The sequence below is a fragment of the Streptomyces sp. NPDC017936 genome, from assembly GCF_044328485.1.
GTDB lineage: Bacteria > Actinomycetota > Actinomycetes > Streptomycetales > Streptomycetaceae > Streptomyces.
The window spans coordinates 1-115,343 of sequence record NZ_JBIRHK010000007.1 but is presented as its reverse complement, the minus strand read 5'-3'; the positions used below and the strand labels follow the sequence as shown (position 1 = coordinate 115,343).

At 72.3% G+C, this 115,343-nt stretch carries 88 protein-coding genes, 1 tRNA gene, 1 rRNA gene and 3 pseudogenes (1 of these 93 running past the window's edge); 32 read left to right on the top strand and 61 right to left on the bottom strand.

Annotated features, from left to right (window positions below; translation table 11 throughout):
• On the bottom strand, nucleotides 1-289 hold the beginning of the coding sequence (locus tag ACH4F6_RS16365; RefSeq protein ID WP_397960824.1) for a M16 family metallopeptidase. Its footprint begins 1,100 nt before the window's first position; 289 of the gene's 1,389 nt are visible here — the first part of the coding sequence; the start codon lies at nucleotides 287-289; its stop codon lies beyond the left edge, outside the window.
• Nucleotides 286-1,638 carry a M16 family metallopeptidase gene (locus ACH4F6_RS16360; RefSeq protein WP_397960823.1) on the bottom strand — a complete coding sequence of 451 codons (1,353 nt, stop codon included), beginning with the start codon at nucleotides 1,636-1,638 and terminating at the stop codon, nucleotides 286-288. Before ACH4F6_RS16360 ends, ACH4F6_RS16365 begins: the two co-directional genes overlap by 4 nt.
• A gap of 323 nt (nucleotides 1,639-1,961) precedes the next feature.
• On the opposite strand from ACH4F6_RS16360, the gene ACH4F6_RS16355 reads away from it, so the two are divergent.
• Nucleotides 1,962-4,415 (top strand): DNA topoisomerase (ATP-hydrolyzing) subunit A, encoded by a 2,454-nt coding sequence (locus ACH4F6_RS16355; protein WP_397960822.1) that lies wholly within the window; start codon nucleotides 1,962-1,964, stop codon nucleotides 4,413-4,415.
• On the opposite strand, the gene ACH4F6_RS16350 is transcribed toward ACH4F6_RS16355, so the two are convergent.
• Complete coding sequence (locus tag ACH4F6_RS16350) at nucleotides 4,412-5,590, bottom strand: CobW family GTP-binding protein (protein WP_397960821.1); 1,179 nt, start codon at nucleotides 5,588-5,590, stop codon at nucleotides 4,412-4,414. The genes ACH4F6_RS16355 and ACH4F6_RS16350 overlap by 4 nt on opposite strands.
• 319 nt (nucleotides 5,591-5,909) lie before the next feature.
• On the opposite strand from ACH4F6_RS16350, the gene ACH4F6_RS16345 reads away from it, so the two are divergent.
• A complete protein-coding gene (locus ACH4F6_RS16345) occupies nucleotides 5,910-6,473 on the top strand; it encodes a DUF6082 family protein (RefSeq protein ID WP_397960820.1) in 564 nt (187 codons plus the stop codon).
• A gap of 212 nt (nucleotides 6,474-6,685) precedes the next feature.
• Here the strand turns inward: ACH4F6_RS16345 and ACH4F6_RS16340 are convergent, their stop codons facing one another.
• Nucleotides 6,686-6,922 (bottom strand): hypothetical protein, encoded by a 237-nt coding sequence (locus tag ACH4F6_RS16340; protein WP_189147568.1) that lies wholly within the window; start codon nucleotides 6,920-6,922, stop codon nucleotides 6,686-6,688.
• A 427-nt stretch (nucleotides 6,923-7,349) separates the two neighbouring features.
• On the opposite strand from ACH4F6_RS16340, the gene ACH4F6_RS16335 reads away from it, so the two are divergent.
• Nucleotides 7,350-8,288 (top strand): sucrase ferredoxin, encoded by a 939-nt coding sequence (locus tag ACH4F6_RS16335; protein ID WP_397960819.1) that lies wholly within the window; start codon nucleotides 7,350-7,352, stop codon nucleotides 8,286-8,288.
• A gap of 263 nt (nucleotides 8,289-8,551) precedes the next feature.
• On the opposite strand, the gene ACH4F6_RS16330 is transcribed toward ACH4F6_RS16335, so the two are convergent.
• The 3 genes from ACH4F6_RS16330 to ACH4F6_RS16320 form a co-directional block, all read right to left on the bottom strand.
• Nucleotides 8,552-10,144 carry a cation acetate symporter gene (locus tag ACH4F6_RS16330; protein ID WP_397960817.1) on the bottom strand — a complete coding sequence of 531 codons (1,593 nt, stop codon included), beginning with the start codon at nucleotides 10,142-10,144 and terminating at the stop codon, nucleotides 8,552-8,554.
• Entirely contained in the window at nucleotides 10,141-10,701 is a 561-nt protein-coding gene (locus ACH4F6_RS16325; RefSeq protein WP_397960816.1) for a DUF485 domain-containing protein, read from the bottom strand. Before ACH4F6_RS16325 ends, ACH4F6_RS16330 begins: the two co-directional genes overlap by 4 nt.
• Nucleotides 10,702-10,907: 206 nt before the next feature.
• Nucleotides 10,908-13,031, bottom strand: coding sequence for a type IIA DNA topoisomerase subunit B (locus tag ACH4F6_RS16320; RefSeq protein ID WP_397960815.1), 2,124 nt, complete (start codon nucleotides 13,029-13,031; stop codon nucleotides 10,908-10,910).
• A 441-nt stretch (nucleotides 13,032-13,472) separates the two neighbouring features.
• On the opposite strand from ACH4F6_RS16320, the gene ACH4F6_RS16315 reads away from it, so the two are divergent.
• Entirely contained in the window at nucleotides 13,473-13,703 is a 231-nt protein-coding gene (locus tag ACH4F6_RS16315; RefSeq protein ID WP_397960814.1) for a hypothetical protein, read from the top strand.
• 124 nt (nucleotides 13,704-13,827) lie between these two features.
• Here ACH4F6_RS16315 and ACH4F6_RS16310 read toward each other — a convergent pair whose 3' ends face one another.
• From ACH4F6_RS16310 to ACH4F6_RS16280, 7 genes are all read right to left on the bottom strand, one after another.
• Complete coding sequence (locus ACH4F6_RS16310; protein WP_397960813.1) at nucleotides 13,828-14,679, bottom strand: S1 family peptidase; 852 nt, start codon at nucleotides 14,677-14,679, stop codon at nucleotides 13,828-13,830.
• Between the two features lie 136 nt (nucleotides 14,680-14,815).
• A complete protein-coding gene (locus tag ACH4F6_RS16305) occupies nucleotides 14,816-16,360 on the bottom strand; it encodes an RNA polymerase sigma factor (RefSeq protein ID WP_397960812.1) in 1,545 nt (514 codons plus the stop codon).
• A gap of 460 nt (nucleotides 16,361-16,820) precedes the next feature.
• Nucleotides 16,821-17,708: a FadR/GntR family transcriptional regulator gene (locus tag ACH4F6_RS16300; protein WP_397960810.1), complete on the bottom strand. Its 888-nt coding sequence runs from the start codon at nucleotides 17,706-17,708 to the stop codon at nucleotides 16,821-16,823.
• A 161-nt stretch (nucleotides 17,709-17,869) separates the two neighbouring features.
• A complete protein-coding gene (locus ACH4F6_RS16295; RefSeq protein WP_397960809.1) occupies nucleotides 17,870-20,065 on the bottom strand; it encodes an ATP-binding cassette domain-containing protein in 2,196 nt (731 codons plus the stop codon).
• Between the two features lie 312 nt (nucleotides 20,066-20,377).
• Nucleotides 20,378-21,136: an NUDIX domain-containing protein gene (locus ACH4F6_RS16290; protein ID WP_397960808.1), complete on the bottom strand. Its 759-nt coding sequence runs from the start codon at nucleotides 21,134-21,136 to the stop codon at nucleotides 20,378-20,380.
• A gap of 131 nt (nucleotides 21,137-21,267) precedes the next feature.
• On the bottom strand, nucleotides 21,268-23,187 hold the full coding sequence (locus ACH4F6_RS16285; protein WP_397961128.1) for a glycogen debranching N-terminal domain-containing protein: 1,920 nt from the start codon (nucleotides 23,185-23,187) through the stop codon (nucleotides 21,268-21,270).
• A gap of 694 nt (nucleotides 23,188-23,881) precedes the next feature.
• Nucleotides 23,882-25,657, bottom strand: coding sequence for a DUF4192 family protein (locus ACH4F6_RS16280; protein WP_397960807.1), 1,776 nt, complete (start codon nucleotides 25,655-25,657; stop codon nucleotides 23,882-23,884).
• 128 nt (nucleotides 25,658-25,785) lie between these two features.
• Here ACH4F6_RS16280 and ACH4F6_RS16275 point away from each other — a divergent pair, with 128 nt between their 5' ends.
• Together ACH4F6_RS16275 and ACH4F6_RS16270 are read left to right on the top strand one after the other, a co-directional pair.
• The gene (locus ACH4F6_RS16275) at nucleotides 25,786-27,951 is read left to right on the top strand and encodes a RecQ family ATP-dependent DNA helicase (RefSeq protein ID WP_397960806.1); all 2,166 of its coding nucleotides are present in this window, start codon (nucleotides 25,786-25,788) and stop codon (nucleotides 27,949-27,951) included.
• Nucleotides 27,952-28,259: 308 nt separating this feature from the next.
• The gene (locus ACH4F6_RS16270) at nucleotides 28,260-28,880 is read left to right on the top strand and encodes a hypothetical protein (protein WP_397960805.1); all 621 of its coding nucleotides are present in this window, start codon (nucleotides 28,260-28,262) and stop codon (nucleotides 28,878-28,880) included.
• A gap of 296 nt (nucleotides 28,881-29,176) precedes the next feature.
• Here ACH4F6_RS16270 and ACH4F6_RS16265 read toward each other — a convergent pair whose 3' ends face one another.
• From ACH4F6_RS16265 to ACH4F6_RS16255, 3 genes are all read right to left on the bottom strand, one after another.
• Nucleotides 29,177-29,809 (bottom strand): hypothetical protein, encoded by a 633-nt coding sequence (locus ACH4F6_RS16265; RefSeq protein ID WP_397960804.1) that lies wholly within the window; start codon nucleotides 29,807-29,809, stop codon nucleotides 29,177-29,179.
• A gap of 68 nt (nucleotides 29,810-29,877) precedes the next feature.
• On the bottom strand, nucleotides 29,878-30,579 hold the full coding sequence (locus ACH4F6_RS16260; RefSeq protein WP_397960803.1) for a ribonuclease HII: 702 nt from the start codon (nucleotides 30,577-30,579) through the stop codon (nucleotides 29,878-29,880).
• Between the two features lie 93 nt (nucleotides 30,580-30,672).
• A complete protein-coding gene (locus tag ACH4F6_RS16255; RefSeq protein WP_397960802.1) occupies nucleotides 30,673-31,296 on the bottom strand; it encodes a TetR/AcrR family transcriptional regulator in 624 nt (207 codons plus the stop codon).
• A 182-nt stretch (nucleotides 31,297-31,478) separates the two neighbouring features.
• On the opposite strand from ACH4F6_RS16255, the gene ACH4F6_RS16250 reads away from it, so the two are divergent.
• Complete coding sequence (locus ACH4F6_RS16250; RefSeq protein WP_397960801.1) at nucleotides 31,479-33,026, top strand: MFS transporter; 1,548 nt, start codon at nucleotides 31,479-31,481, stop codon at nucleotides 33,024-33,026.
• 306 nt (nucleotides 33,027-33,332) lie between these two features.
• On the top strand, nucleotides 33,333-34,049 hold the full coding sequence (locus ACH4F6_RS16245) for an NUDIX hydrolase (protein ID WP_397960800.1): 717 nt from the start codon (nucleotides 33,333-33,335) through the stop codon (nucleotides 34,047-34,049).
• Between the two features lie 133 nt (nucleotides 34,050-34,182).
• Here the strand turns inward: ACH4F6_RS16245 and ACH4F6_RS16240 are convergent, their stop codons facing one another.
• The 3 genes from ACH4F6_RS16240 to ACH4F6_RS16230 all read right to left on the bottom strand — a co-directional run bounded on the left by ACH4F6_RS16240 (nucleotide 34,183) and on the right by ACH4F6_RS16230 (nucleotide 36,497).
• Nucleotides 34,183-35,088: an ADP-ribosylglycohydrolase family protein gene (locus ACH4F6_RS16240; protein ID WP_397960799.1), complete on the bottom strand. Its 906-nt coding sequence runs from the start codon at nucleotides 35,086-35,088 to the stop codon at nucleotides 34,183-34,185.
• Between the two features lie 12 nt (nucleotides 35,089-35,100).
• Nucleotides 35,101-35,760, bottom strand: a complete 660-nt coding sequence (locus ACH4F6_RS16235) for a histidine phosphatase family protein (RefSeq protein WP_397960798.1) — start codon at nucleotides 35,758-35,760, stop codon at nucleotides 35,101-35,103.
• A 131-nt stretch (nucleotides 35,761-35,891) separates the two neighbouring features.
• On the bottom strand, nucleotides 35,892-36,497 hold the full coding sequence (locus ACH4F6_RS16230; protein WP_397960797.1) for a YdbC family protein: 606 nt from the start codon (nucleotides 36,495-36,497) through the stop codon (nucleotides 35,892-35,894).
• 153 nt (nucleotides 36,498-36,650) lie between these two features.
• Here ACH4F6_RS16230 and ACH4F6_RS16225 point away from each other — a divergent pair, with 153 nt between their 5' ends.
• Nucleotides 36,651-37,181 carry a TerD family protein gene (locus ACH4F6_RS16225; protein WP_397960796.1) on the top strand — a complete coding sequence of 177 codons (531 nt, stop codon included), beginning with the start codon at nucleotides 36,651-36,653 and terminating at the stop codon, nucleotides 37,179-37,181.
• Nucleotides 37,182-37,301: 120 nt separating this feature from the next.
• Here the strand turns inward: ACH4F6_RS16225 and ACH4F6_RS16220 are convergent, their stop codons facing one another.
• Nucleotides 37,302-40,199, bottom strand: coding sequence for a vitamin B12-dependent ribonucleotide reductase (locus tag ACH4F6_RS16220; RefSeq protein WP_397960795.1), 2,898 nt, complete (start codon nucleotides 40,197-40,199; stop codon nucleotides 37,302-37,304).
• A gap of 165 nt (nucleotides 40,200-40,364) precedes the next feature.
• Entirely contained in the window at nucleotides 40,365-40,934 is a 570-nt protein-coding gene (gene nrdR, locus ACH4F6_RS16215; RefSeq protein WP_397960794.1) for a transcriptional regulator NrdR, read from the bottom strand.
• Between the two features lie 583 nt (nucleotides 40,935-41,517).
• On the opposite strand from nrdR, the gene lexA reads away from it, so the two are divergent.
• Nucleotides 41,518-42,297 carry a transcriptional repressor LexA gene (gene lexA / locus ACH4F6_RS16210; protein WP_397960793.1) on the top strand — a complete coding sequence of 260 codons (780 nt, stop codon included), beginning with the start codon at nucleotides 41,518-41,520 and terminating at the stop codon, nucleotides 42,295-42,297.
• 164 nt (nucleotides 42,298-42,461) lie between these two features.
• Here the strand turns inward: lexA and ACH4F6_RS16205 are convergent, their stop codons facing one another.
• The 6 genes from ACH4F6_RS16205 to ACH4F6_RS16180 form a co-directional block, all read right to left on the bottom strand.
• Entirely contained in the window at nucleotides 42,462-44,438 is a 1,977-nt protein-coding gene (locus ACH4F6_RS16205) for an ATP-dependent DNA helicase (protein WP_397960792.1), read from the bottom strand.
• A 279-nt stretch (nucleotides 44,439-44,717) separates the two neighbouring features.
• Nucleotides 44,718-45,524 (bottom strand): GNAT family N-acetyltransferase, encoded by an 807-nt coding sequence (locus ACH4F6_RS16200; RefSeq protein WP_397961127.1) that lies wholly within the window; start codon nucleotides 45,522-45,524, stop codon nucleotides 44,718-44,720.
• Complete coding sequence (locus ACH4F6_RS16195) at nucleotides 45,419-47,410, bottom strand: IucA/IucC family protein (protein ID WP_397960791.1); 1,992 nt, start codon at nucleotides 47,408-47,410, stop codon at nucleotides 45,419-45,421. The genes ACH4F6_RS16200 and ACH4F6_RS16195 overlap by 106 nt, the downstream gene beginning before the upstream one ends.
• Before the next feature lie 263 nt (nucleotides 47,411-47,673).
• Nucleotides 47,674-49,143, bottom strand: a complete 1,470-nt coding sequence (locus ACH4F6_RS16190) for a diaminobutyrate--2-oxoglutarate transaminase family protein (protein ID WP_397961126.1) — start codon at nucleotides 49,141-49,143, stop codon at nucleotides 47,674-47,676.
• Between the two features lie 696 nt (nucleotides 49,144-49,839).
• Complete coding sequence (locus tag ACH4F6_RS16185) at nucleotides 49,840-50,460, bottom strand: LysE family translocator (protein WP_397960790.1); 621 nt, start codon at nucleotides 50,458-50,460, stop codon at nucleotides 49,840-49,842.
• 71 nt (nucleotides 50,461-50,531) lie between these two features.
• Nucleotides 50,532-51,779, bottom strand: coding sequence for a diaminopropionate ammonia-lyase (locus ACH4F6_RS16180; RefSeq protein ID WP_397960789.1), 1,248 nt, complete (start codon nucleotides 51,777-51,779; stop codon nucleotides 50,532-50,534).
• Nucleotides 51,780-51,923: 144 nt separating this feature from the next.
• On the opposite strand from ACH4F6_RS16180, the gene ACH4F6_RS16175 reads away from it, so the two are divergent.
• From ACH4F6_RS16175 to ACH4F6_RS16165, 3 genes are all read left to right on the top strand, one after another.
• Nucleotides 51,924-52,847, top strand: a complete 924-nt coding sequence (locus ACH4F6_RS16175; RefSeq protein ID WP_397960788.1) for a LysR substrate-binding domain-containing protein — start codon at nucleotides 51,924-51,926, stop codon at nucleotides 52,845-52,847.
• Nucleotides 52,848-53,051: 204 nt separating this feature from the next.
• Complete coding sequence (locus ACH4F6_RS16170; protein WP_397960787.1) at nucleotides 53,052-54,275, top strand: trypsin-like serine peptidase; 1,224 nt, start codon at nucleotides 53,052-53,054, stop codon at nucleotides 54,273-54,275.
• 171 nt (nucleotides 54,276-54,446) lie between these two features.
• Entirely contained in the window at nucleotides 54,447-55,649 is a 1,203-nt protein-coding gene (locus ACH4F6_RS16165; protein ID WP_397960786.1) for a trypsin-like serine peptidase, read from the top strand.
• Nucleotides 55,650-55,747: 98 nt separating this feature from the next.
• On the opposite strand, the gene hflX is transcribed toward ACH4F6_RS16165, so the two are convergent.
• The 6 genes from hflX to miaA form a co-directional block, all read right to left on the bottom strand.
• Nucleotides 55,748-57,241, bottom strand: coding sequence for a GTPase HflX (gene hflX, locus ACH4F6_RS16160; protein WP_397960785.1), 1,494 nt, complete (start codon nucleotides 57,239-57,241; stop codon nucleotides 55,748-55,750).
• A 148-nt stretch (nucleotides 57,242-57,389) separates the two neighbouring features.
• Nucleotides 57,390-58,886 (bottom strand): M1 family metallopeptidase, encoded by a 1,497-nt coding sequence (locus tag ACH4F6_RS16155; protein WP_397960784.1) that lies wholly within the window; start codon nucleotides 58,884-58,886, stop codon nucleotides 57,390-57,392.
• Nucleotides 58,887-59,048: 162 nt separating this feature from the next.
• Entirely contained in the window at nucleotides 59,049-61,322 is a 2,274-nt protein-coding gene (locus ACH4F6_RS16150; RefSeq protein WP_397960783.1) for a RelA/SpoT family protein, read from the bottom strand.
• Nucleotides 61,323-61,613: 291 nt separating this feature from the next.
• Nucleotides 61,614-62,492: a diaminopimelate epimerase gene (dapF, locus tag ACH4F6_RS16145; protein WP_397960782.1), complete on the bottom strand. Its 879-nt coding sequence runs from the start codon at nucleotides 62,490-62,492 to the stop codon at nucleotides 61,614-61,616.
• Nucleotides 62,493-62,624: 132 nt separating this feature from the next.
• On the bottom strand, nucleotides 62,625-63,137 hold the full coding sequence (locus tag ACH4F6_RS16140; protein WP_397961125.1) for a hypothetical protein: 513 nt from the start codon (nucleotides 63,135-63,137) through the stop codon (nucleotides 62,625-62,627).
• Nucleotides 63,138-63,245: 108 nt separating this feature from the next.
• Entirely contained in the window at nucleotides 63,246-64,184 is a 939-nt protein-coding gene (gene miaA / locus ACH4F6_RS16135; RefSeq protein WP_397960781.1) for a tRNA (adenosine(37)-N6)-dimethylallyltransferase MiaA, read from the bottom strand.
• Nucleotides 64,185-64,365: 181 nt separating this feature from the next.
• On the opposite strand from miaA, the gene ACH4F6_RS16130 reads away from it, so the two are divergent.
• Complete coding sequence (locus tag ACH4F6_RS16130) at nucleotides 64,366-64,662, top strand: hypothetical protein (RefSeq protein ID WP_397960780.1); 297 nt, start codon at nucleotides 64,366-64,368, stop codon at nucleotides 64,660-64,662.
• A 24-nt stretch (nucleotides 64,663-64,686) separates the two neighbouring features.
• Nucleotides 64,687-64,959, top strand: a complete 273-nt coding sequence (locus ACH4F6_RS16125; protein ID WP_397960779.1) for an antitoxin — start codon at nucleotides 64,687-64,689, stop codon at nucleotides 64,957-64,959.
• 130 nt (nucleotides 64,960-65,089) lie between these two features.
• Here the strand turns inward: ACH4F6_RS16125 and ACH4F6_RS16120 are convergent, their stop codons facing one another.
• The 4 genes from ACH4F6_RS16120 to ACH4F6_RS16105 all read right to left on the bottom strand — a co-directional run bounded on the left by ACH4F6_RS16120 (nucleotide 65,090) and on the right by ACH4F6_RS16105 (nucleotide 69,357).
• On the bottom strand, nucleotides 65,090-65,806 hold the full coding sequence (locus ACH4F6_RS16120; RefSeq protein WP_397960778.1) for a class III extradiol dioxygenase subunit B-like domain-containing protein: 717 nt from the start codon (nucleotides 65,804-65,806) through the stop codon (nucleotides 65,090-65,092).
• A 160-nt stretch (nucleotides 65,807-65,966) separates the two neighbouring features.
• Nucleotides 65,967-67,496, bottom strand: a complete 1,530-nt coding sequence (miaB, locus tag ACH4F6_RS16115) for a tRNA (N6-isopentenyl adenosine(37)-C2)-methylthiotransferase MiaB (RefSeq protein ID WP_397960777.1) — start codon at nucleotides 67,494-67,496, stop codon at nucleotides 65,967-65,969.
• 104 nt (nucleotides 67,497-67,600) lie between these two features.
• A complete protein-coding gene (locus tag ACH4F6_RS16110; protein WP_397960776.1) occupies nucleotides 67,601-68,299 on the bottom strand; it encodes a response regulator in 699 nt (232 codons plus the stop codon).
• Nucleotides 68,300-68,388: 89 nt separating this feature from the next.
• Nucleotides 68,389-69,357 (bottom strand): histidine kinase, encoded by a 969-nt coding sequence (locus ACH4F6_RS16105; protein ID WP_397960775.1) that lies wholly within the window; start codon nucleotides 69,355-69,357, stop codon nucleotides 68,389-68,391.
• A 231-nt stretch (nucleotides 69,358-69,588) separates the two neighbouring features.
• Here ACH4F6_RS16105 and ACH4F6_RS16100 point away from each other — a divergent pair, with 231 nt between their 5' ends.
• The 3 genes from ACH4F6_RS16100 (at nucleotide 69,589) to ACH4F6_RS16090 (ending at nucleotide 72,422) form a co-directional block, all read left to right on the top strand.
• Complete coding sequence (locus tag ACH4F6_RS16100) at nucleotides 69,589-70,074, top strand: cation:proton antiporter regulatory subunit (RefSeq protein ID WP_397960774.1); 486 nt, start codon at nucleotides 69,589-69,591, stop codon at nucleotides 70,072-70,074.
• A 4-nt stretch (nucleotides 70,075-70,078) separates the two neighbouring features.
• Nucleotides 70,079-71,302 (top strand): cation:proton antiporter, encoded by a 1,224-nt coding sequence (locus ACH4F6_RS16095; RefSeq protein WP_397960773.1) that lies wholly within the window; start codon nucleotides 70,079-70,081, stop codon nucleotides 71,300-71,302.
• Between the two features lie 289 nt (nucleotides 71,303-71,591).
• On the top strand, nucleotides 71,592-72,422 hold the full coding sequence (locus ACH4F6_RS16090) for a glycoside hydrolase domain-containing protein (RefSeq protein ID WP_397960772.1): 831 nt from the start codon (nucleotides 71,592-71,594) through the stop codon (nucleotides 72,420-72,422).
• Between the two features lie 90 nt (nucleotides 72,423-72,512).
• On the opposite strand, the gene ACH4F6_RS16085 is transcribed toward ACH4F6_RS16090, so the two are convergent.
• Complete coding sequence (locus ACH4F6_RS16085) at nucleotides 72,513-72,920, bottom strand: MazG nucleotide pyrophosphohydrolase domain-containing protein (RefSeq protein ID WP_397960771.1); 408 nt, start codon at nucleotides 72,918-72,920, stop codon at nucleotides 72,513-72,515.
• Between the two features lie 96 nt (nucleotides 72,921-73,016).
• On the opposite strand from ACH4F6_RS16085, the gene ACH4F6_RS16080 reads away from it, so the two are divergent.
• Complete coding sequence (locus ACH4F6_RS16080) at nucleotides 73,017-74,015, top strand: TAXI family TRAP transporter solute-binding subunit (protein ID WP_397960770.1); 999 nt, start codon at nucleotides 73,017-73,019, stop codon at nucleotides 74,013-74,015.
• Nucleotides 74,016-74,058: 43 nt separating this feature from the next.
• On the opposite strand, the gene ACH4F6_RS16075 is transcribed toward ACH4F6_RS16080, so the two are convergent.
• Both ACH4F6_RS16075 and ACH4F6_RS16070 read right to left on the bottom strand, forming a co-directional pair.
• Nucleotides 74,059-75,471, bottom strand: coding sequence for a sensor histidine kinase (locus tag ACH4F6_RS16075; protein WP_397960769.1), 1,413 nt, complete (start codon nucleotides 75,469-75,471; stop codon nucleotides 74,059-74,061).
• Between the two features lie 9 nt (nucleotides 75,472-75,480).
• Nucleotides 75,481-76,167, bottom strand: coding sequence for a response regulator transcription factor (locus ACH4F6_RS16070; RefSeq protein ID WP_397960768.1), 687 nt, complete (start codon nucleotides 76,165-76,167; stop codon nucleotides 75,481-75,483).
• Nucleotides 76,168-76,492: 325 nt separating this feature from the next.
• On the opposite strand from ACH4F6_RS16070, the gene ACH4F6_RS16065 reads away from it, so the two are divergent.
• The 8 genes from ACH4F6_RS16065 (at nucleotide 76,493) to ACH4F6_RS16030 (ending at nucleotide 83,013) form a co-directional block, all read left to right on the top strand.
• On the top strand, nucleotides 76,493-77,269 hold the full coding sequence (locus ACH4F6_RS16065) for an amino acid ABC transporter ATP-binding protein (protein ID WP_397960767.1): 777 nt from the start codon (nucleotides 76,493-76,495) through the stop codon (nucleotides 77,267-77,269).
• Between the two features lie 92 nt (nucleotides 77,270-77,361).
• Nucleotides 77,362-78,204 (top strand): glutamate ABC transporter substrate-binding protein, encoded by an 843-nt coding sequence (locus ACH4F6_RS16060; RefSeq protein WP_397960766.1) that lies wholly within the window; start codon nucleotides 77,362-77,364, stop codon nucleotides 78,202-78,204.
• A gap of 152 nt (nucleotides 78,205-78,356) precedes the next feature.
• Nucleotides 78,357-79,025: an amino acid ABC transporter permease gene (locus ACH4F6_RS16055; protein ID WP_397960765.1), complete on the top strand. Its 669-nt coding sequence runs from the start codon at nucleotides 78,357-78,359 to the stop codon at nucleotides 79,023-79,025.
• Nucleotides 79,022-79,930, top strand: coding sequence for an amino acid ABC transporter permease (locus tag ACH4F6_RS16050; RefSeq protein WP_397960764.1), 909 nt, complete (start codon nucleotides 79,022-79,024; stop codon nucleotides 79,928-79,930). Before ACH4F6_RS16055 ends, ACH4F6_RS16050 begins: the two co-directional genes overlap by 4 nt.
• A 175-nt stretch (nucleotides 79,931-80,105) precedes the next feature.
• Complete coding sequence (locus ACH4F6_RS16045; protein ID WP_397961123.1) at nucleotides 80,106-81,707, top strand: FAD-dependent monooxygenase; 1,602 nt, start codon at nucleotides 80,106-80,108, stop codon at nucleotides 81,705-81,707.
• Nucleotides 81,708-81,935: 228 nt separating this feature from the next.
• A complete protein-coding gene (locus tag ACH4F6_RS16040) occupies nucleotides 81,936-81,983 on the top strand; it encodes a hypothetical protein (RefSeq protein WP_309506048.1) in 48 nt (15 codons plus the stop codon).
• Nucleotides 81,984-82,069: 86 nt separating this feature from the next.
• Complete coding sequence (locus tag ACH4F6_RS16035) at nucleotides 82,070-82,603, top strand: cysteine dioxygenase (RefSeq protein WP_397960763.1); 534 nt, start codon at nucleotides 82,070-82,072, stop codon at nucleotides 82,601-82,603.
• Nucleotides 82,594-83,013, top strand: a complete 420-nt coding sequence (locus ACH4F6_RS16030; protein ID WP_397961121.1) for a rhodanese-like domain-containing protein — start codon at nucleotides 82,594-82,596, stop codon at nucleotides 83,011-83,013. The genes ACH4F6_RS16035 and ACH4F6_RS16030 overlap by 10 nt, the downstream gene beginning before the upstream one ends.
• A gap of 142 nt (nucleotides 83,014-83,155) precedes the next feature.
• On the opposite strand, the gene recX is transcribed toward ACH4F6_RS16030, so the two are convergent.
• The 4 genes from recX to ACH4F6_RS16010 form a co-directional block, all read right to left on the bottom strand.
• The gene (gene recX / locus ACH4F6_RS16025) at nucleotides 83,156-83,956 is read right to left on the bottom strand and encodes a recombination regulator RecX (protein WP_397960762.1); all 801 of its coding nucleotides are present in this window, start codon (nucleotides 83,954-83,956) and stop codon (nucleotides 83,156-83,158) included.
• A 3-nt stretch (nucleotides 83,957-83,959) separates the two neighbouring features.
• Entirely contained in the window at nucleotides 83,960-85,087 is a 1,128-nt protein-coding gene (gene recA / locus ACH4F6_RS16020) for a recombinase RecA (RefSeq protein WP_397960761.1), read from the bottom strand.
• A 482-nt stretch (nucleotides 85,088-85,569) separates the two neighbouring features.
• Nucleotides 85,570-86,826 (bottom strand): AI-2E family transporter, encoded by a 1,257-nt coding sequence (locus ACH4F6_RS16015; RefSeq protein ID WP_397960760.1) that lies wholly within the window; start codon nucleotides 86,824-86,826, stop codon nucleotides 85,570-85,572.
• 60 nt (nucleotides 86,827-86,886) lie between these two features.
• Nucleotides 86,887-87,081 carry a DUF3046 domain-containing protein gene (locus ACH4F6_RS16010; protein WP_397960759.1) on the bottom strand — a complete coding sequence of 65 codons (195 nt, stop codon included), beginning with the start codon at nucleotides 87,079-87,081 and terminating at the stop codon, nucleotides 86,887-86,889.
• Nucleotides 87,082-87,160: 79 nt separating this feature from the next.
• On the opposite strand from ACH4F6_RS16010, the gene ACH4F6_RS16005 reads away from it, so the two are divergent.
• Nucleotides 87,161-88,105 carry a hypothetical protein gene (locus ACH4F6_RS16005; RefSeq protein WP_397960758.1) on the top strand — a complete coding sequence of 315 codons (945 nt, stop codon included), beginning with the start codon at nucleotides 87,161-87,163 and terminating at the stop codon, nucleotides 88,103-88,105.
• A 120-nt stretch (nucleotides 88,106-88,225) separates the two neighbouring features.
• Here the strand turns inward: ACH4F6_RS16005 and ACH4F6_RS16000 are convergent, their stop codons facing one another.
• Genes ACH4F6_RS16000 through ACH4F6_RS15990 form a run of 3 tightly spaced genes read right to left on the bottom strand, consistent with a single transcriptional unit; the run spans nucleotide 88,226 to nucleotide 90,170 of the window.
• Nucleotides 88,226-88,534 carry an AzlD domain-containing protein gene (locus ACH4F6_RS16000; protein ID WP_397960757.1) on the bottom strand — a complete coding sequence of 103 codons (309 nt, stop codon included), beginning with the start codon at nucleotides 88,532-88,534 and terminating at the stop codon, nucleotides 88,226-88,228.
• Nucleotides 88,531-89,307 carry an AzlC family ABC transporter permease gene (locus tag ACH4F6_RS15995; protein WP_397960756.1) on the bottom strand — a complete coding sequence of 259 codons (777 nt, stop codon included), beginning with the start codon at nucleotides 89,305-89,307 and terminating at the stop codon, nucleotides 88,531-88,533. Before ACH4F6_RS15995 ends, ACH4F6_RS16000 begins: the two co-directional genes overlap by 4 nt.
• A 20-nt stretch (nucleotides 89,308-89,327) precedes the next feature.
• Complete coding sequence (locus tag ACH4F6_RS15990) at nucleotides 89,328-90,170, bottom strand: AraC family transcriptional regulator (RefSeq protein ID WP_397960755.1); 843 nt, start codon at nucleotides 90,168-90,170, stop codon at nucleotides 89,328-89,330.
• 176 nt (nucleotides 90,171-90,346) lie between these two features.
• Between ACH4F6_RS15990 and ACH4F6_RS15985 the strand changes: the two genes are divergently transcribed.
• Nucleotides 90,347-95,248, top strand: a complete 4,902-nt coding sequence (locus ACH4F6_RS15985) for a DEAD/DEAH box helicase (protein ID WP_397960754.1) — start codon at nucleotides 90,347-90,349, stop codon at nucleotides 95,246-95,248.
• Nucleotides 95,249-95,353: 105 nt separating this feature from the next.
• A complete protein-coding gene (locus tag ACH4F6_RS15980; protein WP_397960753.1) occupies nucleotides 95,354-96,196 on the top strand; it encodes an Fpg/Nei family DNA glycosylase in 843 nt (280 codons plus the stop codon).
• 720 nt (nucleotides 96,197-96,916) lie between these two features.
• Here the strand turns inward: ACH4F6_RS15980 and ACH4F6_RS15975 are convergent.
• The 9 genes and pseudogenes from ACH4F6_RS15975 to ACH4F6_RS15935 form a co-directional block, all read right to left on the bottom strand.
• Nucleotides 96,917-97,135 (bottom strand): hypothetical protein, encoded by a 219-nt coding sequence (locus ACH4F6_RS15975; RefSeq protein WP_397960752.1) that lies wholly within the window; start codon nucleotides 97,133-97,135, stop codon nucleotides 96,917-96,919.
• Between the two features lie 283 nt (nucleotides 97,136-97,418).
• A complete protein-coding gene (locus ACH4F6_RS15970) occupies nucleotides 97,419-97,799 on the bottom strand; it encodes a helix-turn-helix domain-containing protein (protein WP_003993396.1) in 381 nt (126 codons plus the stop codon).
• Between the two features lie 109 nt (nucleotides 97,800-97,908).
• Nucleotides 97,909-98,454, bottom strand: coding sequence for a CinA family protein (locus ACH4F6_RS15965; protein WP_397960751.1), 546 nt, complete (start codon nucleotides 98,452-98,454; stop codon nucleotides 97,909-97,911).
• A complete protein-coding gene (gene pgsA / locus ACH4F6_RS15960) occupies nucleotides 98,451-99,176 on the bottom strand; it encodes a CDP-diacylglycerol--glycerol-3-phosphate 3-phosphatidyltransferase (protein WP_397960750.1) in 726 nt (241 codons plus the stop codon). The genes ACH4F6_RS15965 and pgsA overlap by 4 nt, the downstream gene beginning before the upstream one ends.
• Nucleotides 99,173-100,642, bottom strand: a complete 1,470-nt coding sequence (gene rimO / locus ACH4F6_RS15955) for a 30S ribosomal protein S12 methylthiotransferase RimO (RefSeq protein ID WP_397960749.1) — start codon at nucleotides 100,640-100,642, stop codon at nucleotides 99,173-99,175. The genes pgsA and rimO overlap by 4 nt, the downstream gene beginning before the upstream one ends.
• Before the next feature lie 111 nt (nucleotides 100,643-100,753).
• Nucleotides 100,754-101,587 carry a helix-turn-helix domain-containing protein gene (locus ACH4F6_RS15950; protein WP_397960748.1) on the bottom strand — a complete coding sequence of 278 codons (834 nt, stop codon included), beginning with the start codon at nucleotides 101,585-101,587 and terminating at the stop codon, nucleotides 100,754-100,756.
• A 258-nt stretch (nucleotides 101,588-101,845) separates the two neighbouring features.
• Nucleotides 101,846-104,563, bottom strand: coding sequence for a DNA translocase FtsK (locus ACH4F6_RS15945; protein ID WP_397960747.1), 2,718 nt, complete (start codon nucleotides 104,561-104,563; stop codon nucleotides 101,846-101,848).
• Between the two features lie 229 nt (nucleotides 104,564-104,792).
• Complete coding sequence (locus ACH4F6_RS15940; RefSeq protein WP_397960746.1) at nucleotides 104,793-105,482, bottom strand: two-component system response regulator; 690 nt, start codon at nucleotides 105,480-105,482, stop codon at nucleotides 104,793-104,795.
• Between the two features lie 244 nt (nucleotides 105,483-105,726).
• A pseudogene (locus ACH4F6_RS15935) lies at nucleotides 105,727-107,070 on the bottom strand (ATP-binding protein); the annotation flags it as partial.
• A 161-nt stretch (nucleotides 107,071-107,231) separates the two neighbouring features.
• Between ACH4F6_RS15935 and ACH4F6_RS15930 the strand changes: the two are divergent.
• Nucleotides 107,232-107,372: pseudogene (locus ACH4F6_RS15930) on the top strand (hypothetical protein); the annotation flags it as partial.
• A gap of 76 nt (nucleotides 107,373-107,448) precedes the next feature.
• On the opposite strand, the pseudogene ACH4F6_RS15925 reads toward ACH4F6_RS15930, so the two are convergent.
• A pseudogene (locus tag ACH4F6_RS15925) lies at nucleotides 107,449-110,523 on the bottom strand (HAMP domain-containing protein); the annotation flags it as partial.
• A gap of 999 nt (nucleotides 110,524-111,522) precedes the next feature.
• On the opposite strand from ACH4F6_RS15925, the gene ACH4F6_RS15920 reads away from it, so the two are divergent.
• On the top strand, nucleotides 111,523-114,261 hold the full coding sequence (locus ACH4F6_RS15920) for a SpoIIE family protein phosphatase (RefSeq protein WP_397960745.1): 2,739 nt from the start codon (nucleotides 111,523-111,525) through the stop codon (nucleotides 114,259-114,261).
• Nucleotides 114,262-114,326: 65 nt separating this feature from the next.
• On the opposite strand, the gene ACH4F6_RS15915 is transcribed toward ACH4F6_RS15920, so the two are convergent.
• The 3 genes from ACH4F6_RS15915 to rrf all read right to left on the bottom strand — a co-directional run.
• Nucleotides 114,327-114,399 (bottom strand) — tRNA-Thr (locus ACH4F6_RS15915).
• A 73-nt stretch (nucleotides 114,400-114,472) separates the two neighbouring features.
• Nucleotides 114,473-115,135, bottom strand: a complete 663-nt coding sequence (locus ACH4F6_RS15910) for a DegT/DnrJ/EryC1/StrS family aminotransferase (RefSeq protein ID WP_397961119.1) — start codon at nucleotides 115,133-115,135, stop codon at nucleotides 114,473-114,475.
• A 115-nt stretch (nucleotides 115,136-115,250) separates the two neighbouring features.
• Nucleotides 115,251-115,343, bottom strand: a 5S ribosomal RNA gene (rrf, locus tag ACH4F6_RS15905); the annotation flags it as partial.

Below are 115,343 nucleotides of genomic sequence, written 5' to 3'. Positions count from 1 at the left end.
CGCCGCAGCGCTCCAGCTCCGCGGCGAACTCCTCCGCGGAGTGCTTGTCGGTGCCCTCGGAGAAGGCCCGCGCCATGATCGTGGCGACGCCGTCGAGTCCGGCCGGCTCGGCGTCCAGGGGCGCGTCGAGGATGACCTCGACGGCGACGACCTGCTGGCCGGGCCGGTGGCAGTGCAGCACGGTCAGGCCGTTGTCGAGCGTTCCGCGCGCGGGGGCCGGGAACGCCCACGGCCTGGCCTCGCCCGCCTGCGGCTGGGGGTGGAAGTCCATCGTGGCGAGCTCGGTCACTTGGCCGCCTCCTCGTTCTCGTCCTCGTCGGCGGTGCTGTCGGTCGGCTCGGTGGGTTCGTAGACCAGTACGGCGCGGTTGTCGGGGCGCAGGCGGGCCTTGGCCACCTCCCGCACCTCCTCCGCCGTGACGTCCAGCACGCGCTGCACGGCGGTCAGGGCGAGCTGCGGGTCGCCGAACAGGACGGCGTACCGGCACAGTTCGTCGGCGCGGCCGGCCACCGTGCCGAGGCGGTCCAGCCACTCGCGCTCCAGCTGGGCCTGGGCGCGCTCCATCTCCTCGGCCGTGGGGCCCTCCTCGGCGAACCGGGCGAGCTCCTCGTCGATGGCGGTCTCGATGACCGGCACCTCGACGTCGCCGGAGGTCTTCACGTCCAGCCAGCCCAGGGACGGCGCCCCGGCGAGCCGCAGCAGGCCGAAGCCGGCCGCCACCGCCGTGCGGTCGCGGCGGACGAGACGGTTGTAGAGGCGGGAGGACTCGCCGCCGCCGAGGACGGTGAGGGCCAGGTCGACCGCGTCGCACGCGCGCGTGCCGTCCTGCGGCAGGCGGTAGGCGGCCATCAGGGCGCGGGCCGGGACCTCCTCCTCGACGACCTCGCGCAGCTGCTCGCCGATGGTGTCCGGCAGCGTGCCGTCACGCGGGGCGGGCTTGCCGTCGTGGGCGGGGATCGAACCGAAGTACTTCTCGATCCAGGCGAGCGTCTGCTCGGGGTCGATGTCGCCGACGACCGACAGGACGGCGTTGTTGGGCGCGTAGTAGGTGCGGAAGAACGCGCGCGCGTCCTCCAGGGTCGCCGCGTCCAGGTCGGCCATCGAGCCGATCGGGGTGTGGTGGTAGGGGTGGCCCTCCGGGTAGGCGAGGGCGGTCAGCTTCTCGAAGGCCGTGCCGTACGGGACGTTGTCGTAGCGCTGGCGGCGCTCGTTCTTGACGACGTCGCGCTGGTTCTCCATGGACTCGTCGTCCAGGGCGGCCAGCAGGGAGCCCATGCGGTCGGCCTCCAGCCAGAGGGCGAGCTCCAGCTGGTGGGCGGGCATGGTCTCGAAGTAGTTGGTGCGCTCGAAGCTGGTCGTGCCGTTCAGCGAGCCGCCCGCGCCCTGGACGAGCTCGAAGTGGCCGTTGCCCTTGACCTGCGCGGAGCCCTGGAACATCAAGTGCTCGAAAAGGTGAGCCAGACCGGTACGCCCCTTGACTTCGTGGCGCGAACCGACGTCGTACCAGAGGCACACCGCCGCGACGGGGGTCAGGTGGTCCTCGGAGAGCACCACGCGCAGGCCGTTGGCCAGGCGGTGCTCGGTCGCTGTCAGGCCCCCGGTGCCTGCCTGGTCTGTGGCCGTGTGACCCATGGGCATGTACGTCCCTTCCGATCGCGGACGCGGTCGTCGAAACCGCGCTTTTCCTGCCGGTCCTGCCACTGTATGCAAGCGTGCGGAGCGTCGGCGAAGTTCCCGGACGACATACGCCGAGAGCGAGATCGCGTAGCCTGCGGACAGCCGTGGAGGAGACGCCCTCCGGCCGGGGCCGGACGCCGACGCCCGGGTACCGGCACGCGCTGTCAGTGCCACGGTCCACAATGGTCCGCATCAGATCACGTCACACGCTTCGCCAAGAGTGAGCCGAAGGGTCGCGAGCGCCCCGCAGGCGAGCGACCAGAAAACAGGAGGAGCCGGCAGCGATGGCCCGCCGCAGCACGAAGACCCCGCCGCCCGACGACGCGTACGAGGAGAAGATCCTCGACATCGACGTCGTCGACGAGATGCAGGGCTCCTTCCTCGAGTACGCGTACTCGGTCATCTACTCCCGCGCCCTGCCGGACGCCCGCGACGGCCTCAAGCCGGTGCACCGTCGCATCGTCTACCAGATGAACGAGATGGGCCTGCGCCCCGACCGCGGCTACGTCAAGTGCGCCCGCGTCGTCGGCGAGGTCATGGGCAAGCTGCACCCGCACGGCGACGCGTCGATCTACGACGCCCTGGTCCGCATGGCCCAGCCGTTCTCCATGCGCGTGCCCCTGGTCGACGGCCACGGGAACTTCGGCTCGCTGGGCAACGACGACCCGCCGGCCGCCATGCGGTACACCGAGTGCCGCCAGGCCGCGGCGACGAGCCTGATGACGGAGTCGATCGACGAGGACACGGTCGACTTCGCGCCCAACTACGACGGCCAGGAGCAGGAACCGGTGGCGCTGCCCGCCGCCTTCCCGAACCTCCTGGTCAACGGCTCCTCCGGCATCGCGGTCGGCATGGCCACCAACATGCCGCCGCACAACCTGGGCGAGGTCGTCGCGGCCGCCCGCCACCTGATCCGCTACCCGAACGCGGATCTGGACGCCCTGATGAGGCACGTCCCGGGCCCCGACCTGCCCACCGGCGGCCGGATCGTCGGCCTCTCCGGGATCAGGGACGCCTACGCGACGGGCCGCGGCACCTTCAAGATCCGCGCCACCGTGTCCGTGGACACCGTGACGGCCCGCCGCAAGGGCCTGATCGTCACCGAGCTGCCGTTCACCGTCGGTCCCGAGAAGGTCATCGCCAAGATCAAGGACCTGGTCGGCTCGAAGAAGATCCAGGGCATCGCCGACGTCAAGGACCTCACCGACCGTGAGCACGGCCTGCGCCTGGTCATCGAGATCAAGAACGGCTTCGTGCCGGAGGCGGTCCTGGAGCAGCTCTACAAGCTGACCCCGATGGAGGAGTCCTTCGGCATCAACAACGTCGCGCTGGTCGACGGCCAGCCGCTCACCCTGGGCCTGAAGGAGCTCCTCGAGGTCTACCTCGACCACCGCTTCGAGGTCGTCCGGCGGCGCAGCGAGTTCCGCCGGGGCAAGCGGCGCGACCGGCTGCACCTGGTGGAGGGCCTGCTCACGGCCCTCGTCGACATCGACGAGGTCATCCGTCTGATCCGCTCCAGCGAGAACAGCGCGCAGGCCAAGGAGCGCCTGATGGAGCGCTTCTCCCTGTCGGAGGTCCAGACCCAGTACATCCTGGACACGCCGCTGCGCCGTCTGACCAAGTACGACCGCATCGAGCTGGAGGCGGAGAAGGAGAAGCTCAACGAGGAGATCGCCGAGCTGACCCGGATCCTGGAGTCGGACGCCGAGCTGCGCAAGCTGGTCTCGGCCGAACTGGCCGCGGTGTCCAAGAAGTTCGCCACCGAGCGCCGTACGGTCCTGCTGGAGTCGGCGGCCACCCCGGCCACCGCCGTACCGCTCCAGGTCGCCGACGACCCCTGCCGCGTGCTGCTGTCGTCGACGGGCCTGCTGGCCCGCACGGCGAACGCCGAGCCGTTCGACGCCACGGACGGCAAGCGCACCAAGCACGACGTGATCGTCTCGGCGGTGCCCGCCACCGCGCGCGGGGAGATCGGCGCGGTCACCTCGGCGGGACGGCTCCTGCGGATCAACGTCATCGACCTGCCGCAGCTCCCGGACACGGCGTCGGCGCCGAACCTCTCGGGCGGGGCCCCGCTGGCGGAGTTCGTCTCCCTGGAGGGCGACGAGACGGTGGTCTGCCTGACCACGCTCGACGAGTCCTCCCCGGGCCTGGCGCTCGGCACGGAACAGGGTGTCGTCAAGCGCGTGGTGCCCGACTACCCGTCCAACAAGGACGAGCTGGAGGTCATCACCCTCAAGGACGGCGACCGGATCGTCGGCGCGGTCGAGCTGCGCACGGGCGAGGAGGACCTGGTCTTCATCACGGACGACGCCCAGCTGCTGCGCTACCAGGCCGCTCAGGTCCGCCCGCAGGGCCGTCCGGCGGGCGGGGTGGCGGGCATCAAGCTCACCGAGGGCGCCAAGGTGATCTCGTTCACGGCGGTGGATCCGGCCGCGGACGCGGTGGTGTTCACGGTCGCGGGCTCGCGCGGCACGCTGGACGACTCCGTGCAGACCACGGCCAAGCTGACCCCGTTCGACCAGTACCCGCGCAAGGGCCGCGCCACGGGCGGTGTGCGCTGCCAGCGGTTCCTGAAGGGCGAGGACTGCCTGTCCCTCGCCTGGGCGGGCGCCCTTCCGGCACGGGCGGCGCAGAAGAACGGCATGCCGGCCGAGCTGCCCGAGATCGACCCGCGCCGCGACGGCTCGGGGGTGTCGCTGGCGAAGACCGTGGCGGTGGTGGCGGGGCCGCTCTAGACCCGCGCGAAGGAATCCTCGTCGGGGTCCGTGGGCTCGTCCGGGTCCACGGGCTCCTCGGGGACGGCGGGCTCCCGGGCTCCGGCGACGGGGTCCCGGGGGGCTTCCTCGTCCTCGGGGTCCTGGACGTAGCGCAGCACGCCCCACATGCCGTGCTCGTCGGCGTGCGGGACGTCGCTCCTGCACGCCTCCAGTTCCTCGCCGAGCGCGGCCGCGTCGATGCCGGAGCCGATGAGGACGAGCTGGGTGCGGCGGGGCTCGTCGGATCCCCGGAGGTCGGGCCAGGGCTCGGGGTAGAAGCGCAGGAAGCGGCCGACCGCGTGCACGGCGTAGCGGTGGGCGGGGTCGTACGGGCCGAAGTCGACGTATCCCTTGATCCGGTACAGGCCCTCCGGGCGGCTGTCGAGGAACGTCATCACCCGGCGCGGGTCGAGAGGCACGTCGGAGACGAAGGACAGGCTGTCGTAGGCGGTGTGCAGGTGACCGTCGTGGCCGTCGGGACCGCCGTCCGCGTGGTCGTCCCGGCGGGGCAGGTCGTCGAAGGAGAGCTGCCCGACGCGCTCCTCGCCCGGCCGGCAGTCGAAGAGGAGCTCCGGGTCGATGCGGCCGTGGACGGCGGGGACCACGGCGGCCCGGTCGGTGAGGGAGCGGACGAGGGCGAGGACGCGCTCGGCGTCGGGGGTGCGGTCGAGCTTGTTCACGACGACCAGGTCGGCGAGGGCGAGGTGGCGGTCGATCTCGGGGTGCCGCGTGCGGGTCTCGTCGAACTCGGCGGCGTCGACGACCTCGACGAGACCGCCGTAGACGATCCCCGGGTGCTCGCTGGCCAGCACCATCCGCACCAGCTCCTGCGGCTCGGCGAGCCCGCTGGCCTCGATGACGACGACGTCGATGCCGGCGCCGGGCCGGGCGAGCCGTTCCAGGTAGACGTCGAGCTCACCGACGTCGACGGCGCAGCACAGGCAGCCGTTGCCGAGGGAGACGGTGGAGTCGCCGAGCGCGCCGGCCACCGCCATGGCGTCGATCTCGATGGCGCCGAAGTCGTTGACGATGGCGCCGATACGGCTGCCGCCGCTGTGGTGGAGCAGGTGGTTGAGCAGGGTCGTCTTGCCGGAGCCGAGGAATCCGGCGAGTACGACGACCGGGATCTGCTGCGAGCTGCGGCTCTGCCTCAATGTGCGACCTCTCTGGCACCTGTGCGTGCACCGGCTCACTGCCCGGCGCACGGTCGGGGACGGAATGCGGACCCAGGATACGAGCCGATGGAATCGCCCCGGAGTGAACGATTGTTAGCAGCCCGTGCGGGGCAGACGTCGGGCAAGGCGCCGTGGCGTGCGACCCTCGCTTCCCTCCGTGCGCCTCCTCTCCGCCTCCCCGCCGATCAGAGCCGCTCGGCAAGCTGGGAGACGGCAAGCGCCGCCCACCGCTCGCCGGTCCCCGTCAGTCCACCCGCATCCGACGACCGGCTGACGGCCGCCTGATTCGGGGGTTGACATGACCACACAGAGGAACAAGGCGGAGAGGCTGGGGGCCGCCACGCTCGGCCTTCTGCTCGTCACCGCCGCGGTGACGCTCACCGCACGACGGTTGCGCCTCGAGGCTGCCCGCCGTGAGGAGCGGCGGCCGGAACCCGAGGAGCTGGCGATCCGGCGCAAGGCACTGGCCCATCAGCAGCGGATGCACTGGGAACTGACGGCCAGGGCGATCGACGACCCCTCCCTCGCCGCGGTCATCGACACCTACGACAAGACCATCCCCGCGGAGAAGCGCCGCCAGTTCCTCTACGCCAACGCGTGGTACGCCCACCTCTTCCACCTCTACCAGGCGGAGCTCCTGGACCGGGAGGAGCTGTACAGGCACCTGCGGGAGTTCTTCCAGAGCGCCGTCTTCCGCGAGTACTGGGAGGCGTCGAGGCACCAGCGCGCGAGCCTCAACGAATCGTCCGAGGAGGCCCGGATCGGACGGATGACGGACGGCCTGGTCATGGACCTGGACGACGCCGACACGGACGAGTGGTGGGTGGTGGGCCGTCCGCCGACGGACGATGCGGACGAATGACGGGTGGCGGTCGGCACCGGCGAGCGCGGGACCCGGCGTCGGTGCGTGCGGCCTGGTGCCGTTCTGGCGCCAGGCCTCATCGGTGGGGATCGAGCAAGGACGCGGGGTGCCGGGCTGCTCGCCGGGTGGGCACCGGCTCGCTCATCGGTTGCGTGCGGCCGGGGCGGGTGACGGGACGGGTCTGCGGGTGGGCGCGTGCTCGTGCGGTGGGATCAGGCGTCGGGGATGTCTGCCTTGGCGCGGATCAGGGTCTCCCTGCTCACGATGACGATGCGTTCGTAGTCGGCACGAGCAGCGTCCGCGGGTAGTTCACCGTCCAGCGCCTCGGTGGCCTCGGTGCCGATGACGGCGAAGTTGCCGTCGCTGAGTTCGAACACGTCCGGGCACGTGGCTCCCGAGTTACTGCCTCGGGCGCTCGGGGGCACACCGATGCGGCGCACGATCTTCAAGGGGTATCGGTCCTTCGACAGTTCTGGGCACAGTTGGGTGGCAGAACGGTAGCGAGGTTGGTGAGGGCTTCGCTGCAAAAGTCACTCAGCCGCGTCTTCGGTGTGTGTGAGTTGACCGGTATGGGCGAGACTGCGCCGGTGAGCGGGCGCCTTCGGACGCCTTCGGGAGGTTCGTCCCGGCCGTGCCCGGGGCTGCGGCGCCCGCCGTGCCGGACGTGCGGCAAGCCGCCCTCGTCGGCGTCCTCCCGGGAGGGAAGAAGCCTCCCCGCCGCCTGCCGCCGCCTGTCCGCAGCACCACCCTGACCAGGAAAGACGCGCTCGGTGACCACGTCACGAGCACTTCGGCGCGGCAGCGCGCGGATCCGCGCCCCGAGGACACACCCTCTCCGGAAGCCTCTCGGCCCCAAGTCAGGTTAGGCTCACCTCTGTGAGTACGTGCACGGCCGTCTCGCGGGACCTCGACGAGCCCCTGTCCGGAACCGCGCCCACGGCCAGGACCTGGCTCCTGCTGGAACAGCCCGGCCCCTGGGGCGCCAAGGCGCTCGTTTCGAGCCACCTGGATCCCGCGATCGGCCGCGCCCTGGAGGCAGCCGCCCGGAACACGGGCGTCCGCGTCGTGCTCATCCGGCGCCCCGGACGCCACGCGGACCTCGGCAGTCCCACCGTGCGCCGCGTGTACGCGGCCCACACCGTCCCCGGACGGGTCTGGCTGCGCAGCGCCACGATCAGCGACCCGGCCCGACTGCTGGACCTCGACTTCGCAGCGCTCGGCCGGGGCGACCACCGCGGCTTCGACACCGCGCTCCAGGGCCGGCCGCACCACGGTGCCCCGCTCGCCCTCGTCTGCACCAACGGCAAGCGCGACCGCTGCTGCGCGCTGCTGGGCCGCCCCCTCGCCGCCGGACTCGCGACCTCGGGCGTCGACGGCGTCTGGGAGGTCACCCATCTGGGTGGTCACCGCTTCTCCCCCACCGTGCTCGTCCTGCCGCACGGATATGCGTACGGCCGGGCCGAGGCGCACACCGTCGAGCAGGCCCTGCACGGCGTCCGGGAGGGCCGGATCGTCCTGGAGGGCTGCCGCGGGAGCTCGGCCTGGGAGCGGCCCGGCCAGGCGGCGGAGCTGGCCGTGCGCGCGGCGACCGGCGAGGACGCGGCGGAGGCCCTCGGCGTCGTCCGCACGGAGGGCCGGGCTCCGCGCTGGGAGGTGACCGTCGCCCACGCCGACGGACGGCACTGGCGGGTCGTCGTGGCTCAGAGCGCGTCCGCTCCGCCCCGGCCGGAGAGCTGTGGGGCGTCGGTCCTGGGCGCGCCGGGGCGGATGGACGTGGTGGCGGTGCGTGAACTGACGGCGGCACTGGCGGGTTGAGGCGCCCCGCGTCGCCGACCCCGCACCGGCCGGTCAGGAGATCCCCACCCCCCGCCCCCACGGCCCCACCGACCCGTCCGCGTACCGTCACCGGACGACCGGGCGGTGCGCCGCGCGCTCGCCGCCGCGCGCGCCGTGGCGACGCCGCAGAGCACCGAGGACCTCCGGAGGACGCCACCGCCTTGCGGCTGCACGCACCAGCCCCCGCTCGGGTAGCCGGAAGCCACCGCCGCCCGGAGCCGGCCCGATCCGAAAGGAAGGCCCTAGACGGCACCCGCCCCCGTCAGCGACCGCACCTCGGTCTCCGCGTGCTTGGCTTCGTCGGCGACCTCGGAGGAGGTGACCGTGCCGAGCCAGCCGGCGAGGAAGCCCAGCGGGATCGAGACGAGGCCGGGGTTCTGCAGCGGGAAGAACTGGAAGTCGAGGCCGGGGAAGAGCGACTGGGGGCTGCCCGACACCACCGGGGACAGCAGGACCAGCACCAGCGCCGGCACCAGTCCCCCGTACACCGCCCACACGGCCCCTCGCGTGGTGAAGCCCCGCCAGAAGAGCGAGTAGAGCAGGACCGGAAGGTTCGCGGACGCGGCGACGGCGAAGGCGAGCCCCACGAGGAAGGCGACGTTGAGGTCGCGGGCCAGCAGGCCGAGACCGATCGCCACCACGCCGATCCCGACGGCGGCGATCCGCGCCACCGCCACCTCGCCGAGCGGCCGGGTGTGCTTGCGCCGCAAGGAGGCGTACAGGTCGTGGGCCACCGACGCCGAGGAGGCGAGCGTGATGCCGGCGACGACCGCGAGGATCGTGGCGAAGGCGACGGCTGCCACGACGGCGAACAGGACCGTTCCCCCCGTGGAGCCGGCTCCGCCGCCCAGGTCGAGGGCGAGGAGCGGGACGGCCGTGTTCCCGGACGCGTTCGAGCTGCGGACCGCGTCCGGGCCGACGATCGCCGCCGCGCCGAAGCCGAGGACGATGGTCATCAGGTAGAACCCGCCGATGAGCCCGACCGACCAGACGACCGAACGCCGGGCGGCCCGCGCGGTCGGCACCGTGTAGAAGCGGGACAGGATGTGCGGCAGGCCGGCCGTGCCCAGGACCAGGGCCAGCCCCAGGCTCATGAAGTCGAAGCGCGCGGTCCAGTCCCCGCCGTACTTCAGCCCCGGCGCCAGGAACGCGGCACCGTGCCCGCTGTGCTCCGCCGCCGTGCGCAGCAACCGGTCGACGTCACCGTGGAAGCGCACCAGGACGAGCACGGTGAGCGCGACGGTGCCGCCGAGCAGCAGCACCGCCTTCACGATCTGGATCCAGGTGGTGGCCCGCATCCCTCCCAGCGACACGTAGATCACCATCAGAGCGCCGACACCGATGACGGTCCAGGCCTGGGCGGCCTCTCCGGTTCTGCCGAGGAGAAGCGCGACCAGGCTGCCCGCCCCCACCATCTGCGCCACGAGGTAGAGCACGGACACGGTGACCGAAGAGGCTCCCGCCGCGATCCGCACCGGCCGCTCGGTCATCCGGGCGGCCACCACGTCGGCCAGTGTGAACCGCCCGCAGTTGCGCACCAGTTCGGCGACGAGGAGCAGCACCACCAGCCAGGCCACCAGGAAGCCGACCGAATACAGCAGTCCGTCGTAGCCGAAAAGGGCGATGAGGCCGGAGATGCCGAGGAAGGACGCGGCCGACATGTAGTCCCCCGCGATGGCAAAACCGTTTTCCACGGGCGAGAACAGCCGCCCGCCGGCGTAGAACTCCTCGGCCGAGCCCTGCCGCTTCCGGCTCACCCACGTGGTGATCGCCAGCGTGACCGCGATGAAGGCGCTGAACAGCAGCAGGCTCAGCGTCTGGTGATCGTCCGTCATGCCGCACCGCCTCCGGCCCCGCGCGTCAGCTCCTGGGTGTCCCAGCGCACTTCGAGCGCGGCACGGTCCCTGCGCAGCCGCGCGTGCCGGGAGTAGGCCCAGGTGAGCAGGAACGTGCTGAGGAACTGCCCCAGTCCTGCGAGCAGGGCCACGTTCACCGCGCCGACGACGGGCCGCGCCATGAAGCCGGGCGCGGTCGTGGCCGTCACGACGTAGCCCACGTACCAGAGGAAGAAACCGGCGACCGCCGGCACCACGAACCGGCGGTAGCGGCTGCGCACTTCCTGAAAGGCCGCGCTGCGCTGCACTTCCAGGTAGATCTGGGCCGCCGCCACGGCCTTGTCCGCCGGCTCCCGGCGTGCTGCCGGCGCCTCTCCCGGCGGTCCGCTCACCGTGGCCGACTCGCCCCAGCCCGAGGCGAGCGCCTCGTACCACGGGTCCTCGTACCGCACGCTTCCTGAGGCTTCGCCGAACACCACTCCGTGGCCTGGCTCGTGGTCGCCCGAACTTTCGGAACCGTCCCTGCTGTCACAGGAACGGCTGTTGCTTGACTGCATGCCCAAGGATGGACAGAACGGGAAGATCCCTGACTCTTCTTCCCCTTGCTCTTCACCCCATCAGGTGACCAGGGCCGTCACTCCGCCGGCGGCCGCACCAGCCCCTCGCCGTACGCGTGAGGCACCGCGAACGGGCCCGCGTCTCACGACCGGGCCCGCGCACGGGGCCGTGCGGCAGCCGGGCGCGGCACAGCGTCCCCGCACGCCTACGCGTCGATGCGCGACCGGTCCAGCGTCGCCGCCGAGCTGGAGATGAACTCCTTGCGCGGTGCGACGTCGTTGCCCATGAGCAGGTCGAAGACCTGCTCCGCCGCCTCCAGGTCGGAGAGGTTGATGCGGCGCAGGGTGCGGTGACGCGGGTCCATCGTCGTCTCGGCCAGCTGGTCGGCGTCCATCTCGCCGAGGCCCTTGTAGCGCTGGATGGAGTCCTTGTACCGGACGTTCTTGCTCTGGAACTCCATGAGCTTGTCGCGCAGCTCACGGTCCGAGTAGGTGTAGACGTACTTGTCCTGGCCCTTCTTGGGCTGGACGAGCTCGATGCGGTGCAGCGGCGGCACCGCGGCGAACACCCGGCCGGCCTCCACCATGGGCCGCATGTAGCGCTGGAACAGCGTCAGCAGCAGGCACCGGATGTGGGAGCCGTCCACATCGGCGTCGGTCATCATGATGATCTTGCCGTAGCGGGCCGCGTCGATGTCGAAGGTCCGTCCGGAGCCCGCCCCTATGACCTGGATGATCGCGCCGCACTCGGCGTTCTTGAGCATGTCGGTCACGGAGGACTTCTGGACGTTGAGGATCTTGCCGCGGATCGGCAGCAGCGCCTGGAACTCGGAGTTCCGGGCGAGCTTCGCCGTGCCGAGCGCGGAGTCCCCCTCGACGATGAACAGCTCGCTGCGGTCGACGTCGTCGCTGCGGCAGTCGGCGAGCTTGGCGGGCAGGGACGAGGACTCCAGTGCCGTCTTCCGGCGCTGGGCGTCCTTGTGCTGGCGGGCGGCGATACGGGTGCGGGCGGCGGCGACCGCCTTCTCCATGACGACCCGCGCCTGGGCCGCGGCGTCCCGCTTGGTGGACGTCAGGAACGCCTTGAGCTCCTTGGAGATCACGGTGTTCACGATGCGGCGGGCCGCCGACGTGCCGAGGACCTCCTTCGTCTGCCCCTCGAACTGCGGCTCGGCGAGACGGACCGTGACGACCGCGGTCAGGCCCTCCATCGCGTCGTCCTTGACGATGTCGTCCTCGGCGACGCGCAGCAGCTTCTTCGCACGCAGGACCTCGTTGAGCGTCTTCGTGACGGCCTGCTCGAAGCCGGCCACGTGCGTGCCGCCCTTGGGGGTGGCGATGATGTTGACGAACGACCGCATGGTCGTGTCGTAGCCCGTGCCCCAGCGCAGCGCCACGTCGACGCCGAGTTCGCGGGTCACCTCGGTCGGGGTCATCTGGCCGTGGTCGTCCAGGACCGGGACCGTTTCCTTGAAGGTGCCCTGGCCGGTGAAGCGGAGGACGTCGCAGACGGGCCTGTCGGTGGCCAGGTACTCGCAGAACTCACTGATGCCGCCGTCGAAGCGGAAGGATTCCTCGCCCTTGCTGCCGCCCTCGCCGAGGCCGTACTCGTCCCGGACGACGATGGTGAGACCGGGCACCAGGAACGCGGTCTGGCGAGCGCGCTGGTGGAGGGTCTCCAGGGAGAGCTTGGCGTCCTTGAGGAAGATCTGGCGGTCGGCCCAGTACCGCACGCGCGTGCCGGTGCGGGTCCTGGCGATCTTCTTGGCCTTGCGCAGGCCGCTCTTCGCCTCGAACCTGGCGTCCGCCCCGTCGGCGGCGAACGCGCCGGGGACGCCGCGGCGGAAGCTGATCGCGTGCGTGTGCCCCCCACGGTCGACCTCGACGTCCAGGCGGGCGGACAGCGCGTTCACCACGGACGCGCCGACGCCGTGCAGGCCGCCGGAAGCGGCGTAGGAGCCGCCGCCGAACTTGCCGCCGGCGTGCAGCTTGGTCATGACGACCTCGACGCCGGACATGCCGGTCTTGGGCTCGACGTCGACCGGGATGCCCCGGCCGTTGTCACGGACCTCCACCGAGCCGTCGTCGTGCAGGATCACTTCGATGTGATCGCAGTAACCACCGAGAGCCTCGTCGACGGAGTTGTCGATGATCTCCCAGAGGCAGTGCATCAGACCACGGCTGTCGGTGGAGCCGATGTACATACCCGGGCGCTTGCGCACGGCCTCGAGGCCCTCGAGGACGAGCAGGTGCCGCGCGGTGTAGTTGGAACCGTCCCGGTCTGCTCCTGCCAGCAGCGCTGTGGACGGCACGGACGTCTCGGCGGTCACGCGGTTCGCTCCTCGCTGAATTTCAGGTGGGCCCTAGTGGGGAAGGGCGCGGCTTGGGTCGCCGCCAAGAGGGTACCGAGGCCTGGTAGAGCCGTTGTAACGCCACCCTCGTCTGAACTCAGACTAGTCCAGAGTCGTATGAGTGTTCGATCCCTCCATGGAGTGAAGTACATATCACGTTCCCTTCGAGGCATGAACCATTTAGGCTCCGGGCACGTCCTCATGAACAAACCGGCAATCCAGCCGGGAGGACGGATCCATGACCGACAGCGCGAAACCGTAAGACACGACAGACACGCAATACGGCACATTCGCCGCCAAACCGGCAGCAGACGGCCACCTCGGAAGAAATTTTCGAGAAGAAGCCACGAGCGGGAACGTTTGGGGCTGGTTGGATGTTGACCCTGGTACGACAGCTCGTCGAGCTAGAGAAGAGGCGACGTGACTACTGTTCTGACCCCCGCGAGCCCGCTGACGGCCGCTGACCGCTGCGACCGCTGCGGCGCCCAGGCGTACGTGCGCGTGGTCCTGCTCAGCGGCGGAGAACTGCTCTTCTGCGCCCACCACGGCCGCAAGTTCGAGCCGGAACTCAAGAAGATCGCCGCTGAGATACAGGACGAGACGGAGCGGCTGACGACCGCTCCCGCAACCGCCTCAGAAGAAGAGCGCTGACCGTTCGCGTTCCACGACGAGCCAGATCCGGTACAGGCCGGCATGCGGGCGGACGCCCCCGTTCCCGGGGGCGGCCGCCCGCACTCGTTCGCCTTCATGACGTGATGAGCGGCATCCGGGCCCGTCAGGCGGTCCGGGGCAGCTTCCGGGAGCCGGCGTCCCAGCGCAGCACCCGCAGGATCTCGGACACCCGCGTGTAGACGCCCGGGTTGCCCGGCCGTCCGCAGCCGTTCCCCCACGACACGAGCCCGATCAGACGGCCCCGTGCCACCAGCGGTCCGCCGCTGTCCCCCTGACAGGCGTCGCGGCCGCCCCCCGCCTCTCCGGCGCACACCATGGACGCCGGCAGGTACGTGCCGTCGGCCGGCCCGGGATACGCCCCCTCGCACAGGCTGTCGGACAGCACGTGCACGCGGGCGGCCCTCAGGGTGGGGGCGTAGGCGCCGACCCCCCGGGTGTCGCCCCAGCCGTACACCAGGGCCTCCGTCCCCGGCTGGTACGCCGGATCGCCCACCGCGGCCATACCGATGACGGAGGACTGCGGCAGCGCCTCCGCGAGCTCGAGCACGGCGAAGTCCCCCGAGTTGCTGGAACTGTCGTAGGCGGGATTGACCCAGACCTCACGCACGGCGATCTCCCGGCCCGTGTCCGCGTACAGGTCCGTACGGCCCGCGACGACCGCCAGATCGGTCGTCCTCGGCGATCCCAGGACCTCCTCGCCCATGCAGTGGGCCGCGGTGAGGACGGTGGACGGGCCGACCACCACACCCCCGCAGAACTGTCCCGAGCGCATACCGCCGAACCGGTCACGACTGGACAACGCGACGGTCCAGGGACTGGTGGAGACGTCGACCGGGAAACCCCCCACCACGACACCGTCCGAGGCCGCCGGAGCGGCGGCCACCAGCGGTATCGCCATGGCTGCGGCCGCCAGGACCAAGGGCCGGGTCAAGGCCCGGACAAAGGGACGACGCATGCACGCTCCTCACTCTGGAGTGACTGATGAACACCCACAGTGAGGCAGCTGCCGGCGGCGCGCACCCCCGTACCGAAGCCGAAGGCCCGGCTCCCTCGGGGGAACCGGGCCTTCCGCGTCGTCCTGCCGCCGCGCCTCAGTCGAGGTAGTCGCGCAGCACCTGCGACCGCGACGGGTGGCGCAGCTTCGACATGGTCTTGGACTCGATCTGGCGGATGCGCTCACGCGTGACGCCGTACACCTTGCCGATCTCGTCGAGGGTCTTCGGCTGACCGTCGGTGAGACCGAAGCGCATGGAGACGACGCCCGCCTCGCGCTCGGACAGGGTGTCCAGGACGGAGTGCAGCTGCTCCTGGAGGAGCGTGAAGCTGACCGCGTCGGCCGGGACGACGGCCTCGGAGTCCTCGATGAGGTCACCGAACTCGCTGTCGCCGTCCTCACCCAGCGGGGTGTGCAGCGAGATCGGCTCACGGCCGTACTTCTGGACCTCGATGACCTTCTCCGGGGTCATGTCGAGTTCCTTGGCCAGCTCCTCCGGGGTGGGCTCGCGGCCCAGGTCCTGGAGCATCTGGCGCTGCACGCGCGCGAGCTTGTTGATGACCTCGACCATGTGCACCGGGATACGGATGGTGCGGGCCTGGTCGGCCATGGCACGGGTGATTGCCTGCCGGATCCACCAGGTGGCGTACGTGGAGAACTTGTAGCCCTTGGTGTAGTCGAACTTCTCGACCGCGCGGATCAGACCGAGGTTGCCCTCCTGGATGAGGTCCAGGAAGAGCATGCCGCGGCCCGTGTAGCGCTTGGCCAGGGAGACGACCAGACGGAGGTTGGCCTCCAGTAGGTGGTTCTTGGCGCGGCGCCCGTCCTCGGCGATGATCTCCAGCTCGCGCTTGAGCTTCGGGGCGAGCTTGTCGGCGTTGGCCAGCTTGTCCTCGGCGAACAGGCCCGCCTCGATGCGCTTGGCGAGTTCGACCTCCTGCTCGGCGTTGAGCAGGGGGACCTTGCCGATCTGCTTGAGGTAGTCCTTGACCGGGTCGGCGGTGGCGCCGGCCGCGGCCACCTGCTGCGCGGGGGCGTCGTCCTCGTCCTCGTCGGAGAGCACGAATCCGGCGCTCTCGGCACCCTCGGGCTCGTCGCCCGCCTTGGGGGCCTCCTCCAGGACCTCGTCCTCGAGGAGCTCGACGTCGTCCTTCTTGGCGGTGGTCTTCTTGGCCGCCGTCTTCTTCGCGGGGGCGGCCTTCTTGGCGGTCGCCTTCTTGGCGGCGGTCACCTTCTTGGCAGCCGCCTTCTTCGCCGGAGCGGCTTCCTCCGCGGCGTCGTCCACGGCGGGAGCGGCCGGGGCGGCCGCGGTGGTGGCGGTGGCCTTCCTGGTGGTCACCGTCTTCGCCGCGACCGTCTTGGTGGCGGTGCGCTTGGCCGGACTCTTCGCTGCGACGCTCTTTCGGGTGCGCTTGGGCTCCGCGGCACTGACCATCAGCGTCACACCCTCTTCCTCGAGGATCTGGTTGAGGCTGCGCAGTACGTTCTTCCACTGAGTGGCCGGAATCTGGTCAGCTTCGAAGGCCCGACGCACATCGTCGCCGGCGATCTGCCCCTCAGCCTTTCCCCGCTCAATGAGCGCCATGACAGAGACGGACTCGGCGATCTCCGGCGGGAGCGTACGGGATGTGCTGGCCGACACGAACAACCTCTCGGAACGTTGGAAAACGGCTTCCGGCCCCGTCCACGACGGACGGGAGCCGACCACCGGCCTGGGGATGGGCCGACGGTGCGGGCGGGGACCGGGGAGTTCCACAGCGCCTTGAACGGCGTCCGTATTCCCTCCGCGGCTGTCACCTCTTAGGTCATCGCGTTGTTTCCACAAGCGTTACGCCTAATCTTCGTGGCCCGAGTCACACCCCGTAAGCGCTCAAGAACGGGCATAAGCAGACAGAGACGGTCACCCGCGACATGTACCCAGGCTGCAGGGGCCCAACCCGTCGGGCCGTTCCGCCGGACCGACCCGACCGTCATGTCGCATCGTGGGACCCCGCAGGCCCGATCACGGGCCTGCGGGGTCCCACGGGTGGACGGAGCCGGCCGCGGGATGCCGCAGGAGGAGGAAGGCACCCCCGACCGCACCGCCCATGGGGGGGGTGCGGTCAGTGCTCGCGCGGCGCCGGAACCACGCGCTCCACCTCGGGATGAACCGTGAGCAGTTGACGCATGGCCGATTCCGCCCCGGTGCCGTCGCCCGCGGCGAGGGCGTCGACGATTCTGCGGTGATGGACCAAGGAGGCCTCGTGAGGCCGGTCACAGCCCGTGACGGGGCCTCCGGACACCTGGAGAGCGGCCGACACGATCCCGGAAAGGTGCTCCAGCATGCGATTGCCGGCGATCTGGATGAGCAGGGAATGGAACTCCGCATCGGCACGGGAGTAGGTGAGCGCGTCACCCTGGGCCAGGGCGTGCCCCATGATGTCGATCATGTCAGCCAGGCGTTGCTGGACGTCCTCGCGCCCGTGCCCGGCGGCGAGGCGCGCGGCGAGCGGCTCGATCGTCCAGCGCAGTTCGCTCAGCTCGCGCCGCTGGTCGTCGCGCTGTGGACCGAAGGCACGCCACTCGATGATGTCCGGGTCGAGGAGGTTCCAGTCGCTCACGGGACGCACGCGCGTGCCGACGTTCGGCCGGGCGCTGACCAGGCCCTTGGCCTCCAGGACGCGGAGCGACTCGCGAACGACGGTGCGGGAGACCTCGAAGCGCTGGCCGATCTCCTCGGGCACGAGCGGGCGGTCGGCACCCAGATCGCCGGAAACGATCATCTGTCCCAGCTGCTGGACGAGTTGGCCGTGGAGCCCGCGTCCGCGGCTGCCCGCGGCACGCCGGCCCACACGGCCCAGCTCAGGCTCCGCGCCCTCCCAGACGGGAGCTCCGGCGCGGTCGGCGGCGGGAGCCTCGGCGTAGGGGTAGCGGTCGAGTCCGCCCGGGCCGGCCAGACCGGAGTCGTTGGAGCGGGCGGCGGTCATCATGGTGTGCGCAAGGGTACTCACGGATCCTTTGTCGGCTCCGTCTTCAACTCCCTTGAGGTCTTTGGTGAAAAGCACACGAAAGGGTGATCGCTCACCCCGTCGCAATTGACGCCTTATCGGAAAGAAATGGGCTTTCTTCGAGGAATTGCGCACAATAAGCAATCAGATGGTTACCCAACGTGTCATCTGATCCTGCTCCGCACGGTCGTGAGTAGATACGCGCCCAGCAGTGCGGCCAGGGACAAGGTCAGCGCACCGCCCACCGGTTGGGCGATCACGCGGACCGCGGCGGAGAGATAGCGCTCGCCCCCGAAGGGCCACTGCAGCAGGAACACCTCACGCAAGCGCACCGAAAGCCCGGCCGCCATCCGCACCGACCCGTGCTCCACGGCCTTCTGCACCGCGGGCACGCAGACCACCGGCACGGCGACGACCGCGGCCAGCCCGGCCGCGGCGGACCGGAAGACTCCGGCGGCCAGGACTCCGGCCCAGGCGCAGCCGACCACGAACGCGATCCAACCCGCGCTCAGCTGCAGCCAGTCGGAGGGAACCTTCGTGAACTCCCGTCCGTAGACGAGATAGAGCACTTCGGCGTCGCAGCCCACGGTGAGGAAGGCCAGCATGACGGCCGTGACGCCGGTGACGAGGAGCTTCGCGGTCAGCAGGCCCAGCCTGCGGGGCACGGTGCCGCGGTCCACGGCGAGGGCGGGATGACGGAACTCGTCACCGAAGGCGAGCGCACCGACCAGCCCCGCACCGAGCGCCGCCGGGGGCAGCGGCAACTGCGCGGGCCAGGCCGCCAGCAGGCGCTGGTGCGAGGTGTGCCCCGTGCGCGCCAGCAGGACGGCGGTGACGGCGGAGACGATCAGTACGGCGGCGGTGGTGAGGAAGCCGGTGCTGATACCGGCGGCACGGCGGAGTTCGTAGCGGAGGGGGCGCAGAGGGCTGGGGGCGGGTCGTACGGAGATGGGGGGCGGAAGGGCCGGCAGGGCTCCGAGGGCGCGGGCCCGGGCGGGACCGGCGGGCCGCCCGGCCGAGGGGTGGGGCACCGGGCCGCGGACGGCGCCCGCGGGCGGGCGGGGGGCGATGGGGGCGTCCGCGGGCGTGTCCGGGCCGGTGACGGGTTGCGGCCCGTCGGACGAAGGCGGCGCCACGTCGACGAGGGAGGACCGTGCCGCGCCGTCGGCAGGGGCCGGCGTCTCCGGGGCACCCGGGGCCTGCGTCTCCCCGGCAGTGGACCGGGCGTCGGTGGCAGCCGGGACGAGGACCGTGCGGGAGCCGTCGGACACCGTGTCGTCGCCGTCCGGTGCGGAGGGTTCCGCCTTCGTCCCGTCCTGGGACGTCCGCGCGCCGTCGGCCGATCGTTCCTTCGGCTGGTGCGGCACCGGCGAGCGCCGCCGCTCACCCTCCGCCGTCTGCGTCCCGGCGGCGGGAAGGGCTTCGTGAGCGCCGCCCGCCGGGCGTCCGTCCACCCGGGCCTTCGCAGGCTCCTCTCCGGATCCGGGACCCATGTCACCGATCTCGTCGGCGAGTTGGTGGACGAGGATGCCGTGCCGGAAGGCCGCCTCACCCACGTCGGCGCAGGTGCTGCCGTACACGGAGAGCCGGTTGCCGCCCTCCTGCACGACCTCGACGGAACGGTGCCCGGTGCGGGCCTCCTTGGCGAGCAGGGCGGCGAGGCGGGCGGCATGGGGGCTGCGGACGGCCACCCGGGGACGCAGCCTGGTCCGGGCGAAGGCGCCGGCCTCCTGGTCGGCGACGAGCCGCCCCTGGTCCAGGGTGACGACCCGGTCGGCGATGCGCGCGGCCTCCTTGGAATCGGCCGTGGTCGACAGCACCGTGCCGCCCTGGGCCGCGTGCGCGCGCAGCATGCCGTGCAGCCACCGGCTCTCGCGCTCGGAGAGCCCGTCGGCCGGGTCGTCGAGGACGAGGGTGTGCGGATCGGCGAGAAGCGCGCACGCCAGCCCGAGCCTGCGGTCCATGCCGCGGGAGAGCGTGCCGAGGCGTTCGCCGCGCAGGCTGACCAGACCGACCACCTCGAGGACTTCGTCGGCCCGCCGGGCGGGGACGCCCGCGGCCGCGCACAGCATGCGCAGATGACCGCGCACGGTGCGGGCGGGATGCCCCGGCACGTCGCCCAGGAGGACGCCGACCTCGCGCGAGGGGTGAGCGATGCGATGCAGGGGGCGTCCCCGGAAGTAGGTGAGACCACGGCCCTGTTGGAGTTCGAGCATGAGTCTCAGCGCCGTGGTCTTGCCCGCACCCGGCGCGCCGAGCAGCACGGTGACGTCACCGGCGTGCGCTTCGAAGGAGACGTCGTCGAGGGCAGGCGGAAGATCCTTGCGGGGATTGCTGGTCAGTCCGAAGGCCTGGATCACCCGCAGCAAGATAGCGCGCCATGTCCGTTTTTTCCGGTATAGCGCGACGGGAGGCGCCCGGTGTGATTCGGGTGCTCGGGCGGCTCCGCACCGTCGCCCGACCGCGGGCGGGCCGACGAGGCCGTCGGCCGAGGCGCGCGGAGCGCCACCGTGATGAGGCCCGGCCCCGATCATGTCCGGCATCACGCCTGCGACAGGGGTCGGAACACGGGCCGGGCGTCCCGCGAACCGGCAGGCAGCGTCAGCGGTCGGCGTGGCACCGGACCGCATCGCGCCCGCATCGCGCCCGGGATCCCTGATCCCTCGGAGCCGTCACACTTCGGGCCGCAGCATCGGCGGGTTGAGCAGGGTCGCGCCGCCGGCGCGGAAGAGCTGCGCCGGACGGCCGCCCTGCCGTGTGGTGGTGCCGCCCGTGGGAACCAGGAAGCCGGGAGTGCCCGTCACCTTGCGGTGGAAGTTGCGCGGGTCGAGCGCCACACCCCACACCGCTTCGTAGACCCGGCGCAGTTCGCCGACGGTGAACTCCGTCGGGCAGAACGCGGTCGCCAGCGATGAGTACTCGATCTTGGAGCGGGCGCGCTCCACCCCGTCGGCGAGGATCTGGGCATGGTCGAAGGCGAGCGGTGCGACCGGTTCGCCCTCACGGCCGTAGCCCTCCTGCTGCAGCAGTTCCTCGACCGGCGCCCAGCGCGCGTTGCTGGCGTCCCCGCCGGCCCGTGGAGCGGGCAGGTCGGGAGCGAGGGCGAGGTGGGCGACGCTGACGACCCGCATGCGCGGGTCGCGCTTGGGGTCGCCGTAGGTGGCGAGCTGTTCCAGGTGGGCGCCGTGGTCCTGAGCCGGCACGGACGGATCGTGGGCGTGCAGTCCGGTCTCCTCGGCCAGTTCGCGTGCCGCGGCCTGGGTGAGGTCCTCGTCGGCCCGCACGAAGCCGCCCGGCAGGGCCCAGCTCCCCTGGAACGGCGGCTCGCCCCTGCGCACCGCCAACGCGCACAGGGCGTGGCGGCGCACGGTCAGCACCACCAGGTCCACGGTGACGGCGAAGGGCGGAAAGGCTGACGGGTCGTAGGGCATGCGGCGATCATAGTCGTCTTCCTGACGATAAACACTCCCTCCGTCGGCCGCTTCGACGACTGGTCCTCCGGGGTCCGGCACGGCTGTCACCGTCCGGCCCCGGCTGCGGCGCGGTTCCGCGTCATGCCAGGTCACACTCTCAGTTGCAGGGCGTCGGCCGCTTCCTCGACCATGGCGAGTCCGAGTCTGCTGACCCGTACCGAGAAGGGGGCGCCCGCGACCCGCAGTCCGCTGAGCCCGATCTCTCCGAGGGGTGCGCTGTGCAGGGGGCGCAGGGTGACGGTACCCGCCGGGGCGTCGGGGCGGATGCCCACCGTGGTGGTCAGCATCAGGACTCCGGCCGCGGCCGCGGCGGCGGCCGGGCGGCAGGCGGCGGGGTGAGGCAGCGGAGCACTGCCCTCGGTGCGTTGATCCCCCGCGTACATCTCGGGAAGGCGATGGCCGAAGGCTCCGGCCGCCGCCAGGACGCCCCGCAGCAGCGAACCGGCCTCCTTCTCGTGGCCCGCGGCGGCCAGACCCGCCACGGCGATCGCCGTCTCGTGGACCCGTACGGCGCCGCTGCGATGACCGAAGGGGTTGTGGCCCGTCTCCTTCGCGCCCAGCCCCCGCAGTCCCCAGCCGCAGTCCATGACCGGGCTGCCGAGGAGACGGGCCAGTTGTTCGGTCTGTGCCTGGTCCAGCAGGCCGGGGGCGTACTCGCCGCCGCCCAGCAGACCGGTGTCGAGCAGATGGACGGCGCTCGCACCGAGGTACCACAGGGGCCGTCCGTCCGGTGCCAGAGCGGCGGCGGGCCGGCCGCCGGCCGGATCGTCGGTCCAGAAGTCCTGCCGGAACCGGGCGCGCAGCGTCCCCGCCCACTCCCGCAGTTCGCTTCCGCCCGGTCTGCCGCAGGCATCGAGCAGGTCGGCGCCGAGTCGAGCGGCGCGGTGGGCCTGTGCCTGCGTCTCGCAGCGGACGGGACCGCCGGGCTGGGGGTCGGGCAGGTAGGGGTGCTGGGCCACGGCACGGAACAGCCAGGTCAGGCAGCGCTCGGCCGCCGGAAGGAGCTCCTCCGTCTCCTGGTCGGGCAGTCCCCATCGGCGGGCCTCGGCGAGGAGCACGGGGAACAGCAGGGTGGCTTCCGTCGCCGTGCAGCTCGGTGGGAGGTGGGCGCCCGCGTCCCGCCGCGGGCCGGGGATGAGGCCGGAGCGCGGGCCCTGGCCGGTGACCTGGGTGCGGGCGAGGGTGCGCAGCGTGCCTGCGGCGAGCCGGGTGCCCAGGGACAGCGTCATACGGGCCGCGACGAGGGCCTCGGCCGGGGCCAGCCCGCAGCGCCACGGTGCTCCGGCAGCGAGGTGAGTGTCCGTGGGGTGCGCGGGGTCGCGCACCAGCAGGGCCCGCAGGTCCTCGATGCTCGTGCTCAGCAGCGTGGGGACGCGGGGGTCGTCGCCCGTGGCCCGGGCCGGAGCCAGCGGATTCGTCGCGGCACGGCCCACGGCGCGGACGGGGCCGGCGCCGTCCAGGTGGACTCTCAGCTCCACGGTGACGCTGCCACCGGCCGGCACGTCGAAGTCCCAGCGCAGGAGTCCCGCGGAGGCGAGCGCGTCGGCGGGGGGAGGGTCGGCCGTGACGTACGAGCTCGCGGTGGCGCATGACCAGCGCAGGCCGGAGTCGTGGACGCTGGCGGGCAGGTCGGGGGCGACTACGCCGGCCGCGATCGCCCCGAGGTCGGAGAGGTCGGTGCCGAGGGCCACCTCCACCGGCAGGCGGAGCGGGCGCGTGGCGGCGCTGTGCAGCGTGAGCCGCTCCGTGCCGTCCGCGGAGCGGATCCGCTCGACCACGACGTCCGGGTCCGGGCCTCCGTGCGGAGCGGCCCGCAGGGTGCCGACGAAGCACGCCCGGTCGGCCGAGGTCATCCGGGCCTGCACCACCAGGGGTTCCTGTCCGGCCACCCGCACCCGGCACCGGGACAGGAGGCGTCGGCCCGCCCGGTAGTACCCCTCCAGTCCCTGCCCGGTCAGCTGCCCCTGCTCGGTGGACACGGCGAGGCCCGGCAGGGCTACGCAGATCATCGCTGTGTGGACGGCGGGCAGGTCGCGGGAGCGCCGCGGCCCCGGTGCGGCCGGGGCCGCCGGCGGCTCGACGCTCCGGGGCGGGGCAGGAGCGGCGCGCCGTGCCGGGACGGACGGCGGGAGGGCGTACGTGCCACGGGCTCCCTGAGCCGCGGTGGTGCGGGGAGCCCCCTCCGGAGCGGAGGCGGGCTCGGCGCTCCCCGTGCCGGTCTCCTCCGGGACCTCGGTCCCGGGGCGTCCGGAGCCCGCCGCGGGCGAAGGGGCGGCCGTTCGTCCGGCGAAGGGCGGGGATCCGTCGAGGGCGAACCGTCCGTCGGTGGAGGAGGAGGGCGGAGTCGGCTGGTGCATGGGGTGGCTTCTTCTGTTCTCTGTGCGCCTCGGGCGGTGGTCGTCGCCGGGAAGGGATCCCGGCGGGGCAGGTGCGCTGCGGAGCACGCCCTGTGCGGGTGTTCCGCCACTCAGGTGAACGGGGCGGGGCTCCCCCAGGTCACGCTCGGAGGCGCAGGCCCCACCGGATGGCGGTGCGGGACGCCCGGCCCCCGGCCGGTGGGCGGGGGTGCGGCGTCCGGCCGCCCGGTGGGCGGGGGGTGCGGCGTCCGGCCACCCGGTCAGGGGGCACGTCGGCCCCGTACCCTCTGATGGCGCCGCGAGGAGACCGCCTCGTCCTGACCGACCCGTCCTCACCTGCGGTGCCTCACTCCCCTTCCCTGGCCTCGCCGCTGTCGGTCCGTGCGTCTTCCGCGCGGCTGCCCTCGCGCCGGGCGGCGGGCTTGCCCGCCGCACGTGTGCGGGGACGGGACTCTCCCCGCCCCGGCACGACGGGACGCGGGCCAGGGGGTCCAGGGGGTGATGTACGGGGCCGGCGGGTGCCGGCTCGTGAGGCACGTCCCTCTCCCGCCCCCGGTCGCCGGAGGCCGCCCGTGCTCCCCGCCGAGCGCGTGCGGCGACGCCTGCGGCTCGACGCCGGTGCGGGCACCGGTTCCGCCTCCGGCGCGGTGGCGCCGCGCGGGTCCGGTTCCACGACGCCCTGCGCTCCGTCGGAACCGAAGAGTTCGGCTGGTGCGGTGTGCCCGGGGAGCGCGTCCGCCTCGTCGCGCGGTGCCGGGCCCTCCGTACCGGCTCGCCCTTCCTGGAACTCGTCCTCACCGTCCCGGGACGAGCGGTCCCCCTCCGCCGCCCTGCGTTCGCGTCCCTCTCGCTCGGCGCGCAGGCAGCGGCGGACCGACTCCGGGTCGAGGCCCTCGTTGCACGCCTGGTGCAGGAGGCGCGCGAAGAGGTAACCGGGATCCGCGCCGAGAGCCATGGCGAGGGCCTCCCTGGCCTCCAGTTCGTCGCCGCTGGACCAGGCGACCCATCCGGCGAGCGTGAGGGGCGCCGCGGCGTGTTCTCCGTAGGCGCCGACACAACGGCGTGCCAGGGCACGCCACAGGCGCAGGGCCGGAGCGGCCTCGTCTCCTTCCATCCACTCGGCCGCGCGGTCGCGTGTCACCCGGTCCTGGAGGCCGAGGACGAGGTTCGCGGCTTCGTCGGGAGCGAGCAGTTCGTCGTCCCGGCGGTCCGCCGTGGGATTCCCGGTCACGGGCGGCGCCTCGGCGAACCGCCGCATGATCCGTCCGGCCAGCGCGACCGTCTCCTCCCCCACGGCGGCACGGCTCTCGGCGTCGAGGAGCCTGGGGACCAGTGCCCTGCCGGCGGTGTCGAGCGCGACCTCCTGCTCCAGCGCCGCGCCGGTCTCGAGGGGGAGCAGACGGGCCCTGAGCTCCCGCAGGGTCCCCCGGACCTGGATGCCGGCGTACGTGGCCGCCGCGGCCAGCACCGACGTGCCGGGCAGGCCCATCGGCACGCCCTCGTCCGGGCAGCAGCCCTGGCCCGAGCAGCAGTACGACCAGAAACGGCCGTCGGAGATGCACAGTGCCTCGATCACGGGGATGTCGAGCAGACCGCACTCGATCCGCAGTCGCTGGGCCAGTGGCTCCAGCCGTTCCATGATCTGGCGGCCCGTCTCGCCCCTCGCCGGTTCCTGACAGAGGTAGGCGACCATCTGCGCGGGGCGGGCGCCCCTGCGTTCGCTTCCCGTCACGAGCCCCTGGGCCAGCTGTCGGGCCACGGCGTTCCAGTCCTCCGGGTTCGCGGGAATCCCCAGCCGGGCCCGGCCCCCGAACCGGCCGCGCCCGCCCAGGTCGTGCAGGGCGACCAGGACGATGCTGTCCTCGGGCCGGTACCCGAGCAGGTAGGGCAGGGCGTCCGCGAGCTCGGCCGGGGTGCGCAGGGTGACCTGGTGCGCCGGGCCTCCGTCGTACGGCGGCCGCCCCTCGTACACGGCCGGGCCGTCGTACGGCGGTCGTCCTCCGTGCGGGGCACGGCCCCCGTGTGCGATCCGGCCGTCGTACGACGCGGGCCCTTCACTCACGTCAGGGCCGGTGATGTCGCCGTTTTCGGAGGATCCAGTCGTTTCGCTGTGATTCGTCATGCGGAGACGATCTCGCGGATCGTCACTCTCCGCTCAAGGCTGTGGATAAGTCCGATCAGGGACACGCCATGTCGAGCCGGCCGACCGCCCAGGACCGGATTGTCAGTGCCGTCCTGTTGTATGGACGCATGGAGCACACGAGCAACGCGGATCTCCGGGCCGACGCCGACGCCGTCCTCGCCCGCCTCGTCGGCGACGCCACCGGCACCGCCCGGCTGCGCGAGGACCAGTGGCGGGCGATCGAGGCGCTGGTCGCCGAGCGGCGCCGGGCCCTCGTCGTCCAGCGCACGGGCTGGGGCAAGTCCGCGGTGTACTTCGTGGCGACCTCGTTGCTCCGTGCCCGCGGAGCCGGGCCGACCGTGATCGTCTCCCCCCTGCTGGCCCTCATGCGCAACCAGGTCGAGGCCGCCGCCCGGGCCGGCATCCACGCGCGCACCATCAACTCCTCGAACACCGAGGAGTGGGAGACCGTCCGGGCGGAGATCGCCGCAGGCGACGTCGACGTCCTCCTGGTCAGCCCGGAGCGGCTCAACAACCCGGACTTCCGTGACCAGGTCCTGCCCGAACTGGCCGCCACCACCGGACTGCTCGTGGTCGACGAGGCCCACTGCATCTCCGACTGGGGTCACGACTTCCGCCCCGACTACCGACGGCTGCGGACCATGCTCACCGACCTCCCGCAGGGTGTTCCCGTCCTCGCGACGACCGCGACCGCCAACGCGCGCGTGACCGCGGACGTCGCGGAGCAGCTCGGCACCGGAGGCACCTCGGACGCCCTGGTGCTGCGCGGCCCGCTCGACCGCGAGAGCCTCACCCTGGGGGTGCTGCGGCTGCCGGACGCCGCGCACCGGATGGCCTGGCTCGCCGACCACCTCGACGAGCTGCCGGGCTCCGGGATCATCTACACGCTCACCGTGGCCGCCGCCGAAGAGGTCACCGCCTTCCTCAGGCAGCGCGGGCACGCCGTGGCCTCGTACACGGGCAGGACGGAGAACGCCGACCGGCAGCAGGCCGAGGACGACCTGCTCGGCAACAAGGTCAAGGCCCTGGTCGCCACGTCGGCCCTCGGGATGGGCTTCGACAAGCCGGACCTGGGTTTCGTCGTGCACCTGGGCTCCCCCTCGTCCCCCATCGCCTACTACCAGCAGGTGGGCCGTGCCGGACGTGGCGTCGAGCACGCCGAGGTGCTCTTGCTGCCGGGAAAGGAGGACGAGGCGATCTGGGAGTACTTCGCGTCGCTCGCCTTCCCGTCGGAGGAGCTCGTGCGCCGCACGCTCGACGTCCTCACGCGCGCGAACGGCCCCGTGTCGCTGCCCGCCCTGGAGCCTCTGGTGGAGCTGCGCCGCTCCCGCCTGGAGACCATGCTGAAGGTGCTGGACGTCGACGGGGCGGTCAAGCGGGTCAAGGGCGGCTGGATCGCGACCGGGCAGCCCTGGACGTACGAGGCGGACCGGTACGACTGGGTGGCGCGGCAGCGCAGGGCCGAGCAGGAGGCGATGCGGCAGTACGCGTCGACCACCGGCTGCCGGATGGAGTTCCTGCAGCGCCAGCTCGACGACGAGGGGGCCAAGCCCTGCGGACGCTGCGACAACTGCGCGGGGGCCCGCCACACCGCCGAGACGTCCGCGACGGCGTTGGACGCCGCGCGCGTCGACCTGGGCCGGGCCGGCGTGGAGGTGGAGCCTCGCCGGATGTGGCCGACGGGCCTCCCCGCGATCGGCGTGGACCTCAAGGGCCGGATCCCGGCCGGTGAGCAAGCGGCGTCCGGGAGGGCCCTGGGGCGGCTGTCGGACATCGGCTGGGGCAATCGCCTCCGCCCGATGCTGGCCCCTCAGGCCGCTGACGCGCCTGTTCCGGAGGACGTGGCGAAGGCCGTCGTCGACGTGCTGGCCGACTGGGCCAAGGGGCCCGGCGGCTGGGCCTCGGGAGCGGTCGGCGCCCAGGCCCGCCCGGTCGGCGTGGTCACCGTCGCCTCACGTACACGCCCGCAGTTGATCCGCTCGCTGGGCGCGCGCATCGCGGACATCGGCCGGTTGCCGTTGCTGGGCGCGGTGGAGTACGCCGGTGACGCGCCGCCCGTTCCCCGGAGCAACAGCGCCCAACGCCTCAAGGCCCTCGACGGCATGCTGGAAGTGCCGCCCGCGCTCGCTTCCGCCCTGTCCGAGGCCCGGGGTCCCGTTCTCCTCGTCGACGACTACACCGAGACCGGGTGGACACTCGCCGTAGCGGCCCGGATGCTCCGACGTGCGGGCGCCGAGGGGGTGCTGCCCCTGGTTCTGGCCGTGCAGGGCTGATCTCCCGGCACGGCGCCCGAGGGGTGCGGCGGCCCGTGGCGCGGGGAACGCCGTCGGCACAGCGGGTGAACGGGGCGTGTACGGGGATCGCACGCGTCACCGGATCACCATTGGGTAGGGATATATGACACGGACCGTCCCATAACGGTCGGTGGCCCCAATTGCTCGTTGCCGCATCCAAGTTCGACAGGAAGAATTGAGTTCCGCTCCCCGCATGGCTCGTCCGTGATCCGGTAGGGCTTTGCCGCGGTGTGCGCTCCCCCGATCCCGACCCGCCCGCTGTGTGGGCCGTACCCGAAGGGAGGCTCGTGACCTTCGGATTCGCTCCGTCCTCGGCGGCATCATTGTCGACGTCCGCGTCCGCCGCTTCCGCCAACCGCTTGCTCGAGCCTGCCGAATGGGCCGCGGCCGGCATTCCGCTGCTTCGCAATCCACGCGAGGTCGTCAGCGGACTGCACGCGCGCCATCGGCCGAGACCGTCCACCGCGGTCGTGGCCGTGCTCGATCCCGACGAACGGCTCCTGGCCAGCGCCTCGTTCACCCGGCGTCAGGCATCGGCTGACGGCTGGATGTTCCGCAACGCGCTCCTCGCCCAGCTGCGCCGTGTCATCCCGCACGATCTGCGGCGCCGCACGCCGGTGCGTACCGCCGTACTGCTCTACTGCCGCGAGGGCGACGCTCGGTGGACGGAGGAGGACGGCGCCTGGATGTGGGGGCTGCGCGACGCCTGCACCCTGCACGGACTGCGCTGCGGTGCGTACATCACGCTGACCCGGGACGGCTGGCAGGTCCTCGGCGAGGGACGGGGAGGCCGCCGCCCCCACGCGGATTCCCCTCCCGAGCCCTTCGCCCTGTCCGAGGCGCCGCCTCCGCTGCCGAGGACCGGCGGCGCCGCGTCGGAGGTCCTGCGCCGCGCGGCCGCCCGCTGAGAGGAGCCGGCCGGGCGCACGCGACAACAGCGCCCTGAAGGGCGCCAGAAGCCCGACGGATCGACGTACGTCGCCGCGTGGACCGGCCTCACCCGCGGCGACGCGTACGGCGGCCCTCCGGAGGAGCGCACGCACTGCGCACCCCGCCGGACGGTGCCGCGGCACCGTGTCGAGGGCATGCCGAGGTGCGCGCGCCGAGACTCCCGTCATCCGCGCACGCCGAGAACCACCGTGGAGGTGCCGCCCGGGCGACGCCTCCTGGAGTCCGGTGCTCTCCCTGGTTAACCGGGACCGGCTCAGACGCCCGCGCCCAGCACCGCGTTGATCCGCTGGGGGTCACCGCAGACGATCAGCAGGCCGCCGGTCCTCTTGTGGGCCAGGGGCAGCGCCGTGGCCGCGGTGTCCGCGGAACCGTCGTTGACGGCGACCACGACCACGGGACGGACTCCCGCCCGGTCCGCGGCGGCGGCGTCCACGTAGAACACGTCGTCACCCGCGTCGTGCTGCGCCCAGTAGGACGCCTCACCGAAGGACAGTTCGTGGACGGCCCAGGGGTGCTGCTCGCCGGTGGTGATCACCAGCACGTCACCCGGGGCGCGGCCCGAGTCCAGAAGCAGGTCCAGGGCCTCTTCCGCAGCGTCCAGCGCGCCCTCGGCCGAAGCCGGGATCAGCTGGACCTGAGGAGTCGCCGGGGTGGAAGGGACGGGAACGGCCGGGGCCGAAGGCCCGGGCTTGGCGGCGACGTCACGCGGTGCGCGCTGCATCGGCGGCGTGGGCCTGGGGGAACCAGGACGACCGGGACGCGACGGAGCCGCGGGACGGGGGCCGGGTACGGGTCGAGGGGTCGGCGCGGTGCGGCCGCTGGCCGGAGTGGCGCGGGGACCCTGGGCACTCTCGTGAATCTGAGGCTCCTCGGGAATGAGAGGCATGGGCTGTTATTTATCAAACGTTGGTGCGGCTCGCGCCAGCGGGTGGCACATACATGCGAGCGGAATCGTCAGAAGTCGAAGCCGAGCTGACCCTCGATCTCCGGAACGCGTCCGTCCGCCCAACCGCGGGCCTTCTTGAGATGCCGCCACTGGGGCAGCGCATCAAGATACGCCCACGACAACCGGTGGTACGGGGTGGGGCCCCGCTCCTCCAGCGCGGCCTTGTGCACGGGCGACGGATACCCGGCGTTGTCCGCAAAACCGAAGTCTGCATGGTCGATACCCAGTTCGGCCATCATTTTGTCGCGCTGGACCTTGGCGATCACCGAGGCCGCCGCGACCGCCACGCAGGACCGGTCGCCCTTGATCACCGTGCGGACCTTCCAGGGCGCACCGAGGTAATCGTGCTTCCCGTCGAGGATCACCGCGTCGGGGCGGACCGGAAGGGCGTCCAGCGCACGCACGGCGGCGAGCCGGAGCGCGGCCGTCATCCCCAGGTCGTCGATCTCCTCCGGGGAGGCATGACCCAGGGCGTACGACGTCACCCACTTCTCCAGTTCCACGGCAAGCTCGTTGCGACGCCTGACGGAGAGGAGCTTGGAGTCGGTGAGGCCCACGGGGGGCCGGCGGAGTCCGGTGACCGCCGCACAGACGGTGACGGGACCGGCCCAGGCACCGCGACCCACCTCGTCGACACCGGCAATGACCTTCGCTCCGGTCGTGGCGCGAAGGGAGCGCTCGACGGTGTGAGTAGGTGGTTCGTACGGCATGGCGCCCTTAGCGTACGCCGCCCGTATCCGCGCGCGACACCCCGGTCGGCCCTGAAGGGTTCCCGACCGGTGACGACCGCCCCGGCAGCCGGCTCAGCCGGATGCCGGCCGCAGCAGCGGCAGCATGAGCTGGTCGACCATCTCTTCGAGTTCTCGATCATTCCATTCGCTGGTGCACATCTTCGATCGATACATCATCATCGCCGGAATGGCGTCCAGCACGTAACCGTTCGCCGCACCAGCACGCACGTCACCCCGCTCTATTCCCCGGTTGATGACCTCACGCAAGGCCCTGACGGTCGGCTCCACCACACCTTCGACGATCAGCGCGTGGAAGCGCTCCGCTTGCGCGGGATCACATTCGTGAATGATCGAACGCACCGCGAAGCCCGGCCGGGAGAACATCGCGTCGCGCGCCTTGCGGCACAGCACCACCAGGTCCTCGCGGACGCTCCCGAGGTCGGGGACGGCGTCCAGCCGGGGCAGCCCGGCCCGCAGGGCGTCCGCGACGAGGTCCTCCTTGGACGGCCAGCGGCGGTAGACGGCCGCTTTGCCGGTCTGGGCCCCGGCCGCGACGCCCTCCATCGTGAGGCCGTTCCAGCCGACGGTGCCCAGTTGCTCCAGGGCGGCATCGAGGATCGCACGTTCGAGTACGGCGCCGCGCCGACGTGAGGAGGCCGCCTGAGCGGGAGCGGCCGTCCAGCGCGAAGTAACCATCTGAGTCTCTCCAGCGAGCGAAAGGGGCGGGGAGTGCGGGGAGCGGTGCGGCGTCGCGGGGCAGTGGCGCGGGGTTCAGGACGCCGCATCAAGTGAACGCTTGCGTTCACTACCGGGGACTCACTACCTTTGACGCGACAGTGAACGTCAGCGTTCACTAACGCATGTGTGGGGGACCCATTGTGACGACCTCTCAGTTGATGCACGACCAGAAACCAGGTGCGGCTCGCCGGGAGGGGCATCCCGGCATAGCGCTCACCGTCATCGCCGCGTGCCAACTCATGGTGGTACTCGACGCGACGATTGTGAACATCGCGCTCCCGCACATTCAAGACGCGCTCAAGTTCAGCACCACCGACCTCACCTGGGTGGTCAGCGCCTACACGCTCACCTTCGGCGGTCTGCTGCTGCTCGGCGCCCGAGCCGGTGACATCCTCGGCCGGCGCCGGGCGTTCCTGACCGGCATCCTGCTCTTCACGTTCGCCTCGCTCCTGGGCGGAGTGGCCCAGGAGCCCTGGCAGTTGCTCGCCGCCCGCGCCCTGCAGGGCATCGGTGGCGCCATCGCGTCGCCCACCTCGCTGGCGCTCATCACCACCGCGTTCCCCGAGGGCCCGGAAAGGAACCGGGCCTTCGGCGTCTTCGCCGCCGTGTCCGCGGGCGGCGGCGCCGTCGGCCTGCTCGCGGGCGGCATGCTGACGGAGTGGCTCGACTGGCGCTGGGTGCTGTTCGTCAACGTGCCGATCGGTGTCCTCATCGCCGTCCTCACCCCGCTGTACATCAGCGAGTCCGAGCGCCACCCCGGCCGCTTCGACATCGCGGGCGCCCTGACCTCGACGGTGGGCATGGCATCGCTCGTCTACGCCTTCATCCGCGCGGCGGACGAGGGCTGGGGAGACGGTGTGACCCTCGGGGCGTTCGGTACCGCCCTGGTGCTGCTGGTCGCCTTCGTCTTCACGGAGATGCGGGCGAAGGAGCCCATCACTCCGCTGAAGATGTTCGCCGACCGCAACCGCTCCGGCACGTACGTGATCATGCTGAGCCTCGCCGCGGCCATGTTCGGCATGTTCTTCTACATCGTGCTCTTCGTGCAGAACGTGCTGGGCTACAGCCCGATCAAGGCCGGGCTCGCCTTCCTTCCCGTGACAGCCGCGATCGTGGTCGGCGCGGGCCTGTCGCAGAGGTTCCTGCCGGTTCTGGGGCCCAAGCCGTTCATGGTCGGCGGGTCCGCCCTCGTGGTGATCGGCCTCGTCTGGCTGACCTTCATCAGCCCCGACAGCTCCTATGCCGGCGGAGTGCTCGGCCCGATGCTGGTGTTCGGGTTCGGCATGGGACTCAACTTCGTCACGGCGACGGTCACCGCGGTGTCCGGCGTCGCCCAGCACGAGGCGGGCGCCGCGTCCGGCCTGCTCAACGCCACCCAGCAGGTGGGCGGCTCGCTGGGGCTGGCCATTCTGACGACCGTGTTCGGCACGGCCGGCAAGGACGAGGCGGAGAACCAGCTGCCGGACTTCCTCACCCATGCCTCTCCCGAGCAGAAGGCCGAATTCGCCAGGACGCACCAGCTTCCCGCTCCGTGGGGGCACGAGGTGCTCGCCCAGGGCATCTCGACGGCCTTCGTGCCGGCCGCGGCGATGGCCGCGGCCGCCCTCGTGACCGCCTGGCTGGTCATCCGGGTCCGCAAGAGCGATCTGGAGGCCCTCTCGGGCACGGCGGGCCCGGTGGTCGGCTGACGAAAGGCCTCACGGCCGGCCGCGGGCCGTCGCCGACGAACGTCGAGCGCGCACGTCCGCGGCCGGCCGGCCGACGTGGGGGTTCCGGCACCGGCCGATCCCCGGGCCGCCGGACCGCCAGGACTCACCTGGCGTGCGGGCAGGGGCGGCGAGACCTCACCACGGGTGATGCTCGCCGTCCGATTCGAGGCCGTCGTCCCCGTCGTCGCCGTCCGCGCATGCCGGCCCGGACCGGGCTGTCAGCACCGCATGTCATCCTGACGGCGGCAACCCGCAGCACGTCGACACCAGGGGGACGGCGAACCGATGGCGGCTGACCACCACCGCGCCGACGCCGAGAACGGCGACCGCACCGACGACCCGGCCGAGGGCGCCGTGCCCCACGGACGCGCTCCACGGCGAACCCCGGAGTCCGCCTACGCCCACCTGCGCGAAACCCGTCCCGAACGGTTCCGCACCCCGCCCGGGGACGGCGCGATCACCATCGAGCACGGACCGGCGGCCGAGGGCCGTGTCGTCCACCACGACCGGTGGTGGACGCTGTTGCAGGACCCCGTCGTCTTCCCGGACGGCCGGAACGGCCGGTACCTGCGCATGCTCTCCCCGCGGCCGGAACCCGGCGTGGCCGTGCTGCCCCTGCTGGACGGCGACGTGGTCCTCATCGAGCAGTTCCGGCATGCGACACGCGACTGGCACTGGGAGATCCCCCGCGGCCACGGCACCTCCGGACTGGACGACAAGGGCAACGTGGCCAAGGAGATCGGGGAGGAGATAGGCGCGACGGTGAGCGAGCTCATCGAGCTCGGGCTGCTCCACCCCGACACCGGAATCCTGGGTCAGGCGGTCGGGCTGTACGCGGCGCGCATCGCCGCGATCGGCGAACTCGGGCACGGCGAGGGCATCCGCAGCGCACGCGCCGTCTCCTTCGCCGAGGCCGAGCGGATGGCGGGCGACGGCACGATCACCGACGCCTTCACCATCGCCGCGCTCTTCCGGGCCCGCCGAGCCGGCCTCGCCGGGTGACGGCCCGGACCAGCTCGTCCCCCGCAGTTTTGCGCACCTCGGCTCCGGTCGGCCGCAGCCGGTCACACACAGGTGCCGTCGGGCGCACCGCGTGTCGATCGGCCGAGGCGGCCGCCCAGCCCTCAGGACGAGGTCACGCGGACGCCGGGACCCATTCGGGCAGCGCCTCCACCTGCTCCACCCACGTCCCGGGCGGCGTCCCCGCCTTCCCCGAGGCCAGTACTCCGCCGACGATGGCGCAGGTCGTGTCGACGTCCCCGCCGACCTGGGCCGTCGTCCAGAACGCCTTCTCGTAGTCGCCCAGGGCGCGAGCGGCGGACCAGAGGGCGAAGGGAACGGTGTCGTGTGCGGTCGTGCGCCGTCCGCAGCCCAGTACGGCGGCGACGGTGGCGGCGTCGCCGTAGTCGAGCATGTCGCGGGCGCGTCGCAGGCCCGCGCCGACGGCGCTCTTCGGGACGAGGGCGATCACGCCGTCCAGGAGCGCCTCGGGACCGGGCGGTCCGCCGGGTGTGCCGGCCAGCGCGGCCGCGGCGGCGACCGCCATGGCCCCCACCACGGCCTCCCGGTGCTGGTGCGTGGGATAGGCGGAGATCTCCGCCTGGTGGGTCGCCTGCTCGGGGTCGTCGGCGTACCAGGCGCCCAGGGGGGCGATCCGCATGGCGGCGCCGTTGCCCCAGGACCCCTGCCCGTTGAACAGCGCGGCGGACAGTTCGCGCCAGTCGCCGCCCTCCCGGACCAGCCTCAGCAGCCGGTTGACCGCCGGGCCGTAACCGCGGTCGAAGTCGTGGTGCTCCGCGAACGAGCGGGCCAGGGCGTCCTGGTCGATGCGGTGGTGGGCGGCCAGTACGGCGACGACGGAACAGGCCATCTCCGTGTCGTCCGTCCACTGCCAGGCGCCGGGCGGCAGCTCACGGCGCTTGAGCAGCGGGTAGTTCACCGGCACGAAGAACTGCGAGCCCAGCGCGTCCCCCACCGCGAGTCCGCGCAGGCTGGCGAGGGCGCGTTCCAGGCGCCCGTCGGGAGAGGAGTCACCGGTCATCGCTCTGCCACTCTATCCAAAGATCCCGTACGGCTCCGGATCTCGCCAACGGTCGAAGGGCCGGTCAAGTGTGTACTTGCCGTTGTCCCCGAGAACGAGCATCCGCATCTCCGCGTTCCCCGGATTGGACAGCGACTCGAATTCGGCGACCGTCCAGTGGAACCAGCGCATGCAGAACAGGCGCATGGCGAGGCCATGGGTCACGATGAGCACGTTGGGCGGGTGGTCGGGCGCCTCGAAGCTGCGGAAGAGGCTCTCCAGGAAGCCGCCGACCCGGTCGTAGACGTCGGCCCCGCTCTCGCCCTGCGCGAAGCGGTAGAAGAAGTGGCCGTAGGCGTCCCGGTAGCTCTTCTGCAGGCGGACGTCGTCGCGGTCCTGCCAGTTGCCCCAGTCCTGCTCGCGCAGCCGGGGTTCCTCGCGCACCCGTATGAGGTCGGGGTCGAGGTGGAAGGCGCGGAGGGTCTCGTGCGTGCGCCGGTAGGGCGACACGTACACACTGACCCGCTCGCGGCCGAACAGGTCGCGCAGGGTCTTGCCCGTCTCCTCCGCCTGCCGCCGGCCACGCTCGGTCAGGGCCAGTGCGTGGTCCGGTTCACGCTCGTACACGGTGTCATCAACATTGCCCGTTGACTCCCCGTGCCGGACAAGGACGATGCGCCGTGGTCGTGCCATGCCAAAACCCTAGATCGGGTGACGGCGGATCGAGCAATCGTCAGGGCCTTCTACGGCGTACATCACACACTTCCTGCACCGGCGGGTCCCTCGAAGCCGCGGCGACGGGCGACGAGCGACGCGTCAGGGGGTCAGACGGTCCAGGCCGGTTCCAGTTCGATGATGTCGCCGGTGAGGGAGGAGACATCCGCTTCGGTCTGGGCGCGCAGCGCGAGCCGCTCCACGCGCTCGGTGCGGTACTTGCCGTGCTCGGCCTCCGAGCGCCACATCGACAGCACCAGGAACTCGTGGCCCGGAGCCTCCGCGAACAGCCCGCGGATCATGCCGGGGGAGCCGGCCATGGCAGGGTTCCACACCTTCTCCTGCATGAGCGTGAAGTGCTCGGCACGCTCCTCATGGACCCGGCACAGGGCGACCCGCAGCAGGTCGGAGTCGGTGAAGCGGGGTTCGAATCCGGTCTTCACGTCGAAGCGGTAGTCGAACAGGCGGACCTGGGCGTCCTTGAACGTGCCCGCCTGGGCCGCGGCGAGCCGGTCGTGCGAACGCGCCATGAAGGAGTCGTAGAAGGCACGGCTCTCCCAGAAGGCGAAGACATGCGCGACCGAGGGCCGTCCCCTGCTCCAGCCCCCGCCCTGTCCCCGAAATCCCGGCTCCCCCGGAAGCCCCGCCCACTTCCGCTGCCCCCGCTCGAAACCGCGGCGGTCCACCACGGTGCAGCGAATCCACTTGACCAGCACCGCGCCATGGTAAGGCCACCCGGCGTGGCGTCGGTCACCCTCCGGCGCAGAGCAGCCCTGCGAGCGTGTACACGCGCGTGGCAGGATGGACAACCGGCCCCGGACGACGGGCAGTTCGGGGCGACATCAGACGGGGAACGGGGAGGGAAGTCGGTGAACGGCCTCAGCAAGGGCATCCGCAAGGTCGAGATCGCGCTGAAGTGGGACCCGAGTCCGGCGGGGCAGCCGCCCACCGATCTGGACATAGTGGCCGCGACCTATCCGACGGCCGATCCACAGGGAGTTCCCGCCCATGTGGTGCACTTCGACAGCCGCTCCCCCGACGGCACCATCCACCTCAACCGGGACAGCAAGGACGGCAAGGGTTTCGGCTGGGACGAGGTGATGACGGTGGAGCTCGACCGGCTGGACGCCCGGTACGCGCGCGTGGTGATCGGTGTCGTCATACAGCAGCGTCCCGACCGCCGGACCTTCGTCAGCGTGCTCAATCCGGCCGTGCGGATCCGCGAGGGCTACACCGATCTGGCGGTGGACGACTTCGGCGGGGTGCTCGGGGCGACGGCGGCGACGGTCGCGGAGTTCGTCCGTACCCCGTCCGACGGGTGGTCGTTCCGCCCCGGCGTCCAGGGCTTCGACGACGACCCGGCGACCTTCACGAGCGTCATGGGCCGACTGCGCCGGTAGCGATCCCCGGCCCGGCGGGCGGACAGCGGGCAAGAGGGCGGTGGAGCCGTACGTCGGCTCCACCGCCCTCTGTCAGGTCCGTCCCCGGGCCAGGTCATTCATCCCCGGCCGGTGGAGGGGTCAGCTGCAGCCGCTGGTCGAGCCGCAGCCCTCGCAGATGTAGCAGGAACCGGCCCGCTGCATCTTCGTCCCGCAGGAGAAGCAGAGCGGGGCGTCCGCCTGGATGCCCAGCTGCATCTCCACCAGCTCGGCGCTGGTGTGCGCCTGCTTCGGGGCGGGCTTGGCCGCCTCGACCTCGGCCTTCGGGGTGGCGACGGCCTTCAGGTCCGTCTGCCGCGGCGCCGACTGGGCCAGCCCCTCGACGTCGACCTCCTCCTCGGCCGGCTCGTACGAGCCGGTCTCCAGGTGACGCTGGCGCTCCTCCGCGGAGTGGATGCCGAGCGCGGAGCGCGTCTCGAAGGGCAGGAAGTCCAGCGCGAGACGGCGGAAGATGTAGTCGACGATCGACTGGGCCATCCGCACGTCCGGGTCGTCCGTCATGCCCGCCGGCTCGAAGCGCATGTTGGTGAACTTGGAGACGTACGTCTCCAGCGGCACGCCGTACTGGAGGCCGACGGAGACCGCGATGGAGAAGGCGTCCATCATGCCGGCGAGGGTCGAGCCCTGCTTGGACATCTTCAGGAAGACCTCGCCGAGACCGTCGTCCGGGTAGGAGTTGGCGGTCATGTAGCCCTCGGCGCCGCCGACCGTGAAGGAGGTGGTGATGCCGGGACGACCCTTCGGGAGACGCTTGCGGACCGGGCGGTACTCGACCACCTTCTCGACCGCGGCACGGATCGTCTCCTCGGCCTTCTCGGTGACCTCGGCCTTCTCCTTCTCCTTGGTCTTCGCGGAGAGGGGCTGGCCGACCTTGCAGTTGTCGCGGTAGATCGCGAGGGCCTTGACGCCCAGCTTCCAGGCCTCGTAGTAGATCTCCTCGACCTCCTCGACGGTCGCCGTCTCCGGCATGTTGACCGTCTTGGAGATGGCACCGGAGATCCACGGCTGGATCGCGGCCATCATGCGGACGTGGCCCATCGGGGAGATGGCGCGCTCGCCCATGGCGCAGTCGAACACCTCGTAGTGCTCGTGCTTGAGGCCGGGGGCGTCGATCACGTTGCCGTGCTCGGCGATGTGGGCGACGATCGCCTCGATCTGCTCCTCCTGGTAGCCCAGGCGGCGCAGGGCCTGCGGGACGGTGCCGTTGACGATCTGCATCGAGCCGCCGCCGACCAGCTTCTTGAACTTGACCAGGGCGAGGTCGGGCTCGACACCGGTGGTGTCGCAGGACATCGCCAGACCGATGGTGCCGGTCGGGGCGAGCACGGACGCCTGGGAGTTACGGAAACCGTTCTTCTCGCCGAGGCGCAGCACGTCCTGCCAGGCCTCCGTGGCGGCGGCCCAGACCGGGGTGTCCAGGTCGTCCATGCGCACGGCCGTGCCGTTGGCGTCGGCGTGCTGCTTCATGACGCGGTTGTGGGCGTCCGCGTTGCGCGTGTAGCCGTCGTACGGGCCGACGACCGCGGCCAGCTCGGCGGAGCGCCGGTAGGCCGTACCCGTCATCAGGGACGTGATGGCGCCGGCCAGGGCGCGACCGCCGTCGGAGTCGTAGGCGTGGCCCGTGGCCATCAGCAGGGCGCCGAGGTTGGCGTAGCCGATGCCGAGCTGGCGGAACGCGCGCGTGTTCTCGCCGATCTTCTGGGTCGGGAAGTCCGCGAAGCAGATGGAGATGTCCATCGCCGTGATGACGAGCTCGACGACCTTCTGGAAGCGCTCGGTCTCGAAGGACTGGTTGCCCTCGCTGTCGTCCTTCAGGAACTTCATGAGGTTCAGCGAGGCCAGGTTGCAGGACGTGTTGTCCAGGTGCATGTACTCGCTGCACGGGTTCGACGCGGTGATCCGGCCGGACTCGGGGCAGGTGTGCCAGTTGTTGATGGTGTCGTCGTACTGGATGCCGGGGTCGGCGCAGGCCCACGCGGCTTCGGCGATCTTGCGGAAGAGGGACTTGGCGTCGACCTCCTCGATCACGTCACCGGTCATCCGCGCGCGCAGACCGAACTGGCCGCCCTGCTCGACCGCCTTCATGAACTCGTCGTTGACCCGGACCGAGTTGTTGGCGTTCTGGTACTGGACGGACGTGATGTCGTCGCCGCCCAGGTCCATGTCGAAGCCCGCGTCGCGCAGGACGCGGATCTTCTCCTCTTCCTTGACCTTGGTCTCGATGAAGTCCTCGATGTCCGGGTGGTCCACGTCGAGGACGACCATCTTGGCGGCACGGCGGGTGGCGCCACCGGACTTGATGGTGCCGGCGGAGGCGTCGGCGCCACGCATGAAGGAGACCGGGCCGGAGGCGTTGCCGCCGGAGGAGAGGAGCTCCTTGGAGGAGCGGATGCGGGAGAGGTTCAGGCCGGCGCCGGAGCCGCCCTTGAAGATCATGCCCTCTTCCTTGTACCAGTCGAGGATCGACTCCATGGAGTCGTCGACGGACAGGATGAAGCAGGCGGAGACCTGCTGGGGCTGCGGGGTGCCGACGTTGAACCAGACGGGGCTGTTGAAGCTGAAGATCTGGTGCAGGAGGGCGTACGCCAGCTCGTGCTCGAAGATCTCGGCGTCAACGGGCGAGGCGAAGTACTTGTAGTCCTCACCGGCCTTCCGGTACGTCTTCACGATGCGGTCGATCAGCTGCTTGAGGCTGACCTCGCGCTGCGGGGTGCCGACGGCGCCCCGGAAGTACTTGCTGGTGACGATGTTGACCGCGTTCACCGACCAGAAGTCGGGGAACTCGACGCCACGCTGCTCGAAGTTGACCGAGCCGTCGCGCCAGTTGGTCATGACGACGTCACGGCGCTCCCAGGCCACCTCGTCGTACGGGTGCACGCCGGGGGTGGTGTGGATGCGCTCGATGTGCAGTCCCTTGCTCCCCGCCTTGCCGCCCTTGGCTCGGGAACCTCGTGCCGGACCGCTCGCCGTCTCTGTCATGCCGCCTCCCTGTACAGGCAAAAACGCCCTGAAATGCCACGATGTTCCCGTGGCACGGTGGTGTGTCTGGTACTGCGGGCAACGCACTCACGCGCGCCGCAGCAAGTCTTCGTCCGCCGCCGCCCGGCCGGCTCCGGGGCCTGGAACCCGGTGCCGGCCCGCCGGTCAGTCGGCGGCGTGGGCGGGCTCGGGGACCTGTGCGGTCCCTCCGCGCCCGCCGTCGTCTTCCTGGCTCCCCGCGACGACGCCTTCGGCGCCCGTGCGGTCGTCGTCGTCCGCGGCGGGGGGTCCGGTCTGCTCCCTGAGTTCCGCGATGGCGGCCTCGAAGTCCTCCAGCGAGTCGAACGCCCGGTAGACGGAGGCGAATCGCAGATAGGCGACGAGGTCGAGTTCCTGCAACGGGCCGAGGATGGCCAGGCCCACGTCGTGGGTGGTCAGCTCGGCGCTGCCGGTGGCGCGCACCGCCTCCTCGACCCGCTGGCCGAGCTGGGCGAGCGCGTCCTCGGTGACGGGCCGCCCCTGGCACGCCTTGCGCACACCGTTGATGATCTTGGTGCGACTGAACGGCTCGGTGACTCCGGACCGCTTCACCACCATGAGCGAGCACGTCTCCACGGTCGTGAAACGACGGGAGCAGTCAGGGCACTGGCGGCGCCTGCGGATCGACGTGCCGTCGTCGGTCGTACGACTGTCGACGACGCGGCTGTCGGGGTGCCTGCAGAAGGGGCAGTGCATGAACTCCCAACCCTCCTCACAGCAGACTCAATAGCCTCGCGAGGCCTCACCGGCCCCTCGAAGCAGCCCCAAGCATAGGTGATCCAGGAGCAAGCCAGGACCCGGGGGACCACAACTTGTGGGCTGCTGAAGCCATCCAACCACTAGATATGGGACTCGGCCCATTTACGCAGGCTGTGTCGCGTGTCGCACCCGAGGGCCTCACGGCCCGCGTTTCCGCCGTCACATTGAGCACCCGGAAACCGTCGCGCCCGCACCCGTACGGCCGTGCCGACGGGGCGTGTGCGGGGATGCCGTGCGCGCCGCGGGGAGGAGGGGTGGGGCCTTGGCGCAGGGCGGAACCCGTCCCCCCGCCGACGGGAGGACGGATGGCAGACTGGGGCGACACCACACAAGGTCATCGGCTCCGGCGGTGAAGGGTATAACAATGAGCTCTTCTGCCCACCGGCCAGCGCGTTAGCCATACACCTGGGCACATGATCAAGTCAGGCGATACGCGCTTTTTCACTCGAACGTGTGTTTGGCGCAACCTTTCGAAAGCAACTACCGTTGTCCAGCAGGGAGACAATCGAGAGGGGCCGACGTGACCACCACCGCAGACAGTGCCACCATCACCGCCCAGGACCGCTCCCAGGGCCGACTCGAGCCGGTGCATGCGATGAACGAACCCGTGACCCCGGAGGGACACAAGCGCTCCCTGCCAGGCCGACCTCCAGGCATCCGGGCGGACAGCTCGGGGCTCACCGACCGGCAGCGCCGGGTCATCGAGGTCATCAGGGACTCCGTGCAGCGGCGCGGCTACCCGCCGTCCATGCGGGAGATCGGCCAGGCGGTCGGCCTCTCCAGCACCTCCTCGGTCGCACACCAGCTGATGGCACTGGAGCGGAAGGGCTTCCTGCGCCGCGACCCACACCGTCCGCGCGCCTACGAGGTGCGCGGTTCCGACCAGGCCGCCGCCGTGCAGCCCACGGACACCGCCGGCAAGCCCGCCGCGTCCTACGTCCCGCTGGTCGGCCGCATCGCCGCCGGCGGCCCCATCCTCGCCGAAGAGTCGGTCGAGGACGTCTTCCCCCTGCCCCGGCAGCTCGTCGGTGACGGTGAGCTGTTCGTGCTGAAGGTCGTGGGCGACTCGATGATCGAGGCCGCGATCTGCGACGGCGACTGGGTCACCGTCCGCCGACAGCCGGTCGCCGAGAACGGCGACATCGTGGCCGCGATGCTCGACGGCGAGGCCACCGTCAAGCGCTTCAAGCGCGAGGACGGCCACGTGTGGCTCCTCCCCCACAACGCGGCGTACGAGCCGATCCCGGGCGATGACGCGACCATTCTCGGCAAGGTGGTGGCCGTACTGCGCCGCGTCTGAGACCGGTGGCGGACGGCCCTCCGACGCTCCGCCCCCTGACTGGGCCCCGGGATCCCTGCGCCGGTTCCGGGGCCCTGTGCTGTGCCCGCGCGATCGGAGAAAGTCCGGCTCGGGACCGTGAACAGTCGAAGTGGCCTGTCCCCGAAACGGGGACAGGCCACTCCTCACCGCGCTTCCGCCTGCTTGGCCGCCTCGTCGATCGCCGCGAGTGACCTGCGGACCTGGTTGCGGTCCGTGGTGTACCAGAAGTCGGGCAGGGACGCCTTGAGGTAGCTGCCGTACCGGGCGGTCGCCAGGCGCTGGTCCAGTACGGCGACGACTCCGCGGTCTCCCGAGGCACGCACGAGCCGGCCCGCTCCCTGGGCCATCAGCAGCGCGGCGTGCGTGGCGGCGACGGCCATGAAGCCGTTGCCCCCCGCGTCCTCCACCGCCTTCTGGCGGGCGCTCATCAGCGGATCGTCCGGGCGCGGGAACGGGATCTTGTCCATGACCACCAGCTGGCAGCTGGGTCCGGGCACGTCGACGCCCTGCCAGAGCGACAGCGTGCCGAAGAGACACGTCCTCGGGTCCGCCGCGAAGTTCTTGATCAGTTCGCCGAGGGTCTCCTCGCCCTGCAGCAGGACGGGGAACTCCGGAATGCGGGTACGCAGCTCCTCCGCGGCGAGCTGAGCGGCCCGCATGGACGAGAAGAGGCCGAGAGTACGCCCGCCGGCCGCCTGGATCAGCTCCGTCAGCTCGTCCAGCATGTCCCCCCGGTCGCCGTCCCGCGCGGGGCGCGCCAGATGCTTGGCGACGTAGAGAATGCCCTGCTTGCGGTAGTCGAAGGGCGAGCCGACGTCGATGCCCTTCCACTGAGGGGCGTCATCGCCCTGAGTGCCCTCCGGAGGCAGCCCGAGCGAGGCCCCCACACCGTTGAAGTCGCCGCCCAGCTTCAGGGTCGCCGAGGCCAGGACCACGGAGCGGTCCGCGAAGAGCTTCTCCCGCAACAGGCCCGACACGGACAGCGGGGCGACGCGCAGGGAGGCGCCGAAGCGGTCGTGGCGCTCGTACCAGACGACGTCGTACTCGGAGCCGTTCACGATCCGCTCCGCCACGTCGTGCACCGACTCCACGGACGCCAGCGCCTGCTTGCGGATCGCGTCCTCGTCCTGGACGGACTTGTCGCGGGTGTTGCCGATCGCGGAGATGACCGTGCGCGCGGCGTCGCGCAGGGCCATCAGGGCATAGCCGAGGTCCTCGGGGACCTCCTCCAGGCGGCCCGGCAGCGCCAGCTCCATCAGCCGCTCGAAGCCCTCGGCGGCCGTCTGGAGCTGGTCCGCGGCCTTCTCGTCGACCAGCTTCGCCGCTCGGCGCACCGCGCGGTTGACCTGGCCCGGGGTGAGCTCGCCGGTGGCGACCCCGGTGACCCGCGAGACCAGTTCGTGCGCCTCGTCGACGATCAGCACCTCGTGCTGCGGGAGGACCGGGGCCCCCTCGATGGCGTCGATGGCCAGGAGGGCGTGGTTGGTGACGACGACCTCGGACAGCTTGGCCCGCTCCCGCGCCATCTCCGCGAAGCATTCGGCGCCGTAGGCGCACTTCGAGGCGCCCAGGCACTCACGCGAGGAGACCGCCACCTGACCCCAGGCGCGGTCGGAGACACCTGGAGTCAGGTCGTCGCGGTCGCCGTTCTCGGTTTCGTCCGCCCAGTCGCGCAGCCGCAGCAGGTCCTGGCCGAGCTTGCTGGTGGGCGCGGCCGCCTCGAACTGGTCGAAGAGTCCCTCCTCCTCGTCCTGCGGCATGCCTTCGTGCAGCCGGTGCAGACAGAGGTAGTTCGACCGGCCCTTGAGCATCGCGAACTCCGGGCGGCGGCGCAGCAGCGGATGCAGCGCGTCGACCGTGCGCGGCAGGTCGCGCTCCACGAGCTGGCGCTGCAGGGCCAGGGTGGCGGTCGCCACGACGACCCTCTCCCCATGTGCGAGCGCGGGCACGAGGTACCCCAGCGACTTGCCGGTGCCGGTGCCGGCCTGGACCAGCAGATGGGAGCCGTCGTCGATCGCCTCCGCGACGGCTTCGGCCATGGTCACCTGGCCAGGGCGCTCCGTGCCGCCGACGGCGGCGACGGCGGCATGCAGGAGTTCGGGGAGTGAGGGCTTCGTCATAGCGCGACCACCCTACGGCGCGGGACTGACAAACGGGTGGTCGTGCAGGTGGCGAGGCGTGACGGCGGAGACAGGATCACGGTCGGGCGCTTCTCGGTTCGGCGGCGGGCGGAGGAAGGAACGGGGAGGAAGGGAAGGAGGGGGTGGAGGGGGCGAGCGGAGGGAGGGGCCCGGCTCGAGAGAGGAACCGACCCGAGAAAGAAATCCGTAACCGTCGGACGATCGGGAACCACCTCGCACCCCGGCACGTTCGAAGTGTGACGGCATGAACACAGAGCGTCACACCGCGGGAGACGGATGCCGGTCCCGCACCATGAGGGCCGCTCGCTTTGCGGGCAGGTCGATCTCGGCGGAGAACCGGAAGCCGGCACGGAGGAAGGCGGCCACGGAGGGGGTGTTGCGAAGGTCGGGTTCAGCGATGACACGCGTGCAGGCGGGTCGCCTGTCGAGCACGAGCCCGGCGACGGTTTCGAGCAGGACGCCACCGAGTCCTCTTCCCCGCCCGGCCTCACCGCCGATGAGGAGGTGGACGCCGGTGTCGTGGGCGCGGGCAGGGTAGTGGCGGGCCAGTGGATCGAGGTCTGCCCGGTAGACCTCCCAGTAGCTCATCGGAGTGCCCTCCAGCACGCCGAGACAGGGAACGCTGCGCCCGTCGCCGTCGAGTTGGCGCCGCAGGTGTTCCTCGGTGACGGACGCGCGTCCCGCCAGACCCCAGAAGGCGGCGACCGCGGGGTCGTTCATCCACCTGTCGATGAGCGTGAGGTCCCGCTCGACCCGCACGGGCACGAGACGGAACACACCGGCGGATGTGGCGACCGGTCCCCAGCTTCCGACGTGGTCCAGCAGGTCGTCGGCGGGAAGGCACAGGACCGGTGTGTGCTCGGCGTTCGTGGGGGGCACGGTGGGCTCCTCTCCGGGGGCGGAAGGGGGCGGACGCTCACGGCGACGCGCGTGGGTGGGCGGGCAGGACGGCGAACGGATCAGGAGTGCAGGGGGTTGGCGATGGTGACGTACACGGACTGGGTGTCGACGGGACCGACGAGTTCGTCGAGACCGTGCAGCCGGGTCAGCAGATTGGCCTTGCAGCGCAGGACGGGTGAGTCGAGCAGACGGGCGGGCAGCGAACTGCGCAGCCGGGCGGGGCCGTGGGCCGCTTCGGTGAGGAACCACCGGAAGGCGGCCAGCAGCACCTGCTCGTCGGCCAGCCGCTGCGAGCCCAACGCGCCGACCAGACCCAGGACGTTGTTGATCCCGAGGTAATAGGCGAAACGCTCGTCGGTGACCTCGTCGGAGACGAAGGTGTCGCTGCGTTCACCGATTCCCGGCAGTCGGGCGTCGAGTTCCGTGCGGCGGGAAGCGCGGAAGTAGTAGCCCTGGTTGTCACGGTAGCGGCCGCCGGTGGGCCAGCCGTCGTGGTCCAGCACGAGGAGCGTGTTCTGCTGGTGCGCCTCGAGGGCGACACCCGCCTCGCCGTCGAGCCACAGCACGGGCCGGACGACCTGCTCCAGGTAGCGCAGGAACCACTCGGTGGCCACGGCCTGGCGCGGGTGGCCCGTCTTCCGGGCGAGGCGCGTGACGAGCACGCCGAGACGCGACGGCGGGGCGGACGTCCGTCCTTCGGGCGGCAGGTGTGCCTCGGCCGTGCGGTCGCCCGGGTCGGTGTCGCGGCCGGCGTACGAGTGGGGCGCGACGAGGCCGGCGATGCACGACACGTCGTGGGACGGGGTGAACGGGTTGTGCCGGATCACCACGTCGAGCCCCGGCACCGGCCGGCCGTCCGGCCCGTCGACGGCGAGCCAGGCGGGGTCGCGGACGATGTCGAAGCCCGGATGGGCCGCGTGCCACTGCCGGCCCAGGCCGGTGCGCAGCAGGCGGTGCACCTCGACGCCGCGGTGCAGTTCCTTGCGCAGGTTCTCACGACGGGAGTTGGTGATGCGCAGCCCCAACGAGAGTTTGAGCATCGCCGGGGCGCCGGAGCGGTAGACGGTGCGGACGGAGGAGGTGGGGTGCCACGGGTGGCCGTGAGCACCGAGGTCCCGGAGCAGTCCTGCGTCGAGCAGGGCCGCGACCTCGGGACGGTGGCGGGCCTCACGCGACTGCCAGGGGTGCAGCGGCAGGACGGCGTGCCCGTCGGGCAGCGGCAGTCCGCTCCCGGCGAGCCGGGCCGTCAGCCGGTCCGCCGGGACGGGACGTCCGCGCTCCGTCCAGGCGGAGTCGGTGGCGAGCACGGAAGGGGCGACGGCCAGCCAGTGCAAGGGAAAGGAACCGTGCAGCTCAGGTGAGTACGACGCCGCTTCGGCGTCGGAGAGTCCCTCGCGGCTCTTGGGGGTCGGGTGGAGCGGATGTCCGAGCACCAGGGCCTGTTCGGCGGAGAGGAACAGGTCGGGTGCGCCGGCGGGACGTTCCCGGCGGGCACCGATGAAGACCGCGGTACGGCGGACGGAGTCGGCGACGCGGGCGACGAGGTCACCGCCGGCGCCGGAGACGGCGGCCGAGCGGGGTGCCGCGGCCGTGCCGGGCGAGGTGAGTGTCTCGCGGGCCAGCAGGGCCGCGACCGTGACCGGGTCCGCGGGCGGGGCGTGCTCGGGAGCGTCGGCCAGGTGAGGGAGACCGAAGCGGTGCCAGCCGGTCGGAGACCAGTAGTGGACGGGGGTGAGCAGAGCGGTGCCGGTGGCGGGCAGCGGAATGCGCAGCACGCCGTCGCCGGGGGCGGACAGGCCGGTCTCACGCACCCAGCAGCGCAGCAGGTTCTCCACGGCCGCCGCCTGGGCCGCCGTGAGGGGGTCGGAGTGCTCCAGGAGATCGGTGCAGGAGGGGTGGGACCAGCGGTGGGGCGGGGTGTCTCCCCGTCGGTGGGGGACCGGGACAGCCGGAGGGACGAGCGGTGAGGGGACGGAGGAGGTCGACGCCTGTGCGGGAGAAGCGGCGGGTGCCGGGGTGGCGGAACCGGCGGGTCGGTGAGACGTGTTCACGGTCGTTCCTCGTCGGGTGGGATCGGCTCTGGCAGCGACGGTTCAGGGGGCGGGGGCGGTGTGTTCGCCTGCCGTCGGGCGTCGGCGTGGACGCCGGGGCGGGGGCTCGGGGTGGGAGCGGCCCGGGGCGGGCCGCTCCGCGCGGCGGGGTCGGCGCCGAGTGGTCCGTGCGGTTCTTCGCTCGCGGAGCACGGGAGCCGGCTCGCACACGGGCGGACGACGACGGCGGGGTGCGCGCGAGGCGTGCCGCGGTGCCGTCCGGGTCACCCCGGGTCCGTGGTTCCGGCGCCGTGCGGCGGAGGTGGACCGGCCGGCTGCCGCGGTGGGCCGGGGCTGCGGTGACCTGCGTGACCCGTGCGGCCGGCATGGGCGCGGGCCACCGACTCCACCGCGTCCGCGAACCGGTCGAGCACGGCGGCCGCCTGCTCGTCGGTGATCGTCAGGGGTGGCAGCAGGCGTACGACGCTCGCGTGGCGTCCGCCGAGTTCGACGATCAGGCCGCGTCGCAGGCACTCCCGCTGGACGGCGAGGGCCAGTCCGGGGGCGGCGGGGCGGGACTGGGGAGCGGTCTCCGCCGGGATGCTCATCCGCCGAGCCGGGGAACCGGGTCCCGGCGGGGCGCTCTCGGCCGGACCGCCCGCCCGGCCCGGTTCCTCGGGGTCAGCCATCTCGATGCCGATCATCAGACCCCGGCCCCGCACGTCGCCCATGTACGGGACGTCCCGGGCCAGTTGCCGGAGTCGGCCGAGCAGTTCGGCGCCCAGGGTGCACGCGCGGTCGGCGAGACCGTTGGCGCGGACGTAGGCGAGGGTCGCCGTGCCGGCGGCCATGGCGAGTTGGTTGCCGCGGAACGTGCCCGCGTGGGCGCCGGGTTCCCACACGTCGAGGTCGTCGCGGTAGACGATGACGGCCAGGGGCAGGCTGCCGCCGATGGCCTTGGAGAGGACCATGACGTCGGGGGTCACCCCGCTGTGCTCCACCGCCCAGAAGGCACCGGTCCGGCCCACGCCCGTCTGGATCTCGTCGACGATCAGGGGGATGGAGCGGTCGGCCGTGATCTGCCGCATGCGTCGCATCCAGGCGTCCGGCGCGGGAATCACCCCGCCTTCCCCCTGGACGGGTTCGAGGATCATCCCGGCGGGCGGCCGCACGCCGGACTTGGGGTCGTCGAGGAGGGACTCGGTCCAGCGGGCGGCGAGTTCGGCGCCCCGCCGGCCACCGACGCCGAACGGACACCGGTAGTCCTGCGGATAGGGCAGGCGCGTCACCCGGACCTCGCCGGCGCCGCCGGAGACTTCCAGGGACCCGGCGGTCATGCCGTGGTAGGCGCCGGTGAACGCCAGGACTCCCGTGCGGCCGGTGGCGGCCCGCACCAGTGTGAGGGCGGCCTCCACCGCGTCCGTGCCGGCCGGTCCGCAGAACTGGACGCGTGCGTGGTCGGCGAGTCCGGGCGGCAGGGTGGCGAACAGCTCGGTGATGAAGGCGTCCTTGACGGGAGTGGCCAGGTCGAGGACGTTCAGGGGTGCGCCGGAGTCGATGACCTTGCGGATGGCCTCCAGCACGACGGGGTGGTTGTGGCCCAGCGCCAGGGTGCCCGCGCCGGAGAGGCAGTCGAGGTAGCGGCGGCCGTCGGCGCCCTCGATGGTCAGCCCGCGCGCCCGCACGGGCACGATGGGAAGGGCGCGGGCGTAGGTGCGCGCTGCCGACTCGCGCGCCGACTGACGCCGCAGGATCGCCTCATGCGCCGGCCGTTCCCCCGTCGGCGTTCCGGCGGAGGGAGCGCCCGCGTGCGCGGGTGCGTCGACGGAGCCGCCGCCGGCAGGCGCACTCGCAAGGGAACCACCACCGGCGGGCTCCCCCACCGAGGAACTGTCACCGGCGGGCTCCCCCACCGAGGAACCGCCACCGGCGGGCTCCCCCACCGAGGAACCGCCACCGGCGGGATTCCCCGCGGAGGAACCGCCACCTGCGGGTGTCCCCGGGGAGGCTCCGCCCGTGCCAGGAGCCCCACCGTCGGCGACGGTCTCCGCCTGGGTCTCCCCCACGGCAGCGCCCCCGGCCTCGGAGCACCTCGAAGGAGCCTCCCCGGGCTCCGGCTCGGTCACGGCCACGGCTCCCTGTCCTCCCGCTGTCCAGCAACGAGGCGGTGCGCCGCGGAAGCCACAGGCCGACGTCGTTCGCGTCGGCCCGGGCGTACCGCCGTCACCCGCACCTTCGGTGAAATCCCGAACCGAGGTACGCACGCGGAGCGGCGGACCTCATGGCTACCAACCCCCGACGGCCCGGCGGGTTACGGGGCGCCTCGAGCGGATGTCGGCCGTGCGGTCGACGCGGAGGCCGGGGCCGGCCCGCTTCCTCCACGGGGCGAACGGGGTGGTCCGACGGCGGCGGCCCGCCGTGAGCGGACCGGTGCGGATGGCGCGGACGGATCAGCCGGAGGCGGTCGCGACCGCGAGACCGAGGCCGATCAGCACGACGCCCGTGGTCCGGCCGAGCGCACGGCGGGTCCTCGGCCCTTCGAGGACGCGCCCGGCTCGGGACAGCAGGAGCACGCAGCCGCCCAGCCAGCCGAGGGTGAGGACGGTGTGCAGGAGGACCAGGAGCGTCATGGCCCAGGCGGCGGGCAGTCCGGGCGGGGCCGGCGTCGGGAGCAGCCCGGTGTAGAAGACGGCGATCTTCGGGTTGAGGACGTTGCTGACCAGACCGGTCCGCCAGGGGCTGCCGGCAGGAGCGCGGGTCCCGGTCGTGGCCGGTGCGGGGGCGGCCCGGCGGTTCTGCCACAGCGCCTGCGCGCCCAGGAGCACCAGGTAGCCGGCGCCCAGGAGCTTGACGGTCAGGTAGGCCGCGGGCGAGGTGGCCAGCACGGCCGCGAGACCGGCCGCGGTCAGCGCGCCCCAGAGCAGCAGCCCGGTCGCGATCCCGCCCACGGCGCGCAACGCGTCCGCGGGACCGAACGCGATGGCGCGACGGGTCACCACCGCCATGTCCGGGCCGGGCATGACGGTCAGCAGCGCCAGGACACCGAGCGCGGTCACGGCATGGGTCAGCACGTCGCCGCCCCCCTCGTGGCCGAGGCAGTCGGGAGCGGAGCGGTGAGGCAGTCGTTCAACGCGGATGTCCTTCAGGAATCGCGGGGGGTGCGCGGGAGCGGAGCGGAAGTGCGCAGTCCCTTCTCAGGGATGCGCGGGCGCGTCTCAGCGCCGCGCACGGTGTCCCGTCGACGCACGGCCTTCAGGCGATCAGGGCTCGAGCGGCCGAGGGTGCCGTGCGGGTTGGCCGCCGGACCCTCGGTGCTCAGCAGCACGACGACCGAGGACGGACCGAGCCCCAGAGCCGTGCGGCGTTCGTCGGCGCCCGCGCCGGTGAGCGCCGCACGCAGACCGGCGAGGGCCGCGGCGCCGCAGGGTCCCGACGAGACCCCGAGAGCGGCGAGGCGGGCGGCCGCCCGCGCGCTGTCGGCGTCGGGGACCGCGACGGCGGCATCCAGCCCGCGGTGCAGGTAGGGCCAGGCGATGCTGGAGGGGGTGCCGCAGTTCAGCCCGGCCATGGTGGTGTCGCCGGTGGGGACGCTGACGGGTTCGCCGCGGACGACGCTTTCGAGGACGCAGGCGGCCGCCTGCGGTTCCACCGACATCAGCACCGGCGCCCGGCCGGACGGGCGGCTGCGGTAGTGGGTGACCACGGCCTGGGCCAGTGAGCCCACGCCCACCGGGACGCAGACCAGGTCGGGCCCCTCGGCGATCCCTTCGTCCGCCAGTTGTTCGTCGATCTCGGCGCAGAGGGTGGAGTAGCCCTCGACGATCCACCCCGGGATCCGCTCGTAGCCGGGCCAGGCCGTGTCCTGGACCAGGACCGCGTCCGGCCCGGTCGCCGCCTCGGCCGCCAGGCGCACGGCCTCGTCGTACGGTCCCGGGACCTCGGTGACCCGCGCCTGCTCGGCGACGATGGCCGCCACGGCCCGCGGATGGACGCCCTGCGGGACGAGGACGTGGGCGCGCTGCCCGAGCAGGCGTGCCGTGCGCGCGACGGCGCGGCCGTGGTTCCCGTCGGTCGCGGTGACCAGGGTGACCGGACCCGGTTCCGCGCCGCCCGCCGCGCGTTCGGTGAGGACGCGGTGGACCGCCCAGGACGCGCCCAGTGCCTTGAACGCGGGCAGTCCGAGGCGGCGCGACTCGTCCTTGACGAAGAGCCGGCCGGCTCCCAGCTCGGCTGCGAGCGGGGGGAGTTCGGTCAGCGGAGTGGGCGAGTAACCGGGCAGGGCGGCGTGGAAGTCCCGGACCGCGGCGGGCGCCGGTCCACACCGCCAGGTCCGGGCGGCGGGCCGCGCGACCCACGGCAGCGTACGGGGGGAGGAGGAGTTCTCGGGCACGCGACCAGGGTCCGACGCACTCCTACCATCGGTCCAGCGGATGTTTCCGACTTATACTCATCAGGGAAACCGACCGATGCCGCGGTGACGACGAGGAGAGCCTCCCCGGGCTCCGCGACGGCAAGGAGAGCGAGCGGTCCGGCGATGTTCGACCTGCACCGGCTGCGTCTGCTGCGCGAGCTCAAGCACCGCGGCACGCTGGCGGCCGTCGCCGCCGCCCTGTCCTACGCCCCGTCCTCCGTCTCCCAGCAGTTGTCCCAGCTCGAGGCCGACGTCGGCGTCCCGCTGCTGGAACCGGTCGGGCGGCGCGTGCGGCTGACCGAGCAGGCCGAGATCCTCGTCGCCCACACCGAGGCGGTTCTCGAACGCCTGGAGCGCGCGGAGGCGGACATCGCGGCCTCCCTGACCGATCTGACCGGCACGCTGCGCATCGCCTCGTTCCAGACGGCCGCTCTGGCCCTGGTCCCGACGGCGCTCGGCCTGCTGCGTGACGCGCACCCGCATCTGCGCGTCCACGTCACGCACATGGAGCCGGAGAAGGCCCTTCCCGCCCTCCAGGCCCGCGACTTCGACCTGGTCCTCGCCGAGGAGTACCCCGGCAACCCCAATCCGCGCCCCTCCGGACTCGAACAGGAGGACCTGCTCGACGATCCCCTGCGCCTCGCCCTGCCCGGGCCGCCCCTCCCCGCGGACACCGACGACCCGGTGGCGGCGCTGCGCTCACTGGCCGGCCACCCCTGGGTCATGGAACCGGAAGGCACCACCGCACGGCACTGGGCCACGACCCTGTGCCGTGACGCGGGCTTCGAACCGGACGTGCGGTTCGAGACCACCGATCTCCTGCTCCACCTCCGTCTCGTCGAGCAGCACCACGCCGCGGCCTTCCTGCCCGACCTCGTGTGGAGCGGACGGCCCCGGACGGTGGCGCTGCGGCAGCTCCCCGGCGGCCGGCAGGCGCGCCGTGTCTTCACGGTCGTGCGCCGTGGCCGCAGCCGGCACCCGGCCGTCCTGGCCTGCCGGGACGCCCTCCGTCGCGCGGTCGCCCGGCGATCCCCCGGAGACGGGTGAAATCGTGCGAAGGGCCGCCCGGTCCGGCAAGCCCGTAGCGAAACCGTTGCCGTTCCGTCAGGAGTCCCCCGCGGCGACCACATATCGTGTGATGCCGTTCCACAAGGCCGTGACACCCGCGTGAACCAGGCATGAGAACAGCATGAGTTCGACCGCGGGGACGGCTGCCGCTCCACGTACGTTCACAGCAGGGGGAGTCACACCATGCGATCCATACGGCCGCCGTTCGCCACTCGCCGGGAGAGGCACGCCCGCCGCAGAACCTCCCCCGTGCTGGGCGCCATAGCCCTCGCCTCGGCGCTCGCGCTCACCGCGACCGCCTGCGATTCGGGCGACGCCGACGCGAACGGCCAGGCCACCGCGTCCGCCTCGGCGGGCGACGACGGGAAGATCAAGATCCCGGACGACATCAAGGACCGGCTCAAGGAGCACGGGATCGACCTCGACAAGTGGAAGAACGGCGCCTGGAAGAACTGGGACAAGGACGACTGGCTGCGTGAGGCGCAGGACTACATCAACCCGATCATCCACGGGCTGTGGGACCCGGACCGGATGCGCGAGGCCGAGGACCCCGACCGGGGCGTCGACGACAGCGACCTCTCCGACGACCAGGGCGTGACCGACCCGACGCCGGCGGCGGTGGACGCGGCGGCCGTGCCGCCCGAGTACCACGCCCACGCGGCCGAAGCGGGCAAGGTGTTCTTCGACTCCCCCGAGGGCACGATGGTCTGCTCGGCGACGGTCGTGCAGGACCCGGCCCACCCGGGCAAGTCCAACCTGGTGTGGACGGCCGGCCACTGCGTGCACGCCGGCAAGAAGGGCGGCTGGTACCGCAACATCGCGTTCGTGCCGTCGTACAACGACGCCGGCATGTCGGCCGAGGAGCTGCGGACGGCCACCAAGGAGGAAGCGGCGCCGTACGGCGTCTGGTGGGGTGACTGGGCGCAGACCTCGGACCAGTGGATCGAGCAGGGCGGGCAGACCGGCGGTGACGGCGCACCGTACGACTTCGCCGTCATCCACGTGACGCCCGAGGACGGCGGCTCCGGCAAGTCGCTGGAGGAGACGGTGGGTTCGGCGCTGCCGGTGGACTTCGCGGCGCCGGCCGTGACGAAGCTGAAGAGCATGACCGCCACGGGCTATCCGGCGGCGGCGCCCTACGACGGGCAGAAGCTGTACCAGTGCCAGGACCAGCCGGGCCGGCTGTCGCTCAACGCCACGGACCCGACCATGTACCGGATCGGGTGCACGATGACCGGCGGTTCGTCCGGCGGCGGCTGGGTGGCGACGGGCTCGGACGGCAAGCCGGCGCTGGTGTCCAACACCTCGATCGGCCCGGTGGACGCGGGCTGGCTCGCGGGGCCGCGGCTGGGTGAGGTCGCCAAGGGCGTGTTCGACTCGGTGAGCGAGAAGTTCGCCGGGCAGTGATCCACGGCGGGGGGCGGTGCCTCACGGGAACCTTCACCGTCCCCCCGCTGTTCGTCCGTGACTCGACGGGCATAGTGGGGTGTCGCCTCCGGTGATCATCGCCGGGGCGCCCCTTCCTTTCCATCTGACAAGCACATGACATTCACGCGTTTCGACGGGGGACTTCGAACCATGCGTTCCATACGCGCGCCCTTCGCGCACCGGCGTGGTCGGCAGCGCTCGCTGCTGGCCACCGGCCTGGTCGCGGCACTCGCCCTGACCGCGACCGCCTGCAACGGCTCGGACGACACCGGGACCGACGCCTCGGCGCACGCCTCCGGCTCCGCCGGCACCGGCGACGGCAAGGTCCGTGTTCCGTCCGGCATCGCCGACAAGCTCGAGGAGCACGGCATCGACGTCGACGACTGGGCGAACGGCGGCTGGCGGGACTGGGACAAGGACAAGTGGCTCAGTGAGGCCAAGGACTTCGTCAACCCGGTGATCGAGGGCCTGTGGAAGCCGGAGCGGATGCGGTCCGCGAAGGAGGCCGACAAGACGGTGACGACGAAGGACACCGCCGCCGACCAGGGCGTCAGCGACCCGGAGCCGGCGCCGGTCCGGGCGGAGGCCGAGAAGACGCCGTACCACGAGAACGCCGCCCCGGTGGGCAAGGTCTTCTTCGACTCGCCCGAGGGCACGATGGTCTGCTCGGGCACGGTCGTCACGGACGTGAACCACCCGGGCAAGTCGAACCTCGTCTGGACGGCCGGCCACTGTGTGCACGCCGGCGGCGCGGGCGGCTGGTACCGCAACATCGCCTTCGTCCCCGCCTACAACGACCTGGGCAAGACGGAGGCACAGCTCGGCAAGGCCACGGCCTCGGAGATCGCCCCGTACGGCAACTGGTGGGCCGACTGGGCCTCCACGCCGAACGGGTGGATCCAGGGCGGCTCGGACACGGGCGGCGCGGGCGCCGCCTACGACTACGCCGTCCTGCACGTGACGCCCGAGGCCGGCTCCAAGTCGCTGGAGGAGACCGTCGGCGGCGCGCTGGACGTCGACTTCTCCGCGCCCTCGGCGACCGGGGTCGACGCCATGGGCGCGTGGGGCTACCCGGCGGCGGCTCCGTACAACGGGCTGAAGATGTTCAAGTGCGTCGACAGGCCCGGACGGCTGTCGCTGAGCCCGTCGCTGCCGACGATGTACCGCATCGGCTGCACCATGACCGGCGGCTCGTCGGGCGGCGGCTGGTTCCGGATGGTGGACGGCGAGACCAGGCTGGTCTCCAACACCTCGATCGGCCCCGCCGACAACACCTGGCTGGCCGGCCCGCAGCTCGGCCAGGAGGCCAAGGCGCTCTACCAGAACATGAGCAAGAAGTACGGCGGTCAGTGACCCGGCGGTGATCCGGTCGCCGGCCCGGTCAGCGACCGGACACGCCGAGGGCCCGCCCCCTGCGCCGAGCAGGGGGCGGGCCCTCGACCGTGGAGAGGTCAGGCGAGCGACGCCGGCACGTACGGTGCGAGGTCCGCCGCCAGTTCCTCGTGCACCCGCGCCTTCAGCAGCGTGCCCTCCGCCGTGTGCTCCGCGGAGATCACCTCGCCCTCGGTGTGGGCACGGGCGACCAGCTTGCCGTGGGTGTACGGCACGAGCGCCTCGATCTCGACCGAGGGGCGGGGCAGCTCGTCGTCGATGAGCGCGAGCAGTTCCTCGATGCCCTGGCCGCTGCGGGCCGAGACGGCGATGGAGCGCTTCTCGATCCGCATCAGCCGCTGCAGCGTCAGCGGGTCGGCCGCGTCCGCCTTGTTGATCACGACGATCTCGGGCACGTCGGTGGCGCCGACGTCCCGGACCACCTCGCGCACGGCGGCCAGCTGCTCCTCCGGGTTCGGGTGCGAGCCGTCCACCACGTGCAGGATCAGGTCGGACTCGCCGACCTCCTCCATGGTGGAGCGGAACGCCTCGACCAGGTGGTGCGGCAGGTGGCGGACGAACCCGACGGTGTCCGCCAGCGTGTACAGCCGCCCGCTCGGGGTCTCGGCCCGGCGCACGGTCGGGTCGAGGGTGGCGAACAGGGCGTTCTCGACGAGCACGCCCGCGCCGGTGAGGCGGTTGAGCAGGGACGACTTGCCCGCGTTGGTGTAGCCCGCGATGGCCACGGACGGCACCTTGTGGCGCTTGCGCTCCTGCCGCTTGATCTCGCGCCCGGTCTTCATCTCCGCGATCTCCCGGCGCATCTTCGCCATCTTCTCGCGGATCCGGCGCCGGTCCGTCTCGATCTTGGTCTCACCGGGACCACGGGTGGCGAGGCCGCCGCCCTTGCCGCCGCCCATCTGCCGGGACAGCGACTGACCCCAGCCTCGCAGCCTCGGCAGCATGTACTGCATCTGCGCGAGCGCGACCTGCGCCTTGCCCTCCCGGGACTTGGCGTGCTGGGCGAAGATGTCGAGGATCAGGGCCGTGCGGTCGATGACCTTGACCTTGACGACGTCTTCCAGGTGGATCAGCTGGCCCGGGCTGAGCTCACCGTCGCAGATGACGGTGTCCGCGCCGGTCTCGAGCACGATGTCGCGCAGCTCGCCGGCCTTGCCGGAGCCGATGTAGGTGGCCGCGTCGGGCTTGTCACGGCGCTGGATCACGCCGTCGAGCACGAGCGCGCCCGCGGTCTCCGCGAGGGCGGCCAGCTCCGCGAGGGAGTTCTCCGCGTCCTGCACGGTCCCCGAGGTCCAGACGCCGACGAGCACGACCCGCTCCAGGCGGAGCTGACGGTACTCGACCTCGGTGACGTCCTCGAGCTCGGTGGAGAGGCCCACGACGCGGCGCAGGGCCGCGCGCTCGGAACGGTCGAACTGGTCGCCGTCCCGCTCTCCGTCGAACTCGTGGCTCCAGGCGACGTCCTCTTCCATCAGGGCATCGGCCCGAAGACCTTCGGGGTAGGCGTGCGCGAAGCGCTTGGTGTCCTGGGAAGGGGAAGAAGAGGAGGTCATTGGGTCCTTACGTCGTTGGGGATGCCGATTCGGCGGTCTTCATGAGCGTTCATCATGGACAACGCACGAGTACCCCGGGAGATTCCCGTCGTCCCGTGCCGCGCCGACCTCACGATGGTCGCACGGGACGGCCCGTCTCGTCACGGCCTTATTGCGGGGCCCCGTCGGAGGAGGGCGCGGCCGGCTTCCACTCCGGGTGGCCGGGCATCGGCGGGGTTTTCTCGCCGTACAGCCAGTCCGTGAAGAAGTCCGTGAGGTCCCGCCCGGAGATCTGCGCGGCGAGGCGCCGGAAGTCTGCGGTGGAGGCCGTGGAGTCCCGGTGGTCGCGCACCCAGGCACGCTCCAGCCGCTCGAACGCGCGCGTGCCGATCTCCTGGCGCAGGGCGTACAGCACGAGGGCCGCGCCGTCGTAGACGTTCGGACGGAAGATGCCGATCTTCTGGCCGGGCGCCGGCGGCTCGGGGGCGCCGGGCGGACCGCCGTCCGCCCGCCAGCCGTCGGAGGCCGCGTACGCCGCCTTCATCCGCGCCTGGAGGGTGCGGCCCTCCTTCTCCTCGGCATAGAGGGCCTCGTACCAGGTGGCGTGTCCTTCGTTGAGCCACAGGTCGGACCAGGTGCGCGGGCTGACGCTGTCGCCGAACCACTGGTGGGCCAGCTCGTGCACCATGATCGACTCGACGTACCACGCGGGGTACGCGGGCTCGGTGAACAGGTGCCGCTCGAAGAGGGACAGGGTCTGCGTCTCCAGCTCGAAGCCGGTGGTCGCGTCGGCCATGAGCAGGCCGTACGTCTCGAAGGGATAGGGGCCGACCTTGTCCTCCATCCAGGTGATCTGGGCGGGGGTCTTCTTCAGCCACGGTTCGAGGAGCGCGCGGTCCCTGGTCGGGACGACGTCCCGCACGGGCAGTCCGCGCGGTCCCTCGCGGTGCAGGACGGTGGAGCGGCCGATGGACACCTGGGCGAGCTCGGTGGCCATGGGGTGCCGGGTGCGGTACGTCCAGGTGGTGGTGGCGCCCGCCCTGGCGACACCGGCCGGCAGTCCGTTGGCGACGGCCGTGTAGGCGTCGGGCGCGGTGACCCGGATGGTGAACATCGCCTTGTCGGAGGGGTGGTCGTTGCACGGGAACACCAGGTGGGCGGCGTCGGCCTGGTTGGCCATCGCCAGGCCGTCCGAGGTCCGCACCCAGCCGCCGTCCCGGTCCGCGCTGCTCACCGGGTCGCTGGTGTGGCGCACGGTGACGCGCATCCAGTCGCCCCGGGGCAGCGGGTCCGCCGGCGTGATCACCAGGTCCTCCCCGGCGGTGGTGAAGGCGGCGGGCTCGCCGTCGACCTCCACCGACTCGACCTCGCCGTGGGCGAAGTCGAGGTTGATCCGGTCCAGGGCGGCGGTGGTCCAGCCGTCGATGGTGGTGACCGCCTTCAGCGGCTTGCTGTTGCTGCCGGAGTACGTGAAGGCCAGGTCGTAGGAGGCCACGTCGTAGCCCGGGTTGCCCAGGTGCGGGAAGAGGCGGTCGCCGACGCCGAGCGGGGCCGGCGGAGCGCTCGCGGCGACCAGGCAGACGGAGACGGCCGAGGCCAGGAGGACCGACTTCAGGCGGCGGGAGGAGGCGGCGCGGACGCGGGGGGTGAGGGCGGTGAGGGGCATGCACCACCGCTACCAGCGCCCGCCCGTCCCCCGGCGACGACGCGCGACCGGCCCACTCGAACGGATGGCCCACGCGCGTGTGCCTGGTGGCGGCGGGACGCACGCCGGCCGGCCCACCGCCCCGGCCGGGCCGCGTCGACGCACGTCCCGCCGAGCGCGCGCTCAGGGCGCGTGGTGCTGCGCCCGGCTCACGTCGTACACGCCGGGCACGTTCCGCATGGCGCGCATCAGGGTGGGCAGGTGGGCCGCGTCGGGGAGCTGGAGGGTGTACGTGTGCCGTACGCGTTGCTGGCTCGGGGGCTCGACGGTCGCGGAGACGATCTCGGCGCCCTCCAGGGCGATGGCCTCGGTGAGGTCGGCGAGCAGATGGGGGCGGCCGAACGATTCGGCGACCAGGGTGACCCGGCACTCGGTGCCGTCCCCCCAGCTCACGACGACCGGCGCGCGCCCCGCGTCCGTCATGCGCGCCACCGCGGCGCACTCCACGCGGTGGACGGTCACCACTCCCCCGCGCACGGCGAAGCCGGTCACCTCGTCGGAGGGCACGGGGGTGCAGCACCCGGCGAGCCGGGCGTTCGCCCCGGGCCGGTCCACGACGGTGATCGCGGCTCCGGGCCGGGACACCGGCGTCTCGGCGGCGGGCCGGGGGAAGACGTCCCCGGCGGCGCTCCCGGTCCCGGCCCCGCCCGCGGCCGTGCTCGCTCCGGCGCCCTGGAAGACGCCCGGGCCACCGGGGTGTCCGGCGCCGGCGTGGTCACCGGCGTCACCGTTCTGCGCCGGGTCCCCGGTGCCGTGCGCGGCCCTGGCGACCGGCTCCGCGGCCGGGCCGTCCGCTCCCGTGTGCGTCGCCATCCACCGCTGGATGGCGATGCGGGCGGTCGGCGTGTGGGCGTGCTTCAGCCACTCCGTGGAGGGCTCCGAGGCCGGGTCCTGCCCCATGAGGAGCTGAACGGTGTCCCCGTCCCGCAGCACGGTGCTCAGGGTGGCCAGACGGCCGTTCACGCGGGCGCCGATGCACGCGTGGGCGTCCTCGCCGTACTGGGCGTAGGCGGCGTCCACGCAGGTGGCGCCCTCGGGCAGGCCGAGGGTGCCGCCGTCGGGGCGGAAGACGGTGATCTCGCGGTCCTGGGCGAGGTCCTCGCGCAGGGTGGACCAGAAGGTGTCGGGGTCGGGAGCGGCCTCCTGCCAGTCGAGGAGGCGGGAGAGCCAGCCGGGCCGGGTGGGGTCGACGCGCTCCCCGTCGGCCGGTCCGCCCTCGCCGCCCTGCTCGTCCGGGGGCGAGGCGTAGGGATTGCCGAGCGCGACGACGCCGGCCTCGGCGACCTTGTGCATCTGGTGGGTGCGGATGAGGACCTCGGCGACCTGGCCGTCCTCGCGGGCCACGGCGGTGTGCAGCGACTGGTACAGGTTGAACTTGGGGACGGCGATGAAGTCCTTGAACTCGGAGACGACCGGCGTCATGCAGGTGTGCAGTTCGCCGAGGACGGCGTAACAGTCCGCGTCCTCGTTGACGAGCACGAGCAGACGGCCGAAGTCGCAGCCGCGCAGCCGGCCGCGCTTGCGGGCGACGCGGTGGACGGACACGAAGTGCCGTGGGCGGATGAGGACTTCGGCGGGGATGCCGGCGTCACGCAGGACCGCGCGCAGGGCGTCGGCGAACTCGGCGAGCGGGTCGTCCTCGCGGGCGGCGTTGCCGGCGATGAGCTCGCGCGTGTGCGCGTACTCCTCGGGGTGCAGGATCGCGAAGACCAGGTCCTCGAGCTCGGTCTTCAGGGCCTGGACGCCGAGGCGTTCGGCGAGCGGGATGAGCACGTCGCGGGTCACCTTGGCGATGCGCGCCTGTTTCTCGGGGCGCATCACGCCGAGGGTGCGCATGTTGTGCAGCCGGTCGGCGAGCTTGATCGACATCACGCGGACGTCGTTGCCGGTGGCGACGAGCATCTTGCGGAACGTCTCGGGCTCGGCGGCCGCGCCGTAGTCGACCTTCTCGAGTTTCGTGACGCCGTCGACGAGGTAGCGCACCTCCTCGCCGAACTGCTCGCCCACCTGGTCGAGCGTCACCTCGGTGTCCTCCACGGTGTCGTGGAGCAGGGAGGCCGTCAGCGTCGTGGTCTCCGCGCCGAGTTCGGCGAGGATGAGGGTCACGGCGAGCGGGTGCGTGATGTACGGCTCGCCGCTCTTGCGCATCTGGCCGCGGTGCGAGGACTCGGCGAGCACGTAGGCGCGGCGCAGCGGTTCCAGGTCGGCGTCGGGGTGGTGGGCGCGGTGCGCCTCGACCACGTGGCCGATCGCGTCGGGCAGCCGGCCGCGGGAGGCGGAGCCGAGCAACGCGGCCCGGCCCAGGCGACGCAGGTCGATCCGGGAGCGGCTGCGCCTGCGGGGCGCGGCAGGCGCCACCGGGCCTGGGGTCGCGGGATTCGTGGCCTCCGCACTCATGGGCACCTCCGGCTGCGTGGACCGGCGGACGGAGTGCCCCAGGGCGGACACGGCTCAGGGGGCTGGCGTCGGTCCCCCGTCCGGGCCGGTGCTTGATGCTACCGAGCCCATCACGCCCGGCCGACCGCCTCTCCCCGAGCGTGAAACGGATCACCCATTCGAGCGATGGCCGGGAGGTTTACGATTTTGCGCCGTCTGACCTGCGGCGGGTCGCGATGTCGAACGCGCCGGCCCGGCTCCGGCAGCACTCCGCCGCCTCACCGGGCCGTCTCCGCCTCCGATACCAAGCCGCTACGCGCGCCCCCGGACGGCGGTTTCCAGCCACTCCGGATCGATCGTGCCCTCGGCGACGATCACGGCGGGGCCGGTCATCTCGATCTCGCCGTCGGGCCGCTCGGTGATCACGAGGCGGCCGCCGGGGACGTCCACGGTGTACGTGACCGGCGTCCCGGTGACGGCCGGGTCGGCGCCGTCGCGGCGTGCGGTCGCCACGGCCACGGCGCACGCGCCCGTGCCGCACGAGCGGGTCTCGCCGGAACCGCGCTCGTGCACGCGCAGCGCGACGTGCCGCGGGCCGCGGTCGACGACGAACTCGACGTTCACCCCGTCCGGGTAGGCGGAGCCGGGGCTGAAGGGCGGCGGGGAGTTCAGGTCGCCCGCGTGCGCCAGGTCGTCGACGAAGGCGACGGCGTGCGGGTTGCCCATGTTCACGTTCCGGGCGGGCCAGCTGCGCTCGCCGACGCTCACGGTGACGTCCCCCTCGGGGAGGCGGGCCCGGCCCATGCCGACGGTGACGTCACCGTCCTTGGCGATGTGCACCGTCTTCACGCCTCCGCGGGTGGCGACCGCCAGGTCGCCCTCGGTGACGAGTCCGGCGTGCTGGAGGTAGCGCGCGAAGACGCGGACGCCGTTGCCGCACATCTCCGCGAGGGAGCCGTCGCCGTTGCGGTAGTCCATGAACCACTCCGCCTCGGCCGCCATCTCCCGCGCCTCGGGGTGCGCGGCGGACCGCACCACGTGCAGCAGCCCGTCGCCGCCGATGCCCGCGCGGCGGTCGCACAGGGCGGCGACGGCGGCCTGCGGCAGGTCGAGGGCGTTCTCCGGGTCGGGGACGATCACGAAGTCGTTCTCCGTGCCGTGACCCTTGAGGAAGGCGATCCGCGTGCTCATTCCTCGATCGTACGGGGTCGCCGCGACACTCCCCGCGCGCGTGGGGACCGGCGGCGGCCCCGGGGCCCGCCCGGCCGGCGAAGACACGGGAGGGCGGCGGCGGGCCGGCCCGCACCGGTGGGCGCGGTGACCCTAGCGGAGCCGGGCGACCCGCCACACGGCCAGGGCCACCACCGCGGCGACCAGCACGACGTAGCCGAGGACGACCCGCCAGTCGGGGCGGCGGCCGGAGCCGCGCGGGGGCAGGCCGGGCCAGGTGTGACCGACGCGGCGGGCGGCCATCATGCCCCAGCCGGCGGCGCAGGAGCAGATCAGCAGCCCCAGCATGGCGATCACGGCCCCGCTGTCGCCGAAGTCGAACGCGAGGGGGAAGGCGAACATCAGGGAGCCGGTCGCCGCCAGGCCCACGATCGGGGCGAGCTGCCAGATGCGCAGCCGGCGCTGGGGACGCAGCTCGACCTCGACCTCGGGGCCGCCGGCGAACATCTCCTCGGCCTCGGGCCCGTCGGCGGTCACGCCGTCCTGCGTGTCGTCGGCGTCCGGCCCGTCGGGGCTCAGACGGGCAGCATCCTGCGGCTCCGGTTCACCCCGCTCGGGGGTGAGGTGCTCGGTGCCTTGTGCGGTGTCGCGAGGGCCGGCCTCCATCGCCACGCGCCCTCCCAACTCGGACTCCACTTGGTCGATCGAAGCTCGATGATGGCACGGTGCCGAAGGCCCGGATGACGGCCTGAGCGTCCCGATGCCATGACGTGATCAGGCTGTAACCGGTCGTTCGACCAACGCCAGCGCGAGCCGTGGGAGATCCGCGAGATCCGCCGCGGCCCCACTCAACCAGTGCACCCGGGGGTCGCGCCTGAACCACGAATCCTGACGGCGTGCGAAGCGCTTGGTGGCACGGACGGTCTCCGCGCGCGCGTCGTCCTCGGTGCACTCCCCCACCAGGGCGGCGAGGACCTGCTGGTAGCCGAGCGCGCGCGAGGCCGTACGCCCCTCGCGCAGGCCCTGCGCCTCCAGCGCGCGGACCTCGTCGACGAGGCCCTCGTCCCACATCCGGTCGACGCGGCGGGCGATGCGTTCGTCGAGTTCGGGGCGCGCCACGTCGACGCCGATCTGGAGGGTGTCGTACACCGAGTCGTGCCCCGGCAGGTTGGCGGTGAAGGGCTTGCCGGTGATCTCGATCACTTCGAGGGCGCGGACGATGCGGCGGCCGTTGCTGGGCAGGATCGCGTGCGCCGCCTCCGGGTCGGCGGCGGCCAGCCGGGCGTGCAGCGCGCCCGAGCCGCGCAGCGTGAGCTCCTCCTCCAGGCGGGCCCGGACCTCGGGGTCGGTGCCCGGGAACTCCAGGTTGTCGACCGCGCCGCGGACGTACAGTCCGGAGCCGCCGACCAGGATCGGCCAGCGGCCCTCGGCGAGCAGCGCGTCGATCCGCGCGCGGGCGAGTCTCTGGTACTCGGCGACGGAGGCGGTGACCGTGACGTCCCAGATGTCCAGCAGGTGGTGCGGGACGCCGTCGCGCTCCTCGGGCGTCAGCTTGGCGGTGCCGATGTCCATCCCTCGGTAGAGCTGCATGGAGTCGGCGTTGACGACCTCGCCGCCGAGCTGCCGGGCCAGGAAGACGCCCAGATCGGACTTTCCGGCCGCGGTCGGTCCGACGACGGCGATGACGCGGGGGGCGGGGGGTGCGCTGCTCACGGCACCAGTCTCGCAAACCCCGCACCCCACGCTCGAACGAGTTACGTGACGGGGCCGGTCCGGCGTCGTTGCCCGTTGCGAGATTCCCGTCGCCCGTTCGGGGGCGGCGCATCCCGGTGGCGCAAACGGACGCACCGGGCAACGCGGGATTTCGCCCGCACGAGTACCGTATGGAGTGGATATGGGCGTTTTGGCGCGGCTTTTCCGGAGGTCCCAGGCCACGGAGGAGACGACCACGGAGGAGACCACCGCGCGCGAGGCGGAGACCACCGCCGGGGCGCCGTCCGCCGCGACGGTGGACGGCGCCCCGGCGGAGCAGGCCGCCGAGGGCACACCGGAGGGGAAGCCGGCCGAGGCCGGTGACGCCACGGGGACGGCGACGGAGGACGACGCCGCCCCCGACGGCGTCGGGATCCCCCGGCAGCAGTCCGCCGAGGAGGCCGTCGACAGCGAGGCCGGCGAGGACGCCCGCACGTGACGGCCCCGTCAGGGAAGGTGACCCATGGGTCTTCTGAACCATCTGAAGTCCAAGCTCGGCCCGGCCAAGGGCAAGGTGTCGGACCTCGCGCACCAGCACGGGGGCAAGATCCATCACGGGATCGACAAGGCCGCCAAGGTCGTCGACGAGAGGACCAAGGGCAAGTACAGCGACAAGATCCACACGGGCACCGACAAGGCCAAGGGCGCCATGGACCGGCTCACGCACCACAAGGAGGAGCCGGGAGCGGGCGGTGACACGTTCACGCCCCCCACCACGCCCCCACCGAGTTCCTGACGGCAGCCCGCAGCGGGACGGCGATCGGCGGACGGCCGCGCAGCGGGAACGCGCGCGGCCGTCCGCCGTCCGCCCTTCCCCCTCGCGTCTTCCGCCTCCCGCCCGCCGTCGTCGGGCACCGAGCCGCCGCCTACGACCAGGCCGCGACCACGTACCCGACGCCGTACGGCGCGTCCTCGTACAGCAGGGCGCCCGACAGGCCGGCGCCCCCGGCCGCACCCGCGAGCACCTGCCAGGGCGCCCGGCCGGCGGCCTTCAGCTCGCGGGCGAGTCCGGCGTCGAGCGCCTCGAGGGCCGCGGTGTCCGCGCCGCCCAGCGCCCGCGCGACCGCCGCGTCGAAGGGCGCCGCGCGCTCGTCGAGATAGCCCGGCGCCTTCAGCGTGCGGCACGCGCTCGCGTCGCCCATCACCAGCAGCGCGACCCGCCCGGCCCGTGCGCCGAGGTCCCTCCCGAGGGCGATGCACCGTTCGGCCGTGAGCGTCTCGTCCACGCCGAGCGCCTCGACCGGGCTCGACGACCATCCGGCCCGCTCCAGCAGCCAGGCGCCGACGGCGAGCGAGGGCGGCAGATCCCGTTCCGGCGGCACGGTGCCGCCGCCCCGGCCGAGCCGGACGGCGACGTCCGTGCCGAAGCCGCGGAAGGACCCCCGCGCGCCCTCCGGGTACGGACCGTGCCCGGACCCGTCGGTGGGCCCGACGACCAGGAGCCGGTCCGGGCGGGCCGCGGCGAGCACGGCCAGCGCCTGCGAGCAGGCGGCACGCGCGGTGTCCAGCTCGGGTGCGGCGCCCGCGGCGACCTCGGGCACGAGCAGGGGCGGACAGGGGCAGACTGCGGCGGCGACAAGCATGATCGGCAGCGTAGCCGCCGCCCGGCGCCGGGCGGCGGTCAGCACGTCCGCCGGGCCTGATCAGCAGGTCCGGCGGACCCGGTCGGCCCCCGTTCCCGAAGCCGGGGCGGCAGGTCCGCCGGACCGGCGGGACCGTGGTCCGTCCCCGGCGCCCACCCGGTCAGTCGCAGCCGCAGCCGCTGCCCGTGGCGACCGGGAGCGGCGCCGGCGCGCCGATCTTCGGCAGGCCGAGCATCACGCCGGCCGGCTTGGCCGCCTTCTCGGCGTTGCGCTTGTCCCAGGCGTCGCCCGCGCGCGTGCGGCGCACGTCGAGCACGGGGCCTTCGGCGAGGAGGTGGTGCGGGGCGGCGTACGTGACCTCGACGGTGACCACGTCGCCGGGGCGGACCTCCTGCTCCGGCTTGGTGAAGTGGACCAGGCGGTTGTCGGGGGCGCGGCCGGAGAGGCGGTGGGTGGCGCCGTCCTTGCGGCCCTCGCCCTCGGCGACCATCAGCTCGAGCGTGCGGCCGACCTGCTTCTTGTTCTCCTCCCAGGAGATCTCCTCCTGGAGGGCGACGAGACGCTCGTAGCGCGCCTGGACGACCTCCTTGGGGATCTGGTTCTCCATGGTCGCGGCCGGGGTGCCGGGGCGCTTGGAGTACTGGAAGGTGAACGCCTGGGAGAAACGGGCCTCGCGCACGACGTGCAGCGTCTGCTCGAAGTCCTCCTCGGTCTCGCCGGGGAAGCCCACGATGATGTCGGTGGTGATCGCGGCGTGCGGGATGGCGGCGCGGACCTTCTCGATGATCCCCAGGTAGCGCTCCTGGCGGTAGGAGCGGCGCATGGCCTTCAGGACCGTGTCCGAGCCGGACTGGAGCGGCATGTGCAGCTGCGGCATCACGTTCGGCGTCTCGGCCATGGCCGCGATCACGTCGTCGGTGAAGTCGCGCGGGTGCGGGGAGGTGAAGCGGACGCGCTCCAGGCCCTCGATCGTCCCGCAGGCGCGCAGCAGCTTGCTGAAGGCCTCGCGGTCGCCGATGTCGGAGCCGTACGCGTTGACGTTCTGGCCGAGCAGGGTGATCTCGGAGACGCCCTCGCCGACCAGGGCCTCGATCTCGGCGAGGATGTCGCCGGTGCGGCGGTCCTTCTCCTTGCCGCGCAGGGCCGGGACGATGCAGAAGGTGCAGGTGTTGTTGCAGCCGACGGAGATCGACACCCAGGCGGCGTACGCGCTCTCGCGGCGGGTCGGCAGCGTGGACGGGAACGCCTCCAGGGACTCGGCGATCTCGACCTGCGCCTCTTCCTGCACGCGCGCGCGTTCCAGCAGGACGGGCAGCTTGCCGATGTTGTGCGTGCCGAAGACGACGTCCACCCAGGGCGCCTTCTTCACGATGGTGTCGCGGTCCTTCTGCGCGAGGCAGCCGCCGACCGCGATCTGCATGCCCGGCCGGCTCGCCTTCCTCGGCGCCAGGCGGCCGAGGTTGCCGTACAGTCGGTTGTCGGCGTTCTCACGGACCGCGCAGGTGTTGAAGACGACGACGTCCGCGTCGCCGTCCGACCCCTCCGGGGCGCGCACGTAACCGGCCTCCTCGAGCAGCCCGGACAGGCGCTCCGAGTCGTGGACGTTCATCTGGCACCCGTAGGTGCGGATCTCGTAGCTCTTGGGTGCTTGAACGTCCACTGCGGGGCTCCGGTCGCTGCTGCTGGTCATGGCTCAAGGGTAGGCGGTGCCCGGAGCGCATCTCACCGCCCTCGCGCGGGCCCGGCCGCGACGTCCGCGGTGCGGGGGCCGGGACCCGCGGTGCGGTGCGGGGCTCAGGGGTCGATGAGGCCGGCGCGGATCGCGTAGCGGGTGAGTTCGAGCCGGTCGCGCATGCCCAGCTTCTGCAGGAGGTTGGCCCGGTGCCGTTCGACCGTCTTGGCGCTGATGAAGAGCAGGGCGCCGATCTCCTTGGACGTGTGGCCCTCGGCGACGAGCTTGAGGATCTCCTCCTCGCGGTCGGTGATGGGCCGCTCGGGCAGACCGGCGACACGGTCGCCGCGGTGCAGCCGGTCCAGGTACGAGCGGACGAGCGCCCGCTCCGCCCCCGGGTAGATGAAGGGCTCGTCCCGCATGACCGCCCGGCACGCCTCGACGAGGTCGCGGTCGGCGACCGACTTCAGGACGTAGCCGCCGGCTCCGGCCTTGAGCGCTTCGAAGAAGTACTGCTCGTTGTCGTACATCGTGAGGATGAGGATGCGCAGGCCGGGGAGGCGGCGGGAGAGTTCGCGGGCCGCCTGGAGGCCGGTGGTGCGGGGCATGGCCACGTCGAGGACGGCGAGGTCGATGTCGCCCGCACGGGCCCGCTCGACCGCCTCGGCCCCGTCCCCCGCCTCGGCGACGACGGTCAGGTCGGGTTCGCCGTCGAGGATGAGCCGCACGCCCCGGCGCACCAGCGTGTGGTCGTCGGCGAGCAGGACGCGGACGGGCGGGGCGGACGGTGGTGCGGACGTCTCGTCGTCGTTCAGGTGCACAGGTGTTCCGTCGGTCGTGGGTGGTCGGTCGTCGGGGCGTCCGGGCGGTCATCGGCGGCGTCTCAGCAGTCGTCGGCGGTCCCCGTCGGTCATCGGCCGTCTCCGTCCTCCGCCCGCGGGCCGTCGTACCTCCCGGTCCGCAGCCGCACCTCCGTGCCGCCGTCGGCGCCCGACGTGAGGGTGAGCGTGGCTCCGATCAGCAGGGCCCGTTCGCGCATGCCGCGGATGCCGGCGCCCTCGGCCGCGGGGCCGAGGCCTCGGCCATTGTCCCGGACGAGGAGTTCCACGCCGTCGGCGACCGGGCGCAGACGGAGTTCGGCGCGGTCGGCCCCCGAGTGCCGGGCGGTGTTGGTGAGGGCCTCCTGGGCGACGCGGTAGAGGACGAGTTCCGTCTCCTCGGCCGGCGGGGGCAGACCCGGGCGCAGGTCGTGGCGGACCGTCAGCCCATGGGTGGTGAACTCCGCCGCGAGGGAGCGCAGGGCACTGGAGAGCCCGAGTTCGTCGAGGGCGCCGGGGCGCAGGCGCCGGGCGATGCGACGGATCTCGTCGAGGCCGGCGCGGGTGGCCTCCTGCGCCTGGCTCACTTCCCCGCGCAGATCACCGGGGGCACGGTCGGCGACGCGCTTGAGCTGGAGGAGCACGGCGGTCAGCGTCTGGCCGACCTCGTCGTGGAGTTCGCGGGCGATCCGCTGCCGCTCGCGCTCCTGCGCGGACAGGGCCCGCGCGGCGCTGGTGGCGCGTTCGGCCTCCAGCCGGTCGAGCATGGTGTTGTAGGTCGTGATCAGCTCGGCCGCCTCCACGGGTCCGGAGACGGCGGCGCGGGCTCCCGGGTGCAGCAGGTCCGCCTCGGCCATGGCCCGTCCCAGGCGCGCCAGCGGGGCCAGGCCGACGCGCAGCACGACCACGTTGACGGCGAGCAGTCCGGTCAGACCCGCCACGACGACGAGCGCCTCGCCGGGCAGGACGGGCGTGGAGACGGTGACCGGGCCGAGGAGCAAGGCGGTGGCCACGAGCAGGCCGACGGCGTTGAGTGCGAAGATCCGCCAGAACAGCGACACGTGCGCGACTCCCCCTCTCCCGGTCCCCGCCGGCCGACCGCCTCCCGAGCATGGCACCGCCGTGACCAGCCTCTCCGTCCCGCTCCGGCCCTGTCCATCCGTGACGACACCCATGTCGCCACCGTACGGGGGGATGGCAGCATGGCGGCTCCGGGCAGCCGTGCGAGGCGTCCGCCACCGGGCCCCGAACGGTGATCCGCGCAAGGAACACGAACAGCAAGGAGAAGCGACGTGTCCGCTCCCCGTCTCCGTACGACCCCGCTGCCAGGGATCGGCGTCCAGTACGACCTGGTGACGCGGGAGCAACGCCACCTGTCGGTGGTGGCGCACCGCGACGGCACCCGGACGGTGAGCGTGTACCGCGCCGACGACCCGGACTCCTGCGCCCAGTCCCTGCGGCTGACCGGCGCCGAGGCGGGCTCCCTGATCGACGCGCTCGCGCCGTCGCACCACAGCGCGAGCCTGCTGTACACCACGGACCTGGGGCTGGTCGCCGAGCGCGTCGAGGTGGCCGCGACCTCGCGCTGGAACGGGCGGCTGCTGGGCGACACCCGCATGCGCACGGAGACCGGGGCGTCGATCGTCGCGGTGCTGCGGCGGGCCGAGGCGATTCCGTCGCCCGCGCCGGACTTCCGGCTCGCGGGCGGTGACACGCTCATCGTCATAGGCACCCGCGAGGGCGTGGACGCGGCCGCGGCGATACTCGGGCGGGAGTGACCCGGTGCACTCCTCCGCCGTCCTGTTGATCGAGTTCGGTTCCATCATCCTGGGCCTCGGCCTGCTCGGCCGGTTCGCGGCCCGTTTCCAGTTCTCGCCCATCCCCCTGTACCTGCTGGCCGGTCTGGCCTTCGGCGAGGGCGGACTGCTGCCGCTCGGCGCGAGCGAGGAGTTCGTGGCCATCGGCGCCGAGATCGGCGTCATCCTCCTGCTGCTGATGCTCGGCCTGGAGTACACGGCGAGCGATCTGGTCTCCAACCTCAAGGCCCACTACCCGTCCGGTCTGGTGGACTGCGCCCTGAACGCCGTGCCGGGCGCGGCCGCCGCGCTGCTGCTCGGCTGGGGCCCGGTGGCCGCCGTGGTCCTGGCGGGCGTCACCTGGATCTCGTCGTCCGGCGTGATCGCCAAGGTGCTGGGCGACCTGGGCCGGGTCGGCAACCGCGAGACACCGGTCATCCTCAGCGTCCTGGTCCTGGAGGATCTGGCGATGGCGGTCTACCTGCCGATCATCACGGCGCTCGTGGCCGGCGCCGGGCTCGCGGCCGGCAGCGTGACGCTGGCGGTCGCCCTGGGCGCCGCGGGGCTCGTGCTGTTCGCGGCCGTGCGCTACGGCCGGGTCATCTCCCGTTTCGTGTCGAGCGACGACCCGGAGAAGCTGCTGCTCGTCGTCCTGGGGCTGACGATCCTGGTCGCCGGTGTGGCCCAGCAGCTCCAGGTGTCGGCGGCGGTCGGCGCGTTCCTGGTGGGCATCGCGCTGTCCGGGGAGGCGGCCGAGGGCGCGCACACCCTGCTGAGCCCCTTGCGGGACCTGTTCGCCGCGGTCTTCTTCGTCTTCTTCGGCCTGCACACGGACCCGGCCAGCATTCCGCCCGTCCTGCTGCCCGCCCTCGCGCTGGCCGTCGTGACCGCCGGCACGAAGATCGCCACCGGTTACTGGGCGGCCCGGCGCGCCGGCATCTCCGTCAAGGGCCGCTGGCGCGCGGGCGGGGCGCTCGTGGCGCGCGGCGAGTTCTCGATCGTCATCGCCGGGCTGGCGGTCACCGCGGGCATCGAGCCGTCCCTGGGCCCGCTGGCGACGGCGTACGTCCTGATCCTGGTGGTCCTGGGTCCGCTCACCGCCCGCTACACGGAACCGCTGGCCACCCGGTGGGCACGGCACCGTGACGCGCGCCGGGGCCCGGCGCGGGAGGCGACCGAGGTCCGGGCGGAGAGCCGCGTGGGCGATTGAGACGGGTCCGTACGGCACGGTGAGGGCCGGCCGGCCGGGGCAGCCCGGGGGACGGCCGCCTGCCCCGGGACCGCCGGCCGTCCCGCGGGTGGCGGGTCGCCGTGCCCGGTGCCGGGCGGCGTGCGGGGCTCGGATAGGGTGCGGAGCGCTCCGGGCGCCGGAGCCGTACCGCGCCGCTGCAGGCGGACGCGCGTGCCGGGCCACACCGCGAGGTGCGCCGCCGCGAACGCCGGCCTCTGCGCGCGCACCAGATGCGCGGCCGCGGGCCGCGATCCGAACGGGGTGGGGAATGTCCGACCACAGGCTGTCCCGAAGAGGCCGCTACATCGCCTGGGCGACGGCGGGCGTCGTCGTCGCCGCCGGCGCCGGGATCGCGGCGCAGACCTCGATGGCGGCCACCACCTGGCCGGCGCAGAAGACCTACACCGGCCGGGCGTTCGACACCTGCACCGCGCCCTCGCTCGCCGCGATGAAGGCGTGGAAGAGCGACGGCTTCTACGGCGGGGCGGCCGTCTACATCGGCGGCAGGAACCGCGGCTGCACCCAGGCCAACCTCACCGCGTCCTGGGTCACGTCGGTCAACGCGGCCGGCTGGAAGCTCATCCCGCTCTACGTCGGCGCCCAGCCGCCCTGCCAGACCAGCAAGAACCCGGAGAGGTTCACCGCGTCGACGGCGGCCTCCCTCGGCGCGAGCAACGCCAAGGACGCGGTCGCCGAGGCCGCCGCGCTCGGCATGAAGCCCGGCAGCGCGATCTACCTCGACATGGAGCCGTACGACATCACGAACAAGGCGTGCAACGACGCCGTGCTGACGTACGTCCGGTCCTTCACCAGGACGCTGCGCGCCAAGGTCTACCGCGCCGGCTCCTACGGCTTCAGCAGCTCCAGCGCCAAGGCGATCGCCACCGCCACCGACAGGACGGACCTGCCCGGCAACCTCTGGTACGCGCTGTGGGACAAGAAGAACACCACCACCACCGACTGGCCGTGGGACCCCAAGCTGTTCACCGACCACAGCCGCGGCCACCAGTACATGGTCAACAGCAAGGAGACCCGCGGCGGCTACACCCTCACCGTCGACCGCAACGCCTGGGACGCCCCGGTCGCCATCGTCGGCTGAGGACCGGCACCCCGCCCCCGCCGTGGGGCGCGCCCTTGCGACGGCCCCGCCGAGGACTCCGGTGGGGCCGTCCGCCGTCCCCGTGGCCGCTCAGCCCTCGCCGCCGGGCACCCATCCCTGGCGGCGCAGCACCGCCGACACGTCCGGAGCCTCGTAGTGCTCCCCCTTGAGGACCTTGCCGTCGGCGCGGCGGGCGATCCGGCCGTCGGGGCCCAGCTTGGTCATGTTGGAGCGGTGGATCTCGGCTATCACCGCGTCGAGGTCGATCCCGTGCACCAGGGCCGTGCCGTAGGCGACGTAGACGACGTCGGCCAGCTCGTGCGCGAGCCGGTCGAGCGGGCCGCTCACCGACACCTCGGCGACCTCGGCGGCCTCCTCGGCGAGCAGCTCCCCGCGGTGCGCGGCGAGGCGGGGGGACACCTCCGTCGGTGTGCTGCGGACGTCGAGCCCGAAGGCGCGGTGGAACTCACGGACCAGGTCGGCGGGCGAGGAACTCATGCACCGACTGTAACGACGGCCACTGACACTCCCGCCGCCCCCGCTCTGTGAGCCCCGCCCTGGTCAGCCCCGCCCCGGCCTGGCAGGATCGCGCCCATGTCCAAGGTGCTCCCCCTTATCGGCAGGCGCCGTGCCCTGCAGGGCTCGGCCGCCGGCGCCGTCGTCCTCGGGCTGCTGCTGTGGTGGCTGCTGCCCCTGGGCGAGGACCCGCCGAGCGGCGCGATCACTTTGAGCACGGGCACCACGAGCGGCGTCTACTACGAGTACGGCAGCCGTCTGCGCACCGAGCTCGCCGAGGACATGCCGCACCTGGACGTGAACCTGGCGGCGAGCAACGGCTCGCAGGAGAACGTGGCCCGGGTAGCGGAGGGCCAGGCCGACTTCGCCATCGCCGCGGCCGACGCGGTGGCGACGTACGAGGCGCAGAACCCCGGCTCGGCCGCCCGGCTGCGCGGGGTGGCCCGGCTGTACGACGACTACGTCCAGCTCGTCGTGCCGCGCGACTCGCAGGTCGAGTCCGTCGCGGACCTGAAGGGCCGGACCGTCGCCACGGGTCTGCCGCGCTCGGGGGTGCGGCTGATCGCCGACCGGGTGCTCAAGGCGGCCGGCCTGACGCCGGGCAAGGACCTCACGGCGGTGTCGGAGGGGATCGACACCGGCCCCGAGCAACTGAAGCAGGGCACGATCGACGCGTTCTTCTGGTCCGGCGGGGTGCCCACGGCCGGGCTGCAGAAGCTGACCGACGGTTTCACCTTCCGGTTCGTGCCGATCGACGCCGGTCTCGTCGCCAGGATCCACGAGCAGGACGACACGACCGGCTACTACCGGGCCACCAACATGCCCGAGTCGGCCTACCCCACCGTCCAGAACGGCTCCCCCGTGGCCACGATCGCGGTGTCCAACCTGCTGATGACGCGCACGGACACGGACCCGCGGCTCACCGAGTGGCTGACCCGGACCGTCATCAAGAGCCGGGACGGCATCGGGGCCCACGTCCACTCCGCCCAGCTGGTCGATCTGCGCACGGCGATCTACACCGACCCGCTCCCCCTGCACGAGGGGGCCCGCCGCTACTACCGGTCCGTCAAGCCGTAGAGCCGCCACCGGTCCGTCAGGCCGGAGAGCCGGCACCGGTCCGTCAGGCCGGGGGCCGCGACCGTGGCACCGACACCGTCACCTTCAGGCCGTTCGGCTCGTGGTGGGCGTACTCCAGCGATCCGCCGCCGGCCGCGAGCAGGGCGCGGGAGATGGACAGGCCCAGGCCGGATCCCTTGACGTTCTGATGGCGGCCGCTGCGCCAGAAACGGTCGCCCACGCGCGCGAGTTCCTCGTCGGTCAGGCCGGGGCCGTTGTCCGTGACGACGACGACCGAGGTCTCGCCGTGGGACTCGACCGTCACCTCCACGTCCTCGCCCTCGGGCGTGAACTTGACCGCGTTGTCGATCACCGCGTCCAGCGCGCTGGACAGGGTGACCGGGTCGGCCCATGCCGTGGTGGGCGGGCAGTCGCCCACCAGACGGACGCCCTTGGCCTCGGCGGTGGGCGCCCAGGCGGCGACGCGCTCGGCGGTCAGCGCGCCGATGTCGGTGACCCGCAGGTCGGCCTCGGTGTGCTCGGCCAGGGCCAGGTCGAGCAGGTCGTCCAGGACGTGGGCCAGGCGCTTGCCCTCGTTCTGCACGGAGGCGATCTCCTCGTTGCCCTCCGGCAGCTCGTACGCGAGGAGTTCGATGCGCAGCAGCAGCGCCGCGAGCGGGTTGCGCAACTGGTGGGAGGCGTCGGCGACGAAGGCGCGCTGCTGCTCCAGCACGTCCTCGACGTTGTCCGCCATCTCGTTGAACGACCGGGCCAGCCGCCGGAGTTCCGGCGGACCGCTGGCGACCGCGACGCGCGACTTCAGGCGTCCGGTGGCGATGTCGTGGGTGGTGGCGTCCAGGACGCGCACGGGCTTGAGCACCCAGCCGGTCAGCTGGAGCGCGGCCCCTATGGCGAGCAGCATGGCGGCGATCTCGCCGGCGCCGATGACCAGCCAGCCGTGCAGGATCCGCGACCGCATCTCGCCGGTGGGCGAGTCGGTGACGACGACCGCGACGACGTCGCCGTCCCGGATCACCGGTGACGCCACCACCAGGCGGTTGCGCTGCCAGGGCCACACCTGCCGGGGGTCATGGCTGCGACGGCTGAGCAGTGCCTCCTCGTACGCGTCCCGGACCTCGCCCGTTTCGGGGAGGTACCAGTCCCTCGGCGCGTGAGCCATGGGGGTGTCGGTGCGGTAGAAGACACCGGCACGGATGCCGTAGACGTCGTAATAGCTGTCCAGCTCGCGGCTGAGGGTGTCGCGCCGTTCGTCGCCGGGCGTGGAGGTGACCCCGGAGTCGCCGGGCGGGGCGGTGACGAACTGGGCGAGGGCCGCGAAGCGCGCCGTGTCGTCGATGCGGTCCACGACGACCTCCTGCTGCTGCGCGCCGGCCACGCTGACGGCCAGGGGCACGCCGAGCGCGAGCAGCACGGCCGCCATCAGGACGATGAGCAGCGGCAGGAGACGTGTGCGCAACGGTCCCCGCTACGCGGCCGGGGCGACGAGCCGGTAGCCGACGCCTCGTACGGTCTCGATCAGCGCGGGCATGCGCAGCTTGGCGCGCAGGGAGGCGACGTGCACCTCCAGGGTGCGCCCGGTCCCCTCCCAGCTGGTGCGCCACACCTCGCTGATGATCTGCTCGCGGCGGAAGACCACACCGGGCCGCTGGGCGAGCAGCGCGAGCAGGTCGAACTCCTTGCGGGTCAGCTGGACGGCCGAGCCGTCGACGGTGACGCGTCTGGTGGGCAGCTCGATGTGCACGGGGCCCAGGCTGAGCGCGCCCTCGCCGGCCGCGGCCGGGTCCTCCGGGACGGTGCGCCGGCTGACGGCGTGGATGCGGGCGAGCAGTTCGCCGGTGTCGTAGGGCTTCACGACGTAGTCGTCGGCGCCGAGGTTGAGGCCGTGGATGCGGGAGCGCACGTCGGAGCGGGCCGTCACCATGATGACCGGGGTGGAGGTGCGCTTGCGGATCTTGCCGCAGACCTCGTAGCCGTCCTGGTCGGGCAGGCCCAGGTCGAGCAGGACGACCCCGAAGCCGGGTCCCTCCGGGACGAGCGCCTGCAGGGCCTCCTCGCCGCTGCGCGCGTGGGTGACGTCGAACCCGTGCCGCTTCAGCACCGCGGACAGCGCGGCGGCGACGTGGTTGTCGTCCTCGACGAGCAGCAGTCTCATCCCGGCCTCCTTCGGTTCGTCGGGCGTACGGGTCGGCTCCTGTGGAGTCGTGCGACCGCGGCGTCCGGTTCCGGCGCACGCCGAAGCCGTGCCCACGCGCGTGTGCACGAAGGCAGTCACGCTGATGGACGAGGACGCCGTCAAGGGGGTTCCGGTTGCGCGCGGCTTCCGTTATCCGGCCGATACGCGCGCAGGTCACAAGTGCTACGACACGTGTCCGATTGCTATCGGATCGTGATGCTCAGATTCCCCTCAGATGTAATGACGCTGGTCGAGACTGGTTACTACTGTCCTCCGAAACCGAGGAGGACGGAGCCCGAGAGCGATGACCGAAGTATCGGTGGCCAAGGAAGACGCGGCCGCGCCCGACGAGCTGGTCGTCCTGAAGAGCGTCAACAAGCACTTCGGCGCGTTGCACGTTCTCCAGGACATCGATCTGACGATCGCCCGCGGTGAGGTCGTCGTGGTCATCGGGCCCTCCGGGTCCGGCAAGTCCACGCTGTGCCGCACCATCAACCGCCTGGAGACGGTCGACGCGGGGACGATCACCATCGACGGGAAGGCGCTGCCCCAGGAGGGCAAGGAGCTGGCCCGGCTGCGCGCCGACGTCGGCATGGTCTTCCAGTCCTTCAACCTGTTCGCGCACAAGACCGTGCTCGAGAACGTGATGCTGGGCCAGATCAAGGTCCGCAAGGCCGACAAGAGGAAGGCCGAGGAGAGGGCCCGCGAGCTCCTGGACCGGGTCGGTGTCGGCACCCAGGCCGACAAGTACCCCGCCCAGCTCTCCGGCGGTCAGCAGCAGCGCGTCGCCATCGCGCGGGCGTTGGCCATGAACCCGAAGGTCATGCTCTTCGACGAGCCGACCTCGGCCCTGGACCCGGAGATGATCAACGAGGTGCTGGAGGTCATGCAGCAGCTCGCCCGGGACGGCATGACCATGATCGTCGTCACCCACGAGATGGGGTTCGCGCGATCGGCCGCCAACCGCGTGGTGTTCATGGCGGACGGCCGCATCGTCGAGCAGGCCACGCCGGACCAGTTCTTCAGCAACCCGCGCAGCGACCGTGCCAAGGACTTCCTGTCGAAGATCCTTCACCACTGAGGCGCCCCGGCGCACACCCCGACGACTGCGTCACCCGCCTGTCGACGGCCCGTATTCCTTCACCCCGAAGGCATCATCCAAAGGAAGTTGTCATGAAGCTTCGCAAGGTCACCGCCGCCTCGGCCGCCGTTCTCGCGCTCGCCCTGACCGCCACCGCCTGCGGTTCGGACGACAAGGACGACTCCGGCAGCGGCTCCGGCGGCGGCGGCAAGATCAAGATCGGCATCAAGTACGACCAGCCGGGCCTCGGCCTGAAGAAGCCCGACGGCTCCTTCTCCGGCTTCGACGTGGACGTCGCCACCTACGTCGCCAAGGAGCTCGGCTACGAGCCGAACCAGATCGAGTTCGTCGAGACCAAGAGCGCCGACCGCGAGAACGCCCTCGCGCGCGGTGACGTGAAGTTCATCGTCGCCACCTACTCGATCAACGACGAGCGCAAGAAGAAGGTCGACTTCGCCGGCCCCTACCTGCTGGCCCACCAGGACCTGCTGGTCAAGGCCGACTCCAAGATCGCCGCGGGTGAGGACCTCAACGGCAAGAACCTCTGCTCGGTGACGGGCTCGACCTCGGCGCAGAACGTCCGCGACAAGATCGCCCCGAAGGCCAACCTGAAGCAGCTGGGCGGTTACTCGGAGTGCATCGCCGCCCTGCAGAGCGGCTCCGTCGACGCGGTGACCACCGACGACTCGATCCTCGCGGGCTTCGCCGCGCAGGACAAGTACAAGGGCCAGTTCAAGCTGGTGGGCGAGCAGCTCAGCAACGAGAACTACGGCATCGGCGTCAAGAAGGGCGACAAGGAGACGATCGACAAGATCAACACCGCGCTGGAGAAGATGGTCAGCGACAAGTCCTGGGACAAGGCGGTCAGCGAGAACTTCGGCCCGGCGAACTACAAGAACGAGCCGGCCCCGAAGATCGGCGTCATCGTCCGGTAAGGCGCCACCCGCACGCCATGCGGCATCCGCTGCCGTAGGGACCCCGCGACCGACGTGGGGTCCCGCGGGCGCGCCGCCGACCGTCGCGATCACGGCGGCGGCGCGCCACGCCCTCCTCCACGTACGCCACACACCCGGAAGCGCGGGAGATCGTGTTCGACTTTCTTGAAGGCTACGACGTCCTCGCGGCGTTCTGGATGACGGTCAAACTGACCGTCTTCTCCGCCGTCGGCTCCCTGGTCTGGGGCACCCTGCTGGCCGCGATGCGGGTCAGCCCGGTCCCGCTGATGCGCGGGTTCGGCACCGCCTACGTCAACATCGTCCGGAACATCCCTCTGACGGTCATCATCGTCTTCACGTCGCTCGGCCTCGCCGACATCTTCGGCATGACGATGGGCGCGGCCAATGACTTCGAGCTCCAGGGCTTCCGGCTCGCGGTGCTCGGCCTGGTCGCCTACACCGCGGCCTTCGTCTGCGAGGCGATCCGTTCCGGCATCAACACCGTGCCCCTCGGCCAGGCCGAGGCGGCGCGCGCGATCGGGCTGGGCTTCGTCCAGACGCTGTGGCTCGTCGTGCTGCCGCAGGCGTTCCGGGCGGTCATCGGCCCGCTGACCAACGTCCTGATCGCCCTGACCAAGAACACCACCGTTGCGGCCGCGATCAGCGTGCCCGAGGCGGCCTTCCTGATGAAGGAAATGATCGAGAACGAGGCGCAGACGCTGGCCATCGGCGCGGTCTTCGCGTTCGGCTTCGTGGTCCTGACCCTTCCCACCGGCCTGCTGCTCGGCTGGCTCGGCAAGCGACTGGCGGTGAAGCGATGAGCTCCGTCCTCTACGACGCCCCCGGCCCCCGCGCCAAGCGGCGCAACGTCCTTCTGTCCGTCGTCTTCGTCGTCCTCTTCGCCCTGGCGCTGTGGTGGATGTGGCAGAAGATGGACGAGAAGAAGCAGCTCGAGTGGGCGCTGTGGGAGCCGTTCACCACCTCCGAGGCGTGGACGACCTATCTGCTGCCCGGCCTCGGCGACACCCTGAAGGCCGCGGCGCTCTCCATGGTCATCGCCCTCCCGCTGGGCGCGGTCTTCGGCATCGCCCGCATGTCCGACCACCGCTGGGTACGCGTCCCGGCCGGTGTGGTGGTCGAGTTCTTCCGGGCGATCCCGGTGCTGCTGCTGATGCTGTTCGCCAACGAGTTCTACGTCCGCTCCACGGACATCAGCAGCGACGAGCGGCCTCTGTACGCGGTCGTCACCGGTCTGGTGCTCTACAACGCCTCGGTCCTCGCCGAGGTCGTCCGGGCCGGCATCCTGGCCCTGCCCCGGGGACAGACGGAGGCCGCGTACGCGATCGGCCTGCGCAAGGGCCAGACGATGACCAGCATCCTGCTGCCGCAGGCGGTCACCGCGATGCTGCCGGCCATCGTCAGCCAGCTCGTGGTCATCGTGAAGGACACCGCGCTGGGCGGCGTGATGCTCGGCTTCACCGAGCTGCTCAACTCGCGCAGCACGCTGGCGGCGAACTACGCCAACGTCGTCCCCAGCTTCATCGTCGTGGCGATCATCTTCATCGTCCTCAACTTCATCCTCACCTCCTTCGCCTCCTGGCTGGAGGGGCGGCTGCGGCGCAGCAAGCGCGGCACGGGCGCGGTGCTCGGCACCGAGGACGTCGAGGACCTCAACGCGGCGGAGGCCGGCGGGACCCACGGGACCGGCGCGATCGACAAGGTCTGACACCCACTCACGTGGTGTGACCTGTACGGAGGCAGTGGCGGACCCGCCACTGCCTCCGTCGCTTGACGCAAGCACCGGCAATAGGTTGCATACGTTCTGTGATCGTGCACCCTGCTCCAACCTCTTGTTCACCCACGTCCCCGAGGACACCGTCACGGGCAGGGGGCGCCACGCCGTGGACCCGGTGATCATCGTCGGAGCGGGGCCCGTGGGGCTCACGCTCGCCCTGGCGCTGGCGCGTCAGGAGGTGCCGTCGATCGTGCTCGACGAGGGTCCGGGCAAGGACGAGCCGCGGCTCGCGCGCACCGTCGTCCTGCACGAGGACACCGTCGCCCTGGTCGAGCGGCTCACCGGGACGTCCCTCGCCGAGGCCGGCCTCCGCTGGGCCGGATGGCGGGCGATGCGCCGCAGGCAGGTGACGCGCGAGATCACCTTCGGCGACGACGAGCCGGCCCCCCTGCACCTCGCCCAGCACGTGCTGACCGGCATCCTGCGCGCGGCCCTCGCGGGTGAGCGGCTGGTGCGGATCTCCGTCGACAGCCGCCTGGACGCGCTCGAGCAGGAACCTTCCGGTGTCACGGCCCACACCCGGGGCCCCCGGGGCACGTGGTGGCGCGGGAGCTACCTGGTCGGCTGCGACGGACCCCGCTCCACGGTGCGCAAGCTCCAGGACATCCGCTTCCCCGGCCGCACGGCGGTGGAACGGCACGCGGTGGCCGCGCTGCGGGCGGAACTTCCCTGGGCGGGCCGGGCGTTGCTCCATCGGACGCCGCCGTGGCGGACGTCGGGTCCCTCCGCCGGGGAAGTCACCGGACGTCCGCTGCCGGGCGGCGTCTGGCGCCTGGACTGGCTGCTGCCGCCCGGCAAGGAACTCGTCACGCCCGAGCTCCTGGTGGCCCGCGTCCGCGAGACCCTCGCGGGCTGGAGCGAGGGTTCGACCCCGCCGTACGAGCTGCTCGACACCGGTGTCCACACGGTCCACCACCGGCTGGCGCGGCGCTGGCGGGCCGGACGGGTCTTCCTGGCCGGGGACGCGGCCCATCTGCTCGGCGCGCTCGGCACCCAGGGCCTCGACGAGGGCCTGCGGGACGCGGACAACCTCGCCTGGAAGCTCGCCCTGGCCTGGCACCACGGGCCGCGCGAGGCGCTGCTCGACAGCTACCAGACCGAGCGGCGCGCGGTGGTGGCCGCCCGGCTGCGCGCCGCCGACCAGGCGCTGCCGCTGCTGCGGGGCGGCGGTGGCATAAGGGCGTACGTCCCCGGCGCCGCCCGCACCCACGACGCGCTGCTCACGGACGGCCATCTGGGCCGCGGCCAGCTGGGCTCGCCGGGCACGTACGCCGCTTCCCCGCTCGCGCCCGAGCGGCTGGACGCGGAGGTCACGGTGGACACGCTCCCGGGCGCGCCCGTCGAGGACGTGCGGGTGACGGCGGAGGACGGTTCCTTCGTACGGCTGCGGGACCGGCTCGGCCGGGGCTCCCTGCTCGTCCTGCTGATCGCGCCGGGCACGGGCGTGTGGGAGCGCAAGCACTGGGTGGGCGCCGGGGTCATGCCACGGCTCGCCGCCGCGGTGACCGCTCTGCCCTGCCCCGCCGAGCTGCTGGTGGCCGAGAGCTACCCGGGCGCGGCCGCCCACACGGTGCTGCTGATCCGGCCCGACGGCCATCTCGTCACGGCGCTGAGCGGGGTCCGCCCGGCCGACCTGTACGCGGCGGCGGAGGCCGCGGTGGGCGGGACGGTGGAGGCGGAGGCCGGAGCCGGGGCCGGGGCGAAGTGACCGGGGCAGCCGGGTCCGCTCGGTGGGGGAAGCCGGAGGCACCCGGAGGCGTCCGGTCCCCGCGGTGGGGCGGAGCCGGAGCCGGCCGTCACCGGTGTGGTGATCGGTCGACCGCACGCACCGTCACCTCGGCGTCCACGGGGTGACGGTGAGTTGACCGGTGCGCACCGGCATGGTCTACTCCGGATCGTGACCGACACCTGTGTGCGCCTGTGGCGGAGGGTCCATATGGACCTCGTCCGCTACGCGGGCTGCGTGTGTCGTCCGTCCTGCTGAATTCGCACCCCTCTTCCACCGGCGCGCCGCCGTGCGCTCCCGCGCTGCCGCGCGCTCCCCCGCGAACGCTTCCAGGACGGTACCCGTTGTCTGTCTCCCCTTCCGTCGCCCCCGTGTCCGCCGTCGCCGCGCCCACGCAGGCGGACCTCCTCGACTTCGTCCGGCGCACGGCCGCCGACGCCGAACTGATCGCCTCACTTCCTCTCGACCCCGAGGGCCGCACCTGGGTGCGCCTGGACGGGCCGGGCGGCAGCGAGGCCTGGCTGATCGGCTGGCCGCCCGGCACCGGCACCGGCTGGCACGACCACGCCGACTCCGTGGGCGCCTTCCTCACCGCGCGCGGCGAACTCAAGGAGAACGCGCTCGCCGCACGGTTGCCGACCGACGGCTGGAAGACCCTGGAGCTGGCGGAGGGCGTGGACCGGGAGCGCCGGCTGCCCGCCGGCCGGGGCCGCGCCTTCGGACACCACCACGTCCACGAGGTCCTGAACGAGTCGACCGACGAGCACGCGATCTCCGTCCACGCCTACTACCCGCCGCTGCCCCGCATCCGTCGCTACAGCCGTACCGGCCAGGTACTGCGGCTGGAGCAGGTCGAGCTCCCGGAGGACTGGCAGTGAGCGGCGAACAGCCCCTGGGCATAGACGAGTTGCTCGAACGGGTGCGTGACGGGTACGCGCGCGTGGAGGCCCGCGAGGCGTTCGAGGCCGCTCGCGCGGGCGAGGCGCTGCTCGTGGACATCCGGTACGCGGCCCTGCGCGAGCGGGACGGGCTGATCCCGGGAGCCCTGGTCGTCGAGCGCAACGAGCTGGAGTGGCGCCTGGATCCCCGGGGCAGTCACCGTCTGCCCGAGGCCACCGGTCACGATCTGCGGGTCGTCGTCATCTGCAACGAGGGCTACGCGTCGAGTCTCGCGGCCGCGTCCCTGCACCGGCTGGGACTGGGCCGGGCCACCGACCTCGTGGGCGGATTCCAGGCGTGGCGGGCGGCCGGACTGCCGGTGACGCCCCCGGCCGCATCCGGCGTGTGAGCGAGCCCGGCGACGGCAGGCGGCGTCCAGCGGGTCGTCGACCGGGCAGCACAGCGGTGCCGTGTCCGCGTCGTGCGGTCAAGGAACGGCACAGGGCCCTCGTGTCTCGCGAGCCCCCGCTTCCCCGAGTCCCGTCCGCGGCTCACAGGTCCTCGTCCGCGTCCCCCAGGAACTCCGTGTCCTCCCCCTCCTCCTCCAGTGCCTGGCGGACCACGCGCAGGGCCATGCCCTGGGGGTAGCCCTTGCGGGCGAGCATCCCGGCCAGGCGGCGGATCCGCTTGTCGCGGTCGAGGCCTCGGGTCGAGCGCAGTTTGCGGGCGACCAGGTCGTGTGCGGTCGCCTCCTCGCGCTCGGAGTCGAGCTGGGAGACCGCCTCGTCGATCAGCGTCGAGTCGACGCCCTTGGTCCGCAGCTCCTGGACGAGTGCGCGCCGGGCCAGGCCCCGGCCGTGGTGCCGGGACTCGACCCAGGCGTCCGCGAAGGCGCTGTCATTGATCAGCCCGACCTCCTCGAAGCGCGAGAGCACCTCCTCGGCCACGTCGTCCGGGATCTCGCGCTTGCTCAGGGCGTCGGCGAGCTGCTTCCGTGTGCGCGGGGTCCCGGTGAGCAGGCGCAGGCAGATCGCCCGTGCCCGCTCAGCCGGGTCCCCTGAAGACTCCCCCTTCTCGGCCCTCGACGAGGAGGAAGTGCCTTCGTCCTGTGCGGACGGTTCACCGAAGCCGCGGCGGCGGCCTCCGCGCCCGCTCCGCCGACCGCCCTCACCACCGCGCCCGGCCCGGCCGCCGCGGTGCCGTCCCTCGCCGTCGGCCCCGCCGCTCCCGTACGGACCGCCGTCCGGCCGCTCGTCGCCGCCCCGGGCAGGGCCGACGCCGTCCCCGCTCCCCGGCTCCCGGGGGGCGCCGGGGCAGGCGTCGTACTCGGCCCAGTCCGTTCGTCGTGTCACGGATCAGCTCTTGGCGGCCGCGGCCTTGGTCTTGGCGGCCTTGGCTGCGGGAGCGGGAACCGTCTTGGTGTCGTCCACGGGGGTGCCGGCGGCGGCCGCGGCGTCCGCGCCGGGCTCGGCGGCGGGCTCCTCCGGACGCACGCCCACGCCCAGCTTCTCCTTGATCTTCCTCTCGATCTCGTTGGCGAGGTCGGGGTTGTCCTTCAGGAAGTTGCGGGCGTTCTCCTTGCCCTGACCCAGCTGGTCGCCCTCGTACGTGTACCAGGCGCCGGCCTTGCGGACGAAGCCGTGCTCCACGCCCATGTCGATCAGGCCGCCCTCGCGGCTGATGCCCTGGCCGTAGAGGATGTCGAACTCGGCCTGCTTGAAGGGCGGCGCGACCTTGTTCTTGACGACCTTGCAACGGGTGCGGTTGCCGACCGCCTCCGTGCCGTCCTTCAGGGTCTCGATGCGGCGGATGTCGATGCGCACCGAGGCGTAGAACTTCAGCGCCCGGCCACCGGTCGTGGTCTCGGGGGAGCCGAACATCACGCCGATCTTCTCGCGGAGCTGGTTGATGAAGATCGCGGTGGTCTTGGACTGGTTGAGCGCGCTGGTGATCTTCCGGAGGGCCTGGCTCATCAGACGGGCCTGCAGACCGACGTGGCTGTCGCCCATCTCGCCCTCGATCTCCGCACGCGGGACGAGCGCGGCGACGGAGTCGATGACGATCAGGTCGAGGGCACCGGAGCGGACCAGCATGTCCACGATCTCGAGGGCCTGCTCGCCGTTGTCGGGCTGGGAGAGGATCAGGTTGTCGATGTCGACGCCGAGCTTGCGCGCGTACTCGGGGTCGAGGGCGTGCTCCGCGTCCACGAAGGCGACCTGGCCGCCGGCCTTCTGGGCGTTGGCGACGGCGTGCAGGGTCAGCGTGGTCTTACCGGAGGACTCCGGTCCGTAGATCTCCACGACGCGGCCGCGCGGCAGGCCGCCGACGCCGAGTGCCACGTCGAGCGCGGTCGACCCGGTCGGGATGACCTCGATGGGCTCCTTCGACCGCTCGCCCATGCGCATGACCGCGCCCTTGCCGAATTGCCGTTCAATCTGTGCGAGTGCGGCGTCCAGGGCCTTCTCGCGGTCGGTTCCTGCCATGGGTTCCACCCGGTTTGCTTGAGTCGATCGCTTCACGTCAAAGACGCTAACGCCTGCCACTGACAATGCGCCCCGACGCTGGTCCGGCCTGTGGATAACTCGGACATTTCCCTACCCGAACCGGGGCGAAAACCCCACCGAGCACCTCGCCGGAGCCTCCATAAGAATGGATGTTCGATTTTCGTGTCAAGCGCGCCACGCGGTACTCCCGAGCCCGCGATCGCTCCTCGGCACCGCCGTCAACCACCCGCGGAACACCGCCCGAAGCCCCTTGCGGGGTCACCGCGTGACCCCTCCGCGCGGCACGCCCCGGCATCACCCCGGCGGCGCGTGGGGGACCGGCCGGGCGGACGCCCTCGCCCCGCTGCGACGAGACGCTCGCCACACCCGGAGAGACAGCCCGCGCGGCCCGCGCGCGGCCGCGGCCGGCGGAAGGATCGACCGGTGGAAGGGCCGGCCGGAGCTTCCCGGCCGGCGGACGGTCAGCGGGACCGCTTCCCCGGTCCGGCAAGACGCTCCAGCGCGCTGTTCCACAGCCTCCGCGCGCGCGTGAACGGGCCCGGCCCCTCGCCCCGGCCGCGGTGCCCGTGGACACGGGGGTCGTCCGTGACGTCGTACCGCTTCACGTACGCGCCGAGGAACGCCTGCAGGGTGGCGACGGCCGGAATGGCGATGAGGGCGCCGACGGCGCCGAGGAGGGCGGTGCCGGCGACGACCGAGCCGAAGGCGACGGCGGGATGGATGTCGACGGTCTTCGACGTCAGCTTCGGCTGCAGCATGTAGTTCTCGAACTGCTGGTAGACCACCACGAAGATCAGCACCCACAGTGCGTACAGGGGGGACACCGTGAAGGCGATCAGCATGGGCAGCGCGCCCGCGAGATACGTGCCGATGGTCGGGATGAACTGCGAGACCACGCCCACCCACATGGCGAGGGCGGGCGCGTACGGGATGCCGAGCGCCTGCAGCAGGACGTAGTGGGCCACGCCGGAGATCAGCGCCATCAGTCCGCGCGAGTACAGGTAGCCGCCGGTCTTGTCGACGGCGATCTCCCACGCGCGCAGCACCTCGGTCTGCCGGGCCGGCGGCAGGACGGAGCACAGGCCCCGGCGCAGGCGGGGCCCGTCCGCGGCGAAGTAGAACGAGAACAGCGCGATCGTCAGCAGCTGGAAGAGGCCGCCGAGGACCTGGGTGGAGACGTCCAGGACGCCCGCGGCGCTGTTCTGCGCGTACTTCTTCAGCCAGTCGGAGTGGAGCAGGCCCTCCTGGATGTCCACCCGCCGGAGGTCGGTGTGGAACGTCGTGTTGGTCCAGTTGATCAACGAGTCGAGGTAGTCCGGGAATCCGTCGATCATCTTGATGATCTGCCCCGCGAGGAGCGAGCCGAGCAGGGTGACGAAGCCGGCGACCACGACCAGCAGGCCGAAGAAGACCAGGAAGGTGGCGAGGCCCCTGCGCATCCCGCGGCCGGCCATGCGGCTCACCGCCGGTTCTATGGCGAGGGCCAGGAAGAACGCGATGAGGATGTTGGTCAGCAGGCCGATGAGCTGGTGGAAGGCCCAGGTGCCCAGTTGGAACGCGCCGACGAGGGCGAGCGCGAGCACCAGCGCGCGCGGGAGCCAGCGCGGCATGCCCGCGCCCGGCGCGGCCTCGGCGCCGGCCGGAGGCCCGGTGGGCGGTGTCGTGCCCGGGAAGGAAGGGTGGGGGGCGAGCTGCCCCGACTCGTCAGTGGGTGCCACGGACCAAGTCTCGCCCACCGCACCGGCGATCGGAGACCCCCCTGCGATCTTCGTCGCGGATCAGCGCCTCTCCTGCGGAACGTTCATCACCGCGCACACCACGCGCCAGACGTCCTTCGCGTCCCATCCGGCCGCCAGCGCCTCGTGCACCGTGCGTCCGCCGAGCTCCGTCATCACATGGTCGCGCGCGAAGGTGTCGGCGTAGCCCGTACCGAAGTGCTCCGCCATCCGCTGCCAGAAGACCGTCAACCGCATGACACCAGTATCCCGCCCCCGGGGGTGGCCCCGGCCGGGACCGCCTGCCGAGAACGCTTTCCGCCCTACGGTCTGACGCATGGCCGAAACAGGAGCGTCCCCGCTCCCCTCCGCACCCCCGGCGCGCACCCCGCTCTTCCGCGCCGAGCACTTCGTCTGGCTCACCGCGCGCGTGCTGGAGCAGCGCCTCTTCGCGTACCACTTCCTCCACGGCGGCGCCGACCCCGTCGAGACCGCGCTCGACGCCTACCGCAACGAGGACGGCGGATACGGCCACGCACTGGAGCCCGATCTGCGCGGCCCCGTCAGCCAGCCCCTGCACGTCGCGCGCGCCCTGCGCGTCCTGGACGCCCTGGGCCGCTGCGCCGGCCGGCGCGTGGAGCGGGTGTGCCGCTACCTCACCTCCGTCTCCGCCCCCGACGGCGCGCTCCCGGTGGTCCACCCCGGCCAGCGCGGCTACCCGGCCGCCCCGTTCGTCCCGATCGTCGACGACCCGCCCAGCGAGCTCCTGTCCACGGGTCCGGTGGTGGGCATCCTCCACCGCAACGAGGTGTGGCACGCCTGGCTGTTCAGGGCGACGGACTTCTGCTGGCGGGCGGTGGACTCCCTGGAGGCGTCCCACCCGTACGAGATCCAGGCCGCCGTGGCCTTCCTGGACTCCGCCCCCGACCGCCCGCGCGCGGAAGCGGCCGCCGACCGCCTGGGCCGCCTGGTCCGCGGGCAGCGGCTCGCCGTCCTGGACCCGGACGGCCTGGACACGCGCCCCGTCCCGTCCGGCTACGCCCCGGGCGAGCACCACTTCCCGCACGACTTCGCGCGGACGTCCGGCTCCCTCGCGCGCGCGTGGTTCACGGACGCCGAGATGGAACGGTCCCTGGACTTCCTCGCCGGCGAGCAGCAGGAGGACGGCGGCTGGCCGATCCGACGGCGCCGCTGGGCACCGGGCACCGCCCTGGAGACGCGCCCCATGGCGACCATCGAGGCCCTGCACACCCTGAGGGCGTACGGCCGCCCGATCGGCTGACACCGGCACCGCCGGCGTCCGGACCCCCGGTGTCCGGGCCGCCGGCGGCCGACGTCCCCACCGCCGACGGCCGGCCGGAGCATCCGGCCGCCCTGCCCGGTCCCGCCCCGCCCCGCCCTCTCAGCCCCCGACGGCCCGCACCCCCGCCGTCACCACCACGGCCGCCGCGACGACGAGCAGGAACGGCGCCCGCAGGACGAGCGCCACGGCGGCCGCGACCAGCCCCGCCGCCCTCGCGTCCAGCACGAGCGCCCGCCCGTCGGCGAACGTCTGCTGGGCCGTGAGGGCGGCCAGCAGGGCCACCGGCACCAGGGCCGCGAGCCGCCGGACGAGGGGCCGTTCGAGCGCGTCCGCGGGCACGAGCAGCCCGGCGAGCTTGACGGCGTAGCAGCCGAGGACGGTCACGCCGATCGCGATCCAGGTGTTCACCGCCGCCCCTCCCCCGGCTCGTCGCGCCGCCGCGCCGTGCGACGGCCCTCGTCCCAGAGGGCGAGCGGCGCGGCGAGCGCGGCCACCAGGACCGGCACCCCGGCCGGCAGGACCGGCAGCAGGCCGAGCCCCAGGACCACCGCGCCACCGGCCGCGATCCGCTCGGTGGGGGTCTTCAGCATGGGGGCGAGCAGCGCCAGGAAGACGGCGGGGCCGGCCGCGTCGAGCCCCCAGGCGTCGGTGTCCCCGATCGCCTCGGCGCCCAGGGCGCCCAGCAGCGTGGTGAGGTTCCACAGCACGTAGAGGCTCAGCCCGGTGACCCAGAAGCCGATCCGGGCGCCGCGCCGGTCCCGCTGCGCCAGCGAGACGGCCGTCGTCTCGTCGATCACCCACTGCGCGGCGAACGGGCGCACCGCGCGCGGGAGGGCCAGCACCTGCGACAGGCGCAGGCCGTAGAAGGCGTTGCGCACGCCCAGGAAGAAGGCCCCCGCGGCCGCCGTGAACGGGTTGCCGCCCGCCGCGAGCGCTCCGACGAGCGCGAACTGGGAGGCGCCCGTGAACACCAGCAGGCTGAGCGCGCAGGTCTGCCACACGGTGAGCCCGCTGCCCGCCGAGGTCACTCCGAAGGCGAACCCGGAGAGTCCCACGGCCACCCCCACGCCGAGGGCGTCCCGTACGACGGCCGCGTCGGGCTTCCCGCCCCGGCCGTCGCGTGTGTCCGCGAGCGCTGTCTGTTCTGCAGCCGTGTGTTCTGCAGCTGTCTGTTCTGCCACCCGTCCGACGGTAGGAGCGGTCACCGCCGCAGGTCTTGTACGTTCTTGCGCTCCCGCTGGTAGGCGCCCGGCGGCACGCCCACGATCCGCGCGAAGTGACGGTTGAGGTGCGGCTGATCGGTGAACCCCACCGCGAGTGCCGCCTCCGCGGGCGCCGTCCCGGCGTCCAGCAGCCGCCGCACCCGTCGGACCCGCGCGTCGGTGAGCCAGGTGTGGGGCGGCATCCCGTAGGCGTCCCTGAACGCGCGCAGCAGCGCGAACGGGCTGGTGCCGAGATCGGTCGCGAGCTGCTCCAGCGTCGGCGGATCGGCCATCCGCTCCTCCAGCACCGCACGCGCGCGTGCGGCGACCGGGCCGCCGGCCGTGCGCACCCGCCGCGTCGGCAGCACGCCGCCGTTCAGTCGCAGCAGGCGCGTCACGGCGACCCGCAGCAAGGTGTCGGCGGCCAGCGCGTTGCCCTCGTCCGCGGCCCGCAGCACGCGCTGCACCAGCGTGACGGTGTACGGATCGTCGAGCACCGGGTTCACGAACCCCGGCGTCCCGCGCAGCGCGGTCGTCTCGGCCGCTATCGCGGCCACGACCTCCGGGGACGGGTACAGGGCCCCGTACCGCCACCCCTCGGGGACACCGGCCCGCCCGGTGTGCGGGGTGTCGGGATTGACCAGCGCCAGCGCCCCGGCCCCGGCGTACTGGTCGCCCCCGCGGTGGTGGAAGACCTCCACGCCCTCGACGATGCCGGCGATCACGAAGTGCTCGTGGGTGTGCCGCACGAAGTTCTTCCGCACGTACCGGGCCCGCAGCAGGTCGACGCCCGGCAGCTCCGCGTACTGCCAGTGCCTCGCCACGTCGCCCGATCCCGCCATGCCCCCATTCTCGGCGACGCGCCGCCACGGCCGCGCCCCACCACCGCCCCTCCCCCTCAGTCGCTCCCCCGCCGTCGCGCACGACGCCCGCGGCACGATCCGCGGCCCGGTCCGGTGCGCGCCCCGCCACCCCGCGGGTCGGCCGCATTGTCAGACCCCGGGTGCACGATGGACGCATGGTCAGCGACGCACACCGAGCCCTGGACGGCTTCTCCCCCGCGACCCGCGGCTGGTTCACGGGGGCGTTCTCCGCGCCCACCGCGGCCCAGGCGGGCGCGTGGCGGGCCCTCGGCGAGGGCTCGGACGTGCTGGTGGTGGCGCCCACCGGCTCCGGCAAGACGCTCGCCGCCTTCCTCGCCGCCCTGGACCAGCTGGCCTCGACGCCCCCGCCGGCCGACCCGAAGAAGCGCTGCCGCGTCCTGTACGTCTCCCCGCTCAAGGCCCTGGCCGTCGACGTGGAGCGCAACCTCCGCAGCCCCCTGACGGGCATCCGCCAGGAATCCGTGCGTCTCGGCCTGCCCGAGCCGGAGGTCAAGGTCGGTATCCGCTCCGGCGACACGCCCGCGGCGGAGCGGCGCGCGCTCTCCACGCGCCCCCCGGACATCCTGATCACCACGCCCGAATCCCTGTTCCTGATGCTGACGTCGGCCACCCGCGACGCGCTGACCGGCATCGAGACGGTGATCCTGGACGAGGTGCACGCCGTGGCCGGCACCAAGCGCGGCGCCCATCTGGCCCTCTCCCTGGAGCGCCTGGACGAGCTGCTGCCGAGGCCGGCCCGCCGCATCGGGTTGTCGGCGACCGTCCGCCCGGTCGACGAGGTGGCCCGTTATCTCTCCCCGCGCCGCAAGGTGGAGATCGTCCAGCCCGAGTCCGGCAAGGAGTTCGACCTCTCGGTGGTCGTCCCGGTCGAGGACCTGGGCGAGCTGGGCGGCTCCCCGGTCGCGGACGGCTCCGAAGGGGCGGAACGCCCGTCCATCTGGCCGCACGTCGAGGAGCGGATCACCGACCTCGTCCAGTCCCACCGTTCCACGATCGTCTTCGCCAACTCCCGCCGCCTCGCGGAGCGCCTCTGCAACCGCCTCAACGAGATCGCCTACGAGCGGGCCACCGGCGAGCCGCTCGACGAGCACCACGCCCCGGCCGACCTCATGGGCGGCTCGGGCGCCGCCCAGGGCGCCCCTCCGGTCATCGCGCGCGCCCACCACGGCTCGGTCTCCAAGGAGCAGCGCGCGCTGGTGGAGGAGGACCTCAAAGCAGGCCGGCTGCCCGCCGTGGTGGCCACCTCCAGCCTGGAGCTGGGGATCGACATGGGCGCGGTCGACCTCGTCGTCCAGGTCGAGTCGCCGCCCTCCGTGGCCTCGGGCCTGCAGCGCGTGGGCCGCGCGGGCCACCAGGTCGGAGCCGTCTCCACCGGCGTGGTCTTCCCGAAGTACCGCGGCGACCTGGTGCAGGCTGCCGTGGTCACCGAGCGCATGCGCACCGGCTCCATCGAGTCCCTCCGGGTCCCGGCGAACCCGCTGGACGTCCTCGCCCAGCAGCTCGTCGCCATGACCTCGATGGACGTCTGGCAGTTCGACGACCTGCTCGCCGCGGTCCGCCGCGCGGCGCCCTTCGCCTCGCTCCCCGAGTCCGCCTTCACCGCGGTCCTCGACATGCTGGCCGGACGCTACCCGTCCGACGCCTTCGCCGAGCTCCGGCCGCGGGTGGTGTGGGACCGCGTGGCCGGCACGATCACCGGCCGCCCAGGAGCCCAGCGTCTCGCCGTGACCTCCGGGGGCACGATCCCCGACCGCGGCCTGTTCGGCGTCTTCCTGGCCGGCGCCGACCCCAAGAAGGGCGGCGGCCGGGTGGGCGAGCTCGACGAGGAGATGGTCTACGAGTCCCGGGTCGGCGACGTCTTCACCCTGGGCACCAGCTCCTGGCGCATCGAGGACATCACGCGCGACCGCGTCCTGGTGTCCCCCGCCCCCGGTGTCCCCGGGCGCCTGCCGTTCTGGAAGGGCGACCAGCTGGGCCGCCCCCTGGAGCTGGGCCGCGCGGTCGGCGCGTTCCTGCGCGAGGTCGGCTCCCTCCCCGAGGACGACGCCCGCCTGCGTCTGCTGACCGCCGGCCTGGACGCCTGGGCCGCGGACAACGTCCTGGCGTACCTGCGCGAACAGCGCCAGGCCTGCGGCCACGTCCCGGACGACCGCACGATCGTCGTGGAGCGCTTCCGGGACGAGCTGGGCGACTGGCGGGTCGTCGTGCACTCCCCCTTCGGCGCCCAGGTCCACGCCCCCTGGGCCCTCGCCCTGAGCGCCAGGCTCTCCGAGCGGTACGGCATGGACGCCCAGGTCATGCACGCCGACGACGGGATCGTGCTGCGCCTGCCGGACGCCGACCTCATGGGCCTCGACCTGCTCGACCAGGAGCCGGTGGAGCCCGGCGCCCCTTTCCGCACGGCGGCCGACGCCGAACAGGCCCCGGTCGGCGCGGCGGACGTCGTCTTCGACAAGGGCGAGGTCGACCGGATCGTCACCGATCAGGTCGGCGGCTCCGCCCTCTTCGCGGCCCGCTTCCGCGAGTGCGCGGCCCGCGCCCTGCTGCTGCCCCGCCGCAACCCGGGCAAGCGCACCCCCCTGTGGCAGCAGCGGCAGCGCGCCGCCCAACTGCTCCAGGTGGCCAGCGAGTTCGGCTCGTTCCCGATCGTCCTGGAGGCGGTCCGCGAGTGTCTCCAGGACGTCTTCGACGTCCCCGGGCTCGTCGAGCTGATGGGCGACCTGGAGTCCCGCAAGGTGCGCCTGGTGGAGGTCACCACCCCGGAGCCGTCCCCCTTCGCCCGCTCCCTGCTGTTCGGTTACGTCGCCCAGTTCCTCTACGAGGGCGACTCCCCGCTCGCCGAGCGCCGCGCCGCCGCCCTGTCCCTGGACTCGCGCCTGCTGGCCGAGCTGCTCGGCCAGGCGGAGCTGCGCGAGCTCCTCGACGCCGAGGTCCTCACCGAGCTGGAGCGGGAGCTGCAGTGGCTGACCGAGGACCGGCGCGTGAAGGACGTCGAAGGCGTCGCCGACGTCCTGCGCCTGCTGGGCCCGCTCACCGACGCGGAGCTGGCCGAGCGCGGCGCGGAACCCCACTGGGCACAGGAGCTGGCGTCGGCCCGCCGCGCCATCCGGGTCCGTGTCGCGGGCGCCGACCACTGGGCGACGATCGAGGACGCGGGCCGTCTGCGCGACGCCCTCGGCACCGCACTCCCGGTCGGCGTCCCCGAGGCCTTCACCGAGCCGGTGAAGGACCCGCTGGGCGATCTCCTCGCCCGTTACGCCCGCACCCACGGCCCCTTCACCTCGGCCACCGCCGCCGCCCGTTTCGGCCTGGGCGTGGCCGTCACCGAGGGCGCCCTCCAGCGGCTCGCGGCGGGCGGCCGTGTCGTCCAGGGCGAGTTCCACCCGGCCGGCATCGGCCAGGAGTGGTGCGACGCGACCGTCCTGCGCAGGCTGCGCCGCCGCTCCCTGGCCGCCCTGCGGCACGAACTCGAGCCCGTCCCGCCCGCCGCGCTGGCCCAGTTCCTGCCCCAGTGGCAGCACATCGGCAAGGGCCACGCCCTGCGCGGCGTCGACGGCCTGGTGCGCGCGATCGAGCAGGTGCAGGGCGCGTCCGTTCCCGCCTCCGCGCTGGAGAAGCTCGTCCTGCCGTCCCGTGTGGCGGACTACGCCCCGGCGATGCTCGACGAGCTCACCGCCGCCGGAGAGGTGGTCTGGGCCGGTGCGGGCGCCCTGCCCGGCAAGGACGGCTGGGTCGCCGTGTACCTGGCGGACGCGGCACCCCTGCTCCTGCCGCCACCGCACCCCCTGGAGCTGACGGCGCTGCACCAGTCCGTCCTGGACGCCCTCTCGGGCGGCTACGGCCTGTTCTTCCGCCAGATCGCCGACCAGGTCCGCGCCACCACCCACCCGGAGGCGACCGACCCCCAGCTCGCGGACACCCTGTGGGACCTGGCCTGGTCCGGTCGCCTCACCAACGACACGCTCGCACCGATGCGTTCCCTGCTGGGCTCGGGCCGCACGGCGGGTTCCACGGCCCACCGCGCCAAGCGGGCGGTCCCGCGCGGGCGCTACGGCTCCCTCACGGCCGCCGCCCGCCCGGCCACCCGCGGCGGCCCCCCGACCGTCGCCGGCCGCTGGTCGCTCCTGCCGGCCCAGGAACCCGATCCCACCGTGCGCGCCCACGCCCTCGCCCGCACCCTCCTGGACCGGCACGGCGTGGTGACCCGGGGCGCGGTCTCGGCCGAGGGCGTCGAGGGCGGCTTCTCGGCGACGTACCGCGTCCTGTCCGCCTTCGAGGAGAGCGGCCAGGCGCGGCGCGGCTATGTGGTCGAGGGCCTCGGTGCGGCGCAGTTCGCGATGGACGGCGCCGTGGACCGTGTCCGCGCGGTGGCGAACGCCCGGGACCGGGAGGAGTCCCTGCCCGGCCCCGCCGAGGCGGACGACACCCCTGACGGCTTCGCCTTCCCCGACACCTCCCCCTCCGACGACCTCGGTTGGGAGATCCCCGGCCTCGACGACGCCCCGGTCTCCCCGGCGGCCCCGGGCGATTACGTCTCCCCCCGCGACTTCGACTCCCCGCGCGCCGGCGGACCCCGGGGCGGCGGCTTCCCGTACGCCTCCGGATCCTCCGGCCGGCGCCGCCGTGCGCCCGCCCCCGCTTCCCGGGCCGTGGTGCTGGCCGCGGCCGACCCCGCGAACGCCTACGGCGCCGCCCTGGCCTGGCCCGAACCCCCGACCGGCGCCGGCCACAAGCCCGGCCGCAAGGCGGGCTCCCTGGTGGTGCTCGTGGACGGCGAACTGACCCTCTACATGGAGCGCGGCGGAAAGACCCTGCTGGCCTGGCCCTCCACGCCGGACGGCGAGACCGCTCCGGCCGACGACCCACGCCTGCACGCCGCGGCGGAGGCCCTCGCCGCGGCCGCCCGCGCGGGCTCCCTCGGCACGGTCACGGTGGAACGCGTCAACGGCACCCCGGCCCTGACGTCCTCCCTGGGCGGCCTCCTGGAAGGAGCAGGCTTCGTCGCGACCCCCCGGGGCCTGCGGCTACGAGCATGACGACCCCGGTACGCCCGACGCGGACCCGCCCGACGCGGCTCCACCCGGCCCCGGCCCCGTTCGGCACGACCGCGCCCTGTCCCACCCGCGTGCGACCCTTGACCCATGCCCGAAGGTGACACGGTCCAACAGGCCGCGAAGCGGCTGCACACGGCCCTCGCGGGCAAGGTGCTGACCCGCACCGACCTCCGCGTGCCCAAGTACGCCACCGCCGATCTCACCGGCCGCACCGTCCTGGACGTCACCGCACGCGGCAAGCACCTCCTCGCCCGCGTCGAAGGCGGCCTGACGCTCCACTCCCACCTGCGGATGGACGGCTCCTGGAAGGTGTACGCGAACGACCAGCGCTGGACGGGCGGCCCGGCGTTCCAGATCCGTGCCGTCCTCGGCACCCACGACCGCACGGCCGTCGGCTACCGGCTCCCCGTCCTCGAACTCCTGCGCACCGCCGACGAGGAGCAGGTCGTCGGCCACCTCGGCCCCGATCTGCTGGGCCCGGACTGGGACCCCGGGCGGGCCCTCGCCAACCTCCTCGCGGACCCGGCCCGGCCCCTCGGCGAGGCCCTCCTCGACCAGCGCAACCTCGCCGGCATCGGCAACGTCTACAAGAGCGAGATCTGCTTCCTGCTCGGCGTCACTCCCTGGCTCCCCGCCGGCGCGCTCCCCGCCGACCGCGCGGCGAAACTGCCCGGCCTCGCCAAGAAGCTCCTGGAGGCCAACCGCGACCGTCCCGTCCGCGTCACGACGGGCGGCCACGGCCCGGCCCTCTTCGTCTACGGCCGCGCGACCCGCCCCTGCCTGCGCTGCGGGACTCCCGTCCGGGTGGCCGACCAGGGCGACGGGTCACGCGAGCGCCCGACGTACTGGTGCCCGTCCTGCCAGACGGGCCCCACCCCGGCTCCGGGCTCCCCGCCCACGCGCCGCGTCCGCCCCCGCACCAGCGGCTGACGGTCCGTCAAGATCCTTGGCGCCGTCGTCCCATGACGGTGGCGGCGCACGGCCTCACCGGGCACGCCGCGTTGGTCACCGGCGCGACGGGCGGCGCCGGCCGCGCCTGCGCGATCCTGCTCGTGGGTCACCGCCGGGCCGGGTCGGCGAGCCGGTCGGCGTCGCCCGTGCCGTACCGCACCCGTCCTCGGACGCGCCCTCGTTCACGAGGGGCCGGATCCACCACCCGAACGGAGGCATGCCCCTGCCCTGGCAGGCGCCTCACGAGCCTCCTCCCCCACGCCCGTCCGCACCCCCGGTCCCCCCGGCACTCCCACGCCCCCGCCCGTCCCCGGCCGCACCGACGTCCCCACACTCCTGCACGTCCCCCGTCCCACCGTCGCCCTCACACCCCTCCCCGCCCTCCACCCCGCCCGCGTCCCCCCGCCAGGCAGCCGCCCACCGTCCGTCGGCGACCGCGCCCACCGCCCGCGCCTTGGCCACGCAGTGCACCGGCAGCAGACTCAACCCCCATCCGCCGGCGGCGACCAGCCCCTCCAGCGCCCCGGCGCCGGGCGACACGACGAGCCGTACCACGGCCCACCACCACAGCGCCCCCAGCGCCAGCACGGCCCCCCGGCGCGCTATCCGGCCCGCCACGGGCGTCGCCTCCAGCCCGCCGTCCGAAGGGGCCGCTCACCGCCCCGGCGCACCGGCGGCGCACCACCGGCGCCGCGCATGTCACACGTTCTCCGCCCGGAACATCCGGTGATGCCTCTCCGGACCGGCGGTGATCGAGAGGAGGACGTCCCGGGTCACCGGGTCCGGCTCCCCGTTGGCCACCACGCGCTCCTGCATCCGGGTGACCCCCGCGCCCGGCGCCGCCACCGGCGTGCCCCGCAGCGCCTCGGAGACGGTCTTCGGACCGGCGTCGGACAGGGGGCTCTTCACGGCGTGCATCCGTGCCTCCGGGCGGGTCGACTCCGTCGTGCCCCTCCACGATGACCGCCGCACCCGACCCCGGCAAACGGACCCGACTCCCCCGGACGGGCAAAAACCCCGACCGCACTCCTCCGGATCTCCCCGGAGGAGCCCCGGCCGGGGCCTCACGGTTGCCGTGCGCCTCATGCGCACGCGCGCTGTACGCCCGTACGCGTACCTGTCGGTGTCACCCGTACCTGTCCGGTGTCACCCGTACCCGTCGGTCGACACACCCGCCCAGGGGCGCATCACACGGGGCACGTCACGCGGCGACCACGTCCACCGCCTCGGCGGGCGCCTTGATGGTCACCCGTTCCGGTGGCACACCGGTCACCGACACGGAACCCAGCATCGGACGAACCGGCGTGGGAACGGGCTCACTGGGGGTGGCCGCAGCAGACTGGGCCAGCTCGGCGAGTGCGAGCTCGTCGCTCACTTCCCGCATGAGCTCGGACATCCGTACGTCCAGCGCGTCGCAGATGGCGGAGAGCAGCTCGGAGGAAGCCTCCTTCTGCCCCCGCTCCACCTCGGAGAGATAGCCGAGTGAGACTCGGGCGGACGAGGAGACTTCGCGCAGAGTACGGCCCTGGCGCTGGCGCTGCCGACGCAGCACGTCACCCAGCAGGCGACGGAGCAGAATCATCGGTGGCTCCCTCCTCGGACCGCGTAGCCGCATCCTTCTCGCCCCACCGTACCGCCTTGCGCCGCGGCCGTGCGGGGAGCGATGTCGTGTTCACTCAGGGCTGCAAACATCAAAACCCCCCGTTCTGTTCCGTATCCTGTGCCCGCTCATTCCCGGTCTGTTCGTCCGCAAGCTCCCTCAGAAGCACTGCGAGTACGCTCCGTACACTCTCTCTACGAATTTCCGCGCGGTCGCCGTTCAACCGCAGGGCCTCCACTTTTCCGCCAGGGGCGGAACCGGCGGCTGCCCCGAACGGTCCGTCCACGGCCACGAAGACCGTCCCGACGGGCTGCCCGTCCTGGGGGTCCGGGCCCGCGACACCGGTCGTCGCGATGCCCCAGTCGGCGCCCAGCGCCTTGCGCACGCCGGCCGCCATCTCGGCCGCGACCTGCGGGTCCACGGCTCCGCGGGCGGCCAGCAGGCCGGCGTCGACCCCGAGCAGTTCGTGCTTCAGCGCGGTGGCGTAGGCCGTGACCGAGCCGCGGAAGACCTTGGACGCCCCGGGGACCGAGGTGATCTCCGCCGCGACCAGGCCACCGGTCAGCGACTCGGCGACGGCGAGCGTCTCGCCCTTCACCGTGAGTAGTCGCACCACGTCGGTGGCCGTGGACGTCACGCTTCCGTCTCCTCCGCCGCGGCCTTGCGCGCGGCGATCCCCCGCCGGCGCAGCACAATGGCCTGTCTCACGTAGTCGAGACCGGTCACCACGGTCAGCACGACCGCCGCGGCCATCACCCAGAACCTCAGGGTGGCCAGCCATCCCGTGAGCGCCAGGATGTACATCCCGACGGCCACGCCCTGGGTGAGCGTCTTGAGCTTGCCGCCCCGGCTCGCCGGGATGACCCCGTACCGGATGACGACGAAACGCAGCAGGGTGATCCCGAGTTCCCGGCCGAGGATGACGCCCGTCACCCACCACGGCAGGTCACCGAGCGCGGAGAGGCAGATCAGGGCCGCTCCCATGATCGCCTTGTCGGCGATGGGGTCGGCGATCTTGCCGAAATCGGTGACGAGGTTGTACGTCCGCGCCAGGTGGCCGTCGAACAGGTCGGTGATCATGGCGATGGCGAAGGCCGCCCAGGCCAGCGAACGCCATGCCGGGTCGTAGCCGCCGTCGGCCAGCATCAGGGCGACGAAGCCCGGCACCAGGACCAGCCGGAGCATCGTCAGCAGATTGGCGACGTTCCAGACGCTCGCCTGGTTGACGGCGGCCGCCGCCAGCTTGCCGCCCCGCGGCGCCTTCGCGGCGCCCGGGGAGTCGTCGGCGGCGGCCGAGGCGGGCGCGGCGCCCTTCGCCTGCGAGGAGCCGCCCGCGGCCGATGCCGGGACACCCGTCATCTGCCCGCCTCCTCACCACACCCGATCGAGCCCTGCAGGGGCTCGGCCACCAGGTCGACGCCTTCCGTGCCGACCACCTTCGCCTCGACCATACGGCCGACGGCGAGTCCTTCGCCCGACGTGAGCAGCACCTGGCCGTCGGTCTCCGGCGCCTGGTGCGCCCCACGGCCGTACACGCCCTCGTCGTCCACCGACTCCACGAGCACGTGCACGGTCTCCCCGAGGCGCTCCTCGGCGCGCTGCGAGACGAGTTCCTCGGCGAGCCGGGAGACGCGGGCGAGGCGCTCGGCGACGACGTCCTCGTCGAGCTTGTCGTCGTACGTGGCGGCCTCGGTGCCCTCCTCGTCGGAGTAGCCGAAGACGCCGATGGCGTCCAGCCGCGCGTGGTTCAGGAACCGCTCCAGCTCGGCCAGGTCGGCCTCGGACTCGCCGGGGAAGCCGACGATGAAGTTGGAGCGCACACCCGCCTGGGGCGCCTTGCTCCGGATGGTGTCGAGCAGCTCCAGGAAGCGGTCGGTGTCGCCGAAGCGGCGCATCGCGCGCAGCACGTCGGGCGCGGAGTGCTGGAAGGACAGGTCGAAGTAGGGGGCGACCTTCGGCATCGAGGTGAGCACGTCGATCAGCCCGGGCCGCATCTCGGCCGGCTGGAGGTAGCTGACGCGCACCCGCTCGATGCCGTCGACCTCCGCCAGCTCGGGCAGCAGCGACTCCAGCAGCCGGATGTCGCCGAGGTCCTTGCCGTAGGAGGTGTTGTTCTCGGAGACCAGCATGATCTCCTTGACGCCCTGCTCGGCCAGCCACCGCGTCTCGTTCAGCACGTCGCTCGGGCGACGCGAGATGAAGGAGCCGCGGAAGGACGGGATGGCGCAGAAGGTGCAGCGCCGGTCGCAGCCGGAGGCCAGCTTGACCGAGGCGACGGGGGCGCCGTCCAGACGGCGGCGCAGGGGGGCACGGGGGCCGGACGCGGGGGCGAGCCCGTCCGGGAGGTCGGCCGGAGCGTGCCCGGGCAGCGCGACGCCGGCGGCCGACTCCTGCCGCTCCGCCGGGCTGATCGGCAGCAGCTTGCGCCGGTCGCGGGGGGTGTGGGCGACGTGGACGCCGCCGGACAGGATGGTCTGGAGGCGGTCGGAGATGTCGGCGTAGTCGTCGAACCCGAGCACGCCGTCGGCCTCCGGGAGGGCTTCGGCGAGGTCCTTGCCGTACCGCTCGGCCATGCAGCCCACCGCCACGACGGCCTGGGTTCTGCCGTGCCCCTTGAGGTCATTGGCCTCGAGCAGGGCGTCGACGGAGTCCTTCTTGGCGGCGTCGACGAATCCACAGGTGTTGACGACGGCGACGTCCGCGTCCGCGGCGTCCTCCACGAGCTGCCAGCCGTCCGCCTCCAAACGGCCTGCGAGCTCCTCCGAGTCCACCTCGTTACGGGCGCAGCCAAGGGTGACGAGTGCGACGGTACGGCGTTCAGGCATGGGCTCAAGACTACTTTGTCCGACCGGCACCCCCGGTCGACGGGGGTTGGCCGTCTTCATGCGTGCGGGGCCGGCGATCCTCGCCGGCCCCGCTCACGCGTGCGTCGTCGGTCACCCGGCCTGCGGGTCGCCCTTCGTGTACGTCAGCCGCTCCACGGCCCCCGGCTGCCAGTCGTCCTCGATCTTCTTGCCGTTGACGTACAGCTGGATCGCTCCCGCGTCGCCGAGGACGAGGTTGATCCTCTCGCTGTCCTGGAAGGTCTTGGAGTCGCCCTGCTTGAGCAGCCCGTCGAAGAGCAGCCGGCCGTTGTGGTCCTTGGCCGAGATCCAGCTCTTGCCGTCGGCGGCGCTGACCTGCACGGTGACCTTGTCCTGCGGGGCGGCGGCGATGGCGCCGTCGGACGGCACGGGGGTCTCGTCGACGGTCTTGTCGCTCTTCGGCGTGGGCGTGGCGGGCGCGCTGGTGGTCGGCGCGGTGCCGTCCGCGACGTCCGTCGTCCCCTCGTCGCCGCCCTTGACGGCGGTGAAGCCGACGAACCCGATCACGGCGACGATCGCGGCGACCATGGCCGCGGTCCAGTTCGGCCCGCGCCGCTCGGGGCGGATGCGCTCCGCCTCGAACATGGGTGCGGCCGACGTCGGCGCGGGGCGGCCGCCGTGGGTGGCGTCGTACTGTTCGATCAGCGGGGCGGGATCGAGGTGGACGGCCCTGGCCAGGGTCCGGATGTGCCCGCGCGCGTAGACGTCGCCGCCACAGGGGGTGAAGTCGTCCGCCTCGATGGCGTGCACGATGGGGAGCCGGACCCGGGTGGCGGTACTGACGTCGTCGACGGTCAGACCGGCCGCGATCCGCGCCTGCTGCAGGGCTCGGCCGATGGAGGGACGGGCTTCCTCGGAGCCGTCTTCGAACGGACGCTCGTCTTCAGGGGAGTTGCCGATGGACACGGGGGCGCCTTTCGAGCGTGTAGCCACCTGTGCTGGAAGTTCAGTCTAGGGGGGGTGCAAAAGGGAGGGGCAACCCGGCGGTGGGGCTTTGTACGCCATCGGAATGGCCGGTCACGCCGATGACGCGCCGGGTGCGGACCCGCAAGGGGAGCCGCACCCGGCCTACTCGCTCAACTTGACGTACGCCGAGGGAAAACGGTTGCCCGTCCTCGTCTAACGGGTCAGTCACGGATGCCCGCCGTTCCCCCGGAGAAACGTCTACTCTCCAGCCTCCCCGCGGATCACCGCGAGCACGCCGTCCAACTCGTCCGGTTTCACCAGAACATCACGTGCCTTGGACCCTTCGCTCGGTCCGACGACGCCGCGCGACTCCATGAGGTCCATCAGCCGCCCGGCCTTGGCGAAGCCGACGCGCAGCTTGCGCTGGAGCATGGAGGTCGACCCGAACTGCGTGGAGACGACCAGCTCGGCCGCCTGGCACAGCAGGTCGAGGTCGTCGCCGATGTCCTCGTCGATCTCCTTCTTCTGCTTGCTGCCGACGGTGACGTCGTCCCGGAAGACGGGCGCCATCTGGTCCTTGCAGTGCTGCACGATCGCCGCGACCTCGGCCTCGGTCACGAACGCGCCCTGCATGCGGGTCGGCTTGTTCGCGCCCATCGGCAGGAACAGCCCGTCGCCCTTGCCGATCAGCTTCTCGGCGCCGGGCTGGTCGAGGATGACCCGCGAGTCCGCCAGCGACGACGTGGCGAAGGCGAGCCGCGACGGCACGTTGGCCTTGATCAGGCCGGTGACGACGTCGACCGACGGCCGCTGCGTGGCGAGCACCAGGTGGATGCCGGCCGCGCGCGCGAGCTGCGTGATCCGCACGATCGCGTCCTCGACGTCACGCGGCGCGACCATCATCAGGTCGGCCAGCTCGTCGACGATCACCAACAGGTACGGATACGGCTGGAGCTCGCGCTCGCTGCCCTCCGGCGGCTTGACCGTGCCCTCGCGCACGGCCCGGTTGAAGTCGTCGATGTGCCGGAAGCCGTACGCGGCCAGGTCGTCGTACCGCAGGTCCATCTCCCGCACGACCCACTGGAGCGCCTCGGCGGCCCGCTTGGGGTTGGTGATGATCGGCGTGATCAGGTGCGGGATGCCCTCGTACGCGGTCAGCTCGACGCGCTTGGGGTCGACCAGGATCATCCGGACGTCCTCGGGGGTCGCCCGCATCATGATCGAGGTGATCAGGCAGTTGATGCAGGACGACTTGCCGGAGCCGGTGGCGCCGGCGACCAGCATGTGCGGCATCTTCGCCAGCGAGTGCATGACGTACCCGCCCTCGACGTCCTTGCCGAAGGCGACCAGCATCGGGTCGTCGTCCTCCGCGGACTCCGCCAGCCGCAGCACGTCCCCGAGGTTGACCATCTCCCGGTCGGTGTTCGGGATCTCGATGCCCACGGCCGACTTGCCGGGGATCGGGCTGATGATCCGCACGTCGGGGCTGGCGACGGCGTACGCGATGTTCTTCGTCAGCGCGGTGATGCGCTCGACCTTCACGGCGGGACCGAGTTCGACCTCGTAGCGCGTGACCGTCGGGCCGCGGGTGAATCCGGTGACGGCGGCGTCGACCTTGAACTCGGTGAAGACGTTCGTCAGGGCGGCGACCACGGCGTCGTTGGCGGCGCTGCGCGCCTTGCCGGGCCCTCCGCGCGTGAGGAGGTCGAGCGAGGGCAGCGCGTAGGTGATGTCGCCGGACAGCTGGAGCTGCTCGGCGCGCGGCGGCAGTTCGCGCGGCGCCTCGGGCGCGGCCTTGGTCAGGTCGGGCACCACCCCGGACGCCGTCGGCCTGCGCTGCCCGGGGCGGGCGGCCGGCGCCGGGACGGGCGTCGGGGTGGTCGGCTCGCGGTCCCCCGCGGTCACGCCCTGCGTGAGGTCGGCGACGATCGGCGAGGGCGGCATGCCGTGCAGCACGGCGCCGTCGAGGTCGGCCGCGGCGGCCGCCGCGATGTCCACGGCGTCCCTCTCCCGGTCCATCGCGGGTTGCGGCACCGCCGAACGCCGGGGCCGGCCGCGCCGCTGCGACAGCGCGTCCTGTTCGGCGCCGTCGGGGTCGTACGCCTGGGGGGCGTTCGAGCGCCGGCGGGGGCGCGCGGGCAGAGCCTCACGCCACTGCTCGTCGTAACGCGCGTCGTCGTCCGTGAACCGGTCGTCCGCCTCGAAGTCGTGCAGCAGGCCCAGCCGCACCCCGAGCTGCCGCAGCCGCTGCGGGACGGCGTTGACGGGCGTGGCCGTGACGACGAGCAGTCCGAAGACCGTGAGCAGCACGAGCAGCGGCACGGCCAGGACCTCGCCCATGGCGTACGTCAGCGGGGTCGCCGCGCCCCAGCCGATGAGGCCGCCTGCGTCCCTTATCGGCTGCATGCCGTCGCTGCGGGCGGGCGAGCCGCACGCGACGTGGACCTGGCCGAGCACGCCGATGACGAGCGCCGACAGCCCGATCACGATGCGGCCGTTGGCCTCGGGCTTCTCCGGGTGCCGGATGAAGCGCACGGCGACGACCGCGAGCAGGATCGGCACGAGCAGGTCGAGGCGGCCGAAGGCGCCGGTCACCAGGATCTCGACGAGGTCGCCGACGGGGCCGCGCAGATCTGCCCAGGTGCCCGCGGCGACGATCAGCGCGAGAGCGAGCAGCAGCAGCGCGACGCCGTCCTTGCGGTGGGCGGGGTCGAGGTTCTTGGCGCCGTTCCCTATGCCGCGGAACACCGCGCCGACGGCGTGCGCCAGGCCCAGCCAGACGGCGCGCACGAGCCGGTAGACGCCCCCGGTGGGGCTGGGCGCCGGTCTGGGCACGGGCTTCTTGGCCACGGCCCTCTTGGCGGGCGCCTTCTTCGCCGGGGCCTTTTTCACGGCGGCCTTCCTCGCCGGAGCCTTCGCGGGAGCGGCAGCCTTCTTGGCGGGCTGCTTCTTGGCTGCGGAGGGACGTGAGGCCATGGGTGTGAGGTTACCGGGGGAGACGGCGGTGGACACGCGTGCCCACTGCTTCACCCGTTCGTGTCGTCGCCCGTGAGGCACGGAACTGACGCGCGCCCCGCGGTGCCTGACTCGCGTTCACGCCCCCCTGCCCTCCGCGCGGGCGCGACCACCCCTTCGGCGTCCCCGACGTCCGTGTGCGCACGGGCGGCTGACGGCCGCTCACGCCCGGCCGCGGCCGCCGTACGCGTCAGCTCTGCGACGGCACCGAGGCGGGACCGCTTCCGGTGCCCGGCTCGAGCGCGTCCAGCGCCCGGCGCAGACCGGTGAGTTTGCGCTCGAGGTGCGCCGCCGTGGCCACCGCGGCCGCGTCCGCCGACTCGTCGTCGAGCTGCTTGGACAGGGCCTCGGCCTGCTCCTCCACGGCCGCGAGCCGCGCGGACAGCTCGGCGAGCAGTCCGGCCGGCTCCTTGGCGCCGCCGCCGACGGCCGCCTTGCCGCCACCGCCCTCCAACTGGAGCCGCAGCAGAGCCGCCTGCTCCCGCAGCTGGCAGTTCTTCATGTACAGCTCGACGAAGACCGAGACCTTCGCACGCAGCACCCACGGGTCGAACGGCTTCGAGATGTAGTCCACCGCTCCCGCCGCGTACCCACGGAAGGTGTGGTGCGGGCCGTGGTTGATCGCCGTGAGGAAGATGATCGGGATGTCCCGTGTGCGTTCCCGACGCTTGATGTGGGCGGCTGTTTCGAAACCGTCCATTCCCGGCATCTGGACGTCCAGCAGAATGACCGCGAAGTCGTCCGTCAGCAGTGCTTTGAGCGCCTCTTCCCCGGACGATGCCCGCACCAGCGTCTGATCGAGCGCCGAGAGGATCGCCTCCAGCGCCAGCAGATTCTCCGGCCGGTCATCGACCAGGAGGATCTTGGCCTTCTGCACCATGGCCCGCCCTCCTCGCCCCGGCAGTGCACCGGGCGCCGCCCCTGGGGACGACTCCTTTGCGCCGCCCTTCCTTGTGCCGGTCATGGTAGCCGTACCCCGACCGTCGCCACACCCTGTCACCGTGATGTCACTGTGCACATACCAGGAACGTGGCACGAGACCAGAAAGTTCCCCGGATCCCGCCCCGTTACACGGCCGCGGCCGCCCCCGGTCGGCGACTTCCCGCACATCCCGATGATTCCCGTCACTCCTCGCCCATCCACTGCCGCATGACTCCCAGCAGGTGATCGGGGTCGACGGGCTTCGTCACGTAGTCGGAGGCACCCGACTCGATCGCCTTCTCCCGGTCGCCCTTCATCGCCTTCGCGGTCAGCGCGATGATCGGCAGCCCCGAGAACTGCGGCATCCGACGGATCGCCGTGGTCGTGGCGTACCCGTCCATCTCGGGCATCATGATGTCCATCAGGACGACCGCCACGTCGTCGTGCTGCTCCAGGACCTCGATGCCCTCACGGCCGTTCTCCGCGTACAGCACCGACAGGCCGTGCTGCTCCAGGACGCTGGTCAGCGCGAAGACGTTGCGGATGTCGTCGTCGACGATCAGCACCTTCTCGCCGCCGAACCGGATGCCCCGGTGCCCCTGCGCGGCCGTCCCCTGCCCCACGGGCGCCCACTGCTCCGGCTGCCCGACCTGCGGCTCCCCGCCGGCCACCGAGCGGCGCCGGCGCCGGAACAGCGCGGCCGCGCCGTTCTGCGTCTCCTGGTACGACTTCACCTCGGCGGGCGTCTCGATCTCCGCGTCGGACAGCTCCGACCGCTCGAACGCGCCGCTCTCGGACGCCACCAGGTCACCCGCCTCCAGCGCGGGCACCACCTGCTGGTAGCCCTGCGGCGGCAGCTCGCTCGGGTGCAGCGGCAGGTACAGCGTGAACGTCGAACCGCGTCCCGGCTCGCTCTGCGCGTGGATCTCACCGCCGAGCAACTGCGCGATCTCCCGCGAGATGGACAGCCCCAGCCCCGTACCGCCGTACTTGCGGCTGGTCGTGCCGTCGGCCTGCTTGAACGCCTCGAAGATCACCCGCATCTTGCTGGCCGCGATCCCGATGCCGGTGTCGGTCACCGAGAACGCGATCAGCGGGGCGTCCGCGTCGGCCAGCGAGCCGGCCTCCAGCAACTGCTCCCGGATCGCCACCGGCACATCCGCCCCGGCCGGCCGGATCACCAGCTCCACCGACCCGGAGTCGGTGAACTTCACCGCGTTGGACAGCAGGTTGCGCAGCACCTGCAACAGCCGCTGCTCGTCCGTGTGCAGCGTGGCGGGCAGCTCCGGCGAGACCCGCACCGACAGGTCGAGGCCCTTCTCCGCGGTCAGCGGCCGGAAGGTGGCCTCCACGTAGTCCACGAGCTGGACGAGCGCGATGCGCGTCGGCGAGACGTCCATCTTGCCCGCCTCGACCTTCGACAGGTCCAGGATGTCGTTGATCAGCTGGAGCAGGTCGGAGCCCGCCCCGTGGATCGTCTCGGCGAACTCGACCTGCTTGGGCGAGAGGTTGCCCTCGGCGTTGTCGGCGAGCAGCTTGGCGAGGATCAGCAGCGAGTTCAGCGGCGTCCGCAGCTCGTGCGACATGTTGGCGAGGAACTCGCTCTTGTAGCGCATCGACACCGCGAGCTGCTCGGCCCGCTCCTCCAGGACCTGCCGCGCCTCCTCGATCTCGGTGTTCTTCACCTCGATGTCACGGTTCTGCCGCGCCAGCAGCTCGGCCTTCTCCTCCAGTTCCGCGTTGGACGCCTGGAGGGCCTTCTGCCGCTGCTCCAACTCCGCCGACCGCTCCCGCAGTTGCTCGGTCAGCTCCTGCGACTGCTTCAGCAGCTGCTCCGTCTTGGTGTTGACGGAGATCGTGTTGACGCTGGTCGCGATCATCTCGGCGAGCTGGTTGAGGAAGTCCTTCTGGATCTGCGTGAACGGCGTGAAGGACGCCAGCTCGATCACGCCGAGCACCTTGCCCTCGAACAGCACCGGCAGCACGATCACCTGCGCGGGCGGCGCCTCACCCAGCCCCGAGGAGATCTTCAGATAACCGCTCGGGGCGTTCGACACGATGATCGTCCGCTTCTCCTCGGCGGCCGTCCCGACCAGCGCCTCACCCGGCCGGAACGACGTCGGCATCGACCCCATCGAGTAGCCGTACGAGCCCAGCATCCGCAGCTCGTACTGGTCCCCGCTGCCGTCGGCCGTCGGCATCGCCAGGAAGAACGCGCCGTGCTGCGCCGCCACCAGGGGCGGCAGCTCGCTCATGATCAGCGAGGCCACGTCCTCCAGGTCGCGCCGCCCCTGCATCAGCGCGGACACGCGCGCGAGGTTGCCCTTCAGCCAGTCCTGCTCCTTGTTGGCGATCGTGGTGTCGCGCAGGTTGGCGATCATCTTGTTGATGTAGTCCTGGAGCTCCTGGATCTCCCCGGACGCGTCCACGTCGATCTTCAGGTTCAGGTCGCCGCGGGTCACCGCGGTCGCCACGCGCGCGATGGCCCGCACCTGCCGGGTCAGGTTCCCGGCCATCTCGTTCACCGACTCGGTCAGGTCGCGCCAGGTGCCGTCGACGTCCCGCACGCGCGCCTGACCGCCCAGTTGCCCCTCGGTGCCCACCTCACGGGCCACCCGGGTGACCTCCTCCGCGAAGGAGGACAGCTGGTCGACCATCGTGTTGATGGTCGTCTTCAGCTCGAGGATCTCCCCGCGCGCGTCGATGTCGATCTTCTTCGTCAGGTCGCCCTTCGCGATGGCGGTCGTCACCATCGCGATGTTGCGCACCTGGCCGGTCAGGTTGGACGCCATCTGGTTCACCGACTCGGTGAGGTCCTTCCACGTCCCCGCCACACCCGGCACGTGCGCCTGACCGCCGAGGATGCCGTCCGTGCCCACCTCACGGGCCACCTTGGTGACCTGGTCGGCGAACGAACTCAGCGTCTTCACCATCGTGTTGAAGGTGTCCGCGAGCTGCGCGACCTCGCCGCGCGCCTCGATCGTCACCGTCCGCGTCAGATCGCCGTTGGCGACGGCCGCGGCGACCTGCGAGATGTTCCGCACCTGAACGGTCAGGTTCTTCGCCATCAGGTTGACGTTGTCGTTGAGGTCCTTCCAGATGCCCGTGACACCCGGCACGTGCGCCTGGCCGCCCAGGATGCCCTCGGTGCCCACCTCACGGGCCACCCGGGTCACCTGCTCGGCGAAGGAGGACAGCTGGTCCACCATCGTGTTGACGGTGGTGACCAGCTCGAGGATCTCGCCCTTGGCGTCGACGGTGATCTTCTTGGACAGGTCGCCCTTGGCGACCGCGGTGGTGACCTCGGCGATCTGGCGCACCTGGATGGTCAGGTTGTTCGCCATGAAGTTCACGGACTGCGTGAGGTCCTTCCAGGTGCCGGAGACCCCCTGCACCTCGGCCTGACCGCCCAGGATGCCCTCCGTGCCCACCTCACGGGCCACCCGCGTGACCTCCTGGGCGAACGACGACAGCTGGTCCACCATCGTGTTCAAGGTGTTCTTCAGCTCCAGGATCTCCCCGCGCGCGTCCACGGTGATCTTCTGGGAGAGGTCGCCGCGAGCCACGGCGGTGGCCACCTGCGCGATGTTGCGCACCTGGGCGGTGAGGTTGCCGGCCATGCCGTTCACCGAATCCGTCAGGTCCCGCCACACACCGGCGACGCCGGGCACCTGCGCCTGACCGCCGAGCCGCCCCTCGGTGCCCACGTCCCGGGCCACCCGGGTCACCTGGTCGGCGAAGGCGGAGAGCTGGTCGACCATCGTGTTGATGGTGTTCTTCAGCTCCAGGATCTCCCCGCGCGCGTCGACGTCGATCTTCTGCGACAGGTCGCCCCGGGCCACGGCCGTCGTCACCTGCGCGATGTTGCGCACCTGCGAGGTGAGGTTCCCCGCCATCGAGTTGACGGAGTCGGTCAGCTCCTTCCACGTGCCCGACACGCCGTCCACCCGCGCCTGACCGCCGAGCCGGCCCTCGGTGCCCACGTCCCGGGCCATCCGCGTCACCTGGTCGGCGAACGACGACAGCTGGTCCACCATCGTGTTCACGGTGTTCTTCAGCTTCAGCATCTCGCCGGACACGTCCACGGTGACCTTCTGCGACAGGTCTCCGTTGGCCACGGCCGTCGTCACCTGGGCGATGTTCCTCACCTGTCCGGTGAGATTCCGGAACGCCGTGTTGACGGAGTCCGTCAGGTCCTTCCACGTCCCGGCCGCGCCCGACACCTGCGCCTGACCGCCCAGCTCGCCCTCGACACCGATCTCCCGCGCCACCCGCGTGACCTCGGCGCCGAAGGCCGACAGCTGGTCGACCATGCCGTTGACGGTGTTCTTCAGCTCCAGCATCTCGCCGGCCACGTCCACGGTGACCTTCTGCGACAGGTCTCCGTTGGCCACGGCCGTCGTCACGGCCGCGATGTCCCGCACCTGCGTGGTGAGGTTGCGGAACACCGTGTTGACGGAGTCCGTCAGGTCCTTCCACGTCCCGGCGGCCCCCGGCACGTTCGCCTGGCCGCCCAGCCGCCCCTCGCCGCCGACCTCGTTGGCCACGCGCGTGACCTCGTCCGCGAAGATCCGCAGCGTCTCGGTCATCTGGTTGATCGTCTCGGCGAGCTGCGCGACCTCACCGCGCGCCGGGACCGTCACCTTCCGCGACAGATCACCGTTGGCGACCGCCGTCATCACCTCGGAGACCCCGCGCACCTGCGCCGTGAGGTTCCCCGCCATGGTGTTCACCGAATCGGTGAGTTCCTTCCACACGCCGTCGACGCCGGACACCTGCGCCTGGCCGCCCAGGATGCCCTCGGTGCCCACCTCGCGGGCGACCCTCGTCACCTCGGACGAGAAGGCCGAGAGCTGGTCCACCATCGTGTTGACGGTGTTCTTCAGCTCCAGCATCTCGCCTTCGACGTGCACGGTCACCTTGCGTGACAGATCGCCCTTGGCCACCGCGGTCGTCACCAGCGCGATGTCACGCACCTGGGCCGTGAGCCGTTCCGCCATCGTGTTGACGGACTCCGTGAGGTCCTTCCACGACCCGGACATGCCGCGCACCTGGGCCTGACCGCCCAGCTTGCCCTCGGTCCCCACCTCGCTGGCCACCCGCGTGACCTCGTCGGTGAACGTCGACAACTGGTCGACGAGGTTGTTCACCGTCCGCCCGACCTTCAGGAACTCCCCGCGCAGCGGATGCCCGGACGCCCCCTCCGGGGTGTGCGTCCGCAGCTCCATGCGCGGCGACAGATCACCCTCGGCCACCGCCGACAGCACCCGCCCGACCTCGGAAACAGGGCGCACGAGGTCGTCGACCAGCGCGTTCGAGTTGTCGATCGCGGTCGCCCACGACCCCTCGCACGGGCCCGTCTCCAGCCGTTCCGTGAGCTTGCCCTCACGCCCGACCATCCGCCGCACCCGCGACAGTTCCCCCGTCAGGTGCAGATTCCGGTCGGCCACCTCGTTGAAGACCGCCGCGATCTCCGACATCACGCCGTCACCGGACACCGTGAGCCGCTTGCGGAAGTTGCCGTCCCGCATCGACACCAGGGCGGCCAGCAGCCGGTTCAGGGCCACCGTGTCCACCACCGTGGTCCCGCCTCGAGGTGTGCGCTGCCTGTTCAGGGACTGTCCGCCTTTCGCGCGCGCCTTAGTGCCCCGCGTCGCTGCGCCAGACTCCACTTGTCCCTCCCGCAGGGGTCGACCGTCGTACTGCCCGATGAAATCAGGCAGGCCATAGAGGCTGCTGCCCGCCGTTCACAGAAGACATCCAGTCTGCCCGACCTTCACAAGAAACTTGCCCAGTGTTTCACCCTCGCCGAACCAGGCCATAACAGTTCGGCAGCACGCACACACGGTCCGCACACCCTTGGGCGGAAACACCGCTGACCGGCGTCCGCACGGACGGGGAAGGTAAGTAACCTTGCATGCGGCTGTCCAGCCGCACCGGTCCGTCCGGTCTGGGCGGTGGCACGAGCACGAGCGGGCATCGGAGGGGCGGCCGCACACATGACCACCGGACTGATCCCCGGGGGACAGCCCCCGGAACCCCGGCCGAGGGGCCCGCTTCCGCAGCAGCGGCGCGAGCAGGACGACCGGGGGAGCCAGCACGTCGACAACCGGCCGAGGAGTTCTGTGATCACCGCGCGCGCGGCCGCCAGCTTCGAGCCCGTCGGGCGATCGGTCGCGACCGCCCGCTCCTTCGTCCGCGACACCCTCCAGGGCTGGGGGTTCGGGGACATCGTCGACGACGCCGTGGTCCTCACCAGCGAACTGGTGACCAACGCGGTGGTCCACGCGGGCACCCATGCCGACGTCCTGTGCCAGCGCACCGACGACGGCGTGCGCATCGAGGTCGCGGACCGCTACCCCGAGCGCGAGATCCCCCTCCAGGGCTCCCCCGCCTCCATGGGCAGCCCGGACCGCGAGGGGGGCCGCGGCCTCCAGCTGTGCGCGGCGATCGCCGACCGCTGGGGCGTCGACTACACCCCCACCCACAAGAACGTGTGGTTCCGACTCACCCTGCCCGAACGTCCGGTCGGCACCCGCACGGCCGGCCCGTCGCTCCCCGCCGACCTCCTCCCGATCGCCGACGGCCGCGTCCGCGTCGCCGTCGTCCAGATCGACCGCACGGGCGCCATCTCCGCCTGGAACGAGGACGCGGAGGAACTCTTCGGCTACCCCGCCGACCAGGTCACCGGCAAACCCCTCACCGACCTCGCCGCCTGGCCGCACACCCCCGGCACCAGCACCGGCATCGCCGAGGCGCTCCAGCTCTCCCGCTGGGAGGGCAGCTACGGCATCCGCGGCGCCGACGGCCGCGTCACCCCGGTGTACGCCTCCCACCTGCGCGTCCGCGACACCGACGGCGACCCCTCCACGGTCTGCCTCCTGGTCCGCGACCACGAACGCGCGGTCCTGCAGACCCCGTTGCGCGGCCCGGCCTCCGACGCGACGCCCGCCGCCGACGGCCAGAGCACCGACCCCTTCGAGGTGTTCATCGGCTCCCCGGCCCCCGACGACCTCGACGGTCTCCTGCAGCGCACGGTGGAACGCGCCCGCGACATGCTCGACGGCGACTCCGCCTTCCTGCTCCTCGCCACCGACGACGAGACCGAGCTGGAGGTCCGCGCCTCCACCGGCCTGCCCTCCGCCCGCCAGCGCTTCGCGCGCGTGCCGGTGGAGGCGGGCCCCGGCCGCTACGGCTCCGCCCGCATGCCGGCCGTCCACGAGGACCTCCTCGCCGTCCCCGGCTCCGTGCCCCTGCTCAACGGCACGGGCATGCGCTCGGTGGTGACGGTCCCCCTGAAGGTCGAGGGCCGCCTCACCGGCTCCCTCGGCGTGGCCGCCGAGGGCCCCGGCAGATACTCCAACGAGGAGGCGCTGCGCCTCCAGTTCGCCGCGGACCGCATCGCCCTGGCGGTCGAGTCGGCCCGCCTGGGCGAACTGGAACGGCTGCGCCGCGGTTCCCTGAGCTTCCTCGTCGAGGCCTCCGACCTCCTCGCCGGCACCCTCGACCGCGACCAGACCCTCGCCCTCATGGCCCAGATGACGGTCCCGACGCTGGCCACCTGGTGCGCCGTCTACACGATCGCCGACCAGGCCTCCGACCCGTACCTGTCGTACGTCCTGCACGAGGACGAGGAACTCATCGACGGCATCAAGTCGCTGCTGTCGAAGGTCCCCCCGCCGGACCCGGTCCCGACTCCGGGCGCCCGCGTCTGGTCGGTTCCCGGCGAGGCCGCGCACGAGGCGGCCCTGCGCAGCTCCATGCGCAGCCTCGGCCTGACCGGGGGCCCGGCCCGCCAGGTGACGTCGGGCATCGGCCCCACCCTGGCGACGGCCTCGGCCGTCGGCGGCGAGACCGTCGTCCTGCCCCTGGTCGCCCGCAACCGCGTCATCGGCATGCTCACCCTCGGCAAGCCCACCGACGAGCACTTCCGGCAGGAAATCCTCGAGCTGGCCGAGGACTTGAGCCGCCGGGCGGCCCTCGCCCTGGACAACGCCCGCCTGTACTCCGAGCGCACGGCCATCAGCCAGTCCCTCCAGCGCAGCCTCCTGCCCCCGGGCCTCCCCGAGATCGACGGCGTCGAGGTCGACGTCATCTACCGCGCGGCCGGCGAGGGCAACGAGGTCGGCGGCGACTTCTACGACCTCTTCCCGATCAGCGACGGCGCCTACGGCTTCGCCATCGGCGACGTCTGCGGTACGGGCCCGAACGCGGCGGCGGTGACCGGTCTCGCCCGTCACGCCCTGAGGCTGCTGGCCCGGGAGGGCCTCAGCGGCCCCGCGGTCCTGGAGCGCCTGAACTCCGCGATCCTCGACGAGGGCGACCGCAGCCGCTTCCTGACCCTCCTCTACGGCGAGATGCGCCCTCAGGAGGACGGCAGCGCGGAACTGAAGGTGGTGTGCGCCGGTCATCCGCTTCCGCTGCGCCTGCGCCAGGACGGCACGGTGGAGGCGGCCGCCGAACCCCAGCCGCTCCTCGGCGTCATGGAGGACCTGGAACTCTACGAGCAGACGGTCGTCCTCGACCCGGGCGACGTCCTGCTCTGTGTCACGGACGGCGTCACCGAACGCCGTGAGGGCACCCGCATGCTGGGCGACGACGGTCTCGCCGACGTCCTCACGACGTGCACGGGTCTGACGGCCGGCGCGGTCGCGGCCCGCATCATGCGCGCGGTGGAACGCTTCGCGTCGGACGCCCCGTCCGACGACATGGCGATCCTGGCCATGCGCGTGGCCTGACGGTCCGACGGGACGGACAGCACGAAGAATCCCCCCGCCCTGAAGGGCGGGGGGATTCTTTATCGAGCCCCCAAACGGAATCGAACCGTTGACCTTCTCCTTACCATGGAGACGCTCTGCCGACTGAGCTATAGGGGCCTGTCGCTTTCGAGGTTTCCCTCGCGGCAACGGAATAGATCATACCCCGGACGGAGCCGTGCCCCAAACCCGTTCAGACGGCGGGTTGGAGCAGTCCTCCGAGAGCGTTGCAGGCCGAGACGATCCGCTGCATGTCCCGCTTCGTCAACGACGCGTCCACCGGCAGCGCGAGGGTCTCGTCGGCGGCCAGCTCGGTCTGCGGCAGCGTGACGCACCGCCGGAACTCGGGCAGCCGGTGCAGCGGTGTCTTCACCGGCACCCGGCATCCGATTCCCTTTCCGCGCAGGGCTCGTGCGAACGCGTCCCGGTCCGGCCGGCCGTTCCCCGGCACCCGCACGACGTACTGCTGGTAGGTGTGCCCGTCCCCGCCGTCGGGTGTCCGTACGCCCCGCAGCCGTGCGTCGAGATAGGCGGCACGTTCCCTGCGCTGCGCGATCTCGTCGTACGGCGCCTCGGACTCGCCCTCTTGCAGCACCAGCATCCCGTGCCGTTGTCCCACGCCGTGCAACCGTGCGACGTCCGCCGGCCGGCCGAACCGGTGGACGACGACGACGCCTGCCGTCCGGGGGGTCACGGCGTCTTCGACGGCGTCCGGATCGAGGCAGTACGTCACCGGGTCGACGTCGGCGAACACCGGAAGGGCGCCCGCCCGGGTCACCGCCTCGGCCACTTCGACGTTCCCGAACGCCGGCACGATGACCTCGTCACCGATTCCGATTCCCGCGGCCCTGAGCATCGCTGCAGTACCCATGCCGTGGATGCTGGGCGCATGACATGAACATCAAGTGACGGGCAACAAAAAAGGGTTGGGCTCCGAACCGAAGTTCAGGGCCCAACCCTTTTGAATGATTGTTCGGCGGCGTCCTACTCTCCCACAGGGTCCCCCCTGCAGTACCATCGGCGCTGTAAGGCTTAGCTTCCGGGTTCGGAATGTGACCGGGCGT

What these genes read in the sequence shown, in the direction of transcription:
- dapF (WP_397960782.1), bottom strand. Translation starts at nt 62,492, where the DNA reads ATGAGCACGCGGATCGCCTTCCTCAAGGGTCACGGCACGGAGAACGAC.
- ACH4F6_RS15975 (WP_397960752.1), bottom strand. Translation starts at nt 97,135, where the DNA reads ATGCACGCCGTGAAGAGCCCCCTGTCCGACGCCGGTCCGAAGACCGTC.
- ACH4F6_RS16050 (WP_397960764.1), top strand. Translation starts at nt 79,022, where the DNA reads ATGAGCTCCGTCCTCTACGACGCCCCCGGCCCCCGCGCCAAGCGGCGC.
- ACH4F6_RS16125 (WP_397960779.1), top strand. Translation starts at nt 64,687, where the DNA reads ATGGGTCTTCTGAACCATCTGAAGTCCAAGCTCGGCCCGGCCAAGGGC.
- ACH4F6_RS16140 (WP_397961125.1), bottom strand. Translation starts at nt 63,137, where the DNA reads ATGGAGGCCGGCCCTCGCGACACCGCACAAGGCACCGAGCACCTCACC.
- ACH4F6_RS16150 (WP_397960783.1), bottom strand. Translation starts at nt 61,322, where the DNA reads ATGAGTGCGGAGGCCACGAATCCCGCGACCCCAGGCCCGGTGGCGCCT.
- ACH4F6_RS16325 (WP_397960816.1), bottom strand. Translation starts at nt 10,701, where the DNA reads ATGCAGTCAAGCAACAGCCGTTCCTGTGACAGCAGGGACGGTTCCGAA.
- ACH4F6_RS16280 (WP_397960807.1), bottom strand. Translation starts at nt 25,657, where the DNA reads ATGACGAATCACAGCGAAACGACTGGATCCTCCGAAAACGGCGACATC.
- ACH4F6_RS15910 (WP_397961119.1), bottom strand. Translation starts at nt 115,135, where the DNA reads ATGCTCAGGGCCGCGGGAATCGGAATCGGTGACGAGGTCATCGTGCCG.
- nrdR (WP_397960794.1), bottom strand. Translation starts at nt 40,934, where the DNA reads ATGCACTGCCCCTTCTGCAGGCACCCCGACAGCCGCGTCGTCGACAGT.
- ACH4F6_RS15990 (WP_397960755.1), bottom strand. Translation starts at nt 90,170, where the DNA reads ATGGCGGGATCGGGCGACGTGGCGAGGCACTGGCAGTACGCGGAGCTG.
- ACH4F6_RS15940 (WP_397960746.1), bottom strand. Translation starts at nt 105,482, where the DNA reads ATGGTGCAGAAGGCCAAGATCCTCCTGGTCGATGACCGGCCGGAGAAT.
- ACH4F6_RS16080 (WP_397960770.1), top strand. Translation starts at nt 73,017, where the DNA reads ATGTCCAAGGTGCTCCCCCTTATCGGCAGGCGCCGTGCCCTGCAGGGC.
- hflX (WP_397960785.1), bottom strand. Translation starts at nt 57,241, where the DNA reads ATGACCTCCTCTTCTTCCCCTTCCCAGGACACCAAGCGCTTCGCGCAC.
- ACH4F6_RS16265 (WP_397960804.1), bottom strand. Translation starts at nt 29,809, where the DNA reads ATGCCTCTCATTCCCGAGGAGCCTCAGATTCACGAGAGTGCCCAGGGT.
- ACH4F6_RS15920 (WP_397960745.1), top strand. Translation starts at nt 111,523, where the DNA reads ATGACCACCGGACTGATCCCCGGGGGACAGCCCCCGGAACCCCGGCCG.
- ACH4F6_RS15945 (WP_397960747.1), bottom strand. Translation starts at nt 104,563, where the DNA reads ATGGCCTCACGTCCCTCCGCAGCCAAGAAGCAGCCCGCCAAGAAGGCT.
- ACH4F6_RS15985 (WP_397960754.1), top strand. Translation starts at nt 90,347, where the DNA reads ATGGTCAGCGACGCACACCGAGCCCTGGACGGCTTCTCCCCCGCGACC.
- ACH4F6_RS16275 (WP_397960806.1), top strand. Translation starts at nt 25,786, where the DNA reads ATGGAGCACACGAGCAACGCGGATCTCCGGGCCGACGCCGACGCCGTC.
- ACH4F6_RS16235 (WP_397960798.1), bottom strand. Translation starts at nt 35,760, where the DNA reads ATGGCACGACCACGGCGCATCGTCCTTGTCCGGCACGGGGAGTCAACG.
- ACH4F6_RS16010 (WP_397960759.1), bottom strand. Translation starts at nt 87,081, where the DNA reads ATGCGGTTGACGGTCTTCTGGCAGCGGATGGCGGAGCACTTCGGTACG.
- ACH4F6_RS16155 (WP_397960784.1), bottom strand. Translation starts at nt 58,886, where the DNA reads ATGCCCCTCACCGCCCTCACCCCCCGCGTCCGCGCCGCCTCCTCCCGC.
- ACH4F6_RS16360 (WP_397960823.1), bottom strand. Translation starts at nt 1,638, where the DNA reads ATGCCCATGGGTCACACGGCCACAGACCAGGCAGGCACCGGGGGCCTG.
- ACH4F6_RS16205 (WP_397960792.1), bottom strand. Translation starts at nt 44,438, where the DNA reads ATGACGAAGCCCTCACTCCCCGAACTCCTGCATGCCGCCGTCGCCGCC.
- ACH4F6_RS16170 (WP_397960787.1), top strand. Translation starts at nt 53,052, where the DNA reads ATGCGATCCATACGGCCGCCGTTCGCCACTCGCCGGGAGAGGCACGCC.
- miaB (WP_397960777.1), bottom strand. Translation starts at nt 67,496, where the DNA reads ATGACCAGCAGCAGCGACCGGAGCCCCGCAGTGGACGTTCAAGCACCC.
- ACH4F6_RS16090 (WP_397960772.1), top strand. Translation starts at nt 71,592, where the DNA reads ATGTCCGACCACAGGCTGTCCCGAAGAGGCCGCTACATCGCCTGGGCG.
- ACH4F6_RS15970 (WP_003993396.1), bottom strand. Translation starts at nt 97,799, where the DNA reads ATGATTCTGCTCCGTCGCCTGCTGGGTGACGTGCTGCGTCGGCAGCGC.
- ACH4F6_RS16175 (WP_397960788.1), top strand. Translation starts at nt 51,924, where the DNA reads ATGTTCGACCTGCACCGGCTGCGTCTGCTGCGCGAGCTCAAGCACCGC.
- ACH4F6_RS16345 (WP_397960820.1), top strand. Translation starts at nt 5,910, where the DNA reads ATGACCACACAGAGGAACAAGGCGGAGAGGCTGGGGGCCGCCACGCTC.
- ACH4F6_RS16120 (WP_397960778.1), bottom strand. Translation starts at nt 65,806, where the DNA reads ATGCTTGTCGCCGCCGCAGTCTGCCCCTGTCCGCCCCTGCTCGTGCCC.
- ACH4F6_RS16130 (WP_397960780.1), top strand. Translation starts at nt 64,366, where the DNA reads ATGGGCGTTTTGGCGCGGCTTTTCCGGAGGTCCCAGGCCACGGAGGAG.
- pgsA (WP_397960750.1), bottom strand. Translation starts at nt 99,176, where the DNA reads ATGACGGGTGTCCCGGCATCGGCCGCGGGCGGCTCCTCGCAGGCGAAG.
- ACH4F6_RS16060 (WP_397960766.1), top strand. Translation starts at nt 77,362, where the DNA reads ATGAAGCTTCGCAAGGTCACCGCCGCCTCGGCCGCCGTTCTCGCGCTC.
- ACH4F6_RS16005 (WP_397960758.1), top strand. Translation starts at nt 87,161, where the DNA reads ATGGCCGAAACAGGAGCGTCCCCGCTCCCCTCCGCACCCCCGGCGCGC.
- ACH4F6_RS16285 (WP_397961128.1), bottom strand. Translation starts at nt 23,187, where the DNA reads ATGATCTGCGTAGCCCTGCCGGGCCTCGCCGTGTCCACCGAGCAGGGG.
- ACH4F6_RS16165 (WP_397960786.1), top strand. Translation starts at nt 54,447, where the DNA reads ATGCGTTCCATACGCGCGCCCTTCGCGCACCGGCGTGGTCGGCAGCGC.
- ACH4F6_RS16310 (WP_397960813.1), bottom strand. Translation starts at nt 14,679, where the DNA reads ATGCGTCGTCCCTTTGTCCGGGCCTTGACCCGGCCCTTGGTCCTGGCG.
- ACH4F6_RS16065 (WP_397960767.1), top strand. Translation starts at nt 76,493, where the DNA reads ATGACCGAAGTATCGGTGGCCAAGGAAGACGCGGCCGCGCCCGACGAG.
- ACH4F6_RS16070 (WP_397960768.1), bottom strand. Translation starts at nt 76,167, where the DNA reads ATGAGACTGCTGCTCGTCGAGGACGACAACCACGTCGCCGCCGCGCTG.
- recA (WP_397960761.1), bottom strand. Translation starts at nt 85,087, where the DNA reads ATGGCAGGAACCGACCGCGAGAAGGCCCTGGACGCCGCACTCGCACAG.
- ACH4F6_RS16220 (WP_397960795.1), bottom strand. Translation starts at nt 40,199, where the DNA reads ATGACAGAGACGGCGAGCGGTCCGGCACGAGGTTCCCGAGCCAAGGGC.
- ACH4F6_RS16240 (WP_397960799.1), bottom strand. Translation starts at nt 35,088, where the DNA reads ATGACCGGTGACTCCTCTCCCGACGGGCGCCTGGAACGCGCCCTCGCC.
- ACH4F6_RS16260 (WP_397960803.1), bottom strand. Translation starts at nt 30,579, where the DNA reads ATGCCGTACGAACCACCTACTCACACCGTCGAGCGCTCCCTTCGCGCC.
- rimO (WP_397960749.1), bottom strand. Translation starts at nt 100,642, where the DNA reads ATGCCTGAACGCCGTACCGTCGCACTCGTCACCCTTGGCTGCGCCCGT.
- ACH4F6_RS16085 (WP_397960771.1), bottom strand. Translation starts at nt 72,920, where the DNA reads ATGAGTTCCTCGCCCGCCGACCTGGTCCGTGAGTTCCACCGCGCCTTC.
- ACH4F6_RS16255 (WP_397960802.1), bottom strand. Translation starts at nt 31,296, where the DNA reads ATGGTTACTTCGCGCTGGACGGCCGCTCCCGCTCAGGCGGCCTCCTCA.
- ACH4F6_RS15980 (WP_397960753.1), top strand. Translation starts at nt 95,354, where the DNA reads ATGCCCGAAGGTGACACGGTCCAACAGGCCGCGAAGCGGCTGCACACG.
- ACH4F6_RS16355 (WP_397960822.1), top strand. Translation starts at nt 1,962, where the DNA reads ATGGCCCGCCGCAGCACGAAGACCCCGCCGCCCGACGACGCGTACGAG.
- ACH4F6_RS16330 (WP_397960817.1), bottom strand. Translation starts at nt 10,144, where the DNA reads ATGACGGACGATCACCAGACGCTGAGCCTGCTGCTGTTCAGCGCCTTC.
- ACH4F6_RS16245 (WP_397960800.1), top strand. Translation starts at nt 33,333, where the DNA reads ATGGCGGCTGACCACCACCGCGCCGACGCCGAGAACGGCGACCGCACC.
- ACH4F6_RS16290 (WP_397960808.1), bottom strand. Translation starts at nt 21,136, where the DNA reads ATGCCCTACGACCCGTCAGCCTTTCCGCCCTTCGCCGTCACCGTGGAC.